Annotated in this window: 96 protein-coding genes and 4 pseudogenes (1 of these 100 running past the window's edge); 60 read left to right on the top strand and 40 right to left on the bottom strand. The window is 42.5% G+C overall.

The window, feature by feature from the left end:
• Positions 1-258 carry the 5' end (the start) of an outer membrane channel protein TolC gene (gene tolC, locus EAE89_RS08810; RefSeq protein ID WP_054476017.1) on the bottom strand. 1,116 nt of this gene lie to the left of the window's left edge, so only the first 258 of its 1,374 coding nucleotides appear in the window; the start codon lies at positions 256-258; the stop codon falls past the left edge of the window.
• A 218-nt stretch (positions 259-476) separates the two neighbouring features.
• Here tolC and nudF point away from each other — a divergent pair, with 218 nt between their 5' ends.
• From nudF to ftsP, 8 genes are all read left to right on the top strand, one after another.
• Positions 477-1,118 (top strand): ADP-ribose diphosphatase, encoded by a 642-nt coding sequence (gene nudF / locus EAE89_RS08805; RefSeq protein ID WP_054476014.1) that lies wholly within the window; start codon positions 477-479, stop codon positions 1,116-1,118.
• Positions 1,119-1,217: 99 nt separating this feature from the next.
• On the top strand, positions 1,218-2,057 hold the full coding sequence (gene cpdA, locus EAE89_RS08800; RefSeq protein ID WP_054476012.1) for a 3',5'-cyclic-AMP phosphodiesterase: 840 nt from the start codon (positions 1,218-1,220) through the stop codon (positions 2,055-2,057).
• 131 nt (positions 2,058-2,188) lie between these two features.
• Positions 2,189-2,797 (top strand): esterase YqiA, encoded by a 609-nt coding sequence (gene yqiA / locus EAE89_RS08795; protein WP_054476010.1) that lies wholly within the window; start codon positions 2,189-2,191, stop codon positions 2,795-2,797.
• Positions 2,798-2,869: 72 nt separating this feature from the next.
• Entirely contained in the window at positions 2,870-4,765 is a 1,896-nt protein-coding gene (parE, locus tag EAE89_RS08790; RefSeq protein ID WP_054476007.1) for a DNA topoisomerase IV subunit B, read from the top strand.
• A 42-nt stretch (positions 4,766-4,807) separates the two neighbouring features.
• Positions 4,808-7,054 carry a DNA topoisomerase IV subunit A gene (gene parC, locus EAE89_RS08785; RefSeq protein ID WP_214085699.1) on the top strand — a complete coding sequence of 749 codons (2,247 nt, stop codon included), beginning with the start codon at positions 4,808-4,810 and terminating at the stop codon, positions 7,052-7,054.
• A gap of 158 nt (positions 7,055-7,212) precedes the next feature.
• The gene (locus tag EAE89_RS08780) at positions 7,213-7,941 is read left to right on the top strand and encodes a 1-acylglycerol-3-phosphate O-acyltransferase (RefSeq protein WP_054476068.1); all 729 of its coding nucleotides are present in this window, start codon (positions 7,213-7,215) and stop codon (positions 7,939-7,941) included.
• Between the two features lie 656 nt (positions 7,942-8,597).
• Positions 8,598-8,795, top strand: a complete 198-nt coding sequence (locus EAE89_RS08775) for a hypothetical protein (RefSeq protein ID WP_054476003.1) — start codon at positions 8,598-8,600, stop codon at positions 8,793-8,795.
• 249 nt (positions 8,796-9,044) lie between these two features.
• The gene (gene ftsP / locus EAE89_RS08770; RefSeq protein WP_054476000.1) at positions 9,045-10,460 is read left to right on the top strand and encodes a cell division protein FtsP; all 1,416 of its coding nucleotides are present in this window, start codon (positions 9,045-9,047) and stop codon (positions 10,458-10,460) included.
• Between the two features lie 391 nt (positions 10,461-10,851).
• Here ftsP and degS read toward each other — a convergent pair whose 3' ends face one another.
• Positions 10,852-11,910 carry an outer membrane-stress sensor serine endopeptidase DegS gene (degS, locus tag EAE89_RS08765; RefSeq protein WP_149616557.1) on the bottom strand — a complete coding sequence of 353 codons (1,059 nt, stop codon included), beginning with the start codon at positions 11,908-11,910 and terminating at the stop codon, positions 10,852-10,854.
• A 299-nt stretch (positions 11,911-12,209) separates the two neighbouring features.
• Here degS and EAE89_RS08760 point away from each other — a divergent pair, with 299 nt between their 5' ends.
• Positions 12,210-12,386 carry a hypothetical protein gene (locus EAE89_RS08760; protein WP_161804205.1) on the top strand — a complete coding sequence of 59 codons (177 nt, stop codon included), beginning with the start codon at positions 12,210-12,212 and terminating at the stop codon, positions 12,384-12,386.
• Between the two features lie 422 nt (positions 12,387-12,808).
• Here EAE89_RS08760 and degQ read toward each other — a convergent pair whose 3' ends face one another.
• Together degQ and zapG are read right to left on the bottom strand one after the other, a co-directional pair.
• Positions 12,809-14,185: a serine endoprotease DegQ gene (degQ, locus tag EAE89_RS08755; protein ID WP_054475997.1), complete on the bottom strand. Its 1,377-nt coding sequence runs from the start codon at positions 14,183-14,185 to the stop codon at positions 12,809-12,811.
• 477 nt (positions 14,186-14,662) lie between these two features.
• Positions 14,663-15,067: a Z-ring associated protein ZapG gene (zapG, locus tag EAE89_RS08750; protein ID WP_054475995.1), complete on the bottom strand. Its 405-nt coding sequence runs from the start codon at positions 15,065-15,067 to the stop codon at positions 14,663-14,665.
• Positions 15,068-15,287: 220 nt separating this feature from the next.
• Here zapG and zapE point away from each other — a divergent pair, with 220 nt between their 5' ends.
• From zapE to sspB, 5 genes are all read left to right on the top strand, one after another.
• Positions 15,288-16,418 (top strand): cell division protein ZapE, encoded by a 1,131-nt coding sequence (zapE, locus tag EAE89_RS08745; protein ID WP_054475994.1) that lies wholly within the window; start codon positions 15,288-15,290, stop codon positions 16,416-16,418.
• A gap of 250 nt (positions 16,419-16,668) precedes the next feature.
• Positions 16,669-17,097 (top strand): 50S ribosomal protein L13, encoded by a 429-nt coding sequence (gene rplM, locus EAE89_RS08740; protein ID WP_011148147.1) that lies wholly within the window; start codon positions 16,669-16,671, stop codon positions 17,095-17,097.
• A 15-nt stretch (positions 17,098-17,112) separates the two neighbouring features.
• Positions 17,113-17,505, top strand: a complete 393-nt coding sequence (gene rpsI / locus EAE89_RS08735; RefSeq protein WP_015835738.1) for a 30S ribosomal protein S9 — start codon at positions 17,113-17,115, stop codon at positions 17,503-17,505.
• Between the two features lie 296 nt (positions 17,506-17,801).
• Positions 17,802-18,443: a stringent starvation protein SspA gene (gene sspA / locus EAE89_RS08730; protein WP_054475993.1), complete on the top strand. Its 642-nt coding sequence runs from the start codon at positions 17,802-17,804 to the stop codon at positions 18,441-18,443.
• A 4-nt stretch (positions 18,444-18,447) separates the two neighbouring features.
• The gene (gene sspB, locus EAE89_RS08725) at positions 18,448-18,963 is read left to right on the top strand and encodes a ClpXP protease specificity-enhancing factor (RefSeq protein ID WP_054475992.1); all 516 of its coding nucleotides are present in this window, start codon (positions 18,448-18,450) and stop codon (positions 18,961-18,963) included.
• Between the two features lie 534 nt (positions 18,964-19,497).
• Here sspB and EAE89_RS08720 read toward each other — a convergent pair.
• Together EAE89_RS08720 and EAE89_RS08715 are read right to left on the bottom strand one after the other, a co-directional pair.
• The gene (locus EAE89_RS08720; RefSeq protein ID WP_054475990.1) at positions 19,498-20,106 is read right to left on the bottom strand and encodes a plasmid pRiA4b ORF-3 family protein; all 609 of its coding nucleotides are present in this window, start codon (positions 20,104-20,106) and stop codon (positions 19,498-19,500) included.
• A 10-nt stretch (positions 20,107-20,116) separates the two neighbouring features.
• Entirely contained in the window at positions 20,117-20,305 is a 189-nt protein-coding gene (locus EAE89_RS08715; protein WP_054475989.1) for a hypothetical protein, read from the bottom strand.
• 884 nt (positions 20,306-21,189) lie between these two features.
• Here EAE89_RS08715 and EAE89_RS08710 point away from each other — a divergent pair.
• Positions 21,190-22,767, top strand: coding sequence for a sulfatase-like hydrolase/transferase (locus EAE89_RS08710; protein WP_149616558.1), 1,578 nt, complete (start codon positions 21,190-21,192; stop codon positions 22,765-22,767).
• Between the two features lie 676 nt (positions 22,768-23,443).
• On the opposite strand, the gene EAE89_RS08705 is transcribed toward EAE89_RS08710, so the two are convergent.
• Positions 23,444-24,019 carry a tyrosine-type DNA invertase gene (locus EAE89_RS08705; protein WP_214085698.1) on the bottom strand — a complete coding sequence of 192 codons (576 nt, stop codon included), beginning with the start codon at positions 24,017-24,019 and terminating at the stop codon, positions 23,444-23,446.
• 685 nt (positions 24,020-24,704) lie between these two features.
• Here EAE89_RS08705 and EAE89_RS08700 point away from each other — a divergent pair.
• The 10 genes from EAE89_RS08700 to EAE89_RS08655 all read left to right on the top strand — a co-directional run bounded on the left by EAE89_RS08700 (position 24,705) and on the right by EAE89_RS08655 (position 32,698).
• Positions 24,705-25,244 (top strand): fimbrial protein, encoded by a 540-nt coding sequence (locus EAE89_RS08700; protein WP_054475983.1) that lies wholly within the window; start codon positions 24,705-24,707, stop codon positions 25,242-25,244.
• Positions 25,245-25,321: 77 nt separating this feature from the next.
• Entirely contained in the window at positions 25,322-25,873 is a 552-nt protein-coding gene (locus tag EAE89_RS08695) for a fimbrial protein (RefSeq protein WP_054475981.1), read from the top strand.
• A gap of 19 nt (positions 25,874-25,892) precedes the next feature.
• Positions 25,893-28,499, top strand: coding sequence for an outer membrane usher protein (locus tag EAE89_RS08690; RefSeq protein ID WP_214085697.1), 2,607 nt, complete (start codon positions 25,893-25,895; stop codon positions 28,497-28,499).
• 37 nt (positions 28,500-28,536) lie between these two features.
• Positions 28,537-29,286: a fimbria/pilus periplasmic chaperone gene (locus tag EAE89_RS08685; RefSeq protein WP_054475978.1), complete on the top strand. Its 750-nt coding sequence runs from the start codon at positions 28,537-28,539 to the stop codon at positions 29,284-29,286.
• Positions 29,287-29,307: 21 nt separating this feature from the next.
• Positions 29,308-29,901 (top strand): fimbrial protein, encoded by a 594-nt coding sequence (locus tag EAE89_RS08680; protein ID WP_054475975.1) that lies wholly within the window; start codon positions 29,308-29,310, stop codon positions 29,899-29,901.
• Complete coding sequence (locus EAE89_RS08675; RefSeq protein ID WP_054475973.1) at positions 29,894-30,460, top strand: fimbrial protein; 567 nt, start codon at positions 29,894-29,896, stop codon at positions 30,458-30,460. The genes EAE89_RS08680 and EAE89_RS08675 overlap by 8 nt, the downstream gene beginning before the upstream one ends.
• A 13-nt stretch (positions 30,461-30,473) precedes the next feature.
• The gene (locus EAE89_RS08670; RefSeq protein ID WP_054475971.1) at positions 30,474-30,965 is read left to right on the top strand and encodes a fimbrial protein; all 492 of its coding nucleotides are present in this window, start codon (positions 30,474-30,476) and stop codon (positions 30,963-30,965) included.
• An 11-nt stretch (positions 30,966-30,976) separates the two neighbouring features.
• Positions 30,977-31,522 carry a fimbrial protein gene (locus EAE89_RS08665; RefSeq protein WP_054475968.1) on the top strand — a complete coding sequence of 182 codons (546 nt, stop codon included), beginning with the start codon at positions 30,977-30,979 and terminating at the stop codon, positions 31,520-31,522.
• 24 nt (positions 31,523-31,546) lie between these two features.
• On the top strand, positions 31,547-32,362 hold the full coding sequence (locus EAE89_RS08660) for an MrpH family fimbial adhesin (protein WP_054475965.1): 816 nt from the start codon (positions 31,547-31,549) through the stop codon (positions 32,360-32,362).
• Between the two features lie 36 nt (positions 32,363-32,398).
• Positions 32,399-32,698, top strand: a complete 300-nt coding sequence (locus tag EAE89_RS08655) for a helix-turn-helix domain-containing protein (RefSeq protein ID WP_235525384.1) — start codon at positions 32,399-32,401, stop codon at positions 32,696-32,698.
• 306 nt (positions 32,699-33,004) lie between these two features.
• On the opposite strand, the gene EAE89_RS08650 is transcribed toward EAE89_RS08655, so the two are convergent.
• The 7 genes and pseudogenes from EAE89_RS08650 to fdnG form a co-directional block, all read right to left on the bottom strand.
• On the bottom strand, positions 33,005-33,274 hold the full coding sequence (locus tag EAE89_RS08650) for a type II toxin-antitoxin system RelB/DinJ family antitoxin (RefSeq protein ID WP_054475964.1): 270 nt from the start codon (positions 33,272-33,274) through the stop codon (positions 33,005-33,007).
• Positions 33,275-33,456: 182 nt separating this feature from the next.
• A pseudogene (locus EAE89_RS24170) lies at positions 33,457-33,726 on the bottom strand (helix-turn-helix domain-containing protein).
• 17 nt (positions 33,727-33,743) lie between these two features.
• Entirely contained in the window at positions 33,744-33,890 is a 147-nt protein-coding gene (locus EAE89_RS08640; RefSeq protein ID WP_268794954.1) for a type II toxin-antitoxin system RelE/ParE family toxin, read from the bottom strand.
• 106 nt (positions 33,891-33,996) lie between these two features.
• Positions 33,997-35,319: an SLC5/6 family protein gene (locus EAE89_RS08635; RefSeq protein WP_149616561.1), complete on the bottom strand. Its 1,323-nt coding sequence runs from the start codon at positions 35,317-35,319 to the stop codon at positions 33,997-33,999.
• Between the two features lie 578 nt (positions 35,320-35,897).
• Positions 35,898-36,542: a formate dehydrogenase cytochrome b556 subunit gene (fdoI, locus tag EAE89_RS08630; RefSeq protein ID WP_054475960.1), complete on the bottom strand. Its 645-nt coding sequence runs from the start codon at positions 36,540-36,542 to the stop codon at positions 35,898-35,900.
• On the bottom strand, positions 36,539-37,462 hold the full coding sequence (fdxH, locus tag EAE89_RS08625; protein WP_054475958.1) for a formate dehydrogenase subunit beta: 924 nt from the start codon (positions 37,460-37,462) through the stop codon (positions 36,539-36,541). The genes fdoI and fdxH overlap by 4 nt, the downstream gene beginning before the upstream one ends.
• An 18-nt stretch (positions 37,463-37,480) precedes the next feature.
• A complete protein-coding gene (fdnG, locus tag EAE89_RS08620) occupies positions 37,481-40,528 on the bottom strand; it encodes a formate dehydrogenase-N subunit alpha (protein WP_214085696.1) in 3,048 nt (1,015 codons plus the stop codon).
• A gap of 747 nt (positions 40,529-41,275) precedes the next feature.
• On the opposite strand from fdnG, the gene EAE89_RS08615 reads away from it, so the two are divergent.
• From EAE89_RS08615 to EAE89_RS08600, 4 genes are all read left to right on the top strand, one after another.
• Entirely contained in the window at positions 41,276-41,554 is a 279-nt protein-coding gene (locus EAE89_RS08615; protein WP_214085695.1) for a hypothetical protein, read from the top strand.
• 602 nt (positions 41,555-42,156) lie between these two features.
• Complete coding sequence (locus EAE89_RS08610; RefSeq protein WP_054475954.1) at positions 42,157-42,828, top strand: CsgG/HfaB family protein; 672 nt, start codon at positions 42,157-42,159, stop codon at positions 42,826-42,828.
• A 21-nt stretch (positions 42,829-42,849) separates the two neighbouring features.
• Entirely contained in the window at positions 42,850-43,209 is a 360-nt protein-coding gene (locus EAE89_RS08605) for a DUF4810 domain-containing protein (RefSeq protein ID WP_149616564.1), read from the top strand.
• A complete protein-coding gene (locus EAE89_RS08600; RefSeq protein ID WP_054475949.1) occupies positions 43,206-43,883 on the top strand; it encodes a DUF799 domain-containing protein in 678 nt (225 codons plus the stop codon). The genes EAE89_RS08605 and EAE89_RS08600 overlap by 4 nt, the downstream gene beginning before the upstream one ends.
• Before the next feature lie 344 nt (positions 43,884-44,227).
• On the opposite strand, the gene EAE89_RS08595 is transcribed toward EAE89_RS08600, so the two are convergent.
• Complete coding sequence (locus EAE89_RS08595) at positions 44,228-45,568, bottom strand: MATE family efflux transporter (RefSeq protein ID WP_149616565.1); 1,341 nt, start codon at positions 45,566-45,568, stop codon at positions 44,228-44,230.
• Between the two features lie 1,154 nt (positions 45,569-46,722).
• On the opposite strand from EAE89_RS08595, the gene EAE89_RS08590 reads away from it, so the two are divergent.
• The 6 genes and pseudogenes from EAE89_RS08590 to EAE89_RS08565 form a co-directional block, all read left to right on the top strand.
• Positions 46,723-46,824 carry a pantocin A family RiPP gene (locus tag EAE89_RS08590; protein ID WP_071823668.1) on the top strand — a complete coding sequence of 34 codons (102 nt, stop codon included), beginning with the start codon at positions 46,723-46,725 and terminating at the stop codon, positions 46,822-46,824.
• A 46-nt stretch (positions 46,825-46,870) separates the two neighbouring features.
• A complete protein-coding gene (locus tag EAE89_RS08585; protein WP_149616566.1) occupies positions 46,871-47,992 on the top strand; it encodes a HesA/MoeB/ThiF family protein in 1,122 nt (373 codons plus the stop codon).
• Complete coding sequence (locus EAE89_RS08580) at positions 47,982-48,653, top strand: 2OG-Fe(II) oxygenase family protein (RefSeq protein ID WP_149616567.1); 672 nt, start codon at positions 47,982-47,984, stop codon at positions 48,651-48,653. The genes EAE89_RS08585 and EAE89_RS08580 overlap by 11 nt, the downstream gene beginning before the upstream one ends.
• Entirely contained in the window at positions 48,646-49,524 is an 879-nt protein-coding gene (locus tag EAE89_RS08575; protein ID WP_214085694.1) for a DMT family transporter, read from the top strand. Before EAE89_RS08580 ends, EAE89_RS08575 begins: the two co-directional genes overlap by 8 nt.
• On the top strand, positions 49,521-50,957 hold the full coding sequence (locus EAE89_RS08570; RefSeq protein WP_214085693.1) for a carboxypeptidase M32: 1,437 nt from the start codon (positions 49,521-49,523) through the stop codon (positions 50,955-50,957). The genes EAE89_RS08575 and EAE89_RS08570 overlap by 4 nt, the downstream gene beginning before the upstream one ends.
• A 20-nt stretch (positions 50,958-50,977) precedes the next feature.
• Positions 50,978-51,079 (top strand): annotated as a pseudogene (locus tag EAE89_RS08565) (aromatic amino acid transport family protein); the annotation flags it as partial.
• Positions 51,080-51,723: 644 nt separating this feature from the next.
• Here the strand turns inward: EAE89_RS08565 and EAE89_RS08560 are convergent.
• Positions 51,724-52,944 (bottom strand): Tm-1-like ATP-binding domain-containing protein, encoded by a 1,221-nt coding sequence (locus tag EAE89_RS08560; protein ID WP_214085692.1) that lies wholly within the window; start codon positions 52,942-52,944, stop codon positions 51,724-51,726.
• A 235-nt stretch (positions 52,945-53,179) separates the two neighbouring features.
• On the opposite strand from EAE89_RS08560, the gene EAE89_RS08555 reads away from it, so the two are divergent.
• Positions 53,180-53,800: a TetR/AcrR family transcriptional regulator gene (locus EAE89_RS08555; protein WP_054475938.1), complete on the top strand. Its 621-nt coding sequence runs from the start codon at positions 53,180-53,182 to the stop codon at positions 53,798-53,800.
• 268 nt (positions 53,801-54,068) lie between these two features.
• Here the strand turns inward: EAE89_RS08555 and EAE89_RS08550 are convergent, their stop codons facing one another.
• The 7 genes from EAE89_RS08550 to EAE89_RS08520 all read right to left on the bottom strand — a co-directional run bounded on the left by EAE89_RS08550 (position 54,069) and on the right by EAE89_RS08520 (position 62,409).
• Entirely contained in the window at positions 54,069-54,275 is a 207-nt protein-coding gene (locus EAE89_RS08550) for a hypothetical protein (protein WP_214085691.1), read from the bottom strand.
• 206 nt (positions 54,276-54,481) lie between these two features.
• On the bottom strand, positions 54,482-55,537 hold the full coding sequence (fbpC, locus tag EAE89_RS08545) for a ferric ABC transporter ATP-binding protein (protein WP_149616569.1): 1,056 nt from the start codon (positions 55,535-55,537) through the stop codon (positions 54,482-54,484).
• A 15-nt stretch (positions 55,538-55,552) separates the two neighbouring features.
• Positions 55,553-57,631 (bottom strand): ABC transporter permease, encoded by a 2,079-nt coding sequence (locus EAE89_RS08540; RefSeq protein WP_214085690.1) that lies wholly within the window; start codon positions 57,629-57,631, stop codon positions 55,553-55,555.
• A gap of 135 nt (positions 57,632-57,766) precedes the next feature.
• Positions 57,767-58,798: an ABC transporter substrate-binding protein gene (locus tag EAE89_RS08535; protein WP_172908952.1), complete on the bottom strand. Its 1,032-nt coding sequence runs from the start codon at positions 58,796-58,798 to the stop codon at positions 57,767-57,769.
• A 17-nt stretch (positions 58,799-58,815) separates the two neighbouring features.
• On the bottom strand, positions 58,816-60,147 hold the full coding sequence (gene uhpC, locus EAE89_RS08530) for an MFS transporter family glucose-6-phosphate receptor UhpC (RefSeq protein WP_214085689.1): 1,332 nt from the start codon (positions 60,145-60,147) through the stop codon (positions 58,816-58,818).
• A 94-nt stretch (positions 60,148-60,241) separates the two neighbouring features.
• Positions 60,242-61,780, bottom strand: coding sequence for an MASE1 domain-containing sensor histidine kinase (locus EAE89_RS08525; protein WP_054475925.1), 1,539 nt, complete (start codon positions 61,778-61,780; stop codon positions 60,242-60,244).
• Positions 61,777-62,409 (bottom strand): response regulator, encoded by a 633-nt coding sequence (locus EAE89_RS08520; RefSeq protein ID WP_054475923.1) that lies wholly within the window; start codon positions 62,407-62,409, stop codon positions 61,777-61,779. The genes EAE89_RS08525 and EAE89_RS08520 overlap by 4 nt, the downstream gene beginning before the upstream one ends.
• Positions 62,410-63,182: 773 nt before the next feature.
• Between EAE89_RS08520 and EAE89_RS08515 the strand changes: the two genes are divergently transcribed.
• Complete coding sequence (locus EAE89_RS08515) at positions 63,183-64,778, top strand: Tle-like phospholipase domain-containing protein (RefSeq protein WP_149616570.1); 1,596 nt, start codon at positions 63,183-63,185, stop codon at positions 64,776-64,778.
• A gap of 91 nt (positions 64,779-64,869) precedes the next feature.
• Here the strand turns inward: EAE89_RS08515 and ampC are convergent, their stop codons facing one another.
• A complete protein-coding gene (gene ampC, locus EAE89_RS08510; protein ID WP_149616571.1) occupies positions 64,870-66,027 on the bottom strand; it encodes a class C beta-lactamase in 1,158 nt (385 codons plus the stop codon).
• A 402-nt stretch (positions 66,028-66,429) separates the two neighbouring features.
• On the opposite strand from ampC, the gene agaR reads away from it, so the two are divergent.
• Genes agaR through EAE89_RS08465 form a run of 9 tightly spaced genes read left to right on the top strand, consistent with a single transcriptional unit; the run spans position 66,430 to position 75,146 of the window.
• Positions 66,430-67,203 carry a transcriptional repressor AgaR gene (gene agaR / locus EAE89_RS08505; RefSeq protein WP_054475919.1) on the top strand — a complete coding sequence of 258 codons (774 nt, stop codon included), beginning with the start codon at positions 66,430-66,432 and terminating at the stop codon, positions 67,201-67,203.
• A 35-nt stretch (positions 67,204-67,238) separates the two neighbouring features.
• On the top strand, positions 67,239-68,534 hold the full coding sequence (locus EAE89_RS08500; protein ID WP_214085688.1) for a D-tagatose-bisphosphate aldolase, class II, non-catalytic subunit: 1,296 nt from the start codon (positions 67,239-67,241) through the stop codon (positions 68,532-68,534).
• Complete coding sequence (locus EAE89_RS08495; protein ID WP_214085687.1) at positions 68,531-69,688, top strand: AgaS family sugar isomerase; 1,158 nt, start codon at positions 68,531-68,533, stop codon at positions 69,686-69,688. The genes EAE89_RS08500 and EAE89_RS08495 overlap by 4 nt, the downstream gene beginning before the upstream one ends.
• Before the next feature lie 25 nt (positions 69,689-69,713).
• A complete protein-coding gene (gene agaV, locus EAE89_RS08490; RefSeq protein WP_280516018.1) occupies positions 69,714-70,196 on the top strand; it encodes a PTS N-acetylgalactosamine transporter subunit IIB in 483 nt (160 codons plus the stop codon).
• Between the two features lie 10 nt (positions 70,197-70,206).
• Entirely contained in the window at positions 70,207-70,992 is a 786-nt protein-coding gene (agaW, locus tag EAE89_RS08485) for a PTS N-acetylgalactosamine transporter subunit IIC (RefSeq protein WP_172908942.1), read from the top strand.
• Positions 70,982-71,875: a PTS system mannose/fructose/sorbose family transporter subunit IID gene (locus EAE89_RS08480; RefSeq protein WP_054475912.1), complete on the top strand. Its 894-nt coding sequence runs from the start codon at positions 70,982-70,984 to the stop codon at positions 71,873-71,875. The genes agaW and EAE89_RS08480 overlap by 11 nt, the downstream gene beginning before the upstream one ends.
• Positions 71,876-71,897: 22 nt before the next feature.
• Positions 71,898-72,332, top strand: a complete 435-nt coding sequence (gene agaF / locus EAE89_RS08475; protein ID WP_054475911.1) for a PTS galactosamine/N-acetylgalactosamine transporter subunit IIA — start codon at positions 71,898-71,900, stop codon at positions 72,330-72,332.
• Positions 72,333-72,341: 9 nt separating this feature from the next.
• Positions 72,342-73,196: a tagatose bisphosphate family class II aldolase gene (locus EAE89_RS08470; RefSeq protein WP_054475909.1), complete on the top strand. Its 855-nt coding sequence runs from the start codon at positions 72,342-72,344 to the stop codon at positions 73,194-73,196.
• 45 nt (positions 73,197-73,241) lie between these two features.
• Positions 73,242-75,146 (top strand): enterotoxin, encoded by a 1,905-nt coding sequence (locus tag EAE89_RS08465; protein WP_276525714.1) that lies wholly within the window; start codon positions 73,242-73,244, stop codon positions 75,144-75,146.
• Between the two features lie 51 nt (positions 75,147-75,197).
• On the opposite strand, the gene EAE89_RS08460 is transcribed toward EAE89_RS08465, so the two are convergent.
• Positions 75,198-75,467 (bottom strand): type II toxin-antitoxin system HicB family antitoxin, encoded by a 270-nt coding sequence (locus tag EAE89_RS08460; RefSeq protein ID WP_081861848.1) that lies wholly within the window; start codon positions 75,465-75,467, stop codon positions 75,198-75,200.
• A gap of 256 nt (positions 75,468-75,723) precedes the next feature.
• Between EAE89_RS08460 and EAE89_RS08455 the strand changes: the two genes are divergently transcribed.
• Complete coding sequence (locus tag EAE89_RS08455) at positions 75,724-76,263, top strand: cysteine hydrolase family protein (RefSeq protein WP_072161790.1); 540 nt, start codon at positions 75,724-75,726, stop codon at positions 76,261-76,263.
• A 95-nt stretch (positions 76,264-76,358) separates the two neighbouring features.
• Here the strand turns inward: EAE89_RS08455 and speD are convergent, their stop codons facing one another.
• From speD to EAE89_RS08440, 3 genes are all read right to left on the bottom strand, one after another.
• Entirely contained in the window at positions 76,359-77,153 is a 795-nt protein-coding gene (gene speD, locus EAE89_RS08450; protein ID WP_054475907.1) for an adenosylmethionine decarboxylase, read from the bottom strand.
• Between the two features lie 28 nt (positions 77,154-77,181).
• Entirely contained in the window at positions 77,182-78,045 is an 864-nt protein-coding gene (gene speE, locus EAE89_RS08445) for a polyamine aminopropyltransferase (protein ID WP_172908935.1), read from the bottom strand.
• A 110-nt stretch (positions 78,046-78,155) separates the two neighbouring features.
• Positions 78,156-78,503, bottom strand: coding sequence for a YacC family pilotin-like protein (locus tag EAE89_RS08440; RefSeq protein ID WP_054475903.1), 348 nt, complete (start codon positions 78,501-78,503; stop codon positions 78,156-78,158).
• Between the two features lie 192 nt (positions 78,504-78,695).
• On the opposite strand from EAE89_RS08440, the gene cueO reads away from it, so the two are divergent.
• The 4 genes from cueO (at position 78,696) to hpt (ending at position 82,157) form a co-directional block, all read left to right on the top strand.
• Positions 78,696-80,270 (top strand): multicopper oxidase CueO, encoded by a 1,575-nt coding sequence (gene cueO, locus EAE89_RS08435; RefSeq protein WP_214085686.1) that lies wholly within the window; start codon positions 78,696-78,698, stop codon positions 80,268-80,270.
• A gap of 75 nt (positions 80,271-80,345) precedes the next feature.
• Entirely contained in the window at positions 80,346-80,921 is a 576-nt protein-coding gene (locus tag EAE89_RS08430; RefSeq protein WP_339423136.1) for a Panacea domain-containing protein, read from the top strand.
• Between the two features lie 3 nt (positions 80,922-80,924).
• Entirely contained in the window at positions 80,925-81,395 is a 471-nt protein-coding gene (locus tag EAE89_RS08425; RefSeq protein WP_149616577.1) for a hypothetical protein, read from the top strand.
• A 225-nt stretch (positions 81,396-81,620) separates the two neighbouring features.
• Complete coding sequence (hpt, locus tag EAE89_RS08420) at positions 81,621-82,157, top strand: hypoxanthine phosphoribosyltransferase (protein ID WP_054475895.1); 537 nt, start codon at positions 81,621-81,623, stop codon at positions 82,155-82,157.
• Positions 82,158-82,267: 110 nt separating this feature from the next.
• Here the strand turns inward: hpt and EAE89_RS08415 are convergent, their stop codons facing one another.
• From EAE89_RS08415 to can, 3 genes are all read right to left on the bottom strand, one after another.
• Entirely contained in the window at positions 82,268-82,546 is a 279-nt protein-coding gene (locus EAE89_RS08415; protein ID WP_011145233.1) for a HigA family addiction module antitoxin, read from the bottom strand.
• Between the two features lie 10 nt (positions 82,547-82,556).
• Entirely contained in the window at positions 82,557-82,838 is a 282-nt protein-coding gene (locus EAE89_RS08410; protein ID WP_214085685.1) for a type II toxin-antitoxin system RelE/ParE family toxin, read from the bottom strand.
• A 548-nt stretch (positions 82,839-83,386) separates the two neighbouring features.
• Positions 83,387-84,040, bottom strand: a complete 654-nt coding sequence (gene can / locus EAE89_RS08405; protein WP_054475891.1) for a carbonate dehydratase — start codon at positions 84,038-84,040, stop codon at positions 83,387-83,389.
• A gap of 186 nt (positions 84,041-84,226) precedes the next feature.
• Here can and EAE89_RS08400 point away from each other — a divergent pair, with 186 nt between their 5' ends.
• Both EAE89_RS08400 and EAE89_RS08395 read left to right on the top strand, forming a co-directional pair.
• Positions 84,227-85,153 carry an ABC transporter ATP-binding protein gene (locus EAE89_RS08400; RefSeq protein ID WP_214085684.1) on the top strand — a complete coding sequence of 309 codons (927 nt, stop codon included), beginning with the start codon at positions 84,227-84,229 and terminating at the stop codon, positions 85,151-85,153.
• Positions 85,150-85,920 carry an ABC transporter permease gene (locus tag EAE89_RS08395; protein ID WP_054475888.1) on the top strand — a complete coding sequence of 257 codons (771 nt, stop codon included), beginning with the start codon at positions 85,150-85,152 and terminating at the stop codon, positions 85,918-85,920. The genes EAE89_RS08400 and EAE89_RS08395 overlap by 4 nt, the downstream gene beginning before the upstream one ends.
• Before the next feature lie 86 nt (positions 85,921-86,006).
• Here EAE89_RS08395 and panD read toward each other — a convergent pair whose 3' ends face one another.
• The 8 genes from panD to sfsA all read right to left on the bottom strand — a co-directional run bounded on the left by panD (position 86,007) and on the right by sfsA (position 92,844).
• Complete coding sequence (panD, locus tag EAE89_RS08390; RefSeq protein WP_054475886.1) at positions 86,007-86,387, bottom strand: aspartate 1-decarboxylase; 381 nt, start codon at positions 86,385-86,387, stop codon at positions 86,007-86,009.
• A gap of 80 nt (positions 86,388-86,467) precedes the next feature.
• Positions 86,468-87,322: a pantoate--beta-alanine ligase gene (gene panC / locus EAE89_RS08385; protein ID WP_214085683.1), complete on the bottom strand. Its 855-nt coding sequence runs from the start codon at positions 87,320-87,322 to the stop codon at positions 86,468-86,470.
• Between the two features lie 53 nt (positions 87,323-87,375).
• Positions 87,376-88,167 carry a 3-methyl-2-oxobutanoate hydroxymethyltransferase gene (gene panB, locus EAE89_RS08380; protein WP_149616578.1) on the bottom strand — a complete coding sequence of 264 codons (792 nt, stop codon included), beginning with the start codon at positions 88,165-88,167 and terminating at the stop codon, positions 87,376-87,378.
• A gap of 66 nt (positions 88,168-88,233) precedes the next feature.
• Positions 88,234-88,749, bottom strand: coding sequence for a 2-amino-4-hydroxy-6-hydroxymethyldihydropteridine diphosphokinase (gene folK / locus EAE89_RS08375; RefSeq protein WP_054475880.1), 516 nt, complete (start codon positions 88,747-88,749; stop codon positions 88,234-88,236).
• 2 nt (positions 88,750-88,751) lie between these two features.
• Positions 88,752-90,257 (bottom strand): polynucleotide adenylyltransferase PcnB, encoded by a 1,506-nt coding sequence (gene pcnB / locus EAE89_RS08370; RefSeq protein WP_235525382.1) that lies wholly within the window; start codon positions 90,255-90,257, stop codon positions 88,752-88,754.
• A gap of 152 nt (positions 90,258-90,409) precedes the next feature.
• Positions 90,410-91,297, bottom strand: a complete 888-nt coding sequence (gene gluQRS / locus EAE89_RS08365) for a tRNA glutamyl-Q(34) synthetase GluQRS (RefSeq protein WP_054475877.1) — start codon at positions 91,295-91,297, stop codon at positions 90,410-90,412.
• A 64-nt stretch (positions 91,298-91,361) separates the two neighbouring features.
• The gene (gene dksA / locus EAE89_RS08360) at positions 91,362-91,817 is read right to left on the bottom strand and encodes an RNA polymerase-binding protein DksA (protein ID WP_011145244.1); all 456 of its coding nucleotides are present in this window, start codon (positions 91,815-91,817) and stop codon (positions 91,362-91,364) included.
• A gap of 316 nt (positions 91,818-92,133) precedes the next feature.
• A complete protein-coding gene (gene sfsA / locus EAE89_RS08355) occupies positions 92,134-92,844 on the bottom strand; it encodes a DNA/RNA nuclease SfsA (RefSeq protein WP_214085682.1) in 711 nt (236 codons plus the stop codon).
• Between the two features lie 91 nt (positions 92,845-92,935).
• On the opposite strand from sfsA, the gene hrpB reads away from it, so the two are divergent.
• The 3 genes and pseudogenes from hrpB to EAE89_RS08340 form a co-directional block, all read left to right on the top strand.
• Positions 92,936-95,377: an ATP-dependent helicase HrpB gene (hrpB, locus tag EAE89_RS08350; RefSeq protein ID WP_214085681.1), complete on the top strand. Its 2,442-nt coding sequence runs from the start codon at positions 92,936-92,938 to the stop codon at positions 95,375-95,377.
• A gap of 96 nt (positions 95,378-95,473) precedes the next feature.
• Positions 95,474-97,936 (top strand): bifunctional glycosyl transferase/transpeptidase, encoded by a 2,463-nt coding sequence (gene mrcB, locus EAE89_RS08345; protein ID WP_054476054.1) that lies wholly within the window; start codon positions 95,474-95,476, stop codon positions 97,934-97,936.
• A 297-nt stretch (positions 97,937-98,233) separates the two neighbouring features.
• Positions 98,234-98,332: pseudogene (locus EAE89_RS08340) on the top strand (bacteriocin immunity protein); the annotation flags it as partial.
• A 504-nt stretch (positions 98,333-98,836) separates the two neighbouring features.
• Here the strand turns inward: EAE89_RS08340 and EAE89_RS08335 are convergent.
• On the bottom strand, positions 98,837-99,424 hold the full coding sequence (locus EAE89_RS08335) for a beta-class carbonic anhydrase (RefSeq protein WP_054475871.1): 588 nt from the start codon (positions 99,422-99,424) through the stop codon (positions 98,837-98,839).
• Between the two features lie 549 nt (positions 99,425-99,973).
• Between EAE89_RS08335 and EAE89_RS08330 the strand changes: the two are divergent.
• The 4 genes and pseudogenes from EAE89_RS08330 to EAE89_RS08315 all read left to right on the top strand — a co-directional run.
• Positions 99,974-100,308: pseudogene (locus EAE89_RS08330) on the top strand (transposase); the annotation flags it as partial.
• Between the two features lie 252 nt (positions 100,309-100,560).
• Positions 100,561-104,067, top strand: a complete 3,507-nt coding sequence (locus EAE89_RS08325) for a non-ribosomal peptide synthetase (RefSeq protein ID WP_214085680.1) — start codon at positions 100,561-100,563, stop codon at positions 104,065-104,067.
• Complete coding sequence (locus EAE89_RS08320; RefSeq protein WP_244866304.1) at positions 104,064-108,773, top strand: non-ribosomal peptide synthetase; 4,710 nt, start codon at positions 104,064-104,066, stop codon at positions 108,771-108,773. The genes EAE89_RS08325 and EAE89_RS08320 overlap by 4 nt, the downstream gene beginning before the upstream one ends.
• Positions 108,770-114,796, top strand: coding sequence for a non-ribosomal peptide synthetase (locus EAE89_RS08315; RefSeq protein WP_214085679.1), 6,027 nt, complete (start codon positions 108,770-108,772; stop codon positions 114,794-114,796). Before EAE89_RS08320 ends, EAE89_RS08315 begins: the two co-directional genes overlap by 4 nt.
• Positions 114,797-115,343: the final 547 nt, after the last annotated feature.

Genomic DNA, 115,343 nt, shown 5'->3' with positions numbered 1-115,343 from the left:
TGTATTACTTTCTTGGTTACGTGTATCGCGGTAACCGCTGTTATAGGTATATCCCGTATTTAACCCCAGTTGAGGTAATAATGGACTACGGGATTCATTAATTTTTTCAAAAGCTGCATTACGTTCAGCCATTGATTTACGTAGCTCAGGGTTACTTTCTTTTGCTTGCTTATAAACCTGCAAAAGATCTTCAGCCTGACTGGCTGAGCTAAATCCCGCTAGGCTCATAGCGATTAAAAGGGAGAGCAGTTTCTTCATTTTAATTCCTTTATTGCACAGCTATTTTGCTTAGTTGCCTTGATGAAAAACGAAATGTCACTGATTCTAGCAGAGAATGCTATCAGTCAAAGGTAGCCATTTGTGCCATATTGCCTTAATTTAGTTTAACTTTACACCACCAAAGGATGAATTTTTTAACTCTGCTTGATTAATATCATTTAGTGGCTAGCAATTAAGAAAGTATTTAGGAGATTTTTATGAATAAAAAGTCGTTAATGTCAGTCATGTTAGATAAACAGGATGTGGAAATTATAGCGAAAAAAAGCTTGTACAAAGGGTTCTTTAAATTAACCAATTACCGCTTCCGTCATCGTCTGTTTGCTGGAGGCTGGAGTGAAGAGGTCAGCCGCGAAGTTTTTGAACGTGGGCATGCTGGTGCTCTGTTACCTTATGATCCACTCCGTGATGAGGTTGTACTGATAGAACAGATACGAATTCCGGCAATAGAGACTAAAGCAACACCATGGCTGTTGGAAATTGTTGCCGGTATGATTGAAGACGGTGAAGATGTCGAGCATGTGGTGCGTCGTGAAGCGATGGAAGAGGCAGGAATTGAAGTTAAACGCTGTAAACCCGTATTGAGTTATCTCTCCAGCCCAGGAGGAACAACTGAACGTATTTCTGTGATGGTCGGTGAAGTGGATGCGACGACGGCTGCCGGTATTCATGGATTATCGGGGGAACATGAAGATATCCGGGTGCATGTGGTCAGCCGTGAACAGGCTTATCAGTGGATGGAAGAAGGAATTATTGATAATGCCGCTTCAGTTATTGCAATACAATGGCTGGCATTGCACCATGAAAAGTTAAAAAGAGAGTGGAATTCGGATAATTCCTAATTTTTAACCTAAAAAAGGGAAGTGTGTTCCAGTCAGCAGATCTCTTGTGTTAAAACGAGTTATGATGTTCGCCAATGACTTATAGGACAAGGAAACCATTTGGAAAGCCTGTTTGAATTGCCTGTGGTAGAGGGAACCACAGCCAAAATATTGCAAATAACAGATACGCATCTTTTTGCTGGCAAAGAAGATACTTTGTTGGGTATTAATACTTATCGTAGTTATCACTCGGTACTGGATGCCATTCTCGCACAAAATACTGAGATTGATTTGATCGTTGCTACGGGTGATTTGGCTCAGGATCAGACGCTGGAAGCTTATCAGCATTTTGCTGATGGTATTGCCCGTTTGCCGGCACCTTGTGTCTGGTTACCAGGTAATCATGATTATCAACCCGCTATGGTGGATGCATTGGCGGCTGCGGGCATCTCTCCATCAAAACAGATTTTGGTCGGTAAATACTGGCAGCTTCTGATGCTTGACAGTCAGGTACAGGGTGTTCCTCACGGAGAGTTGTCGGAATATCAGCTAGAGTGGATGAAAAAGTGTCTGGATGAGTATCCTGAACGTTATGCTGTGATTCTGCTTCATCATCATCCATTGCCATCAGGTTGTACTTGGTTGGATCAGCATAGTTTGCGTAACTCACATATTCTGGCGCAATATTTGCGAGGGTATTCGCAGGTTAAAGCAATGCTGTGCGGGCATATACATCAGGAGATCGACCTTGATTGGAATAGTATTCGCATGATGGCAACACCATCAACATGTGTGCAGTTCAAGCCACATTGTACTAATTTTATGCTTGATACTGTTGCTCCGGGATGGCGTTATCTCGAGCTATCTGTTAATGATAAAGGCGAATTTGGTTTGACAACTCAGGTCTACAGACTAGAGAGCAATGAATTTTGTCCTGATTTAGAGTCGGACGGGTATTAGGTTGTGTTTGTCTCCTTATACTGCTGTGTTACTCTCTGTTTATTTGGTCTGCCAAGCCTCACAGTTTGTGTCTTGTTGCACAGGAGCGTAGTGACCAGCGGCGTTCACGCACAATCGAGGGGCACTGCCTGATGTCAATATTACTTTATCTGCATGGTTTTAATAGTTCCCCACAGTCGGTAAAAGCAAACGCCTTGAAAGAGTGGCTACATCGGCATCATCCCGAAATCGAAATGCTGGTGCCTCAGTTGCCGCCTTATCCTGAAGACGCGGCTGAATTGCTGGAAAATCTGGTGATAGAACATGCCGGGAATGATGTGGGTATTGTGGGTTCTTCTCTCGGTGGTTACCTGGCAATATGGCTTTCACAATGTTTCAGCTTACCCGCTGTTGTTGTCAATCCAGCCGTTCGCCCGTTTGAGCTATTGCGGAATTATCTTGGGGAAAATGTTAACCCCTATACTAAACAACGGTATACTTTGGAGCCGCGCCATATACATGACCTCAAAGTCATGCATATTGAACCGTTGGAATCACCGGATCTTATCTGGTTATTGCAGCAAACTGGGGATGAGGTGTTGGATTACCGTCAGGCCGTTGCCTATCTCGTATTGTGCAAGCAAACTATTGAATCTGGTGGTAATCACGCCTTTATCGGGTTTGAACACTATTTCCCGCAAATCATCAATTTTCTTGGGTTTTCCAGTGATGGTGAGAAAAAACTTGCCAAAAATGTTTAAACGACTGGTATTATCAACAGTATACAAAACTGATTAGCCCTTTAATCACGAAGCAACCAACAGAATTACAAAATGACTCAATCTAGTTACAACGCAGATGCCATTGAAGTCCTCAGTGGCCTGGAGCCGGTTCGCCGTCGTCCGGGAATGTACACTGATACAACCCGTCCGAACCATTTGGCTCAGGAAGTGATCGATAACAGCGTGGATGAAGCTTTGGCTGGGCACGCTAAATATATTGAAGTGATCCTTCACGGCGATCAGTCACTGGAGGTCATTGATGATGGCCGTGGTATGCCGGTTGATATTCATCCTGAAGAAGGGGTTTCAGCAGTTGAATTGATCCTGAGCCGCTTACATGCCGGTGGTAAATTTTCCAATAAAAACTATCAGTTTTCCGGTGGTCTTCACGGTGTGGGGATCTCTGTTGTTAACGCCTTGTCCAAACGAATTGAAGTCACCGTCCGCCGTAGTAGTCAGGTTTATCAGATAGCGTTTGAGAATGGCGATAAAGTACAGGAATTAGCGGTGATTGGCAGTTGTGGTAAACGTAACACGGGTACCAGTGTTCACTTTTGGCCTGATGGAAGCTTCTTTGACAGTCCACGTTTCTCTGCTTCTCGTCTGACCCATTTATTGAAAGCGAAAGCGGTTTTGTGTCCGGGAGTAGAAATTGTCTTTAAAGACAAAATTAACGATACCGAACAAAAATGGTGCTATGCCGATGGCCTGACTGACTACCTGATGGCCGCTGTTAATGGCCTGATAACATTACCGGTAGCCCCTTTTGTCGGTACTTTCAGCGGTGAAACTGAAGCGATTGACTGGGCGCTGCTCTGGCTGCCGGAAGGGGGAGAACTGCTGACTGAAAGTTATGTCAACCTGATCCCGACTATGCAGGGAGGTACCCACGTAAATGGGTTGCGTCAGGGGTTACTGGATGCCATGCGTGAATTTTGTGAATTCCGTAATATCCTGCCGCGCGGAGTGAAACTTTCAGCAGATGATATTTGGGACCGTTGTGCCTATGTTCTGTCTGTAAAAATGCAAGACCCGCAATTCGCTGGTCAGACTAAAGAACGTCTATCTTCCCGCCAATCTGCTGCCTTTGTTTCTGGTGTTGTCAAAGATGCTTTCAGTTTGTGGTTAAACCAGAATGTCCAGGAAGCAGAGCAATTGGCTGAATTGGCAATCGCCAGTGCACAGCGCAGAATGCGCGCAGCCAAAAAAGTTGTGCGCAAAAAATTGACCAGTGGCCCTGCATTGCCGGGAAAATTGGCTGATTGTACATCACAGGATCTGAATTTCACTGAACTGTTTCTGGTGGAAGGGGATTCTGCGGGCGGCTCTGCAAAACAGGCTCGCGATCGTGAATATCAAGCTATCATGCCACTGAAAGGGAAAATCCTGAATACCTGGGAAGTCTCTTCTGATGAAGTATTGGCATCACAGGAAGTCCATGATATCTCAGTTGCTATTGGCATCGACCCGGATAGTAGCGATCTCAGCCAGTTACGCTATGGTAAAATCTGTATTTTGGCGGATGCAGACTCAGATGGGTTGCATATTGCAACGCTGCTATGTGCACTGTTTGTTCGTCACTTTCCAACATTGGTTAAAAATGGCCATGTTTATATGGCAATGCCACCTTTATATCGTATCGATCTGGGCAAAGAAGTGTATTACGCACTGGATGAAGAAGAAAAAAGTGCGGTACTGGATCGCCTGAGCCGCAAACGGGGTAAACCCAACGTGCAGCGTTTTAAAGGATTGGGGGAGATGAACCCACTACAATTACGTGAAACGACATTAGACCCAAATACCCGTCGTCTGGTGCAGTTGACTATCGATGATGAAAACTACCAGGAAACCTTCTCTATGATGGACATGCTTCTGGCGAAGAAGCGTTCAGAAGATCGCCGTAATTGGCTGCAAGAGAAAGGTGATACTGTGGAAATTGAAGTGTAATGCCCACAGGGATAGTCAAAAAAGATTCTGAGGAAATGATGAATGAGTGAGATAACTCATGATGGCGTGGAGCGTTTACCGCTTCGCTCATTTACTGAAACCGCCTACCTAAATTACTCCATGTACGTCATCATGGACAGGGCGCTGCCTTTTATCGGTGACGGTTTGAAACCGGTTCAGCGCCGTATTGTTTATGCCATGTCAGAACTGGGGCTGAACAATACCGCCAAATTTAAGAAGTCTGCTCGTACTGTGGGGGATGTGCTGGGTAAATACCATCCGCATGGTGACGGCGCTTGTTATGAAGCTATGGTGCTGATGGCGCAGCCATTCTCTTACCGTTATCCACTGGTGGATGGACAAGGGAACTGGGGCGCGCCGGATGATCCTAAATCTTTTGCAGCTATGCGTTATACCGAGTCTCGTTTGTCCAAATATGCAGAATTACTGCTGACTGAGTTAGGACACGGCACCGTTGACTGGGTACCAAACTTTGATGGCACGTTGCAGGAACCTAAAATGCTGCCGGCGCGTCTGCCAAACATTTTGCTCAATGGTACGACAGGTATTGCGGTGGGTATGGCGACAGATATTCCGCCTCATAATGCCCGTGAAGTGGCTAATGCACTAGTAACGCTGTTGGATAAACCACAAAGTACTCTTGATGAGTTGATGGAGCATGTCAAAGGTCCTGATTATCCGACTGAAGCAGAGATCATCACTTCTTACGAAGATATTCGCAAAATTTATAAAAATGGCCGTGGTTCAGTGCGGATGCGTGCTGTTTGGTCAAAAGAAGATGGCAATGTGGTCATCACTGCGCTACCGCATCAGGTTTCTGGGGCTAAAATATTGGAGCAGATCGCCAGCCAGATGCGCGCTAAAAAGTTGCCAATGGTTGATGATTTACGTGATGAATCTGATCATGAAAACCCAACTCGTCTGGTTATTGTCCCTCGTACAAACCGGGTTGATTTGGAACAGGTGATGAATCATCTGTTTGCGACAACAGATCTAGAAAAGAGTTATCGCGTCAACCTGAATATGATCGGATTGGATAATCGTCCGACAGTAAAAGGTTTAGTCGAGATCTTGTCTGAATGGCTGATATTCCGCCGGGAAACTGTTCGTAAACGCTTGAATCATCGTTTGGCAAAAGTTCTTAAGCGCTTACATGTTCTGGAAGGCTTATTGATTGCATTCCTCAATATTGATGAAGTCATTAATATTATCCGTAATGAGGATGAGCCAAAACCGATGTTAATGGCGCGTTTTGGCTTAAGTGAGACTCAGACAGAAGCTATTCTTGAACTGAAATTGCGCCACTTAGCTAAACTGGAAGAGATGAAAATCCGTGGCGAGCAGGATGAATTGGCAAAAGAGCGTGATAAGTTACAGGCAATTTTGGGTTCTGAGCGCAAGTTAAACACATTGCTGAAGAAAGAGATCATTGCTGATGCAGCAACTTACGGTGATGAGCGTCGTTCTCCAATGAGAGAACGTGATGAAGCTAAGGCTATGAGTGAGCACGACATTACGCCTTCTGAGCCGGTGACAATTGTACTGTCAGAAATGGGTTGGGTGCGCAGTGCGAAAGGTCATGATATCGATCCGACTGGGCTAAATTACAAAGCAGGAGACAGCTTCCGTGGCGCAGCTCGTGGTAAAAGTAATCAGCCGGTTGTCTTTATTGATACGACGGGGCGCAGTTATTCACTTGATCCTCGGGATCTGCCTTCTGCCAGAGGTCAGGGAGAGCCACTCACGGGGAAATTGACCCTGCCAGCGGGAGCAACGGTAGAACATGTATTGATGGCGCCTGATGAGCAGAAATTCTTGATGGCATCTGATGCCGGTTACGGTTTTATTTGTAATTTTAGTGATTTAGTAGCCAAAAACCGGGCAGGTAAGGCACTGATTACATTGCCAGAAAATGCTAACGTTATAGCGCCGCTGGAAATAAATAACCCGCAGGATGATATGTTGTTGGCAATTACTAGCGCAGGCCGCATGTTAATGTTCCCAGTTGCAGATCTACCCCAGCTTTCGAAAGGGAAAGGGAATAAAATAATTTCTGTTCAGGCGGGGGCAGGAGATGAGCGGTTGGGTTGGTTGTTTATATTACCACCACAATCGTCTATGACACTTTACTTTGGTAAACGTAAACTGACATTGCGCCCTGAAGATCTTCAGAAATTCCGGGCAGAACGTGGGCGTAAGGGAACATCCCTACCTCGTGGGTTGCAACGTATTGAGCGAGTTCAGATTGATACACCACCTTCTGCTTAACGTCTTATCCCAATAGGCGTTATTGTTACAGGCAGTTTGATTCTTGCCCTTTATGACTAAAGAATGGCAAATAAAATAGCCTGATTGGGATGGACTCTAAATTTGGATTAAATAAAACCTTAACGGGCCGGGTGAGGCCCGTTAAACAAGAGGCGGCTATGTTAGCGATTATTCGTGGCATTATTGTTATTTTGTTTTCGATTTTAGTGTGTGTATTGGGGGGTATTTACTGCGTATTTAGACCGCGTAATCCACACCATGTCATGGTATTTGGTCATATGTTTGGTCGATTGTCGAAAGTATTTGGCATCAAAATAATTGAGCGTATTCCTGCCGAAGCCAAGAATTATGGGCCGAGTATCTATATTGGCAACCACCAGAACAACTATGACATGATAACCATGTCTAACGCGGTCCAGCCGAGCACCGTGACAGTGGGTAAAAGAAGCTTGGTGCTGATCCCCTTTTTTGGTCAGTTATATTGGCTGACAGGTAATATTCTGATTGATCGTAATAATCGTGCTAAAGCACACGGCACGATTACTCAAGTGGTGGAACAGATTCAAAAACGCCGTATCTCTGTCTGGATGTTTCCGGAAGGAACACGTAGCCGTGGCCGGGGTTTATTGCCGTTTAAAACGGGGGCTTTCCATGCTGCTATTGCTGCGGGAGTTCCTATTGTTCCTGTCTGTGTCTCTTCCATTGCTAATGGCAATATTAAGTTAAATCGCTGGAATAATGGTACTGTCATTGTTGAAATGCTGCCACCAATTGATACCTCTGGGTATACCAAAGAGCAAGTGCGTGAATTGGCCGAGTATTGTCATCAGGTGATGAAGGCTAAAATAGAAAAGCTGGATAAGGAATTAGAGGTAATAAGGAAATAGAATACGTATTTATAATAGGTTATTTGGTTTGCTATCTTTTCCTTCGAAAGGGTACTCCCGCCGACATAAGGCGGGAGAAGAAAGGGATAAGGCGAATATCGTTATGGAGCCTAATTTTGATATAATTATTTCAGATGGGGATATATGATTTACCTTATTTTTAATTGCTGTGCTAAAAATACCAAAATAATCATTAATGATGAATTTGAACGTTATGCTTGGGTGATGAAGGAGGATTTATATAAATATTATTTATACCCGTTATCTTTCAAGTTGCCTCTTGGTTGGCTGCACTCACTCACCCTGGTCACATAGTTCTCTATGACATAGTTCTCTATGCTCCCGGGGATTAGCTCCCTTGCCATCTCGATGCATCTTGAAATCCGTTGGGTATAAATGAAGTAACAAAAATAACGTTAAAGCAAAAAAATCTGATTTAAATTAGTATTACATCTATTCTAAAAAGAAAGCCAGCATTGCTGGCTTGAAATATTAATAATATTTTATATTTAGTAAATAAGTTATTCTTGTGGGACGGACGGCGATTTCATTAATTGGGCACTCTACTTTAATTATGGGTTGGCCGAGACGAAACTCCTGCTTGAAACCAGTGAGAAATTCCCCTCTGTTTTTGAATTGAACAGAAGGGTAACCTAATGGAAGAAGAGAACCGAGATGGCGGGGCGTACGCAGATAATCTCCAGCAGAAACTGAAAGATTTACATGGCGCTTGGAAATGGTGTTTCGATAAATCCCTGTCAGCAAGCTCCCGGGTATTCAAACATAAAAACATCAACAGAGATTCAATCCGGTTTGTCAACTTTGAAAAGTATTGCCAGTTAGCTCATCGATAGGTAAAACTCCCGGCAGGTATAACGGTTTACTCACTGGGACCGATTTGTGTAATGCATTCAGATAGTTTTAGAATTCGTTTCGTGTTCGCGATATGATGAGCTTTTGGTAAATAATGTTTTTGTTAAGCGCAATCAAAAGGACAATAAACTTTAATAACTTCGGTAATGGGTTATTAGCTTCCGTGGTGGGTGATTGCAAAGTGAGGTACATAACACCCGGAGTTCTATTGTGTTTATCGCGGAGAAAATATGTCATTTAGTCGGCGCCAATTTATTCAGGGATCAGGCTTGGCAATGTGTATCGGAGCTGCTCCTTTTATAGTTCGGGCCAGCAAAAATCAGCAAACTGCTTTGCCGGTTCCCCCTTTATTGGAGTCCCGTGGTGGACAGCCACTATTTCTGACTTTACAAAAAGCACACTGGACTTTTGATGGGCAATACAAAACCAGTGTATGGGGAATTAATGGTCAATATCTTGGTCCGACTGTACGGGTTCATAAAAATGATGATGTGAAACTGATATACAGTAATCGGTTAACTGAACCAGTTTCGATGACGGTCAGTGGATTGCAATTACCGGGTACTCTGACTGGAGGCGTTGCTCGTCAGATTTCTCCGGGAGCTGACTGGTCTCCTGTACTTCCCATTCGTCAGTCGGCGGCAACCTGCTGGTATCATGCCAATACGCCTAACCGGATGGCGCCACATGTTTATAACGGCTTGGCCGGGATGTGGCTGGTGGAAGATGAAACCAGCCGTAATTTACCATTGCCAAAACATTATGGTGTTAATGATTTCCCGGTTATTCTCCAGGATAAACGACTGGATAACTTTGGTGTTCCTGAATATCGGCCAGCTGCTGGTGGATTTATTGGTAATACTTTGTTGGTTAATGGCGTACAAAATCCTTTTATTGAAGTATCCCGTGGTTGGATTCGTCTGCGTTTACTGAATGCATCCAATGCTCGCCGATATCAGTTACAAATCAGTGATGGTCGTCCTTTCTATATGATAGGTACTGATTTGGGATTGTTACCTTCACCCGTATCTATTCAACAAATGTCCATTGCGCCCGGCGAGCGACGGGAAGTATTGATCGATATGTCCAAAGGGGATGAGATTTCTGTTACGGCTGGCGAATCAGCTGGTGTACTTGACCGGCTGCGTGGGTTGTTTGAACCATCTACTATGTTGATTTCTACTACTGTTCTGACCATTAAGGCGACAGGTTTGTTATCTTTGGTGACTGATGAACTACCATCCCGTCTGGTCGATGATTCTATGCAGGTTTCCAACGCAATCCGTAACCGCGAAATTTATCTTGATGATAATACACCAGGAATTAACGGTGTGTTGTGGGATATGAACCGGGTAGATATTACCAGCCAACAAGGGACATGGGAGCGCTGGATCGTGAATGCATTCTCCCCACAACCGTTTCATATTGAAGGTGTACAGTTTAAAGTTATTAGCAACAATGGGGCGATACCACAACCGCAGGATTATGGCTGGAAAGATACTGTCTGGGTTGATGGTCGGGTGGAATTGTTGGTTTATATGAACCAGCCATCTTATGAGCACTTCCCGTTTTTGTATTACAGTCAGATCCTGGAAATGGCAGATCGCGGTTCTGTTGGGCAGTTAGTGACCATGCCCGTCAATTAGCATCATGCCCCGTAAATCCTTGTGGCAACTGATGTTTTCCATACATACCGGGCGTCAGTTTGTCTCAGCTCAGCACCTGTCTGTACCGGCCTAAAAACTTTCTCTTCATGACTACTGGAAGCAAGTGGGAGAATGCATGGCATTCATTGTTTCCGATATGCTTGATGAGCAGGATCGGGCACTTTTCGGGTACCATTACGTTTCATCAGACAGGGCTGCATATTCCCCACGTTCTATGATGAAGCATCATAAAGGGAATAACTTCCCTCAGAGATTTTGAACGGCTGGCACGTTTGGAGTTGGGATGTATCTTTGTCTGTCATGGTATTACACCTGAGCATGCCAGTTTCGGACATTTCATCTCACAACATCAAGGCGGGGAGCACAGTTACTATTCACCATATTCTTCAATAGTTACTCGCAGTGATAACAATTTCCCATTACGCAGTAAAGTGACAGGAACGACACTACCGGGACGTATTTCAGCCACTTGATCCATTGTTTCAGCCGCTGAAATAGCCGGTTTGTTATTTACACTGGTAATAATATCACCTACTTTAATACCGACTTTTTGCGCGGGTCCATTTAGGGTCACCTGAAATACCCGTAGCCCCTGAATCTGATTGATATTGCCGTTAGAAGAGCGAATATGTGGAAGCTCCTGTGACGTTATGCCAATAAAACCTCGGATAACCCGTCCGTCACGGATAAGTTTCTGCATAATCTTGGTGGCGAGTTCAGTAGGAATAGCAAAACCCAGTCCTTCTGGGGTTTCACCATTTTCACTTTTGTCGAATGATAATGTATTAATACCCACTAGTTCTCCAGTGGTATTAATCAATGCACCGCCAGAGTTACCCTGATTAATAGAAGCATCGGTTTGGAGAAAATTTTGGCGTCGGGTAGGGCTTAATCCAACGCGGCCAGTGGCGCTAATAATCCCCTGAGTAATAGTTTGCCCCAGATTGTAAGGGTTACCAATGGCCAGAACGACATCTCCTACATGGGCCACTCTATTTGGATTGATAGTAATGACAGGCAGGTTTTCGGCATCAATTTTCAAGACTGCAAGATCTGTTAGGCTGTCAGAACCTACAATCAGGGCTTCATAAAAATGGCCGTTTTGTAGTGCAACAATAATTTGTCCTGCGTTATTGATGACGTGTTTATTAGTAAGAATGTAGCCTCTATCACTCATAATAACGCCAGAGCCAAGGGTATGATTTTCCCGGCCTTGATGAGAAAAACTTCCCATATTGCTGCTGTAGACGTTAACCACAGCCGGCGCTGCTCGGCGGACACCTTTATTAAAACTGAATGGAACTTCGTCATTACTGTTGCTGGTGATTGCAGATATCAACCCGGTAGGGCGCAACGATGGAACGGTAAGCAGCAAAATTACAGCTACAAGTAATCCTAAAAAAGCAGAACGTAGCAATTTGGCAATCATGGGTATTATTCAGAGTGAGTTAATGAGTCATTGCAGGATAGCATAGAAATTAACAGATACAGCATTACACGGTATTTCGGATTACGGGCTTTTAGTGTTTTGATTATCACTGTTGAGTTTTTATCAATGATAAAACGAGAAAGTTTGTACTGATCGCATTTTTCTATCATTTAGATGGGTTTTTACGGCCTTTAACCTTACGGTTTAGCGCTTTTTTACCCCGAAAATCCCGACTGACTCAGTTTAAATCACGTCTGAACGTGATAAATAGCTGCTTAATCATTAAAGATGAAACCGAAATGATTAAGGATTTTTTGCAGCGGGTAAAAACTGTTAAAACTTTATGTCGATTAAAACCGGAAGTTAAAATAATGACTTTTAGTCATAGCTTAAATCCTGCTGCTCATAAGGCTATCAATAAAAATGAAAAATTGGTTTTGTTAATGCTTATGTACCTCAAGAAAAAAGATAAATAAGAATATACCTGTTATCTTTCAAGTTGCCTCTTTGTTGGCTGCACTCACTCACCCCAGTCACATAGTTATCTATGCTCCCGGGGATTCGCTCCCTTGCCGTCGCGATGCATCTTGAAATCTATTGGGTATATACCTGTTATCTTTCAAGTTGCCTCTTTGTTGGCTGCACTCACTCACCTTGGTCACAGAGTTCTCTATGCTTCCGGGGATTCGCTCCCTTGCCGTCGCGATCCATCTTGAAATCTATTGGGTATAGGTTAATTTATATTAGAGAAAGCAAATCAACCGCCAACATGTTATCTGGAATTTTCGATGATGCGAAAATATCCCTCATTTTTTTAATAGGTTTGTTAGCGGCATAAGACACAACATTACGCTGTGTCTTATGCTGGAATTAGACCGAACTTTTCAGCCTAAAAATATTAATTTCTCAATAACAGATAGATACTTTCTTCACCGCGAAGAATATTCAGTGCTATTACTGGAGGTTTAGCATCAATGACTTTGCGTAACTCATTAATATTCTGTACGCGTTCATCATTAATCCCAACAATCAGATCATTTTTCTGTAAACCAGACATTGCAGCAGGTGAATTTTGCATGACACTATCGATTTTCACACCGTAAGTACCTTTTACTTCACCATTACTCAGGGTTGCACCTTGCAGAGCAAGAGTCAGGTTTCCTGCTTTGGTTGTTTGACCTTCACTGTTTTCTAGAATAACGGAAACTTCCATTGGTTTACCTTTACGTAATAGACCAATTTTAATTTCTTTACCTGGTACAGTCGTGCCAATTTTTGCCTTCAGCTCAGCAAAGCTATTGATCTTCTTACCATCAACGGAAACCAAGATATCGCCAGATTTAATACCTGCTTTCGCCGCTGAGGATTTTGGTAATACTTCACTGACAAATGCGCCGCGCTGAGCATCAATATTAAATGCCTTGGCGATATCGGAATTCATTTCGGTACCTTTAATACCAAGAATACCGCGTTTGACTTCACCATGAGCGATAAGTTGCTCACTTAGGGTTTTTACCATATTACTTGGGATAGCAAAGCCGATCCCAATGTTACCACCGCCTGGGGCCAGAATTGCGGTGTTGATACCAATCAATTCGCCATTCAAATTAACTAGTGCACCACCGGAATTACCACGGTTAATAGACGCATCAGTTTGGATGAAATTCTCTAGTCCTTCCAGATTCAGGCCGCTACGTCCTAACGCAGAGATAATTCCTGAAGTCGCGGTTTGACCAAGGCCGAATGGATTACCGACTGCGACAGCAAAATCACCCACTCGGAGTTTATCGGAATCGGCCATAGTAATGGCAGTTAAATTCTTAGCATCTTTCAGTTGCAGTAAGGCGATATCTGTCTGAGGATCGCGGCCTAACAATCTGGCTTCATATTCACGTCCATCATTCAATTGCACACGAATTTTATCTGCGTTATCAATAACATGATTGTTGGTTAATATATAACCTTTAGCGGCGTCAATGATAACACCTGATCCAAGTCCTTGAAATGGGCGGGTACTTTCACGGCCCATCGGTAAATTTGGACCGAAGAAGAACTTGAACTCTTCAGGTATATTCTGTTCTTGTTGTACCTGTGTACCGGAAACATGCACACTGACAACGGCAGGCAGTACTTTCTCAAGCATCGGTGCGAGGCTTGGCAACTCCTGACCAGCGATAACAGAGGGTAAAGCGGCGTTACTGACGGCTGGAACAGCCATGACAGACAATCCGATACTGATTGCTAACGCACTGAGGAATAAGTTTTTTCTTTTCATCTAATTTGGTTCTCTTGTATACCTAAGCCAGAAGGCTAACTGCCTATCCCAATAGGGCTATTTTATTTGCCCTTCTTTGTAATAACTAAGTGAACTTGGGCAGTGCTCAGACAAAAGCTTTAGCTTTTGAACTCGCTGTGGTGCGGACCGAAGGGTGAGCGAAGTGAGTCATCCCCACGTACTACGTGTACACTCCGGTTTTTCCGTGCTGTCCGTGTTCACTGTTCATTCATAAGAATGGCTTGCAACAATTACACCTATTAAGACAAGCTCTATAAGTTAACTTGGGCAAGTTGCCGCGATTACTTTATGACTCTTAATTATTAAGTAAAGTTCATCTGGTAAACAGAGTTAGTACATTTTTTTACAGGTATTTACATGATTGAGGAATAAAAAAACAAAACTTCTTGTGAATGGGTAATAGATTTTGCATTTGAAGTTTCTGCTGTGGCATGTTTTATGCCACAGCAGAAGTAGTTACTGGTTTTTGTCATTAATTGGACGGAATAAACCGGAAGCACCATCAGAGTAATCTCTTGGTGGCATTTTAACCGGAGCTTGATCATTATCTGCTTCTGATTCAGTCAGTCGATAACTAAATGGATTTTCTTGTACTGGCATATTCGGCATCAGTTCATGAGAACTTTTAACCATATGTTGATACAGCTGGCGGTAATCGCGGGCCATATTGTCGAGTAATTCTGCACTGTGAGCAAAATGGCCGACTAATTCTTTACGGTATTCTTCCAGTTCTGATTTATTATTCTCCAGTTCAGTTTGTAAGGCTTCCTGCTGGCGCAGCTTAGTATTACCAAAGCGCATTACCAGCGCCCCGATAACAAAACCAACTACCAATCCAATCAGTGCGTACTCCCAAGTCATAGCTACTCCTTCATCAACATCGTTGTTCAGCAGAATGTTTCACTTAATTATCGTCACTATAACCGTTAATCTAGTCAGAGTGGAATATTGATCATGATTTACATATTGTTTGTAGATCTTATTTTGACTCTATTGTAGACAATTGATCAGGTAATAAGGTCAATCTGAATCATAAAAACGACAAAAAACGGGCGATTATTTTTTAAGGATTGTTATTGTCATGTCATCATCGATTACCCCTTCATCATTCTATCAAAAAGCCCTTGCTGAGGGTGAATACCAACCAGATGATGTCCAGCGTCTGGCCGTTACTCAATTGGATGTCATTCACTATGCTCTGGCTAATGCTTTTTCCGGTAATCCAACCAAGCGACAAGGTCTGAAAGGGCGTCTGAGTAAGTTATTAGGGAAACAGATTCCAACAACTTGCATACCCGTTCAAGGTCTTTATATGTGGGGGGGCGTTGGCCGGGGAAAAACTTGGCTAATGGATATGTTTTACCAGAGTTTACCGGGTAAGAGGAAACTGCGGTTGCATTTTCATCGTTTTATGTTGCGAGTGCATGAAGAGCTAAAAGAATTACAGGGACATGAAAATCCTCTGGATATTGTGGCTGATGGTTTTAAAACAGAAACAGACGTACTCTGTTTTGATGAATTTTTCGTCTCCGATATTACTGATGCCATGATTCTTGGAACATTATTGGAAGCTCTGTTTGTAAGAGGGATCACCTTGGTTGCAACATCCAATATTCATCCTGATGGGCTTTATCGTAATGGCTTACAGCGGGCTCGTTTCTTACCGGCTATTGAACAGATTAAGAAATATTGTGATGTAATGAATGTGGATGCGGGTATTGATTACCGGCTGCGAACTTTAACACAGGCTCATCTCTATTTTACGCCGTTAAATAAAGATAACGAACGGGCTATGGATCAAATGTTTATCCGTTTAGTGGGTAAAAGCAGTGAGCAAGCACCGGTGCTAGAAATTAACCACCGGCAAATGCCAGCAATTCGTAGCGCGGATGGTGTACTGGCAATTGGATTCAAAGTGTTGTGTGAAGATGCGCGCAGCCAGATGGATTATATTGTTTTATCAAAACTTTATCACACCGTTTTGTTATATCAGGTTCCGGTAATCATGTCTGGTAATGAAAACGCAGCCCGTCGTTTTCTTGCCCTCGTTGATGAATTCTATGAACGGCGGGTAAAACTTATCATCAATGCTCAGGTGCCGATGGCGCAAATTTACCAAGGTGTTTTGCTAACTTTCGAATACCAGCGTTGCCTGTCTCGTTTGCAGGAAATGCAAAGTGAAGAATATCTGAAATTACCTCATTTGCCTTAATTCTGGGTTTACCTTGTGTACGGAATGAAAGCTGATGTAAATATTTAAATTGGGGTCGATTTTTATTTATGACTTCTCTATAATCTTGCGACCCCACGTTACAGCAACGTTTTTTTTCCCAAAAACTTGCATAGTGCCGGCATAGGCTATTCGAAGGGGTAGGTTTGCTGGACAAAAGTCGTGTGAACCTCGGCAGTTTTTGAACCTTGAGTGTTCACCAACGTGTAACTTATTTATTGGGTAAGCTTTAATGAAAACTTTTACAGCTAAACCAGAAACCGTAAAACGCGACTGGTATGTTGTTGACGCAGATGGCAAAACTTTAGGCCGTCTTGCAACTGAAGTGGCTCGTCGTCTACGCGGCAAGCATAAAGCGGAATACACTCCGCATGTTGATACTGGTGATTACATCATCATCGTTAACGCAGAAAAAGTTGCTGTAACTGGCAATAAGCGTTCTGATAAAATCTATTATCACCACACTGGCCACATCGGTGGTATCAAGCAAGCGACCTTTGAAGAGATGATTGCCCGCCGTCCTGAGCGTGTAATTGAAATCGCGGTTAAAGGCATGCTGCCAAAAGGGCCACTGGGCCGTGCAATGTACCGTAAGCTGAAAGTTTACGCAGGTAGCGAGCACAACCATGCGGCACAGCAACCGCAAGTTCTGGACATTTAATCGGGATCATAGGCAATGGCTGAAAATCAATACTACGGCACTGGTCGCCGCAAAAGCTCTTCCGCACGCGTCTTCATTAAGCCGGGTAGCGGTAACATCGTAATCAACAAACGCAGCCTCGAAGTTTACTTCGGTCGCGAGACAGCGCGCATGGTTGTTCGTCAACCATTAGAGCTGGTTGATATGTTGAATAAACTGGATCTGTACATCACTGTTAAAGGTGGTGGTATTTCTGGTCAGGCGGGTGCAATCCGTCACGGCATCACCCGTGCACTGATGGCATACGACGAAACTCTGCGTTCTGATCTTCGTAAAGCTGGCTTCGTTACTCGCGATGCTCGTGAAGTTGAACGTAAGAAAGTGGGTCTGCGTAAAGCACGTCGCCGTCCACAGTTCTCCAAACGTTAATTTTTGGCCTTTATGGCAATGAGTTAATGTTCAAACCCGTCTTTAATGGCGGGTTTTTTTACTTAATATTATCCATACACTTCCCCCAAAATGTACAAAATCTGGTAGACTAGTGCCAACTTTTGCCTCATCCATTTATCTGCCTACTATCCTGAACGATGATAATTGTGTTGAGTAGTGCATCCCGTATCTACAGTTGCGGCGCAGAAACATAAAGGGTGAGAATGAATGAGCAGGAATAGTCGTTTATAGAGTGGGACTATTCGTTCTTTTTTTAGATAAACTTGGAGGTTTTCATGGCTGTCGCTGCCAACAAACGTTCGGTGATGACTCTGTTTTCAGGCCCGGCCGACATTTTTAGCCATCAAGTGCGAATTGTACTGGCGGAGAAAGGTGTCAGTGTTGAAGTTGAGCAGGTTGAGGAAGGTAATCTACCACAGGACCTTATCGATCTGAATCCTTATCAGACAGTTCCTACTTTGGTTGATCGTGAGCTAACGCTATATGATTCCCGCATCATTATGGAATATCTGGACGAGCGTTTTCCTCACCCACCATTAATGCCAGTGTATCCGGTTGCCCGTGGCTCCAGCCGTTTGATGATGCACCGTATTGAAAGAGACTGGTATTCCTTGATGCACACTATTGAGAAAGGTAATTCTCAGGAAGTTAATACTGCTCGTAAACGATTAGCAGAAGAATTGCTAGCAGTGGCACCAATATTTAAAGAAATGCCATTCTTTATGAGTGAAGAATTCAGTTTGGTTGACTGCTATCTTGCCCCTTTATTGTGGCGTTTACCTGTACTGGGTATAGATTTGCCAAGTTCTGGCACTAAAGATTTACAAATTTATATGCAGCGTGTTTTTGAACGTGATGCATTCTTGGCTTCATTAACAGAAGTTGAACGCGAAATGCGCTTGCAATCCAGGAATTGATTTTATGGAGCTGTCTCGAATGTCTCCCCGTCGCCCTTATTTGTTACGTGCTCATTACGAGTGGCTACTAGATAATAATATGACTCCATATCTGGCTGTAGACGTAACTTTATGTGGAGTTAATGTGCCGATGGAATATGCTCGTGATGGGCAGATTGTGCTGAATATAGCACCGAGAGCTGTTGGTAATCTTGAATTAGCTAATGATGAAGTGCGCTTCAATGCCCGTTTCGGCGGTGTTCCACGTCAGGTTTATGTACCGATGGCGGCGGTTATTGCTATTTATAGCCGTGAGAATGGGGCGGGAATGATGTTTGAGCCTGAAGCAGCTTATAACGATGAATATCTTTTTGAGTCTGCTTCAGATAAAAATGAGATTGGTACCTCTGCATCTGCGACAGATAACTTGGTACTCGTTACTGATACCTCTAGTGATGCTGAAGGTGATAGTGGAACTTCACCTGATGATGAGCCACCAAAACCGACAAGAGGGCGCCCTACTTTACGGGTAGTTAAATAATCAATTAAAAGACGGTAGGTGTGTCGCTTAATGGCGATATATTCATAACTGTCCTCATGAAAAGATTAAAATCCGGTGATTATTTATCATCGGATTTTTTAATGTATATTATTGCCTGTATACCCTATGGATTTCAAGATGCATCGCGACGGCAAGGGAGTGAATCCCCGGGAGCATAGGTAACTATGTGACCGAGTGCAGCCAACAAAGCAGCAGCTTGAAAGATGAAGGGTATAAACTATTTTGTTCAACCCCATTTTATAATATCTTAGAAAATCATTTTATTTAATAATATTATCATTGAATTAAATCAGATAATTAAAATGGAAGTTTTTAAGTTTTATTTGGTTTTTTTATAACCAAATTAACCATGTAAAATGAGTTAAATCTTGCTCTGGTGTAAAGACCTGTGCAGTTTGCCAGGGGTTAATTTGGAACGCCAGCGAAACTGCACTCAATATATTATCTGTTCCATGAGAAAAAGCCGCTCAAATTAAGCACCAAGGTCCGTAATAGTCATTCATCTGAAATTTTTCAGTCCCACAAGGGTTGGTAGCGATCGCGTGACCAACGATAATAAAGTGCTAAAAAGGCATTAATATAGTCTGGCGAGAATAGCTCAGGGTTGAAATGCCCACTTTCAGACAAATCAAGTAATTCATTTACCCATTGCAGTGTTTCCTCATATTCATCGTGGGAAGGATCATTGAGTATTTCAATTAAATTCTCATATCCATAAACACCTCCGGTATCTTCAAGAGGGCAGGCGCGTGCGCCATCCAGACAATAGATAGGAAGAGGAAGATTATTCTCAGGATAATTACTGTTTTCTAAGATAATTTCATGCTCCCAATTATCGCCAAAATCATAAATATAGCTAAACGTTCTGCCTTTTTGTTTAATTAAATCCATCAGGCGATATAAACCTTCTTCCTTTCCATCAGATGGCTCTTCTGGCATTTCCGTTAGCCGCTGCTTGCCAATACGAAATTCATGTAAGTGGCTATCTTGCCATCCCATCACGATTTGTATCGTATCATGCAGTCTGTCGAGTGGAATCGAGGCAGGAACGACAAATCGTCGCCAGATAGCGGGTTGTGAATCTATGAGGGTAATTTTTAACTGATAGAATTTCTCGTTCATTACTTATCTCCTAAGGGTTTCGGAATGATTCTTTCAACGTGTTCCATCTGTTGTCAATATTTCGTTGAATCTTTTTAGTTAAAACTGTCGGAATACCGACAGTTTTAGCTTCCTTATGAAAGTCTTTGGTGATGTCATAAATTTCAGTAGCTATATTGATAATTGCTTTTACCCCAGATAATCCGGCTTGACCTGCCATTAATTCCATTATTTTTTTGTTATTTTTGAGCCGCAGCCGTTGAAGGCTGTCATATGTTCATTATGGCGTGATGGGCTATATATAATGTCGTAGAAAGGAGAGATATTCCAGTTGTTATTGTCATCAGCTAGGAAAGCGATGGACACCCTGGTTTACTATCAGATAGTTAAATATGGCTCAGTATATACCCTTCATCTTTCAAGTTGTTGCTTTGTTGGCTGCGTTCACTTACCCCAGTCACATCGTTATCTATGCTGCTCCTGGGGATGCGTTTTCTTGCCGCCGCGCTGCAACTTGAAATCTATTGGGTATATAATTTGGGTTATAATTTTTTTCTCTTCATTTTACTAAAGTAGATAAAGTATTCTTTAAAGAATGACGTATTTCTTACTATGGTTAATTATGATATTAACTTTTTAATCTGTGGATCACTCTGTTTTGCCTTTGACCGCGAGTGGCATGATTAATCGGGTATTCATTTCGGTTTTCATGATCGGGACTGGAATATCTTAATGTTCTTGCTATTAATAAAAAAATGCATATCATTTACATCTTGTTAATCAAATATTGAAGATTAATTATTGTAAATTTTATATTCTACTTAGGGTAATCGTTAACGAAATTATAGTAGATTAGTGGGGTGTTTTTATGTGTTCGCTTAACCTTTTCGTGTAGAAGCTTGAGTGATGTTGCTTAAGGTTATCTAAAGAATAGATGAAATTTGGAACATGATTTGTTGAATAAAAATATGGGTGGAATTGATCTCATGTAGGGTGATAGTTAATTAGTTAAAGGTATTCTCATTTCGCAAAATAACCCATCTTGATAAGATATAATCATTAATGCTTTAGTGTTTTCTCCGTAGAGTAAGGAAACGAGTTAATATGCCGTTGAGTAAGAAAATTCGAGAAACTTTCATTTTGATGTGCCTATTTGGTTTTATCACGCTGGCTCATTTAAGCCTTGGCTATCAATTAAAATTAATATATGTATTCAGTGCTTTTTCAATCTTAATATTGTTATCCAATTTTAGCTATTTAATATATTATACCTTTATATTTGCTATTGGATTAATTGGGGTGATTTATTCTCCAGTAGGATTGACTTATGGTTATCCTGATATAAATTCAATAGGGTCTTTAATATATACTAATAAAAATGAGACTATTGAATTTATCAGTGGGCTTCCTTTGTTTACATATTTAGTTGTATTAGTAACCATGATTTTAATGCTTTTATCTCTAAAGGTAAAAGTAACATTGAAGAAGAGTCATGTAGGATTTCTTTCCCTATTTTTTGTTTTATCCGCTTTCTGGTCACCGGTAAGAGGATATATCCAGTCTGATTTCGATCCGGATTTTAATCTATTAGCCTCTGGATTACCGGAAGTTAGGTTTTTTAGTGATATAGTTGAGAGCTATAATGAGGTTAATTCAGAAAGAGTCAAATTTGCTGAAATAATAAAACAGAAAGACTCCTGGCAGCCTATTGTAGAAAAAAATAAATATGAAACATATATCATGGTGATTGGGGAAAGTGTCAGAAAAGATTTTATGAATACATATGGTTTCCCTTATAATAATACGCCGTGGCTGAATAAAGCCAATGCTAAAATATTTACAAATTATATCTCTTCAGCGGCATCGACTCAGCTATCTTTAACGAATTCACTGGCTTTAAGAAACGACAATAGCATCGATTTAAACAACAGTATCATAACGCTGGCAAAGAAAGCGGGCTTTTATACCTATTGGATATCTAACCAAGGTATAAAGAGTGCTTTTGACTCTCCGGTTGCTTTAATTGGGCAACAGGCAGATAGCTTTAATTTCCTTAAAAGTGGAAGTTCTGATGATCGGCGTTATTTACCTGATGATAAGTTAATGCCTTATATAAAAAAAGCGTTAACGTCAGAGGAAAAGAAAAAATTTATTGTTATTCATTTGATGGGGTCTCACCCTCAAGCGTGCGTCAGAACGAATGGAAAATATGATCTATTTTTGCAGTCAGAAGAAATTTCTTGTTATGTAAAAAGTATCGATAATACAGACAATCTTCTTTCTGAAATTGCGTCAGAGGCTAATCATCATCATTCTAAATGGACTATGATGTATTTTTCAGATCACGGGCTTTCTTATATCGATAAAGGGACAGAGCAGGAAAATTTGACGCATAATGATAGAAACAAACAGAGTTTTCAGGTGCCATTTTTTATCACCGGCAGCGATTACCATCACCGTGAAGAAATAACGGAGCAGAGAAGTGGGTTACATTTTCTGACGTTATTTTCTCAATGGCTTGGAATAAGAGAAAAGAATATTCCTAGTGATTGTAATATGCTTTCTAATGGGAAATGTAGTGGGCAAGATAATATTATTACATTTAAAGGTGAAGTGAAAAATTATGATAAATTAGGTGAGGATTTCCTAGATGTGCAATTCTCATCGAAAAAGACTCATTAGTCTATTTATAAATAATTTTTAATAGTCATGATAGTGATAGTTTTATCATTAATTATTTGACTGCTCGGTGAAATTGAATGGAATAAGAGCATCCTCTCCCTGAGGAAAAATCAGGGAGAGTAAATTCCCTTATCATTCTCATGTTTTTTAATCGCTAATCCATTTGTGCTGTTTTTTCTTGTTATCTCAGTAATTAGCCAATATCCATACTCATGGCGAGAAAATATGCATTTCCTTTAGTTGCTTGTGGTGATTGTCCTTATTGTAACCAGCGATCTATCCACATCCTGAGAGAATGTAGATTGATTATTAATTTAATTATATACCCGTCATCTTTCAAGTTGCTGCTTTGTTGGTTGCTTTCACTTACCCCAGTCACATCGTTATCTATGCTCCTGGGGATGCGTTCACTTGCCGCCGCGTTGCAATTTTAAATCTATTGGGCATATATGTTAAATATACATTTTTATATAATAACATCATCTGTTAATTTCTAAAAAATTTATTCTAAAATTCTTTATAAGAAATAGTGCTTAATAATGTTAATAATTATATTGGAGAATGGAAAAATCCTCATCAATATATGGACGAGGATTTTTAATAATCAAATGATATTTTTGGATTTTAAAATAAATAACCGCTAGTATTACAATGTCTTTTATCAAAAATAGATATTTTAATCGAGTAGCCCTTTTGTAGGAACTTCCCATATTCTGGAAAATCGTTTTACATTGCTTGCTGTATAAATAACGGTATGGGATATATTGCGGTGACCGAGATAATCTTGAATAAGGCGTGTATCCCTTCCCAGATCAGCGAGAGCATAACCGCAGGCATGTCTTAACATATGTGGATGAGGTGAAATACTGATTAATGCTTGCCTGCCATAGCGCTTTAATAAACCATAAACTTGTTGGCGTGAAATAGCGCCTGATTTTTGTGATAAAAAGACCCACGATGTATTTGATTCTCGCCAGCTCTTTCTGATATTAAGCCATTGATTTAATGCATTAAGCTCTTCTGGTACTAATGGGTGTATTGTTGATAATCCCCCTTTTAATCGCCTGACATGAATAATTTCCGAGCTAAGATCAAGATCGGATAGTGTTAGATTGCATAGCTCACTGACTCTAAACCCATGAATGAAGCACATGAGTAACATGCAGTAATCTCGTTCAGCATGACGACCCTGACGTGCTTTTTCTAAAATCGCATCAATTTCATGTCTGGTTAAGAATTTACGCTTCTTCATGAAAATAGTTCCTGTGAAATTTGAGCAAATAGTTATGGGTAGAAAATAATATTAATCTACCGGAATATATCAGTTGATAGAACTTTTATAAAATTATTGGCTGGTAATTCTATTTATTTTGGACAAAATCTATAAATACCGTTTTTAGATAGTCATAAATAGTCATTTTTTAATAGAAAATATCAGCTTGTAAGCTTTGTAATTATATATTTGGAAATTATTAGGTAATAAAAAGAAACTAAACAGAATGCACCAAACTGTTATATTTGGTTAAAAATACTAAACATTAATAATAATTAAAAATAATTATCCAAAATTTAATTAAACTTTGAATTTATAATCTGAGTCATTAACTAATACCTGATTGAATTTAGATGAACCAACTATTTTTTTACAATCAATAAATCATAAAACATGAAAAATAGTAAAAAATACTGAAAAAACTCTCTATATTATAAATAGTTAAATATTGGCAATCTGGCATTACACAAAATTTGACTTAAGAGGTGGTTTTGTAGGAACATATTTACAGTTTGGTGCATTTTGTTTGGTTTTAAAAAATATTAATCAGAGATTTTGAAACCCTATTTTGCGCTGGATATCGAGTGCATGGAATTGAAATCCTGCACTGCTATTTTTTTATGGTTATAGGTGTTTTATCCTTAAATTCAAGGAATTAACTTACATGAAATTGAATAAATTGGTTATGGCTCTGGGATTGGGTGTGGTTTTAGCTGCGGGTTCTGTTAATGCAGCTAATCCTAGTCAAGGTCATGGAACTGTGACTTTTACGGGTTCTATCATTGATGCACCTTGTTCTATCACACCGGAAACGGTTGATCAGGTTGTACCAATGGGCGCTATTTCCAACGCAGCTTTGAAAGGCGGTGGCCGTTCTTCCTCTAAGTCGTTCAAAATTTCTTTAGAAAACTGTACTACCGATACCATAAGTACAGTAACAACGACATTTGTTGGTGCTAAATCCCGTATAGCTGGTGGTGATGGCCTGTTGGGTATCGAAGGGACTGCTAAAGGTGCAGGTATTGCGATCACTGATGCAGGCGGGAATAAGATTAAACTGGGCACACCTTCGCCAGCTATAGCGCTGTACGATGGTAATAATGATCTCAACTTTGCTGCTTATCTTCAGGGAGATACCTCACCTGATGCAGTAGTTCCCGGTGAATTCACTGGCATTGCCAATTTCCAACTGACTTATCAATAACTCTTTCATGCATGGAAACGCTTACAGGGAATAAGCGTTTCCTAATCAAAGGTATTGAGTTTAGCTGGAGAAATATCATGAACCAATATGTTGCCGTCGTTGTGGTGCCCTGCTTGCTAATGTTTTCTTGCATTGTTGGTGCAGCTGAAGTGACTGTTCTACAAGGAACGCAAGGGTATGGCCGCGTTAGCATGCAAGGAGCCATCATTGATACGGCCTGTGCGATTGATGCAGGTAGTCGTGACCAGACGATTGAGTTGGCCACTATTCCTGTAAGTCGGGTGATACGTGATGGACAGGGGCCGGAGCGTCCCTTTTCCATCCGCCTGATTAACTGTGTATTCACTTCTGCTACATCGGATAAACCAGATTGGCGCCACTTTCAGGTGACGTTTGATGGTGTGCCGGATGGCAACAATTTCCGGTTATACGGTGTGACACAAGGTGTAGCGTTGCAAATTACGGATATACAGGGCAATCAGGCTTATCCCGGAACTCCACTACCGGTTGGAGTTTTACAGGAAGGGCACATGACTCTTAATTACGCGATGCGTTTGGTGGGTAATCACCAGTTATTGCAGGCGGGGCAGTATCGAACCACCGTTCGGTTCAGACTGGATTATTACTAATCACCGATCAGAGAATGTTATGGCTTTGTTTTTGGGTTTGACCGCTGAATATGACAAGGTGGTCTCGGTTCGGTGTGTACTGAAATCTCTTACTGTTTTGGTATTGTTCGCTCTGATGGGTACGCATGTTGCGTATGCGGAAGAAGAAATTGAATTTAATACGGATGTATTAGATGTTCAGGATCGTTCGCGAATTGATTTAAAAGAATTTTCCCGTGCTGGTTACATCATGCCAGGGGATTACCAGATGATGGTACGTCTGAATAAAAGTGAACTGTCGGAGATGCCGGTGACTTTTATGGCACCACCAGATGATCTGAGAGAGAGTGTGGCATGTCTATCGCCTGATTTGGTGAAACAACTGGGGTTGAAAGCGGAGTGGGAATCAAAGATTACTTGGTGGAATAACAATCAATGCCTGGAGATTAAAACGCTACCCGGCATGATGGCGCGTGGAGACTTGGGCAGTGATACGTTATATCTGAGCGTACCGCAGGCTTATCTTGAATACAGCTCGTCAGATTGGGACCCGCCGTCACGTTGGGATGAGGGAATATTGGGGATGTTGTTTGATTACAACGTCAACGCTCAAGTATCCAAACTGGCTAAGGGAAACAAAAATCAGAATGTTAGCGCCAATGGTACAACTGGAATAAACCTTGGGGCATGGCGTTTGCGGGCAGACTGGCAGGCACAATATAACCACGTCACTGGCCGGGCAGGTAGCACAGAGAAGAATTGGGACTGGAGCCGTTACTACATGTACCGGGCAATACCCCATTTGCAGGCCAAGCTGACGCTGGGTGAGGATTATCTCAATTCAGGTATTTTTGACAGCTTCCGTTTTACCGGGGTGAGTTTAGTCACTGATGACAATATGTTGCCACCGAACCTACGGGGTTATGCACCGGAGGTGACAGGTGTGGCGAAGACGAATGCCAAAGTAACTATTCGTCAACAAGGGCGGGTGCTGTATGAGACTCAGGTTGCGCCGGGTCCATTCCGTATTCAGGATATCAATAATGCGGTCAGTGGCAAACTGGATGTGCGAGTGGAAGAGCAGGATGGCGGTGTACAGGAATTTCAGATTGATACGGCAAATATTCCTTATCTGACTCGTCCGGGCCGGGTGCAGTACAAACTGGCAGCGGGTAAGCCGACCAATTGGAAGCACCATAGTGAGGGCCAGGGTTTTGGTGTCGGGGAATTTTCCTGGGGGATAAACAATGGTTGGTCACTGTATGGCGGGATATTGGGGGCTGGAGATTATAACGCATTGTCGCTGGGGCTAGGGCGTGATCTGATGGCCTTCGGTGCACTTTCCTTTGACGTCACGCAATCCCGCGCTCATTTACCGGATGAGGATCAAACTCTGATAGGAGGGTCTTATCGCCTGAGTTATTCCAAACGTTTTGAGGAGTACGACAGCCAGGTGACTTTTGCTGGTTATCGCTTCTCGGAGCGTGATTTCATGAGCATGAGTCAATATCTGGATCGCCGTTATCACGATGGTGATGCGGAGAGTGGAAAAGAGCTCTATAGCATCATGCTGAATAAACAGTTCACAGCTTTGGATATCAGCACCTACCTGAACTACAGCCATCAGACTTACTGGAATCGGCCGAATAATGATCGCTATAACTTATCTGTATCGCGCTATTTTGCTATTGGAACCTTTAAGAATATTAACCTGAATCTGTCTGCTTATCGTAATAAATATGAAGGTAAGAATGACGATGGCATGTATTTGACGTTGTCCTTGCCGTGGGGACATTCAGGAACTATCAGCTATAACGCAATGGTTAATCGGAGAGGTAATTCCAACACTGTTGGTTATTACGGGCGGATTAATGAGAACAATAACTATCGTTTAGCGGCAGGTACCAGTATTGACGGCAAGGCGGTGGCTAACGGTTACGTCACTCATTACGGTGACCACGCCCAATTGACGACAAGTGCGAGTTATCAGGATGGACATTACACCACGGCAGCACTTTCTGTTCAGGGAGGAGTGACCGCCACAACGGAAGGAGCGGCACTGCACCGCATCAATATGCCGGGGACGACTCGCTTAATGGTGGATACTGAGGGTGTGGGGGGCGTACCGGTGAAAGGTTTTGGCGCGATAGCCCATACCAATATGTTCGGTAAGGCGGTGATCCCTGATGTGAATAACTACTACCGCAACAGTGCGAGCATTGATTTGAACAAACTGCCCGACAATGTGGAGGCAATACGTTCAGTACAACAGGCAACACTGACGGAAGGCGCAATTGGCTACCGTAAATTCCAGGTGATATCTGGGGAGAAGGCAATGGGATTGATCCGTCTGTCAGATGGGAATACGCCACCGTTTGGTGCGACAGTGCTGAATAAGGATAAACGGGAAATTGGTATCGTCAATGATGGCGGGAGTACCTACCTGAGTGGGATTAATCCGGGTGAGAAGCTGGATGTGCGCTGGGATGGTGAGTTGCAATGTGTGATTGAGTTGCCACCCAAGTTACCGGCGGTAGAAGAAATGGCTTCGTTGTTGTTGCTGTGTCAATTGACCAGCGGTAATAACGACTACAGTACGAATACCGTGTCGTCGTCACCAGAGCTGATGGCGGCGACCCTTAACTAATTCTGAAATGACATATTTTGAGAATGAGTACTTGAGCATGAAATTGAAGAACATGATAAATGCAGCAACGATCGCGGTCCTGAGTCTATCAGTGATCAGTGAAGCAATGGCAGCCATTGCGCTGGATCGTACTAGGATAGTGTTCAACGGTGAGGACAAATCCACCAGTATGGACATTAGCAACCAGAACAAAGAGTTGCCGTATTTGGCTCAGGGTTGGATAGAGGATGAACAGGGCAACAAAATCAATGGTCCGTTAGTGGTGACACCGCCAGTACAGCGGGTGGAGCCGGGAGCGAGGAGCCAGGTGAAAATACAGTCATTGCCAACAACCGTACAGTTACCACAGGATCGGGAGAGTCTGTTTTATTTTAATCTGCGTGAGATTCCGCCACGTAGCAAGAAACCGAACACATTACAGATTGCGTTGCAAACCCGGATAAAACTGTTCTACCGACCAAAAGCGATTTTTGCTAGCCGCGTCGTTCTGGATAACCCATGGCAGGAGAAAATGACACTAACGCGGCAGGGTGACCAGTATCAGGTAAATAACCCGACACCGTATTACATTACCGTAGTGGATGCGTCGAACCAACTTAAGGGACAGACCGTGACAGGTTTTCAGCCGTTGATGGTGGCCCCCAAAAGCAGTGCGGTGTTGAGCGGTAGTGCGAGGGTACTGGGGAGTGCGCCAGTGTTAACGTATATCAATGATTATGGAGGCCGACCACAACTGACTTTTAGTTGTGCCGGGGACCATTGTCAGGTGGCTAAGCGTTCGTCGTGATGGGCGAAGCGGGGAGGGACCATGAACATAACACGGACTGGCTGTGTGCTGGCGTTGGCAATTCTGCTGATACCCGTGACGGTGAGTCAAGCGGTGGATAAGCGGGCAGTGGATCTAAATGGTCACCATGGTGAATTACATGTGTTTGGTATGCTGACTGAGGCAGCATGTCATCTCGAGATGACCTCTGAATGGCAGGAAGTGAATCTGGGGATGACGCCGAATAGTGATTTACGCCGACCAGGGGATAAAGGCACATCGATACCATTTACATTGAAGTTCCGTGACTGTTTGCAGACCAAAGGAGCCGTGCGTGATACACGGACCGGTAATCTGACGTGGAGTCATTTGCAGCCGGTGGTGACGGTGAGTTTTGTGGCACCAGCGGATCGGGATTATCCTCATCTGGTGCGAGTGATGGGGATTTCCGGGCTGGGGTTACAGATAACGGATAGTGAGAATAATGATATCCGGTTGGGGGAACGGGGGCGCCCGCGTTTTGTCGCAGCGGGACAGGATAGTCTGGAATATTACGTGACGCCGGTACGGACGCCGAGAGCACTGGGAATCGGACAATACCGGGCAGTTGTTGATTTCAGGGTGAATTATGATTAGGTTTCCGCGAATAAAAAGACCGTATTACCGACATAAAAAACTGAGCATATTACTGCTTGGTGGTTTGTTAAGTGTCAGTGCTCAGGCTGATTTACCGACAAAAAGGATAAATGTAGCGGCAATACCGATGAATGATCCTTCAGGTAAAACGCCGGTCAACATTTATGGGGTTGTTATCGCTCCGCCACCTTGTGAGATAAATAATGGTAATACCATTGATGTGGATTTTGGTGAAGTGATGATTACCCAGATTGATGGGGTCAATTACATGAAGCCAGTTAAATACACGGTGACGTGCGAAAAGATGCCGGCCAATGCCATGAAAATGATGATATCGGGCAACACTGCCAGTTTTGATCGGACCGCACTAAAAACTAATCAGGCTGGGCTTGGGGTTGCTGTTATTCATAACGGACGGAAATTACCTGTGAATGATTGGATGAAATTTACTTATCCCAATTTTCCTGAACTCCATGCGGTGCCAGTAAAAGAGATGACTGCGGTATTGAAAGGCGGCAGTTTTGGCGCTGGAGCCACGATGATGGTTGAGTACCAGTGAACAGGAGATACGGATGAATCACTTGATTTATCGTGCTTTTTGGACTGTTTGCCTAGGTTTGATCAGTGTAATGCCGGGGCAGGCAACAGATAATATGTGGTTTCATGGCACATTACTTGAACCACCCCCTTGCGTTATTAATGACGGCAATATGATTGATGTTTATTTTGGTCACAATGTTGGAATACATAAGGTGGATGGGGTGAATTATACCCAGCCAGTGAATTATCAATTGGTCTGTGTGCCTAATACCTTTGGCTGGAGTTTAGGGTTGACAGTGATTGGACCACAAACCTCATTTGATGATGCCGCCTTGAAAACCAATATCACTAATTTGGGCATCCGTCTGACTCTGGATGGCAAAGCATTCACGCTTAACAAGCGTATTCCAGTGACATCACAGAAACAGCCGGTAATACAGGCTGTACCTGTGAAAAAACCGGGAAGTGCATTGCCGGAAGGGGCGTTTGAAGTAACGGCGACATTACTGGCGGAATACCAGTGAAAGGAAAGCCAATGAAATATTTTAAGTTATTCGTGTTGCGCGTTGGTTTTATGGTTATTGCTACCACGGTCTACTGCAATCAGGCGGTACAGGCGGCGGATAATATGCGTTTTTATGGTGCATTAGTTGAAGAGCCATGCACGATTCAAGCGGGTGATGAAGACATCAAACTCGATTTTGGAACCATTGCCGAAAAATACTTGTACCAGCATGGCCGGACTAATAGCGAGCCTTTTCAGCTAAGGCTATTTGGATGCGATATCAGCGTAGGGAAATCTATTAAGCTGACATTCAGTGGCACAGAGAATACACAGTTGCCGGGTTTATTAGCGTTAGGAGCGGGTAGTCAGGCTTCCGGGATTGCTATTGGTATGGAAACAGCTGAAGGCAAACGGTTGCCGCTGAATAAAGAAGGGGACACATATCCGCTAAAAGAGGGTAACACCTTGATTATATTGAGAGCGTATGTACAGGCTGAACCGACTGCAATCGCCAACCAGACGATTAAACGTGGTGCATTTCATGCTGTTGCAACGTTTAATCTGGATTATGACTAATTGCACTATTATTAGGTAACTTAAATGAAAAAGTTATTCCCTGTTTGTTTGGTGCTTTTATCGCTGTTCTCATCAGAGGCTGTGGCGTCAATATTTTCGTATATCACTAAATCTGAAGGTATTCCGACGAATGCATATTATACCTTTGTCATTGAACGCTGGGATGAAGAAGACGATTTTACGCCGAATCCTTGTTATGGCTATGCTGCCTGTTGGATATCTGTTAACCATCGTCATAGTGTAAATGGTTATTCAGGGCAGCCATTTAGACTATTCAATATTCGAGTAGAAAGATACCGGACAATGAAACAAGTCCAGCAGGTGATATTGAAACAAACAAGTTTTCCGATCACTGGGATTGCAAAACATGTTGGTCCGGCGATTCAGTCTCACCAGGAATGTGTCGGGCTATTTTATGAAACAGATCGTAATGGTTTTAGGGGAAGGCTGTTGCCTGGCTCTTTATGTGGTGTTGCGCCCCCGCCGATTGGTTTTTGTCAGGTCAGCGAAGGATCAGTTGAACTTAACTACGGCAACATTGATGAAGCAAAATTGGAAGGTGCAACCCGATCTGAAAATATCAATGTCACTTGTAATCGGGATATGAATATTGTCGTGACCGCGACTGGGCCAGATCGGGGCGTTGTACCTTTGAGAGGTGATGGGAGCTTGAAAGCTCAATTATTATTAAATGACCGGAAAGGCGAACAAGGCGTCCCTATTTTTGTACCGGCTGGAGGAACTGTACCCGTTACCGTGAAATCGATTTTACAGAAAAACGGCAGAGTGGAAGCCGGACCATTCTCAGGATCAGGAGCAATTATTTTGGCAATGCCATAAATGGGGTGTTTTTTTAAGTTAAAGGCTGGGTTGAAAATGAAACAAGATCATCTATTAGTAGGGAAGCGTATTCAGAAAAGAAGGAAAGAATTAGGTATGACCGCAGTAAAATTGGCAGGACAAATCGGTATTAGCCAACAACAACTTTCACGTTATGAGAGGGGGATAAACCGAATTAATTTATCCCACTTGGTGCAGATAGCTTCAATATTGGATACACCGATAAACTGGTTTTTCCTTGATTGTTGTTCCCCTGTAACCAAGATTAATATTAATAAATTAACAGACCAATATATCCCGATTGCGGAAGCAACATTGGGTAAATTTGGTTGTTAATTGATAACAGCTTAAATAGGAGGATGTATAAACGGGTTTATGATTGAGTTGCGTGACCGATGGAACGGTCACTTTCATATTTTTTTATTAATTAGTGATGCCATCTCTAGAAATAAATAGTTCGTTTTTATCTGTTAATCTTATCTTTATGAACTAGGTTCTAGGTATTGACCTATATTATTGAAGAGCATATTTATACCCTTCATCTTTCAAGCTGCTGCTTTGTTGGTTGCGTTCACTTGCCGCCGCCCTGCAACTTGAAATCTATTGGGTGTATATTCTACCCGACGGGGTAATTTATTTCGCTTATTGCTTATCATTCAGTCCCTTGAGCATAGATTCTATGGAGTGATAACGATGTTCTGCTTTTACCTCCAGTTCCTTGGCTTCTAGTAAGGCTGTCAGCGTTTTAGCAGAAGGATGTCGTTTAATTTCAAAGGGTAATCCTTGATATTGTACAACTTGCTCTAAGAATAGACGGATGGCACTGCTGACAGTGAGGCCACAATCATGCAGGACAGTCGTAGCATTGCTTTTCAATTCTTCGGAGATTCGTGTCTTAATACTTGTTTGCATAATATCCTCCTGTTATGTTGTGGGCACATTGTGTCCGCTAATAAACTTGAATTCAACTGTTTCTTGTTTTCCGAATAAACTCATAGTTGTTTGCCCGTTGGCTCAATATTTAAGGGTTAAAGAATTGCATCAGACGGTTTTTTGGATAATAATTTTGAACGGTGTTATTGGATCTTTTTTTCTTAATAAGCTGCAATTTCTTCTGAAATTTCAATGTTTGATATGTGTAAACCCATTGTGACAATCATATTGATCAATGTATCAATGCTAAATAAATTAATTTTGCCGTTAATTAGATCTGAAACGCGAGGTTAAGTGACATTTAACAGTTTTGCTGCTTCTGTTTGATTCAATCCCTTTTTCTTGATGTGAGCAGATAATTCTCTCGCCAACTGTGAGCGAACTTTCATATTTTCAGCTAGTTGTTGCGTATCTTCGAGTGCATCCCACATACTGGTATATTGCTTATTCATTGATTACACTCCTTTATTAATGCATTGAGTTGATTTTTTGCTAGTTCAATATCTTGATGGCGTGTTGTTTGAGTTTTCTTCACAAAACAGTGAAGAACACAAACAGCTTCCTCAAACTTATCGATGTACATAACACGGTATATCCCTTTGACATCCTCCCCTACCTTCGCACTTCGTGACTCTAATCGTAATCAAACCAATTTAGAAAGCGCAGCCTGTTATCAGACTGCGTTTTGCCTTTATTTCAATTTAGGAAAATGCCAGTAATGGTGAGATACATAATAAAAATCCAGTGAAAATAATCAGGATCAGAGAAACGCCTTTATATTTATGCAACATTGGCACTTTGTAGACCAAATAAGCTGGGATTAAACAACCGACCATACCGAAAATTGGGCTACAGATGGAAGTGAAACTCAGTACCGGTGCATTGAGGATGATCGCTCCCCAGGCCAGAAGAATAGCGAAAACCATGATGCCTTTTTGTACCCAGTTTTCATTGATTTTTTCTGTTGGCATGATACGCGCCAGAATATTCATAACGATGCCTTGGGTCGCTTCGCGGAAACCCAAGTAGACACCAAAGAAAGCGGTCATGACAGCAAAGATATTCAGTAAGACACTGATAACCGTTACCCAGCCACCGGGTAAGAATTTTGCGGCAATCGCCAGAGCGGAGATATTTTGCTCATAAGCTTGAACGGCTTCATCATGTCCCATTGCTAAGGTGAATGAAACTGCATAGAAGAAGACCGTACAGAACAGGACACCAAAGGCGATATTCATCGCTCTTAATGCCTTGTAACGGGCGACTTCATGATTTTTCTCGTGATGGCGGTAAGAGATAACCATTGGGCTTAAGGTCTGAATAAACAGAATAGAAGTCAGGGTAAATGGCAGTGTAATGATTGCCTGTTTTATCAGCGTTCCTGGTGGAGGCAGTGCGCCGACATTATATAAGTGCCACATACCGATCATGGATAAGCCTAATGCTGCGACAACAAACAGTTTAGACAGCACCATAACGCTGGATAATTTGAACAGCAGCCGTTCCCCAAGGGATGAGAGGGCTACCAGAATACAAATCAATACCAGCCCGTAGAGTGGATTGTCAGACAACAGACCTTCCGTGACACCAAAAGTCTGCAAATAGGAAGCGCTGTCATTGGTGATGGCTGTTGAGTAAACAAACATCCAAATCACCAGCATCACGAAGTAGAGTGCACCTAGCAGAATACCCCAGTTTTTACCGAGATAACCACTGATAACGCTGGGGTAATCTTTACATTCAGGGGATTCCGCCAACGTATTGATAAACAGTCGTTGGAACAGATACATTGCCGGATAACCAATCACTGATGACAGCAGGAAAACCCATAATCCCATCAAGCCGACTTGAACCGGCAGGAATACAATACCTGCACCAATTGCCATGCCGATGCTCATGATGACCCAGCCAACATCAATATTGTCGAACTTGATGGCTGTTCGCCATTCACTTTCGGTCATGTTTGCCCGTTTTGCTGCGGGGGAATCTGAGATAATGGCATGATTATTTTTTGCCGTTTCCATAATGGCTCTCGCTTATTATTTCCGTTAAAAATGTAGGTGTTATGGGGAAGAGATGCTGCATGATGTGATGCAGCAACCTTATTTTTTGCAGGTTTTTCATTATATCTGGATGGTAGTTCACTATGCAGATAAATCTCTTTCTTATTTAGCATTGTTAAGAAGATAGATGAAAATCATTTTACCTTTACAGAGTAATTGACCAGCTATGTGCGAAAAATAGAAATCGTTTTTTAATAGCATATATTGCATAGTGAAGTATTGTAATTAATTGATTTTCATTTCTTTTCATTGTCTGATAGACAGCGAAAAGGAAAATTTAAGTGAAAAAAACAAGTAATTGTAAAAGAATAATGGTGAAGTTATTACGTTAAATAGGCGAGACAGGAATATAACAGAATAAAATAATTATTTATATTGATTAAATGTAAAATATCGAAGCTTTTCACTACCTTTATCCAATGAGCCGTAAAACCCTGTCCTTCAGCGGATGTCAACTTTGCAGATAAAAGAACCATGCCGGAATATCGCTATTGGTTATTCAAATAGCATGGTTCATGTAAATTCAGCAGAAAAATGCGTTAAGGATTTTTCTCTTCCTGTTGCTCTTTCTGACGAATTTCTCTGTACCAGCGAGGATGATGTTTTTTCGCCCAGCCGCGAGTTACCCAGCCTTCAACCATTGCCCTGATAGAGCCTTTCACCCAAAACGCGGCATAGGCATGTATCAGAATAAGCAGGATCAGGCCAACGCCAGCCAGAGAATGGATCAGAAGCGCAAGCCGGATCAGCGGGATAGAGAAGAAATCAGCAAAATAGGGACGCCAGATGATCACACCACTGATTGCCAGTAAGATCAGGCAGATGCTGATAGACCAGTAGATCCCTTTCTGACCCAGATTGTACTGACCGATATCGCCAGCTTCCTCATTCCTGATGATTTTGTGAATGTTTTTTAGCCAAACAATATCCTCTTTGTCGATAAAGTTATGTTTGAAATATCTGAAAAACATAAAAGTAAATAAGAAAAACATGACTGATCCGATGAATGGATGCAGTATCCGAGCTAACTGGGGCGAACCGAAGATATTCATCAACCAGTTAAAAGATGGGAAAAAGAATCCTAACCCACTGATCCCAGTAAATAGAAAACAGAGCACTACCGCCCAGTGATTTACTCGCTCAATGGGTGAGTGGCGGAGAATAACATTCTGCCTCTTTTTCATCTCTGTTCCTCCCCATGAGTGGATTTCTCAGGCGCTTCATCATCCTGACGAGCACGTTCTTCGTCTTCTTCGCTGGTGCGGTTTGGGCCAATACCAACATAGTGGAAAATGCTAGCGGCGAAGGTGGCGGCAAAACCCACGGCGGCCAGTGGTTTCCAGATGCCTTTCCAGAAAGTCACGGTTGGGCTGATGGTTGGATTATCAGGCAGGCCATGATAAAGCTGTGGCTTATCTGCGTGATGTAAAACATACATCACATGAGTTCCTCCAACGCCAGCAGGATCGTATAAACCGGCATTCTGATAACCACGACTTTTCAATTCAGTGACCCGTTCGGATGCCAGATCTTTCATCATTTCTTTGGTGCCGAAATGGATGGCCCCAGTTGGGCAGGTTTTCACACAGGCGGGTTCCTGACCAACACCGACCCGGTCAACACATAAGGTACATTTGTATGCTCGGTTATCCTCTTTATTGATTCGCGGCACGTTGAACGGACAGCCTGCGATACAATAACCACAGCCAATACAGTGTTCTGATTGGAAGTCCACAATGCCGTTAGCATATTGAATAATGGCACCTTCTGACGGGCAGGCTTTTAAACAACCCGGATCAGCGCAGTGCATACAGCCATCTTTACGGATCAACCACTCCAGTTTGCCGTGTTCTTCCACTTCAGAGAAGCGCATCACGGTCCAGGATTTAGCCGTCAGATCGGTAGGATTATCATAAACACCGACGTTAAAACCCACTTCATCACGGATATCGTTCCATTCTGAACAGGCCACCTGACAGGCTTTACAGCCAATGCAGGTGGTGACATCGATCAGTTTTGCCACTTGTTCCTGATGATCGCGGACACGAGGGGCTGGAGTGAAGGAATGGGTGGCGGATTTACGAATAATGTCTTGAGATTGCATGGTTAATTTTCGCTCCTGTTATACCTTTTCCACATTCACTAAAAACGCTTTGTATTCCGGTGTATGTGCATTGGCATCACCCACGGAAGGTGTAAGCGTATTGGCTAGAAAACCTTTGCGAGTTGCGCCGGCAAAACCCCAGTGGCAAGGAATACCAATGGTTTCAACTGGCTGACCATTAATAGTCAGTTGCTGGATTCGTTTGGTAACAACGGCTTTAGCTTTGATAAAACCGCGTTTGGAAGACACTTTGACTTCATCCCCCTGAATAATGCCTTTTTCTGCCGCCAGCTTTTCACCGATTTCAATAAACTGTTCGGGCTGAACTACGGCATTAAGCTGGGCATGTTTTGTCCAGTGACGGAACAATTCGGTAATGGAGTAAGTGGTTGCAACATAAGGAAATTCATTGGCTTCTCCCATATAAGCGACATCAGAATGAAAGATCCGCGCAACCGGGTTAGAGATAACATTTGGATGAAGTGGATTTGTGCCGATAGGTGATTCAATGGGTTCGTAATGTTCAGGAAAAGGGCCATCAGCCATTTTATCAATGGAGAATAATCGAGCGACCCCTTCTGGCTGCATAATAAACGGTCCGACATGGGTTCCCGGTGCGGCATTGCTGTAATCAACAACGTCAAAGCCACTCCATTTATTACCATCCCATTTGATTAACTGACGATTTGGGTCCCACGGTTTGCCCTGTGGATCAACCGATGCACGATTGTAGAGCACTCTGCGGTTTTGCGGCCATGCCCAGGCCCAACCCGGAGTACAACCCAGTCCAGAGGGATCTGAATTATCGCGGCGTGCCATTTGGTTGCCTTCTTCGGTCCAGCAACCGGTGTAGACCCAGCAGAAACTGGCGGTGGTGCCATCATTTTTTAGTTGAGAGAAACTGGAAAGTTGCTGGCCTTTTTTCAGCATGATATTGCCGTTTTCATCTTTAATATCTGCTAAGGCTTTACCATTGGCTTCACGGGCAACTTCTTCTGGTTTTGGATCTTCAGGATCTTGATAATCCCATGACAGATTCATGATCGGTTCAGGGTAAGCGCCACCTTCTGCTCGGTAGAGTTCACGCAGACGTAGCAACAACTTGCCAAGAATTTTACCGTCGTGCAGCGCTTCTCCCGGTGGTTGTGCGCCGGCCCAGTGCCATTGTAGCCAGCGACCTGAGTTAGCAATTGATCCGTTTTCTTCTGCAAAACAGGAGGAGGGCAGACGGAAAACTTCGGTCTGAATATCAGTTGGATTGACATCATTCATCTCGCCGTGATTTTGCCAGAAGTTAGATGACTCTGTGACCAACGGATCGATCACGACCAGATATTTCAGTTTTGATAGTGCCTTACTGGACTTGTTTTTATCTGGGAATGCCGCTAGAGGGTTAAAACCTTGGACAATGTAGCCATTCATTTTACCCTGAGCCATCAACTCAGCTTGTGTCATGATATCGTAGCTTCTGTCCCATTTTGGGAGCCAGTCATAACCCCAGTCATTTTCTGCTGTGGCGTGCTCCCCCCAGAAGCTTTTCAATAAACTGATAAAGAAATTCGGCGTATTTTTCCAGTAATTAACTTGATTTGGCACGATGGTTTTCGGCGTTGTTTGTGCCAGATAGGTTGTGAGATTCTCCTGTTTTTCACTTGGTAAAGGCAGATAGCCGGGTAAGTTAAGAGACAGTAAACCGAGGTCACTGTAGCCCTGAATATTGGAGTGACCACGTAATGCATTTACACCGCCGCCCGGCATTCCTACGTTACCTAACAGTAGTTGTACCATAGCAGCCGCGCGGATAATTTGAGCGCCGCCAGTATGGTGAGTCCAACCAAGTGCGTAGAGAATGGTTGCGGTGCGGTTGGTGACTGCGGTACTTGCCAGTTGGGAACAGATGTAGAGGAAATCTTCTTTTGAAGTCCCACACAGGCTGGAAACCTGTTCTGGAGTATAACGTTCAACGTGATTTTTTAGTAAGTTCCATACACAACGTGGATGAGATAGTGTGTCATCTCGTTTTGCATAGCCTTGCTCATCGGTTTCGTAATGCCATGAGGATTTGTCGTAGCTTTTGGTGGCTTGATCAAAGCCACTGAATAGGCCATCTTCGAATTGATAATCTTGACGAATGATTAAACCGGCGTTGGTGTAAGCTTTAACATACTCAGATTGGATAGCATTATTCTCTATCAAATAGCGGATCACGCCCAGTAAGAAAGCGGTATCTGAACCGGCACGAATTGGCGCGTAGAAATCCGCTACTGCAGCACTGCGATTGAAACGTGGATCAACCACAATCACTTGGGCGTTGTTTTTAATTTTGGCTTCAATAACCCACTTGAACCCGACTGGATGCGCTTCAGCTGCGTTTCCGCCCATGATCAGGACAACGTTAGCGTTTTTAATATCAACCCAGTTATTGGTCATGGCACCACGGCCAAACGTTGGCGCCAGCGCAGATACTGTCGGACCGTGGCAAAGACGCGCCTGACAATCAATAGCGATCATGCCCATTGCGCGGGTGAATTTCTGATCGAGGATACCGGTTTCATTGCTGGCGGCAGAGGAGCAGAGCATACCGGTTGTCAGCCAGCGGTTGACGGTGACATTATTTTCGTTTTTCTCAATAAAATTGGCGTCACGGTCATCTTTCATCAAACGAGCAATCCGTTCAATGGCTTCATGCCAACTGATACGTTGCCATTTATCAGAACCCGGAGCCCGGTATTCGGGGTATTGCAGGCGGTTTTTACTGCGAATATAGTCAAGCACTCCGGCACCTTTCGGACACAGAGAGCCACGGCTGACTGGGTGATCCGGATCACCTTCGATGTGAAAAATGCTTTCTTTGGCGTTTTTCGCACCATCACCCAGGCTGTACATCAGAATGCCACAGCCAACAGAGCAATAAGTGCAGTTATTACGAATTTCACGTGAGCGCAGTAGCTTGTACTGGCGAGTTTCAGCCAGCGCAATGGATGGAGCAAATCCCAGCGCGGCGGCTGTTGTTCCCGCCATACCACCTGCGCAGATCTTGAAGAAACTTCTTCTGCTGACCTGCATCGGTCTTCTCCTTTATTTTTTGAATGACGACATTGCTTTACTTCTGATGCAATAACACCTTGATGAATAAGGCGAAATTGTTTTCATAGCCCGGCTCGTTTTTCATTCAAAACATTCCTGGGTATCAAGGAGAACCCACTGCATTGATGAGTTATAAACTACCTGAGGTTATTATTATCCATATTATCATAAAGAGTATTTTGTTGCTAAATATGGGTAATTTTGTTTCAAAATCAAAAATGATATTAAAATTATTTTATTATTATGTTACGGAATAATTGATAATAAGATGGTGGTATATTTGAACCGGATTAATTTTTTCCTTAATTAATATTTGATTTGGTAGAAATTAAACCGCGATAATTTATTTGTGCCCGTATTCGTAATATTCAAAATTATTCGTTGATTTCGTTCAGGATAGATATTAATCAGCTTACGGATTGATATGGTATGGCAACATAGTTCCCGATTTCTTATCTATACCCTTCATCCTTCAAGTTGCTGCTTGGTTGGCTGCGTTCACTTACCCCAGTCACAGAGTTATCTATGCTCCTGGGGATGCTTTCATCAGTTCGGTGACCCGTGTACTCAATAAACTCTTTGTTTACTTGAGGTTGGCACAACAGATAGAAATGCAAGCTCGTAAAAGCTAGAAATGCAAGAGCGTAAAAGCTATAAATGTAATCGCGTAAAAACTAATTTTGCATTCTCATAAAAACTAATTATTGAGTATCTGACGGGGGAAATATGGCAAAAACTGGAAACGAAAGGTTAGCAGAAGCCCTGAAAGCGGCGAGTGATGCAGCTGTGGGCAATGTGCTCAGTTCCAAATCAATCACGGATAAGCAACGTACTCTTCTCGTCAAGAAAGGCTATTTCAAGCAAATTATCAGGGGATGGTATCTCCTCGATGCGGATCTCACGACTGAAAAAGCTGGTGATTCAGTACTTTGGTATGAATCCATTTGGTCGTTTGTCGGGCAGTACATTGAAAGGAAAGTATCTTCGGGGATGACTATTGGCTGAATCCAGAAGCCTCTCTCAATCTATGCAAGAAGTAGCCGGGTAACTAGCAAAAATAATGTATTAGACGGCGGAGAGAAAGGATGTTTAAAAAAATTCTAAACCTCTGGCGGTTTTTGTCAGAGGCTTATGTGTATATACCGCATTTTTCATAAGTGGAGATAGTGAAATCAAATTGGATAACGATTTTCCCTTATTCATATTTGTCTCGATTATGTTATTACATGTTGAAAAATGCTTTTTTACGTATTTAACTTAATTAACTGGTTATTCTTGAACGATATTCATTCATTAATAAACAGATATTTGTGGCATTAGATGCGAATAGTTTAATTAATAATATCAATATTGATGAAATATTTATATTGAAATTTAAGTTAATGTGAGTTTATCCACTAAGTGAATAAAAGTAATTAATAAAAATGTGATATAACAGATGTTTTTTCACTGTTTTGGCATAAAGTGCTGGTCACACAGCACCAGCTTATTCATAATAATTTCTGATGTAAATGAATTTTAGTGGAAATGTTATCTGCCAGTTTTTTCATCTTATCGTTGAGATCAGGTAGATAGACGAATAATTTTTTATGCAGGAATAGGTTTTTATGCAAGGTAAATTGGTTTTATCTTCAATTTGTTTGGCTTCAGCAATATTAGCCGGGTGTGCAACTGAATCTTCCAATACCGTTCAAGTACAGAAAGTTAATTCTTATAACACGGTATATCAAGGCGTTCGTAGCCCAATTGCTATCGGTAAGTTTGAAAATCGTTCCAGTTATCAAAACGGGATTTTTTCTGATGGCGTTGATCGTCTGGGTAATCAATCTAAAACGATTTTAATCACGCACTTACAGCAGACCGGACGCTTTACAGTTCTGGAACGTACCAATATGAAAGAGCTGAGAGCCGAAGCGGGCTTACAAGGCAAGTCGCAGAAACTGAAAGGGGCTAACTACGTCATTACCGGAGATGTGACTGAATTTGGCCGCAAAGAAGTTGGTGATCATCAGTTATGGGGCCTGCTCGGACGGGGTAAATCCCAAGTGGCTTATTCAAAAGTCATGCTGAATGTCGTGAATGTGGAAACATCTGAAGTGGTTTTCTCTGTAGCTGGGGCTGGTGAGTATAAATTATCTAACCGTGAAATTATCGGTTTCGGTGGTACTGCCAGCTATGATTCTACTCTGAATGGTAAAGTGCTGGATTTGGCAATTCGTGAAGCGGTAAATAGCCTGGTTGAAAGCATTGAAACCGGTGCATGGAAGCCATCTAATTAAGAAATTTAGGGATATATTCTCATGATATTAATGAAAAAAATGGGCTTATTACTGGCCGCGACGGTCCTGGTAGGTTGTGTCAATCAACCAAAAACGATTTATGAGTGGGGTCAATACGAACCTACAATTTATCAGTATTATCAGCAGGACAAGATGGGATTTGACGAGCAACTACAGGCTTTGCAGCAAGTAATTGAAAAAGCGAAAGCGAAAGCTAAACCAGTACCGCCTGGGTTGCATGCACAGATGGGTTTGCTCTATAGCAAGACCGGTCGTGTTTCAGAAGCGTTCCATCAGTTTGAAGCAGAGAAAACATTGTTTCCTGAATCAGCGCCATTTATGGACTTTTTATTAAGTAAAAATAAAGGAACTATGCAATGAACCGTGTTCTTGTGGCGTTAAGTTTATTAGCTGCATTTGTGCTAACAGGGTGTAGTAAATCTGTCCCTTATGACTACACTGCATTTAAAGAGAGCAAACCAAAATCTATTCTAGTATTGCCGGCGGTAAATAAATCTCTGGAAGTTAAGGCAGGGCACAGCCTGATTTCTCAAGTGACTTATCCACTGGCAGAATCTGGCTACTATGTTTTACCGGTTGCTGTTGTGGAAGAAACATTGCAGCAAAATGGCGTGACAGTGGGGCAGGATGCTCAAAATATCAGTTATAAAAAACTGCATGAAATTTTTGGTGCAGATTCAGCGCTCTATCTGGATATTGAAGAATACGGTACGCAATATCAGATTATTAACAGTGATACCCGGGTAACCGCTTCAGCCAAGTTGGTGGACCTGCGTAGTGGCAAGCAACTGTGGAGTGGCCGGGCTGTCGCTTCATCGACTGAAAATCAAAATAATTCAAATAGTAATCTTATTGGAATGTTAGTGTCAGCGGTAATTTCACAAATCGCGAATACCATTACGGATAAAGGTCATGAAATTGCGGGTATTACAAGTTATCGCCTACTGACAGCGGGTGGTAACCGAGGTTTACTCTATGGACCACGTTCAGAGCATTATGGTAAAGAAGAACATTTAACTGCTAATAACCGCTAATTAAATGTATATACCCAATGGATTTCAAGATGGATCGCGACGGCACAAGGGAACGAATCCCCGGGAGCCTATACCCAATAGATTTCAAGTTGCAGGGCGGCGGCAAGAGAACGCATCCCCAGGAGCATAGATAACTCTGTGACTGGGGTAAGTGAACACAGCCAACAAAGCAGCAGCTTGAAAGATGAAGGGTATAGATAACGATGTGACCGGGGGTGAGAGCAGCCAACAAAGAGGCAACTTGAAAGATAACGGGTATAAATGGTGATAATGAGCAGTTAGCAACATCCTGCTTCTTATCACCATTATTTTTTTATTGTTTTTTGATGATTAGTGATTGTTGATTAAATATCTAATCGTTTGGTTTGCCATTTTTTGGATTTCCAACGCCATGTATTAATGAACCCACGGAGCCATTCATCACAGAAGAAACCGATCCAAATACCTAAGATACCCATTTCCATCTTGATCCCAAGAAAATATCCCACCGGAATAGCCACACACCACATAAAGAACATGGCAGTATATAACGGGAAACGGGCATCACCGGATGCGCGCAATGCGTTTACCATAACGATATTTGCAGTACGGATAGGCTCCATAAATACAGACAGTAAGAATAATGGCAATAAAAGTTTGATAATGGATTCGTCTTGCGTTAGAAAATGCAAGATCGGTATTCTGAACAGCCAGAAAGCGGTGACAACCCCAACGGTCACGATACAACCAATTTTCAGGCTGTTGAGGCCACGAATATAAGCGTCTTCAAACCGTTTGGCACCGACCAAATGGCCGACCATGATTTCATTACCAATGCTGATGGAGATACCAAATAACATAACAAACAGCGATAGCTGGAAGTAGAGCGTTTGTGCTGCCAGTGCGGTTTCACCCATCAAGCCAATAAAGGCTATGGCAGCCATATATTGTAAGATCCACACAACGTTTTCGCCCGCAGCGGGTAAACCGACATGTAAGATTTTACCCAACATATTCTTTGACCAGAGCAGGAAACCCGACAGCGTAAATTTAATCCGCAAGCCGTAACTGAGCAGACAGAATAACAAGATCACAGCAACAATCCGGCCAAAGACCGTAGACCAGGCGACACCTTCCAGACCATATTTAGGCAACCCGAAGAAGCCATACAGGACAATCATATTACCCAGTACAGTCAGCAAGTTAGCAATCAACGTGACATACATGGCTACTTTGGATTTCCCATAAACTCGCAGGCAAGCTGCCAGAATAATCGAAATTGCTTCAGGGATCAGACAAATACCCAGAATGTGCAGATAGCTAAAACCATCTTTCATTAGATGCTCAGGCATGTTCATGATATGTAGGATCTTATAGCCTAAGAAGATAGTAATCAGCGCACAAGTGAACCCAAGCAAGAAGTTAAATGCAATAGAAATATGGATTGCCTGACTGGCTTTATCACGTTTGCCTGCACCAATGTACTGAGCAATAACGACACTGCAACCGACGCTGATAAAATTGAAGATAGTGATAAACAGGTCAAATACTTGATTACCAACTGCCATAGCGGCCAGGTAAGAAGTAGAAACATGGCTCACCATGTAGGTGTTAATTAATAAAGTGACCAGATGGAGAAGAATATCAATAAAAATTGGCCAGCTTAATGAAAAGAGCGAACGCTCAGTAACATCGGTTTGATGCATTTGAAAAACCTGCTGATTGAAAAAGGTAAAATTAATTGTTTCTTAAGATGCGGCGTACTCAGAAAATATTCATCTATTCTACATGGTTTATTCAATGGTTAACAGTAAGGGAATAAAGATAATGTGCTTGTAGCCATAAAATAGTTTGCTGATGTGTATACTTATGATTGAGATACCGCCACTATTTACTTGCAAGGAGATTTAAGTCAGATGATAGTGAAATATTTAGTTCCATATTATAGTGTTAAATACTTAAATGAATGTTTAAATTAATAGATAAGTTAAATTTTTTCATTATAAAATATCATTTATATGATTTTTTTAATCAATTACTCATGTTTGGCGATATGTATGTCAGATGGATTTATTCAATCTGTGATTGCATTATTATCTTGTTATCTCTTTTGATGTTGTTATGTTTGACCGTTTTATTAAATTTTATTCGAAGGGTGTTTATAGTTAAATTTATCTAAATAATTTCATAAAGTTTTAATTGTAATTTAAACGTATTATCAACAAGATGATAAAAAAATAGGTGTGATTAAATTTCGTTCTGCAATTGATTCAAGGAGCGGAGTATACGGAAATAAAAATGTACCATTTAGCGAGGTGATATGATGATAAACAGATTACAACGCCAGTTATTTATGACCATTCGTCGCGATCCATTTTGAAATCTATTGGGTATAAATCAATCCTAAAATCGGCGTAATTGTCCCAGCCAGTTTGATTTCTTATTATATTTACCCCTGATAATAAAGATAAATAAATATACCCAATAGGATAGGAAGTCAGTTTCAAATATATTTTTAAGAAATTACAAATATATTTATTATTTAGACTGTTAATGCTTTTTTTAATATTAAATGGGAATAACTTATTTAATGAAATTGTTTTTTTCAAAAACCATTTGTCATTTTGATGATTACTATTTGTAATTATTAGAATGACTTAAATAGCTTAGTATCATATAACTCTTTATAAATTATCATGTTTTTTGAAAAGAAACTATCATAGCTTGATATTTTTTCTAGAGTTTAAGAAAAATTCTTGACTTTAATTATTTTTATATTATTAATTTGTTTGTTAGCTAGTTGTAATTAAATGGTTAACACTGGGAAACATAACGTAATAATCTAATTGAGGTATATACCATGAATCAAGAAATGTCTTTCGTAGAACTCGAAGAACGTATCTCTTCTATCAGCGAAGAAAAAGCTATGTACACTGAAGAAGAATCCATTGAACTCGAATAAGAACTAGATAAAAGCCGCCTAATGGCGGCTTTTGTAGGAAATTAATATGAGAATTACTAAGCCGTTAATTAAGCGCTCTCATCACATCATCCTTTCTGATGATGGTGATATTTGTATAGGTGAAGTGCCTAAGAAATCTCAAATTATTAAAAATCCGCCAGAATGGGTGAAAGTTGTTTTATCTAAACTTGATGGTTTTCATACGATCCCAAGAATAATAAAAGAAATTTCACATATGGGGTATAAAATAAATGAGCATGAAATCGTCAATTTTATTGAAAAATTAAATTCATTTGGGCTTATTGAAGATAACGCAATATTCTCAGATATTCTTACATCACAGGAAATTGAGTTATACGACAGGCAACTTCTTCAATATTCTTTAATAGATAACGAGAATATAAATTCTATAAAGTATCAAGAAAGATTAAAAGAAAGTAGAATTTTAGTTCTTGGTATGGGGGGATGGGGAACCTGGTGTTCATTGCAATTAGCGTTAGCTGGTGTGGGAACGTTAAGAATTGTTGATGGAGATGATGTTGAATTATCTAACTTGAACAGGCAAGTTCTTTATACTTTTGATGATATTGGAAAAAATAAAGTCGATGCGGCTGAGGAGGGGATAAAAAGGCACAATAAATACACGAATGTAGAAAAGTATTTTGAGTTTGCTACAACAGATGAAAATAGACTTAAAGAGATGTTGGATGGTGTTGATTTAGTTTTACTTGCATGGGCCAGCCTGGGTTATTTCAGGAAAAATACGGTTGAAGGAATAGTACATGAATTGGCTTGTAATAAAAATATACCCGTCATAGAACTGGGAGGTGATCCTTTCGAGATATCCGTTGGGCCAATTTATTTAAATAATGGGCAAGAGAAGACTTATTTTGATGCCAAGAAAAGCATTAAAAAGCAATTTTATAGTGAAAATAATGATGTAAAGAAATTCCAGGAAGCGAGGATGAAGCAACAATTCTTAGACGGTAATAGAAAGGTTAATGCGTGGCAAAGTGCACCATCATTAGCTGCAATGTCTGGGTTGGTTGCTGATCAGGTAGTAAAAATAATCACTGGATATGATGAACCTGCTCTTGTCGGTAAAAAGCTTTATATCTCGCTTAGAGATTTTAAAACCAGAGAGGAGTACATATTTGATGAAAATTAAAGATCTGTACTCAGCATTTAAGAATAAAGGCTATGTGAGTTTTTCAATAGATGAATTTTTTCCTGAGTTTGCTTTTTTTTCAGATAATTTTAATTCAATTAGTGACAGTGAGTGGTCTTATATTATAAAGAATAGGTATGGAGAGCATGATTTTTATTTGAGTGAGAATAGTATAGAGGAAATTGAAAGGGAAAAATCAATTTCAATTGAAGATTATAATAATGGTATTTTTTCATTTTCTTTCAGGCGACTTCCTGATAATGACAGGAGTGAAAAAATAACCTGTTTTTCTGAGATAAAAAACATAGTAGATAGCGAAAAATTCAAGTCATTTCTTACATCAATAACAGGCAGAGAGATAAAGAAAATGGCTTTATTATATTTAAACAGATTTGATAAAGGAGATTTTTTAACGACGCATTGTGACCCGGGAGAAAGTTTTGGCATAGTAATAAATTTGACTGATAATTGGAATCCAAACCATGGAGGATTAACGGTTATTCTGGATAATGAGCGTAAATTTATCACGGATACATTAGTTCCATATAATTTGACGACATTGATTTTCGATACCAGTGAAAAGGAAATACCTCATTTTGTGTCTATGGTGACCGCTGAGAGTAAAAAAAGGAGAATGGCCTTGGTGGTTAGATATGACTAGAAATAAAAAAGTACTTTCTTCCGCAATCCTAATAGCAATGTTATGGGGAGGCGGATTCCCTATTTCAAAAATAGCTATTGAGCAAATTGGGGTATGGCCTTTTCGTTTTTACTCAACGATTACATCCGTATTAATATTGATTTTTCTGGTTTTGATTTTATATAAAAAAAAACCGAATTTTTATGATCTGTTATTTTGTATACCTCTGGGTATTTTAAATGTTTTCTTGGTGCCTGTTTTAAATAACATATCACTAAAATATACAGATTCTGTGAAAGCATCTGTGCTTATATACACAATGCCTGCTATTACCTCTTTTCTGACAATGATAAGTAGCAGAAGAATCAGTTTTAGATCAATTACTGTGTCTATACTTTGTATATTAGGCGTTTTGATATTCATATCCTTAAAAGAAATAAGCTTTGGTGAGTGCATCATATTAGTCAGTGCCTTCGCATGGGCATTAGGAACTTTTTTATCAGAAAAAATACCCACTCAGTTAGATATATTTTCCAAGGTTTTATATCAAAATATTGTTTCATTTTTATTAATGATAATTATAACGCCATTTTTATCTACAAACCTTAATATATTTAATTTTAATGGTGAGTTTTTTCAGACAGTTACCCATATTTTTATACCTATTCTATATATGGGGATAGCGAGTGGTGTTCTTGTTTATATTTTATGGTTTTACATGATAGAACGTGGTGGCGCAGAGTTAACCGCTTATTCTGCACTTATATCGCCTATATTTAGTGTGTTGATATCCTATTATTTTCTAAATGAATCAATAACTCGCAATATGTTTATTGGCATGTTGTTTATATTTTCCAGTGTCATAATAGCATTTATAGGGAAAAAGAAATGAGGGAATTATCTGATATAAAAGAATACTATCGTTCAATATATAATATCGAACATTTGATGGATATATGTTATTGGGATCAAACTACTATGATGCCTGAGAATAGCTTCTTAGCAAGGGCAGAAGCGCTTTCAGAGGCAGAATTAATTATTCATGAAAAAAAGACATCACAAGTTATTTTTGATGCGGTAGAAAAATTACTCTTAGATGATAATCTGGATAATATCACAATAATGGCTCTTCTCTCGGCTAAAAAGGAAATTGAACAAAAGCGACTACTTCCTATTTCCTTAGTAAAAGAAATAAAGAAGATTACCTGTCAGTGTGAATATTCATGGGTTAAAAATAAAGAAATAAATAATTGGCAAGGGTTTTCAAAAGATTTGACACAATTAGTCGAATTAATAAGAGAAAAAGCCGATATTTTATCTGAAGCTTCAGGTACCAGCCCCTATGAATCATTATTGAACGAGTATGAGCCAATGATGAAGACGGATATGTTAGATAATCTTTTTGAAGAGATTCAGATGTGGCTACCTGGTTTAGCAGAACGGTTTAAATCAAACTCATTAAATAGGAATGTAAATCAGAAAATTCCAATTAGAACGCAAATAAAGATAAATAAAGAGATGCTTTCTGAACTAGGATTTGATTTTTCCAGAGGGAGATTAGATGTCAGCGCTCATCCTTTTTGTGGTGGAACCAGAGATGATATAAGAATCACGAATAGATATTCAGATTCTAATTTCATGGGTGGAATCTATGCTTCTTTACATGAATTTGGACACTCTCTATATGAAAGGAATCTTCCTAATGAATTTTTAGGCATGCCTGTATCTTATCCTTGTTCTATTGGAATACATGAAAGTCAGAGTTTATTCTTTGAAATGTGTTATGGTTATTCTGATTCTTTTATTAATTATTTATCAAAAAAAACAGTGAAATACGGATTAAATATATCAGCTAGTAGTATAAGAAAACACTTGCTGCAATTAAAACTTAATGAAACCAGGATAAATACAGATGAAATACATTACTTGCAGCATATTTATTTACGTTATTTAATTGAGAAAGATTTGATTAATAAAAATATAACGGTTAATGATATACCTGAATTATGGGATGAACTTTCTCTTAAATTATTAGGTATAAGTTCAGGGAAAGATCATAAAAATGGATGTATGCAGGATATCCATTGGGCCGCAGGTTTTTTGGGTTATTTCCCATGCTATATGCTCGGTTATATATATGCATCACAGATATATAAAAAAATAGGTGATTTAAACTACGAAGATACTCTTCTTTGGCTAAGAAAAAACATTTGGTTAAAAGGCGCCTTTTTTTCACCTGTTGATATAATCGAATCTGGTACAGAAGAGAAAATAAGTACATTATACGCAAGAGACATGATTATCGCTAAATATGAGAATATTTAATAAGAAAATGTAGGGTTGATAACAGGAGGGCACTGAATCTATTGTTGACCCTATGTTTTAACTTTGCCATCGCCAGTTCATTTCCTGGTGTTACTCTTGGGGTATTTGATTATTTGGCTGATTGTTTGTAATCCGATGAGACTAAATTGGGGAGTTTTAACAAAACTGCGGAATTCTCCCCTAAATTCTCATTGAGAGCGAAGCGAAATATTATATACCCAATAGATTTCAAGTTGCAGTGCGGCGGCAAGAGAACGCATCCCCAGGAGCATAGATAACTATGTGACTGGGGTAAGTGAACGCAGCCAACAAAGCAGCAGCTTGAAAGATGAAGGGTATATATCTTATCAAGTTTTAATTGCCTGTATATCCATAAAAAAACTCCTGCGGTGGGGGCCGCAGGAGCCTGGTGTTGACGGAAATATGCTCCGAAAGGAAGAAAACAAAGCAGGTATATTTATATTTTAATTTAGTTTGTTAACTTCCAATATGTTATGACTCGATTATTAACAGGAAGTTCTTGTGGCTTCCCTTTGGAACACGAGTATTTGGCTACTTTTACTCTTTTAGTGCGATTACTCGACAGACGTGCCGTAGAAATCGCGGCTAATAGAACAATAGCATCAGAATGCCCTATTTTGGCAACTTTTTGCCTAGTCATTAATTAGTTGTACATAATCTTTCAGTGTCAATACCGCTTCTGTACTGGCATTATCGTCAGTATTTTGGTTCATTAAGTTTTCCTCCTGTTTCAATTCTGGACTATCTATACAACTGAATTCATCATTTGCTGATATTCGCTGATCACTTGTTGGCAAAATTCAGATGAATTCACGTGATGAGAACTTTTAATCAGTTGTCTATTTTCCATTTCTATAAATGTAGACTCGAAAGCGTTGATAAATGCTTGAGTCGCTTCAGGGTTCCAGAATGGTCCATCTTCAATATCCAGAGCAGAAAAACCACCTTCAGGAATAATAAATTTCACTTTTCCTTCGCACTGATTAAGTTTTTCAGCGATCCAAATTCCCATTTGATAATTCTCTTCTGGTGTGGTGCGCATTAATGTTACATGGGGATTATGACGGTAAAATTGCCTGTTTTTATAGTGTCCCGGAATAGTATTCGGATGACCAAAATTCACCATATCTAACGCCCCGCAAGAACCAATATAAGGTATTTTTGTGCGGGCTATTGCACTCAAACGGTCAACATCACAGGCCAGAATACCGCCAAATAAATAGTCACAGACTTCAGTTGTGGTTATATCAAGCAGACTGTTAAGTAAGCGACTTTCGGCCAGTTTTTCCATGGTTTTGCCACCGCTGCCGGTTGCATGGAAAACTAAACAGTCATATTGCTGTTCCAGCTCTTTGGTCAGCAACTGTATACACGGTGTTGTCACACCAAACATTGTCAGGCCAATAGCAGGCTTATCTTCGATATTGCTCTCTTCATGAAAATAAACTGCGCCAGCAATTTGGTTGGCCGCATTTTTTAATACCTGACGAGAGATACGGTTAAGGCCAGATACATCAGTGACTGAATACAGCATAGCGATATCACTAACCCCAACATACCCAGAAACATTACCGGAAGCCATGGTAGAAACCATAAGTTTTGGTATACCTATAGGTAAAGACTGCATGGCGGGTGTAATCAGGGCTGTCCCACCAGAACCCCCTAGCCCCAGAATAGCTAAAATATCAGTTTGTCTTGATAAAAAAGTTTTAAAGGCAATTGCCATTGCGGAAATTGCTTTACCCCGATCACCACAGAAAACGGCTTCTTTGCCTTGTGGATGATGCTCTGCTACTGTTAGTGAAGTAATATCCGCGCCTCTTTCCAGTGGGCCAGGTTTAGTCGTCAAGTCCACAGTGCGAACGGCAAGGCCAGTTTTTTCTATCAGATCCCTGACGTAGAAGATTTCTGCACTCTTGGTATCAAAAATGGTGGCAATATAAATATAGCCGTGGTTATTTTTCATTATAATTATGAATATTTCCCTTGGTGCTGGCGACTAACTTATGGACAGATTATAGTCAATGTGAGACTTGAGTATCACTGTTATATCATCAAATTGAGACTATCATCTCATTTTATTTGTAAATAAATTGAATCAATTTGGGCGTTTTGTAGGTAATTAAGTAGAGTGATGATGTCGAAAAAATATTTTAACCATACGCTGATATAGAGAATCTTATTGTGAAAGAGTTGTGGCAATGATGGACTCGAATACTAAACCTCATTTTACTGGTACTCGGAAAAAAACTTATACATTGCTGATAAATGCTGCATTGGAACTTTTTGAGCAGAGAGCGATACCTTCAGTTTCCGAATTGGCAATACATGCAGGGGTTTCCAGAGCAACGGCATACCGCTATTTTCCGACGCAAAGCGATTTAATTGATGCAATCGTTAGTGCTAGCCTTGGGCCGATCCTCACTTGGAAGCCTTCTAGTGAAAATACGGAGGAGCGGATTATTGAATTATTGGATTTTGCCTATCCCCGGATGTTCCAACATGAAGGTGCATTGAGAGCCGCTCTTTTAGTTTCATTACAGCAATGGGCTCAGGGGCGTTCATCTGAGGATAAACAGGAAAAGAAATTGGTTCGTGGGCACCGTAAAGAGATCCTTTCGATGGTTGTTGAACCATTAAAAAGGCATTTTCCACCGGACACTCTGGAAAACGTCATTCGTTCTTTTTCCCTGATTTATGGTTCCGAAGTTTTTTTGGTGATGAAAGATATCTGGCATATGGATGACGCAAAAGTTATTGAAATCACTAAATGGATGGCAAAAGCCATTATTAATCAGGCGTACAGAGACTCTGAGTTATAGTTATCTATGATAAATTGTTGAGTAACAACGTCTTATTATTGACGAATTATTTTATAGTGGATATTTTGTTTATATTTCATCTAATTGATGGTGATCCCTATGCAAAATATCCCTGTATACGATGATATGCGGGTCCGATTATGGATTTTTTATGACGTCACTTTCAGCAATAAACCTATAAAAAGTGACGTCAGTATCTGCTGGTGTCATTTGGTTGGTTTGTGTCGAAAATCACTTAGGTGGCTGAAAAAAATAATATATTGAATAATTAACCAAACCTATCTTTAAATTTTCTAGAGCTAATTTTTCTGTCCATTTTGCTATTACAGTTAGGACATAAATGCTGTTTTTTACCTTCAATTTCCCACGTGTAATATTTTCTTTTGAAATTAACATTACAAATATCACATCTACTTGGTTTAAAGATCACGCCAAGAATCAACAATAAAATTATTCCACCAATCACCCATTCCACGCGCTTACTCCTATTATTTAATCAGGTCTGCCAAGGTTAATAATACTATTAATACTAGCAAAGAAAATTATGAACACGGGTTCTTTAAGCCAAGCCAATACATCGGTGTGAGCGACCAGAATTTGGTAATCGAAAAGCATTCTTGAGGGCCAAGGCCGCCGTATGGCGGCCTTCTGATCTGAAAGTCAGGATTTTTTACAATCAAATTAACAGTTACTTTTCTCTGCCAAAATAAACATCCCAAATGGATGAATTTCCAGATAGTAATTATCGCCAACATTAGGTTGCAATTGGGTGGCATTGATTTGTAGTAGCAAAGTTTGATCTTGCCAGTCTACAGTCACTTCATATTGTGGCCCCATGTAAGCCACATGGCTGATGGTGCAGAGCTGGCTTGCATGCCCGTGATGACTTAGAGTCACAGCTTCTGGCCTGACACCTACCGTTACTGATTGTTGAGTGCTGGTAAAGTTTTCCGGTCGTGGCAGGCGATAATGGAAAATTTCCACATAGTCAGCGCCCAAAGTAGCAGGAAAGATATTGGCATCTCCCATGAAACTCGCCATAAACTCAGATGCTGGCTGGCGATATAGCGTTTGTGGTGCGCCAATTTGCATGATTTTGCCTTTATTCATCACCAACACGGTATCGGAAACCGCAAATGCTTCACTTTGATCATGAGTAACATATAGCGAGGTGATGTTAAATTGTTGCTGTAATTCGCGGATTTTCTCACGCATACTGCGGCGTAGGTTAGCATCAAGGTTACTCAGTGGTTCATCGAAAAGCAGTACTTTGGGCTTAAGGATTAAGGCGCGAGCAAGGGCAATACGCTGTTGTTGTCCGCCGGAGATTTGATCAACATAACGATCTTCAAAACCATCCAGATCGACCAATTCCAGTGCTTCCTTAACCCGTTCACGTATCTCCGCTTTAGGTCTCCCCAGCATTTTTAAACCGTAGCCAATATTTTCTCCCAGCGACATATGCGGAAACAGGGCGTAGGACTGGAATACCATACAGATATCTCGTTGCTGAATAGAACGATCTGTAACGTCTTCACCATCAATGAAAATTTTGCCTTCGCTGGGTTTTTCCAGCCCGGCAACTAAACGCAATACGGTGGTTTTACCGCAACCAGACGGCCCCAACAGTGTGACCATATGCCCTTGCGGGATAGATAGCTCCAGATTATCGATCACGGTGTTGCTACCGAACCGTTTAGTTACATTTTTCAGTTCGACAAAATTTTGTTGTGTCATGTCCTTACTCCGTGATTACTGTACATTTTTGGCTTTAGAACGAGAAACCCGAGCTTCACCAATCAAATAGTCAAATAGGAAAATAATGGCCAGCATGACCACAATCAGGATAGAGCCATAAGCGATAGCAACCCCATATTCACCATCTTCCACCCGGTTCAGAATATAAGCGGTTGCTACACGGGTATCAGGTGTGACTAAGAATACAATAGCGCTGACGGTGGTAATGGCACGGACAAAGCTGTAAATCAGTGCTGATAGAATTGCCGGGCGCAGTAGCGGCAACAGAATATGGAAAATGGTTCTCATCGATCCGGCTCGCAGGCTCAGCGAGGCTTCATCCAATGATTTGTCAATCTGCCCAAGACCGGCAATACCGGCACGGATACCTACCGGTACGTTTCGCATAGTCATGGAGATGATGACAATAGCTGCGGTTCCGGTGAGATAAAAAGGTGAATCATTGAAGGCCAGAATGTAGGAAACCCCTGCAACCGTGCCTGGTACGGCAAAGCACAGCATGGTAGTGAATTCAATAGTTTTCTTACCACGGAATTCCTGCCGCACAACAATATAAGCAATCAGCAAACCCAAGATCGCGGTGATGGGGGCAGCGATACCGGCGTAGAGTAGGGTATCCAGTAATGAAGGCCATGCGCCGTCATGCATTCCTTGACCGAACAGCTTAATAAAGTTGTCCAAAGTCAGGGTGTAATCTACTCCCCAGTTGACGGTGAAACTGCCGTAGAAGATGCTGCCGTATAACAGAATGTTGAATACAACCCAGATAAACAGGATGGTACAGACACCCCAAACCAGCGAATTTGGCAACGGTTGTACATCACCACGATAGGATTTGCCGGAAACTGTGACATAGGAGCGTTTACCAATCCACATATACTGGACGCAGAATATCAGCAGAGAGAAAACCAGAAGCGAAGCGCCGAGAGTACTAGCAGCTTGATAGTCAAGTTGAGAGCCGGTGATATAGAAATAAATTTGAGTTGCCAGTACATCAAAACTACCCCCCAGCACCAGTGGGTTACTAAAATCTGCTAGTGATTGAACAATCACAATCAGGAAAGCGTTCGCCAGTGCTGGTTTCAGCAGTGGTATGAATACATTAAAAAAAGTCTGATAACGATTGGCGCGCAAGGTATAGGAGGCTTCTTCCTGCGAGGGATGGATGGTTTTGATGGCACCATCAAGGATCATAAATGCCATTGGCGTAAAAGCCAGTACCTGAGCCAGCCAGATACCGGTAAAACCATACAGCCAATTGGTGTTGGTCAGGCCGAGCCAGGTTGCCATAAACTCAGTAATGTAACCGGAGCGGCCCATCATCAATGTGACACCTAAACCAACAACAAAGGGTGGTGTGACGATGGGCAAAATAGAGAATACCCGGCCAATAATAGCGGAGCGGCGGGCAATTCTGGAGGTGTAAATTGCCAGCACCAGACCAAAGAAAGTACAGCCTATAGCAACGGACACAGAGAGCAAAATAGAGTTCGTGATAACCTGAATAATATGTGGCTGCTCCAGTATCGATATAAAAGCGAACGGAGCAAACTGACCGGCATCATCGGTAAACATCGGAATAAAAATGGCGATACTTGGATAAAGAATAAATACGCCGATCAGGGCAACAACGGTGACCAGTGAGCCAATGACAAAACTGTCCCCTCCTAGCCATTCAAGGCGAGTCAGGGCCAGAGTGATAATCGCGCCTAGTGAGATAAACAGGATAATTGTAGAGTAGCCTAGTCCACGTCCGATAAGGGCCGCACTGATAATGACCAACAAGGCACATAATAAGGCATAACCCGCATCGAAATAGTGGCGGTTACGCTGATTACAGTTTGCTGGTATCAGTGGGCGCAGCAGCAGTACTGACGGTAACAGGAACCACAGTAAGCTAAGGTTTAATCCGTTCCAGCCATAGGAGGAGAGAATTTCATCTTGAGTAGAATCGAAGAGGCCGTAGTCCAGGCTCCATGATGGTAAAAGGGCGAAAGACAACCACGCCAGGGCAATCCACCAGAACACAGCATCCCGCTTCTGTCTGATAGGCAAAATAAAAGTGTGAGACATAATTTCCCTCTTTTTTATTATTATCGTGAGATAGCAGCAGTAAGAATTTATCCCCGCAGGCGTTATTCATGTGGAAAAATCGAATAAGCCTGATGGATAGTTTCTAAGGGCGGAGTGATCCGCCCTTGATTGACCTTATTTAGCCATTTTCACTTCTGTCACCCATTTGGTGATTAACTCTTTACGCACATCACTGGCGCCGAATTTGTCCATGTCATAATTGATCAATTTTAGATCGGACAATTTAAGTGCCAGAGGAGAAGCTTTCGCTGTGGTATTGGTCAGGATTTGATAGGCTTTACCTTTTTTCCAGCTAAGTTCTTGTGCTTCTTTGGATAGTACCCAATCAACGAACAGCTTAGCGTTGTCCATATTGCGGGCATTTTTGATGATACTGACACCACCGATTTCATAGCCTGTACTTTCACATGGTGCGATAAGTTTCAGTGGTGCGCCATTTTCGACTTCCAATGAGTAATCATGCAGGAAACCGATGCCAATTGCAGATTCACCACGAGCGGCGTTGCGTGCAGGGGCGACACCGGATTTGGTGTACTGAGAGATGTTGGCGTTCAGTTTTTTCAAGTAATCAAATGCCTGATCTTTGCCCCATAACTGGACAAAAGTTGCCAGTGCGGTGTAAGCCGTACCGGAGCTTTGAGGGTCAGCAATTTGAATTTCACCTTTATATATCGGTTTTGTCAGATCTTTCCAGCAGGTTGGGATCGGGATCTTTTTCTCTTTCAGACGTTCGGTATTGACGCCATAGCCAAGAATACCGACGTAAACCGCAGAGGTGTAGTTGCCTTTACGTTTGGCGGGATCGCGAAACTGCGGCATGATTTGTGTCAGATTAGGGGATTTATAGGCGGTTAGCAGATCCATTTCACCCGCCTGAGAATGTGGGTCCAGTGTACCGCCATACCAAACGTCAGCCTGTGGATTACGTTTTTCTGCCTCAATCTTTGCCAGGGTGCTACCTGAACCATTGCGGACAAAAGTTGTTTTTACATTGTATTTTTCACCGAATGCTCTGGTTTCAGCTTCGCATAAGGCGTTAGTTGCACTGCAATAAACGATCAAACGGCCAGCGGCCTGAACATTACTGGTAAATGCAGCAAGGACCAGACCTGTTGCAATGAGTGTAGAGAGAGGTTTCAGTTTCATTATTTTGTCCTTTTTATTCAGATCTTCTTATCATTGGAAAATGGCAATGTTATCCCTGCCATATGTTCCCTTTTACTAATGTCTGCCATTAACAGAGGCATTAATAGCAAACCCATCATGGCGGATGCGACGGTGAGCAGAGCAAATATTCCTGACCACCCGTAGTGTGCAACCACCTGGCTCAATGGCCAGCCTGCCATTGCAGCGCCCAAATAGGCGTACAATCCCAAATAACCAGTGACCGTGCTGGCGGCTTGTTTATGGCAATATTCTGTTGCCGCCAACCCAATCAGCATTTGCGGGCCAAAAACAAAAAAACCAATGCTGAAAAAACAGACTGCTAATAGTGCATAGTGATGTATGGGGGTTAGCCACAATGCGGTAACAGAGATAAATAATCCCAGAGCGAAGAGAAGGATCATTGGAGCGCGCTGACCACGGAACAGTAAATCCGATCCACAACCAGAGAAGAGTGCTCCTACCAAACCACCGAGTTCAAACAGTGAAAGTGTTGCATTGGCACTGAGCAGATTAGCGCCATGTATTTCTGACAACCACAGATTCCCCCAGTCATTAATCGCCATTCTGATGAGGTAGACCAGAATGTAGGAGAACCCCAACAGCCAGATAGTTTTGTTAATCAGAATCGTATCTCTCAGTATCTGCATCATCGGCATGGGCGGCGATAGCTGTTCGTGCCGAAGTTCCAGTAAATCCTGTCGCCAGCGCCCTATACTGGGTAAACCTTGTTGCTGTGGGATGTCGCATAGCTGATAGCAGAGCCAGATACCCAGTAAAATACCGATAATTCCAGGCATCATCAAAGCAGCTTGCCAGCTGTAAGTTGTTGCCAGAAAAGCTGACAACATCGGGATTGTGATGCCGACAATATTGATGGAGATATTCCAGCATCCCCACCAAAAGCCTCGTTCATTGCGGGAGTACCAGTGTGTCAGTAATCTTGCACAAGGGGGCCATCCCCAGCCCTGAAAGAAGCCGTTCAGTGTCCAGATGATCAGTAGGGCAGAAAATGATGAGCAAAAAGCGAACATAATGTTCAATGCACCAGTCATCATTAATCCGGCACCCATAAACCAGCGATAGCCGGTGCGATCATGAAATATACCGGAAACAAATTTTGAGCCGCCGTAAGCCAGATAAAACAGACTGGTTATCCAGCCGATATCTCCTTTATCGAGTCCTAATTCCAACTGCATAACTGGCATGACAAAATTGAAGCTTTTTCGCGTCAGATAAAATGCGGCATAGCCAATGATCATGGAAATCAGCAAACGGCTACGCCAGTAGCGATAGTGTTGTGAGATCTGTTCCTGGCTGGTGGCTGGCATGCGCGATTCCTCCATGAAAAGAGAATGTAAAGAAAAATTAATCAAAATGGATGGGGTAAGGTTTTAGGTAACTAAGAATAATTCTTAGTTACATCTAATTTTCATCAAAATTTGTGGGCAGGTTAACAATTATGCGTGTGCCGTTATCATTGCTTAACTGCCAGTCTCCGCCTAGTGCCCGGATACGTTCTTCAATGCCTTGAAGACCAAAGCCGCTTTGCTTTTTATCTTCAGTGATACCGATTCCGTTATCACTGATTCTGAGTTCAATCACATCTCTGCGTTGTCGCAACGTAATATTGATTCGGCTAGCGTTAGCATGTTTACTGATATTGTTCAGCAATTCCTGAACCAGACGATAAAGGGTAAAAACCACCGTTTCATTCGCTGGATTTTGAGTGAGCAGGTAATTCAACTGGCAATCAATATCCTGCTGTTTGAAGGCGAACTCATTGATCAGATGGTGGAGTGCTTTTTCTAAAGACATCTCTTCCAGAACCGGAGGCCGCAATTGGCGCAGTAATTGACGGGTGGATTGATGAATTTGTTGAGCAAGATGATTGATCTGCTCTGCGATCATTTCTGTTGCTGGGGAAGTGGCAGTCCGTTTTACCAATGTTGCCTGAATCTGAATGGCAGTAATATTCTGACCAATTTCATCATGTAACTCGCGGGCAATACTTTTACAGACATCCTCTTCTGTATGAACTAGCTTCTTCATCAGGATATGGCGGGCGGTCAGTTCCTGCTCCAGTCGTTCACGATAGCGTTGTAGGTTTTCGGCGAGTTGCTGCTGACGGCTGATAGCTATCCCAAGTCCGATTCCCAATAGCGCTTGAATGGTCAGGAACATTTCCAGTTCACCTAAATCGTCAAAAGCCCCGTTGAATTGCCAGGCTGACGTGATCATTAGACTGCCCAATAAAGCAGCCAGTACGCCACCTTGCCAGCCATAACGATAGGCCATAAATACATTGGGGATAAATATCAGTATCACCAAAAGACTCTCAATTTCTGGTGATATAAAGATCTGGGCACTCAGCCCGAGTAAGCAGAACAGGCAGCACCACATCAGCAGGGAAGTACGTAACTGTGGATCAGAATAGTCAGAATCCAGCATATTTCTCAACTGTTGCTGACGCAGATATTCATAGATCAGATAAACAAAAGGTGACAGCAAAACACCACCCGTTAGTGAGGTAAGAAGTAAGTGATTGGCTCCGGCGGTCAGAGTCAATCCCAAACAGGTTGCCTGTAATACACTGTTGGTGGCGACGCCTGCCAGCAGAATAGAGAGCCGTTGCCAATACAAGGTATAGCGCCACCAGATCCGCTGGACCATAACAGTGGGTATCAGGCTGAGAAATGGCGATAACAGAATGATATTGTCAGTAATAAGCTGTTCACTGCCGAGCCATAGTAAGATGACAACTTCGGTGACTAATAAGGTTGGCAGGTAGCGACGGCCCAGTAGAATAAACAGTGCCAGCCGTAATCCTTGTGGCAGAAGCAGTGTGGCTTGTTGCCCGTTATCATTCAGGTAGAAACTGATGGTCCACAGAGCAAGCCAGCTCAGTGAATAGAAAATCAGCAAAAACAGTGATAACAGGCTAAATCGTAATCCAACGTTCATGGGTTCCCCGTTAGAATCTGGTGTTGCAGGGCGTAATGAACCAGATCGATAGTGCTATCGCACTGTAATTTGCCAAGAATGTTGGCCCGATGAACATGAACGGTTTTGGGGCTGAGGCTGAGTTGCTCTGCGATAGTTTTAACATTGATGCCATTGATAAGCAGATCAAATATTTCCCGTTCTCTGAGGGTCAGAACTCGCAGCGCTTTAATATCTTGTGGTGTCTGACGCAGTGCTTTCAGCGCATCAGCACACAGATAACAACCGCCTTTATGGACGGAGCGTACTGCCTGCACCAACTCTTCCGGGCCGCATCGTTTGGTGAGATAGCCGCAAGCCCCGGCGTCCAGCGCACTTTGTACAAATGCTGTGGTGTCATAAATACTGAGAATAATGGTACGGAAATCAGGCCGTTTTTGCCGTAACCGGGTGAGCAGATGCAAACCACTTTCATCCGGCATTGCGATATCCATCACCGCAACATCAATAGGGTTCCGGAGTAAATCCAGCCAGGCTTCGTTGGCGCTGCCATATTGTCCGGCGATTTCAAGATCATTCTCAAGAGTCAGTAATTGGGCAAAGCCGGAACGGACAACGACGTGGTCGTCAATAAGTGCAATTCTAATCATAATTTTTGTTATTAATTATAAACACAATAGCTTACATGATGTGCAGGAAAAACAGGTTGTGCAAATTAATCAACTAAATCTGTAAGAAAGCTAACAAATTTAGTGAATTTTTAGGTGATCTGAGCGCAGTCTGTTATCTGCTGCGCTCAGATCTCCGACAAAGTACCGGATAAATCTATGGCTCTCCTCCAGATGAGAAAAGCAAAATAATAGTTGCCGATTCTGTGATAACAAACAAAAACTCCTGCGTTTAAGGACTAATGCCGAGATGTGTCCGGATAAGGCTGTGTACATACAATCACAGATATCTAATTCAAGGAGCAAGTCATTTTCACGAAAAATCCAAAATAATCACAACTAGTAAACGGAAATATCTACACGATATTGATATAATTATCTATTGAAATAAGGAGATATATTGTGGTTTTGAATTCATATATGCGTGAGATTATTATGCAACAAAAACAGAAAACACTCAGAGTACTGTTTTTTCTGTTCCATAAGTGCGATAAATGACAGAAATTCTATCTTCTATACATTTGTTAAAAACATTATTAGAGAAATAGATTAAGAGGAAATTTGGTAAATAGAGTGTAAAAATTAGGTATGGATGTTTAATAAAATAATTAAATAACGTTTCATAATTCTGCTGCATATTTCTTTAATTCATTGTTATTAATGTGATTATTGGTGGTGTGATATGTGGCGCGGTTTTGGAGTCTTATTTAAAATACTGATTATAAATCCAATGAGTTATTTAAAGGAATACGGACATGTTTACTAACAGAGTAACGATGTTGCATTTATTATGTGAATCTACCTTTGATAAAACTTTTAAAAAAGTAAACGAAGCAGGAAAAGTAAAAATCTCATGCCTAGAAAAACTAATAAAAGGGATGAAAAATTTTCCAGATAATATCTCTTTACAATATTACAAAAACATTACGAAAAGTGTCGAAGAATTTAAGAGGCAGAACTCAGACATTTTTAAATTAAAAGACAAGAAGATCACAGAAACCCTTAAGCAGGCGGAAAAAAAATTATTTCCAAAAGCACGTAATGAAAAAACATTGCTCAATCAAAACATTCAAATCGGCGCTGCCAAATTGTCATCAACAGAACGCTGTATTCAGGAGTTAACGGATAAAAGGCATCATAATGTTCATCATCATCTTGCCTCCCATTACACCAGTACTGGCCTCGATACAAAGGTGTCATTAGGCAAGGTGCTGACTACCACACTGAAATATCTGACTCTGAATGCCCCAGCTCGCAGGATTGGTACTGCCATACAGAGAGGATATGACTCCCATGCGCAAAGTGCTAAAGGTAAGGCACGTTACTGGACTGGGGCCATTATTAAGGGATTGGCCAATATCATGGGCGGTGCTAGTAGTGTAATAAGTGGTGCGATTTCGGTCGGTGTTGCCGGAGTTAAAAACCTAGCGGAATTCACGGGGCGTTTGTTGGTATCCTCAGCTTTGGGGTTGGCTGGAGCGGTTATGAAGGGCATCTCGTATCTACCGCCCAGTGTGTCTGATCGCTTACAGGCTAGAATGCGTGCCGAGAAATGGCTGAATACTGCCAAAGTATTCATCAAACCAGCGTTTGTAGCCAAAGCAGAGCAAGAGCCGTTGAATGTTGCAGAAGCCAGAGCAGTGATGGATACGGCCCGATTGGCGAGAATCAGTTGCTCCAGTAGTTATCGGGATATGCCGACAGGTTACAGTCATGCCACTTTGGCTGATATCCCGTCTTCAATACTGGCTCGCCGGGAGGATGGGAGTGGCGGGACCGGCAAGAAGTTAACCCTGCGTGTTCGTCCTGGCAAGGGGAAGAATGATCCTTTAATCCTTAAAGGAGATGCCTGGTCTGCGCTCAAGGTCGCTGTTTACAAACGTGACGATACCGTGGTGCTTTCCTTTGTGGGCACCCAGCCAACTAAGCGTCCTGGTACGATAAAAAGTGATGTCTGCGCGGCTTTGGGGATCAAGGACAGCGCGTTTCAGGATGCAGACCGTTTGGTTAAAGCCTTTACTAAACAATATGGCAATAAGGTTGAGGTTCTGGGCCATTCCTTGGGCGGCGGGCTGGCGCAATATGCGGGCATCAAACATGGGATCAAGGTCACCGTATTCAATAGTATGGGATTGCATGTGGGATTGCGGGATCGGTTAGCCGACAAGTTGGATAGTGCTAACGTCACCCACATCAATACCAGTAATGATCCGCTGAGTCAGAAGGTCGAACATGGCATTTGGGGGCTGGATGCCTGCTCCCAGGTGGGCAAGCGTTATGTGATTGAGCACTCAGGTGGTCACCGTATGGAGTCGGTGACCGCTGGTTTGGAAGCCTTACTGGCTTCATGACTCGATATGTCATGGATAATGCCTCCTGGGGAGGCGTTATCGCTGCTAACAGACACGGTTTAAAGACACCGTATTTAACGCCACTTGCGCGTTATTTCAGTGCCTTGAGGATTTGCCAGGCCGCTTTGATACGTGCCTCGTTGGGATAGTTTTTGTTGGCCAGCAGCACAATACCCATTTGCTCTTGCGGCACAAACGCAACATACGCGCCGAAACCATTGGTGGAACCGGTTTTATTAATAAAAAGCGCATCCGTTGGCGGCTCTGGCGGTGATAGTTCCGTGGTTTTGTTGGCCTGATAAGCGATCTCCGCAGAGTTGCCACTCAGTACCTGCTCAAGGGTAACGGGCCAGTGATAAAGCTCCCAGCCCAGCCCTTGCGTCATCTCACCCACCCGGTAATAGCCAGTATGGGTTGCCTGAATGGCTTGCGCCAGCTTGTTGTCACCTACGCGGGAAGGATCGATATTCGCATCAACGAAGCCGATCAGATCCTGTGCACTGGCTTTCAGGCCATAGGCTTCCTCATCCAGCACGCCCGGGTTTATGCGAATCGGTTTATTCTCTTTTGAATAACCCAATGCATAGTTTTTCATCTCCTGCTCGGGCACGTTAAACCAGGTATGGTGCAGACCAAGCGGTGAAAGGATCTGGTTTTTCACCAGTATTGAATAAGGTTTTTCAAGGCGTTGGGCAACGATATAGCCTGCCAGGCCAATACTGGGATTGGAGTACTGGCGGTAGGTTCCGGGCGTGTACTTTGTCTGCCAGTGCTGGAACCAGTCTACCATTTTGCTATTGCTGTTGATCTCATCAGGGAATTGTAACGGCAGGCCGCCCGCGGTATAGGTGGCAATATTCAGCAGGTTGATGTTGTCAAAGGTGCTGCCTGCAAGCGGTTGAAAATGCTGGCTGGCCTTATCGGAGAGGGAAATGGCTCCCGTCACCTGTGCCCAGGAAATCAGGCTGCCGGTAAAGGTTTTGCTGACCGAACCTAATTCAAAAATTGTCTCTTTAGTGACCGGCGTGTTGTCCTCTTTTGATGAGTCACCGTATTGATAGAAAAAATGTTGACCGCGGAACGTTACTGCAATCGCCATTCCTGGAATGTCATATTCCTGCATCAGGGAGTGTATGGTCTTATCAACAGTATTTGTCAGATGGGGCTGAGCGGGTGTATTTGTGGCTTGAGCGCCGAGAGAAGCAGCAAGCAGCAGACTGCCAGTCAGCACCGAAAATCGTTTTGTCATTTGTGTCGTTTCCTTAAATTACAGCGAGAGCTTTCAGTCCTGGATTTTATCAGGATTTGCACATCTAATCTTAAAGTTGTGATCTTTATCACTTGCTGAAATAAAACCTTGTACTCAATGGTTGAAAACAAAGGGCTTTCGGTTTTTTGGTATCAATTTTCGTTGAAAAGGTGGATAAGGACTGATTCCGGGATAAAACAATAATAGTCATAGAACCGAAAGTATTCTTTCGTTTGGTTTTCAAATGAAACATTTTTGGTTAGTTTTTGTCTATATAATAGACTGCAATACCGATCACAATTTCATTTCATTGCTTTTGCTGTAATTAAACCGAAAGAGAGAGAAAGCAATCCATCACAGGCGACGTGAATATGTCGCTGGAGATCTGAGGAGCATAACGGAATGGCTATGGATACCGTAAAAAGACGTGAACAGATTATCGACCTGCTGTGCCATGAGGGTAGTGTACGTGTTGAGCATTTGAGTTCTCGTTTTGGGGTTTCTAGCGTCACTATCCGTAATGACCTGCGTTATCTTGAGCAGAAAGGCTGCGCTTTGCGTTCCTATGGCGGCGCCATGTTGAATCAGCAATTCGCCTTTGATCGCCCCTTGCAAGATAAGGGGAGGATGAATCGTGATGTGAAATCGCGCATTGCAGCCAGAGCAGCACAGTTTGTTAAGGATGGTGATGCATTGATCCTTGACTCCGGCTCAACGACCACGCAAATCGTGCCACATCTTAAGGAACGGCGTGATTTGGTGGTCATGACAAACGCGTTGAATATCGCCTATGAATTAGCGGGATTTGATCAGATGAATGTGATGGTGCTTGGCGGGAGTGTGCGTCAGAACTCTTACTCGCTCTATGGTCCGGCTGCGGAACAGCAATTGCGTCAATATCGTTTTGATACTTTGTTTCTTGGCGTTGATGGGTTTGATCTGGAAGCAGGGATAACTACGCCACACCCCGGTGAAGCTCACCTTAATCGCATTATGTGTGAGGTAGCGCATGAAATTATCGCCGTGGCAGATGCCAGTAAATTTGGACGTAGAAGCTTTTGTATGATCCGTCAGGCTGGACAGATTCATCGGCTGATTACTGACAGCCGGGTCCCCGATAACTACAGGCGGGCATTAACTGAACTCGGCGTGGATGTGATTATTGCCGACGAGTAGTTCTTACTGAGGTTCTTGCTCGCATGGGAGATACCATGCAATCACTATTACAACTTATCCGTCGCCACAAATCAGGTGAAGCGGTGGGGATCTATTCAGTCTGTTCCGCCCATCCCTGGGTATTGGAAAGTGCTTTGCGCGTAGCCAAAGAACGTAAAACGTCGGTGCTGATTGAAGCAACGTCTAATCAGGTTAACCAGTTTGGCGGTTATACCGGTATGCAACCCGTTCAGTTTCGTGATGCAGTTTGGCAACAGGCCGATCGGATTGGTTTACCACGTGATCATATTTGGTTGGGAGGCGATCATCTTGGACCGAATGTCTGGCAAGATCGTCCCGCTGAGCAAGCAATGCAATTGGCTGAAACCTTGATACATGATTATGTGGCTGCGGGATTTCGTAAGATTCATCTTGATTGCTCTATGTCCTGTGCTGATGATCCGATACCGCTTGGCGACAAGGAAGTTGCGGTACGGGCAGCTCGTTTATGTCAAGTGGCTGAGCGTTGTTGGCAGCAGGTGGGGGGAGAACCGCCTGTTTATGTGATAGGTACCGAAGTGCCCGTACCGGGCGGTGCTAAAGAAGCATTGGAAGGAATGCAAGTCACTACGTCTCAGGCCGCAGCTATGACGTTGAATGTGCATCAACAAGCCTGGCAGTTGGCTGGACTGGAACAAGTATGGCCGCGAGTAGTTGCACTGGTGGTTCAGCCGGGGGTGGAGTTCGATCATCATTATGTCGAACACTATCAATCTGAGCGTGCGGCGGCCCTGAGTAAATATATCGAGTCTCAACCCTATTTGGTCTATGAAGCCCATTCTACTGATTATCAAACGGCACAAGTTTACCGTGAACTGGTACGTGATCATTTCGCTATTCTGAAAGTTGGCCCAGCGTTGACTTTTGCCCTGCGTGAAGCGCTTTTCGCGCTCGATAAGATCGATAGTGAATGGAATAGTGAACAACAAGCCGCTCGTCTGTGTGCCACTTTGGAACAAGTCATGCTTGAGCAGCCGGAGCACTGGAATCGCTATTACCACGGTACACCACATCAACAATTTATTGATCGTCAATACAGTCTGAGTGATCGCGTGCGTTACTACTGGCCGCACCCGCAGGTACAACAGGCCGTTAATACTTTGATGGATAACCTGCGCCGTCGTCCTGTTTCCCTTTCATTGCTAAGTCAGTACCTGCCAGAGCAAGCGCAGGCAGTTAATGCGGGACGGTTGGACAATGATCCTCACGCTTGGGTGTTGGATAAGATTCGTTCTGTGTTGCTGAGCTATGCTCAGGCTTGTGAATTTGAGGTACAAGGAGCGTTAGTATGAGTGAACTGTTTTCCTATACCGAAGCCTGGCTACGTGAGCATCACGGGTTATACACTGCCAGAGAAATTCATCAGCAGCCTGAACTTTGGCGTCAGTTATATCAAAACTTGCAACGTGAGGAAGAGCTGTGGCAACCATTTTTGGCGCCTCTGTTGTCTGACCCGGAGTTACAAATAGTCCTGTGCGGCGCAGGTTCCTCTGCATTTGTTGGGCGCGCTCTGGCGCCTTGGTTACGTGAGCAGTGTGGGTTGAATGTAGTTGCGTACAGCACGACAGATATTGTGCCTTCCCCTTTGCAATATCTTGATCCAACGCGTTCAACATTACTCATTTCTTACGGACGTTCCGGCAATAGCCCGGAAAGTGTAGCGGCGGTACAACTGGCTGATCAGTTGTTGCCGCACTGTTATCACTTAATGCTGACTTGTAATCCTGATGGCGCGTTGGCGCGTTACGCCGAAGGGCGTTCCCATGTTTGTTCATTGAACATGCCACAGAGTTCTCATGATCAAAGTTTTGCCATGACTTCCAGTTTTAGTTGTATGACGCTGGCAACTGTGTTGCTGCTGGGGCCATTAACACTGGAACAGAGCCGCGAGCCATTAATGACGATGGCCGTGTTGTGTGAACGGGAGTGGATGCAGTGGCAGATACAGACTAAGCAACTGGCACGCAATGGTTTTAAACGCATGATGTGTCTGGGTTCCAGTTGTTTTACTGGTGTAGCAGAAGAAGGCGCTCTCAAGATGTTGGAGTTGACCGCCGGGTATGTTGCCACGCGTTACGATTCGTCAATGGGAGTACGTCATGGACCGAAGTTTATGATCGAACGGGATACGTTGGTGGTCATGATGTTCTCGGCTGATCAGTATCGCCGTCGTTATGATCTTGATCTGTGGCATGAGCTGAATCATGACGGATTGGCGTGTCAAATTGTTGCTCTGAGTGGCACACCGGGGAAAGGGTTCACGGTGATTAATAGTGAACAAGATGATATCTGGCTGTTGTTTCCCTATTTGATGTTTTTGCAGATGTTAGCGTTTGAAACCTCGCTGGCACTGGGCATAACGCCAGACAATCCATGTCCGACAGGGGAGGTCAACCGTGTGGTGAAAGGAGTGGAAATTTATCCTTACCCTCTAGCGTACTCATAAGCAACTGAATGTAGTAGGAGTGATTATGTCGATGCCGAATATTTTAATGACCCGAATTGATAACCGGTTGGTGCATGGTCAGGTAGGTGTGACCTGGACCAATTCACTGGGAGCTAATCTGGTATTGGTGGCTAACGATCAAGTTGCCAGTGATTTGGTGCAGCAAAACCTGATGGATATGGTGGTTTCTGATGGGGTGCAGACTCGTTATTTCACCTTACAGAAAACCATTGATGTGATCCATAAAGCGGCTGAGCGTCAGAAGATTTTTATCGTTTGTAAAACGCCGCAGGATGTATTGACCTTGGTCAAGGGAGGAGTACCTATCAGTTTTGTTAATGTGGGTAATATGCATTTTGCCGAAGGCAAGCGTCAAATCCATAAGACGGTTTCGGTTGATGACAGTGACGTGGTGGTGTTTCGCGAACTGGAGCAATTAGGTGTCACTTGCGAGGTTCGACGAGTGCCGGACGAAGCGGGAGAACCCATCGTTAAGTTACTGGCCTAAGAGGTGAGTTATGCTGATTGATGCGATATTGATTGGATTGTTGGCTGGGTTGGCGGGGGTGGATCTCTTTGATGGGTTGACTCATTTTCACCGTCCGGTAGTGATTGGTCCGTTGGTTGGGCTGATTTTAGGGGATGTACAGACGGGTTTATTGGTGGGGGGGACGCTAGAGCTGGTCTGGATGGGAATGGTGCCGCTGGCTGGCGCCCAGCCGCCTAATGTGGTAATTGGCGGCGTGATTGGGACGGCATTTGCCATTCTGACGAATGCTGATCCTAAAGTCGCAATTGGTATCGCAGTGCCATTCGCCATTGCGGTACAGGGTTGCATTACGTTGCTGTTTACCGTGTTCTCGCCAATGATGCATAAATGCGATCAGATGGTAAAAGAATTGAATTGGCGCGGTGTGGAGAGGGTCAACTATCTGGGCATTACCATTCTGTTTTGTTTCTATTTTATCGTGGCATTTTTGCCAATTTATTTTGGTGCCGACGCTGCCAGTGTCATGGTACAGAAAGCACCACAGTGGCTGCTAGACGGTCTGGCGGTTGCTGGCGGTATGATGCCCGCCATCGGCTTTTCGATGCTGATGAAAATGATGATGAAAAAGACCTATGTTGCCTATTTCATTCTGGGTTTCATTTCGGTCACATTCCTTAATATGCCGATTATCGCCGTGGCGCTCGGCGCATTTGCGATTGCTTTAATCGATTTCTTTAACCGTTCCCGTATGGAAGATGTGGCTGACCGCAGCGCACCTACTACCCAGTCTCAGGAGATGGAAGATGGCATTTAACGACACCGATACTGCTATGGCAGATAAAGCTGAGAAAAGGATGGCACAGGCGTTGGCGACCAGTCAGGTTGAGCAAGATGACTATCAGGACAATATGCCGGGTGAGGCGCTGACTAAAGGCGATCTGAATCGCATGGCGTGGCGCTCTTTGTTGCTACAGGCATCATTTAACTATGAGCGTATGCAGGCGGGGGGCTGGTTGTACACCTTGATCCCCGGATTGCGTAAGATCCATAAGAACCCGCAGGATCTGGGGAATGCTATGAAGATGCATATGGAGTTTATCAATGTGCATCCATTTGATGTCACTTTACTGTCCGGCCTGGTGCTGGCAATGGAGCGAAATAAGGAAAAAATTTCCACTATTCGCGCGGTGAAAGTGGCGCTAATGGGACCGCTAGGCGGGATTGGTGATGCATTGTTCTGGTTGACGCTATTACCTATCTGCGCCGGTATTGGCGCATCTTTGGCGCTACAGGGGAGTTTGTTTGGCCCCATCGTATTCTTGTTGCTATTCAACATCGTGCATTTCGGTTTGCGTTTTGGTTTGGCCCATTACGGCTATCGGGCGGGTGTCAATGCATTAGCGTTGTTAAAAACACACACTAAAAACATCTCTCATGCGGCATCAATCGTCGGGATGACGGTGATAGGGGCGCTGGTGGCTTCGTATGTCCGTTTTTCGACGCCGGTGGTGGTGAATGCCGGTAAAGCGAGTGTGGCGTTGCAGAAGGATGTTCTGGATAAATTGATGCCTAACTTGTTGCCATTGTGTTTCACCCTGTTGGTGTTTTGGCTGATGAAAAAAGGATTCTCGCCGGTCAAGTTAATTGGTTTGACGGTGGTGCTCGGCATTGTGGGTAAATTTTTCAGTTTTCTTTAACAAACGACGTTGAGGGGATGGAATGTTAGGTATTGTAATCACCGGGCATGGTCGTTTCGCCAGCGGTTTGTTGCAGGCAGTGGAACAGATAGTAGGGCAGCAGCCCCAATGTTGCGCCGTTGATTTTCCTGAAGGAGTCAGTACTGAGCAATTGCTGGTGTTGTTGGAGGAAGCTTGCGTTGCCTGCGATAGTGGTGATGGTGTGATTATTCTCAGTGATTTACTGGGCGGTTCACCGTTCCGGCAGGCAGCACAACTAGCGATAACCAATCCGCATTATGAAGTTATCACCGGGACTAATATGCAACTGGCGGTAGAAATGATTCTGGATCGTGAGGGGCTGGTGCCAAAAGCATTTCGTGATATGGCGCTAGAGTGTGGGCGGCGGGGATTGACTAGCCTGTGGCATGAACAGCAAAAACAGGGATATAGCAGCCCAAATTTGGATGGTATCTGAGGAGCTTATATGTATCTGATTTCCAGTCGTCAAATGCTGAAGAAAGCTCTGCGTGAAGGCTATGCAGTCCCTGCTTTTAATGTCCACAATCTGGAGACGGTTCAGGTGGTGGCAGAAACTGCGGCACGTCTGGCATCACCCGTGATTCTGGCAGGTACACCGGCGACTTTTAGCTATGCGGGTACTGATTATTTGGTGTCGATCTGTCAGGAAGCGGCACGTCGTCATAATTTGCCGCTGGCGCTACATCTCGATCATCATGAGGAATTGGAGGATATCAGTCATAAAGTGACCGCAGGTGTGCGTTCGGTAATGATTGATGGCTCGCATTTACCCTTTGAAGAGAATATTCGTAAGGTGATTGAGGTGGTACGATTTTGCCTGCGTTACGATGTTAGCGTTGAGGCAGAATTGGGGCGATTGGGGGGACAGGAAGATGATTTGAATGTCTCTAATACTGATAGCTTCTTTACCGATCCGCTGGCAGCGAAAGCCTTTGTGGCCCGTACCGGTATTGATTCGCTAGCGGTAGCGATTGGTTCTGCGCATGGTTTGTATCATGGTGAACCTCATCTGGATTTTGAGCGGTTAGCGGCGATCAGGGAACAGGTGGATATTCCGTTAGTGTTGCATGGTGCGTCGGGTATTCCTGAAGCTATGGTACAGCAGGCGATTGCTCTTGGTGTTTGTAAAGTCAATGTAGCGACTGATCTGAAAATTGCTTTTGCTGATGCAGTAAAAAGCTATTTTATTCAGCATCCTGACGCTAATGATCCACGCAAATATATCGTGCCAGGAAAACAGGCTATGCAGGCAGTGGTTGAAGAAAAGATTCAGATTTGTGGCAGTGCAGGTAAGTTGTAAAGGTAAAGGTTCTATTTTTTCAATTATCTGATAAAGGAAATTGCTGTGAAAATAAGAACGTTAAATAAAATTACGCTTAGTTTGTTAGCCAGTTCTGTGTTGTGTAGTACATCGGTTTGGGCGGATAGTTGGCAGTTGGAGGGGGATAATTACCGCGTGGCTGTTAGCGACGAGCAAGGTAAAGTCACTCAGTTAAAATTTGAGAACCCGAAAAACCATGATCAAATCATCACAGACAATCTGTTTGAAATCACGTTGAAATCAGGAGAGAAGCTTGCGGCTAAAGATTTTCAGGTCACTGATATCAGCAAAAAGCGCAATCGTATTGTTGTTTCTCTGAAGCATGGCGACATACAGATAAAAAATATTATTACAATGGAGGATAAAGATAAGTACGGCTCGTTTGAAATCACCATTACACCGCAGGAAAACGCGTTGGAGCTTAGCTCTGTCTCGTTAATGCCATTTCACACTAGAATCCCTTTTGTTTACGGCTCTATCGTCAGTTCACCGATTATCAGCGATAGCTTCTTTATTGTTCCCGGTAATCCATTGATTAACACTGAGGCTGATCACGGAGGCGTTGCGCAAAAAATTGCGCTCTCTATCCCGTTAGAGCCGGGGAAAACGTTAAGTTATAAGACGTATATTGGTGTTTATCAGGAAGGGCAATTGCGGCGCAACGTCAATGAGTTTTTGAACAATGCTCGTCCGCGTGAATATAGTCCTTACCTACATTACAACTCTTGGTACGATATTGGTTATTTCACTCCTTATACCGAACAAGAGGCGTTGACCCGTATCAATCAGTTTGGGCAGGAGTTGGTGACTAAGCGCGGTGTGAAGTTGAGTGGTTATCTGTTTGATGATGGTTGGGATAATCTCAAAGGAGATTGGGGTTTTAGTCAGGCATTTCCCCATGAGTTCAAAAACCTTAAACGGGCAGCGGATCAATATCGTGCTCGTTTAGGTATTTGGCTTTCTCCTTGGGGCGGTTATGGCCCACCTGCTGAGCAACGTGTTTCTCATGCGGCGGAGTTTGGTTATGAAGTGATAGATGGCAGATTTGCGCTTTCAGGCCCTAATTACTACGCCAATTTCCATAACCGGGTGCTCAATCTGATTCAACAACAAAATGTATCCATGTTTAAGCTAGATGGCACCGGCAATGCTGATCGCGTGATTAAAGGGAGTTCATTCACCAGTGATTTTGATGCCGCTATCCATCTTATTAAAGATATGCGTAGTACAAGGAATGATCTGTTTATCAACTTAACGACAGGCACCAAAGCCACGCCTTCTTGGCTATTTTTCGCCGATTCTATTTGGCGTGGTGGCTATGATGTGGAGTTTTACGGTAAAGGTTCCAAAGTGCAGCAGTGGCTTACCTACCGTGATGCGGAAACTTATCGTAATGTCGTAAGAAAAGGGCCGTTATTCCCACTGAATTCTCTGATGCTGCATGGCATTGTTTACGCTAAACAGGCTCGGCATCTGGATAAACAGTCACCTAAAGATTTTGCCGATCAGGTTTGGAGCTATTTTGGCAGCGGTACTCAGTTACAGGAGATGTATGTTACGCCTGAACTGTTGACCACAGAGGATTGGGATACGTTAGCAAACGCGGCGAAATGGTCAGAAAAAAACCAAGATGTGCTGTTTGATACCCATTGGATTGGTAAAGATCCCACCGATCTAGAGGTATACGGTTGGGGAGCTTGGAGTCCGAAGAAGTCGATTATTACTTTGCGCAATCCGGCGGATGAAGTGAAACAATATTATCTGGATCTGCAAAGCGATCTTGAATTACCTGATAATCAGCCTTCGGTATATGACGTTAATATCAATTATGGTGAGAACAACTCGGTGCCGAAGTTTATCAATAAAACGGTGCTGATTACTCTCCAACCATTAGAGACATTGACCTTTTCTCTGACCCCATCGAAATAATCACAGTGTTATTAAACTGCCCTGAATAAACTATTTTATTCGGGGCAGTGATTATTTGGGGAAAAATCGAGTAATATCCACATCAACTAATGCCCATATTGCTCCTATATATTCAGGGTCGGCAAGGTGGTTTTCTACGCTTGTCGCTTCTGGTACTGATTCATTATCATCAATCAGCAATTCGATATGCGCTTCAATTGCTTCGCGGACGTTTTCTATTGCATCTGTGAAACTGTCCCCGCCAGAAAAGCAACCCAGGATATCGGGGACACGGACGCCGAAGGATGAATGATCTTTATCAATCGCAACTGGATATAACATTTACACCTCCGAAAAGTGGATTCTCCCGCTCTCTTCTTTTGTCTTGATGGGGTTATAGTAACCCTGCAACGTTATGTATCAAGATTAGCAGGTATTGACGTTGTGATTAGTTAATGGAATAGCTAAAAAGTCGGCCAGCTTGGTTTCATGAGCTATTATTAATCATAAGAAAATCTTGTCAAAATGGTCTGTAACTGAATGGTGGGAATAAATCACAGTCATTATTTTTTAAGAATTCATTTAAAGGGCGAAACTAATGAAAGCGTTGATCGTAGTTGACATGCTGAATGATTTTGTCACAGGAGCACTCGCTAATGAAGCGTATGCAATGAAGATTGTACCGGTAATTAAACGGTTGATTAATTACGCCCGGTGCCAACCCGATTGGCTGGTAGTTTATGCTAATGATGCTCACCGAGCCGATGATCGGGAAATGAGTATCTGGGGCAGACATGCAATAGCTGGAACACCGGGTGCTAATGTTATTGAGGCATTGGCTCCTGTCGGGGCAGATCGTGAAATTGTTTCTCCCAAGCGATTTTATGGGGCTTTCGATGGAACCGATCTGGAAGAGGTTTTTAAAGCGTATGGTGTGACGGAAGTGGTGTTAACCGGTCAACATACTCATTGTTGTGTCAGACATACCGCCTATGGCGCGTTTATACGTGGTTATCGAATTAAGGTGTTGTCAGATGCTGTGTGCGTTTTTTCTGGTGTCGATCAGCAGGCGGCCCTTGATTATCTTAAAACTATTTATGATGTTGAAATCACGACCAGTACTGCGTTAGGTGTGTAATCAGGATCATTTATTTGTAAAGCTATTAAGAAATGATCTGGCAGATACCTGTATAAATAACAGGTAACTGTCAGATGAGGTCTGAGCTAATACATCTAAGCATTAGGTAAATTACGACCGTAATAAATTTCTTGTATCTCTTTTTTTAAGAGATGGGTAATTTCCTGTTTCTCAGTTTCACCCAATTGCTCTGGTGTGGCATTAAATAGATAATCATTCAGGTCAAATCTTTTTTGCATCATTTTTGTATGAAATAGATTTTCCTGATAAATATTGACATCCATCATGTAATACTGCGATTGTACTTCTTCGGTCATATAATTCTGAATAGAACTGATTTCGTGATCGATATAGTGCTTCACGCCATTCACGTCTCTGGTAAAACCTCGGACGCGGTAATCCATTGTGACAATATCCGATTCTAGTTCGTGGATCAGATAATTCAGTGCCTTGAGAGGTGAAATCACGCCGCAGGTTGATACTTCAATATCAGCTCGGAAAGTGCATATGCCACCACCCGGATGGCTTTCCGGGTAAGTGTGAACACAGATATGGCTTTTATCTAAATGAGCGACAACAGAATCAGGTAGTGGACCTGGATTTTCAGTATTGTCCACATCCTTTGGGTCCATCGGTTCTTCGCTGACGAGAATAGTGACACTTGCCCCTTGCGGTTCATAGTCCTGGCGGGCAATATTCAGAATATTTGCACCAATAATCGAACAGGTTTCGCTAAGAATTTCCGTTAGACGGTTAGCGTTATATTGTTCGTCAATATAAGCGATATAGCTATCCCGATCGGCTTGGCTTTTTGCGTAACAGATATCATAAATACAAAAACTCAGGCTTTTTGTCAGGTTGTTAAAGCCGTGTAATTTCAGCTTGTGCAATTTAATTCACCTCTTGGCTAATGGGTGATTATTGGTTTACAGATAATACATCCAGCAGGTATTGCGGTAAGGCAAAGCTACCTGTGTGAACAGCTGGGTTGTAGTAGCGGCAGGTAAAGCCCGCACTGTCAAAGCGCTGCTGTAGTGTTGCCAGATCCACATGACGTAATGCTGGGTTCTGACTTGCCCATGCAAAGGTCATAATTCCGCCGTAATAGGTAGGAATGGCAGCTTGGTAGAAACTGTTGTCAACGAAATAATTACTCAATTTTTTATGGCTGGTTACGGCTTCATCCTGTTGCAGGAAACAGACACCATTCTGGGCAACGAAAATGCCCCCTTCGTTCAAGCAGCGCTGGCAACCCTGATAGAATTCAGATGTAAATAATCCTTCGCCAGGTCCGATCGGATCAGTGCAGTCAGAGATAATGACATCAAATTTCTGATTGGTAGTGTTAACGAAATTAACACCATCATCAATGATCAGGCGGAAGCGTGGATCATGATAAGTGCCGGCATTATGGTTAGGCAGATATTGACGGCAAAATTCAACTACGCCAGCATCAATCTCAACCATGGTGATATTCTCAAGGTATTGATGGCGACAGACTTCACGTAACATACCGCCATCACCACCACCGATAATCAGTACTTGTTTAGCGTTCCCAAGGGCGAATAGAGGAACATGAGCCATCATTTCGTGGTAGATAAATTCATCACGTTCAGTTGTTTGTACCGTGCCATCCAGCGCCATAATGCGGCCTAACTGCGCATTCTCGAAGATAATCAGATCCTGATGTTCGGTTTTATCATGATAAAGCACTTTATCGACCGAAAAATACTGACCAAAATTGGCGTGCAGGGTTTCGTGCCAAATTTCTTTTTGTGACATGTCCCAACTTTCCTCCACTATGATAACCGTGAAAATCGGGCTACATAATAGCCAACAATTCTCACAGTTGCACGGTGAAATTTACCTCTTAAGGAGTAGCTGGAAAAGCACTATTTAACGTAGGCGAATAAACTCAGTGAATCTCTGGCGAGAGCATGGCACTTTATCGCATTGGATAGGTAAATACCTTTTAGATCCTGATAGCTTTTTTCATTAAGGGTGTTCATCAATTGGCTGTTGTAATTATTCAAATCCCACTTGTTACGCTGGGCAAAATAGATAATGGCTCGTTTGATTTCCCGATCAGGAATTTGACTGTAACCGCAGTCATATTTCAGGTAGATAAACACCGCTGTCAGATCCGCCAGATCTTCAGCTTCATCTTCTGTCAGCGCTTTTGCGGGGTGAGAAAAACCGAAAAGAACTAATATGTAAATCAGGAGGGATAATTTTCGCATCTGTATTATTATCATGAACTCATGTCAGGTTACGTTAACATATTAATATCTTTTTTCGCTAAAATTTATTTTTTTAAATTATTGTAAAGATCGACCTAAATCACATTCCCACCGCTTGACCTTCCTGTAAGGGGAACCTTTAGGTTTCTTCTTTTATTGTTTATTTTCGGTTGACTTAATTAGGAAATGAATATGCAACGACGTGATTTTATTAAATTAGGTGCTGTTATTGGTGTATCCAGTCTATTGCCTGTATGGAGCCGTTTCTCCTTTGCTGAACCCTACCCATTATTACCGATCCCGCCACAGATAACACCAGATGAGACCGGTAAAATTATTATTGAAATCAATGCAGGGCAATCCTGTTTTAAGACCGGAACAGCGACTGAAACTTGGGGTTATAACGGTGATTTACTTGGCCCTGCATTGAAATTGACTTCAGGGGAGCCTGTTACTATTGATATTCGTAATAACCTGCCGGAAGAGACGACTGTTCACTGGCATGGTCTCGAAATTACTGGGGAAACCGATGGTGGTCCGCAAGCAGTGATTGCACCAGGTGGACATCGGACGGTCAGTTTTACCCTTGAACAGCCAGAAGCAACTTGCTGGTTCCACCCGCATACGCATGGTAAGACTGGCTATCAGGTTGCAATGGGGCTTGGTGGATTAGTACTGATTGAAGATGAGAACAGCATTAACGTTGGTTTACCAAACCGCTGGGGAGTAGATGATATCCCGGTGATTTTGCAAGATAAACGCTTGAATAAAGACGGGAAGATTGATTATCAACTGGATGTGATGAGCGCGGCTGTGGGGTGGTTCGGCGATATGATGCTGACTAATGGTGTTGTTTTGCCTCAACATACTGCACCACGCGGTTGGTTGCGTTTGCGATTGCTGAATGGCTGTAATGCCCGTAGCCTCAATATTGCGACGAGTGATGGCCGTCAATTATATGTTGTTGCCAGTGATGGTGGCTTGTTAGCGGAGCCAGTGGCGGTTAATGAGTTATCGATTCTGGCAGGAGAGCGTTTTGAGGTAGTGGTAGATGGCTCGGATGGCAAACCTTTTGATCTGGTGACATTGCCTGTGATTCAGATAGGCATGACATTACCGCCATTTGATCAGCCATTGCCGGTTTTGTGTATTCACCCGTCATTGACTTCGAGTCGCACCATACTGGCGGAGCAGCTTGCAACGTTTCCTGCATTGCCTTCTTTGACCGGTCTGAACAGACGTCATTTGCATCTGACGATGGATAGTCGTCTGGATATGCAAGGCATGATGTTGCTGTCTCAGCGTTATGGTGAACAAGCCATGGCGGGTATGGCAATGCATCATGGAAATATGTCTCATGGGGATATGAATCATGGCGACAGTATGATGAAAGGGGGTCATATGGGTAGTGAATTAAATTTCCATCACGCGAATACTATCAATGGCCAGGCTTTCTCAATGGCAGAACCTGCCTTTGATGTTAAGCAGGGGCAGTATGAGCGCTGGGTGATTTCGGGGGTTGGAGATATGATGCTGCATCCGTTCCATATCCACGGCACGCGTTTTCGTATTTTGAGTGAAAATGGTCGTAAACCTGCGGCTCACCGTAGTGGTTGGAAAGATATTGTTCATGTGGAAGGTAAGGAAAGCGAAGTGCTGGTTCAGTTCAAGCATACTGCGGGAGCCAAACATCCATTTATGGCGCACTGTCATCTGTTGGAACATGAAGATACCGGTATGATGCTGGGTTTTACTGTTAGCAAATAATTTTGCCAGCTGCAATGGAACACAACAAAGCGTTGTACAGTGATTACGGTAGGTATTAAAATAGGCATAGATTTTGTGTATTATTTATCCTATTTGAATGAAGGTATTGAGATGCTTGATGTAAGGTTTGACTCAGAAAAGGCTATAGAGGCTATTCTGTACGTTGCCTCTACAGCACCAATTTCTGACATTTATCATGTGGGTAAAATTCTGTATTTTGCTGACCGATTGCATTTAGAGCGTTATGGTCGGTTAATTACGGGTGATAACTATCTTGCAATGAAAGATGGCCCTGTTGCAGAGAATGCCTATGATATTATCAAAGTAGCCAGGGGGGATGGACGCTTTATTCCAAATGGGTGTGATGTTGATGTTATTCGGTCATCGTTGTCAGTAGAAGGTCGTTATGGAAATCATCAAATACGTGCTTTGCGTGATTTCGATGAAGATGTATTTAGTGATTCAGATATTGACTGCATAAATGAAGCAATTGAGAAATATGGGAATCTCTCTTTTAAAGAAATACGTGATATTAGCCACGATAGTGTTTGGATGGCTGCTAACCAGAATGGTGAGATTCCATTGGAAGTGATAGCTGCTAATTGCAAAGATGGCGATAGATTAATTGTTTATCTGACTTCTGCTGAGTAGCTGATGACTAATCTTGGTGACAAATTTCCCGCATCTTTTAGGGCAGATTTTTCAGCCAAACAGAGTTTGGCGATAGGAGATGTTCTTTATCTTCACTGCCCTTTTACAATGCCTCCGAAGTTAAAATATTTGTTAGTTTGCTGCTGTGAGCCATTACTTGTTCTGATAATTAATTCTAAAATTAGCGAGTTTATCCGGCTGCGACAGGAGCTTCTTCAGTGCCAAGTCGATTTACCCCAGAAAGATCATGAATTTTTACAATGGGATTCGTTTGTTAATTGCATAGAGGCTCATGCCGCGTTTGATATTAATGATATTAAGAGCGGAATCAGGACTAATTATCATAATATTATTAAGGGTAAAGTTGCTAATTATTGTATGCGTGAAGTATATGGCGCGATTAAACGTTCTCCGACTATGAAACGTGGGCAGAAACGCAAAATATTGGAGTCATTAAAACAATTTTCTGGCTAGCTATACCCAATAGATTTCAAATTGCAGCACGGCGGCAAGTGAACGCATCCCCAGGAGCATAGATAACTCTGTGACTGGGGGCAGTGAAAGCAGCTAACAAAGAGGCAACTTGAAAGATGACGGGTATATATCTTATCCGTTTGAAAGAACGGTGTATCAGTAATCATGATTTTCACTGATCTTTATCTTGATTATTACCATTAAAAACAACTGGTTAAATTTATAATGAAACACACTGTAGAAGTTATGATCTCCGAACAGGAGGTTAAGCAACGTATCGCTGAACTGGGGAAACAGATCACTGAACATTATCGTGATAGCGGTAGTGAGCTGGTGCTGGTCGGATTATTGAGAGGCTCCTTTATTTTTATGGCGGATTTATGCCGCGAAATTCAGGTTTCTCATGAAGTAGACTTTATGACGGCTTCCAGTTACGGCAATGGTATGAATTCCACTCGTGATGTGAAAATCATGAAAGATCTGGATGAAGATATTTGTGGTAAGCATGTGCTGATTGTGGAAGATATTATTGATTCAGGTAACACGCTGAATAAAGTACGTGAAATTTTGGCATTACGTGAGCCAAAATCACTGGCAATCTGTACCTTACTGGATAAACCTTCCCGCCGTGAGGTTGATGTTCCGGTTGAGTGGATTGGTTATTCAATTGAAGATAAATTTGTCGTGGGTTACGGCATCGATTATGCACAACATTATCGCCATCTGCCTTACATCGGGCATGTGATTTTGCTAGAAGAGTAATTTTTATCGAATTTGAAAACGGCAGCTTCCGGGTTGCCGTTTTTATTTTGTGATTCAGGCATGGTGTGTAGTGTTGCGGTTGTCTAAATAAAGCCCCTTTTATTACGCTATCAGGAGTGAGCCAGTATTGGTTTTATTTCTGGTCTTTTGTGCTGTGAGGCAATCCACAGTTCATACTGAGACTGCATTCCTGTCCACATTTCGGCACTCGTACCTAATGCAGCTTCCAGTCGCAGGGCCATATCAGCAGATATTCCTGCATTGCCGTTTAATATGCGGGATAGTGCAGCTCTGGTTATACCGAGAGCCTTTGCTGCCTCTGTGACAGATATGTCACCAAGATATTCACGCAAAACTATGCCAGGGTGTGCAGGTTTGTGCATTTTCATTTCACTGCCCTCAGTGATAATCTTGATAATTAACGAGAATTATATCTTCGCCTTCGAATCTAAATGTTAAATGCCAGTTACTGTTAACAGATATTGCCCAATGACCGCTAAAATTTGTTCCTTTTAATGGATGAAGTTTCCATCCAGGGGCACTCATATCTTCTGGTTTTTTAGCCATATTCAATGCGGTTAGCTGGATTTGCAGCTTTGTGGCATGTTTAGGCTGTATGCCAGAGGTAGAACCAGTTTTGAAAAATTTCTCCAGTTCTTTGTGTTTGAAGCTCTTAATCATACCAGGATCGTATACTGTATATGCACACTATGCGGAAATTGTAATTGCATGTCAACTGATGCATATAATTTCTGCAATATTATAAGTATTCAGGTTAATTATTAATTTTACATTATTTAGGATAATTAACTTTCAGATTCTAGAAATAATTATACAAATTGTCAAAGAGATTATAAAAATATTCTGACTAATTTAATGGATTAATTAACTATTGGGTGTTTTATTTTTGAGAAATGAAAGTTTCTACTATTTTATATTTTAGTGTGTTGAGTTAGATAGTAAAGGTTAACTAATTATACCTGTTATCTTTCAAGTTGTCTCTTTGTTGGCTGCACTCACCCCGGTCATAGAGTTATCTATGCTCCCGGGGATTCGCTCCCTTGCCGTCGCGATGCATCTTGAAGTTTCTTGGGTATAAACTCGAAAAATAAAAATAGCTATTCGTGGTTTAATTAAATAAAAATCTGTATAAATCTTCGTGTAATTACACTATAGAAAAAGTCAAAGATAACCTTTTCTACAGCGTATTTTATGAATGATCTAAAAAATCACTTCTTATGTGTCAGTTTGGAGATTGTCTGACGATAGGCAAGTTCCAGTTTTTCGCGACTATCAGCTGTAACTTCAAGATCCTGCAACTGACCATTATGGATTCCATAAACCCAGCCATGGATCATCACTTTTTGACCTCGTTTCCACGCCGATTGCATAATGGTTGAGTGACCAAGGTTGTATACCTGTTCGACAACATTAATTTCACACAGACGGTTTAAGCGCTCACTTGGTGGCAATTCACCTAGCATAGAGCTGTGTTTGTACCAAAGATCACGAATATGCAGCAACCAGTTATTAATCAATCCTAGTTCGGTACCATCAATGGCTGCTTCAATACCACCACAGCCATAGTGGCCGCAGATAATAATATGTTCAACTTCCAGTACGTCTACTGCGTACTGAATAACAGAAAGGCAATTTAAATCGGTATGGATAACCAGGTTTGCAACATTCCTGTGAACAAATAAGTCACCTGGAGCAGCATCAATCAGTTTCTCTGCGGGTACCCGACTGTCTGAACAACCAATCCACAAGAAATGAGGTTTCTGCGACTTTGCTAATTCTTTGAAAAATTTTGGATTTTCTTCGTTAACCGATTCTGACCACTGTTTGTTATTGGCAAGTAGCTCTTCTATTTTTTTCATCATGGTTAATAGCCTGGTAGTGTTTCTTTAAGATAGAATCATATACAACATCAATAGAAATTTTAATATCTTGTTGCTGCTTGTTTTTAATCTTCTGCTGTTTTTGCAAAGAAAGTTAGGCAGGAAAGGAACATTATATTTTCATATTACACGTAAAAGTGGCTAGATAATAAAGGTGTTTTTTAATTTATGACTTATGCATTGGAGTTAACGCAGCTTACCAAGACTTACGCTGGTGGCATTAAAGCGCTGCGCGGGATTGACCTGAATGTAGAAGCAGGAGACTTCTACGCATTATTGGGTCCGAACGGTGCAGGGAAGTCCACCACAATCGGTATTATTAGCTCTCTGGTAAATAAAAGCAGCGGTAAGGTTAAGGTATTTGGCTACGATATTGATACTGATATTGTCAATGCTAAACGCCAGTTAGGTCTTGTTCCACAGGAATTTAACTTTAATCCGTTTGAAACGGTATTGCAGATTGTGCTCAATCAGGCAGGTTACTACGGTGTGCCGAGGAATGTGGCTCAGGCTAGAGCGAAAATCTATCTGTCTCAGTTGGAGCTGTGGGAGAAGCGCGATCAACGGGCGATTCGTCTATCCGGTGGTATGAAACGTCGTCTGATGATTGTACGTGCTTTGATGCATCAGCCTAAATTATTGATTCTTGATGAGCCGACAGCGGGTGTCGATATTGAACTTCGCCGTTCGATGTGGAGTTTTTTGAAAGAATTGAACGCACAAGGAACCACGATTATTTTAACTACCCATTATCTGGAAGAGGCAGAAATGCTGTGCCGTAATATTGGTATTATTCAGCATGGTGAATTGGTGGAAAACACCAGTATGAAAAACCTGCTTAGTCAGGTGGAGTCTGAAACGTTCGTCTTCGATCTGGCCATGCAAAACCCAATTCTTGAACTGATAGGATATGACTATCGGCTGCTGGATGCGTCTACTTTGGAAGTGGATGTTCAACGTGGGCAGGGAATAAACGGCGTATTTACCCAATTAAGCGCTCAGGGGGTGCATATTTTGAGTATGCGTAATAAAGCGAACCGTTTGGAAGAGTTATTTGTTAGCTTGGTGAATAACGTACAAGGAGATAGTAAATGATTCAGCTGTATTGGGTGGCACTAAAAACTATCTGGATTAAAGAAATTACCCGTTTTGGTCGTATTTGGGTACAAACTTTATTACCGCCAGTTATTACCATGTCACTCTATTTTATTATTTTCGGTAGCTTGATTGGTTCGCGTATTGGGGAAATGGGGGGTGTGGATTACATGCAGTTTATTGTCCCTGGCCTGATTATGATGTCAGTGATTACTAACTCTTACGCTAATGTTTCCTCTTCTTTTTTTGGGGCGAAATTTCAGCGTAGTATTGAGGAATTACTGGTAGCACCGGTGCCAACGCACATCGTTATCACGGGCTTTGTGGGGGGGGGTGTCGCTCGTGGAGTTTGTGTTGGTATTTTGGTGACATTAGTTTCCCTGTTTTTTGTTCCGCTTCATATTCATTCCTGGTGGATGATTGTTGTCACGTTGTTGATGACATCAATTCTATTCTCATTAGGGGGATTGCTGAATTCAATTTTCGCTAAGACGTTTGATGATATCAGTATTATTCCAACGTTCGTATTAACGCCGCTGACCTATCTTGGCGGGGTATTTTACTCGCTGACATTATTACCCCCATTTTGGCAAGCGGTTTCCAAACTCAATCCGATAGTTTATATGATCAGTGGCTTCCGCTATGGTTTTTTGGGAATTACCGATGTTTCATTAATCATAACGTTGGGGGTTTTAAGCGCGTTTATTATAGTTTTTTATCTTGTTGCTTGGTATTTGATTGATACAGGACGGGGGTTGAGAACCTAATTGTAGATTCTTTTATTTGATGGGTAGGGGAAGTTTATTTACAGAGGTCTTCACAACCTACCCATTATCGAGCATATAATTAATATTTAAGCTACCTGAACTGGCACGGCTTTAGCCATACGGCTCATAATATTATTGCCATCGAAGTAAGCGACATTCGGCTTATGATGATGGGCGTCTTCATCTGAAATTTGTACATATGAGCAGATAATTAGCTTATCACCTACTGCGGCACGGCGCGCTGCTGCTCCGTTGACTGAAATTATTCTAGAGCCACGTTCAGCAGCAATAGCATAAGTGGAAAAGCGCTCACCGTTATCCACGTTATAGATATCAATGGCTTCATATTCCAGAATACCGGCTGCATCCATAAAATTCTGATCAATTGCACAGGAACCTTCATAATGCAGATCTGCCTGAGTGACTTTCACTCGGTGCAATTTCCCCTGTAGCATAGTGCGCAACATGGTTTCTCTCCTGATTCAATGACAACTTAGAATCTGTTATTTTATTTTCCTGTATCAGTAATGCCTGATACAGCGGGCGATTATTGCGTTAAATCTATTTGTTGATTATCGATCAAACGGGTTTGCCCTAACCAGGCGGCCATCAGAATAACCGCTTTTTTGCTTTCGGTATTTAACGGAGCCAGAGTTTCGGCGTCCCGGATAAACAGCTCATCAGGTATAAAACCAACTTCGCGTAGCTGTTCGGAAGCTTGGGTGAGCAATTGCTCTGTGTGGCGTTCACCTTGTGCCATTTTTTCAGCTATAGATTTCATGATCTTGCTGAGTTTTGGCGCGATTTTATGTTCATCGGCGGTTAAGTTGTTATTACGTGAACTTAGAGCCAGGCTATTTTTATCGCGTACAGTCGGTACGGAAATCAAAGTAATATCATAAGCCATATCGGCAATCATTTTGCGGATAAGCTGTAATTGCTGAAAATCTTTCTCGCCAAAATAGGTCAAATCCGGCTGCACCAGATTGAACAATTTGCTTACCACCGTTGAAACGCCACGGAAATGACCGGGACGGCTGGCACCTTCCAGAATGGTAGAAAATTCAGGAACTTCAACATAAGTCTGATGTTCCATACCATTAGGGTACATTTCCTTATCGGCAGGAGCGAATACCAGATCGACACCGTGTTGATGGAGCTTTTCGCAATCTTCCTGCAAAGTGCGCGGATATCTTGCCAGATCATCCTGACGATTAAATTGCATCGGGTTAACGAAAATGCTGACGATAACAATGTCTGCTTGCGCTTTGGCTTCATCGACTAGCGTCATATGGCCGTCGTGCAAGTTACCCATTGTTGGCACGAGTGCAATGCGTTTCCCTTCCTGACGCCAACGGCGGATTTCACGGCGTAGAATCGGTATAGTTTCGACAATCAGCATTGCTTAATACTCCTTAATTTGTTCAAAGCTTTCAGGCTAACAAGGGTGAGTTATTAATAAAATGAGTGTTCTTTGCCAGGATAAGTGCCGCTTTCCACCTGTGCTTTATATAGACGGATGGCATCACGCATATTTCCAGCTTCTTCAAGGAAGTTTTTTGCAAATTTAGGTGGGCTTGCTGTAATGCCTAATGCATCATGCATCACTAAAACTTGCCCATCAGTCATATTACCGGCACCAATACCAATTACTGGGATCTGTAATTCATCGGTGATACGTTTAGCCAATTCAACGGGTACGCATTCCAGTACCAGCAATTGCGCGCCAGCCTTTTCTAATGTAATTGCATCTTTTATCAATTGATTGGCCGATATTTCATCACGTCCCTGAACTTTATAACCGCCCAGAACATGGACCGACTGGGGAGTTAGCCCTAAATGAGCGCAAACGGGTACGGAACGCTCGGTAAGCATTTTAACGGTATCATATAGCCAGCTACCGCCCTCAACTTTAACCATGTTAGCGCCGGCACGCATAAGCTTGGCAGCGTTTTTACAACTCTGCTCTGGTGTGGCATAACTCATGAAAGGCATATCGGCAATAAGAAAAGTATAGGGTGCGCCGGCGCGGACGCAACGAGTATGATAGACAATATCTTCAACGGTCACTGGAATGGTGGTATCCGCCCCTTGCAATGTCATACCCAGAGAGTCACCAACCAGCATGACATTAATACCTTGTTCGGTAAACAGTTGAGCAAAGCTGGCGTCATAAGCGGTAATCGTCGCGAATTTCCGTTTTTCTTTTTTGAGCTGATTCAGATCAGTCATGGTCATTGGTTTCATTATCTATCTTCTCCTGCAATTTTTCTTGTTATGTACAGAAATCGGCCACGGACTGAACTGAGATCCTTATATGCAATTACTGGGATCAGAGGACTGTGGTTGTAGCCAGAGTGTCAGGCCGTTTTCTGGGATATATTTCAGTCTTTCAGATAAAGCTTCCCCATCAGGAAACACAAGGTCAGGGGCAATTTCAGCTAACGGATAAAGCATGAATTCGCGCTGTTTTAGTCCATAGTGGGGAACTGTCAGGCGTTCGGTATTAATGACCTGATTACCAAATAGCATGATATCCAGATCAAGTGTCCTTGGCCCCCAGCGCTCATTTTTCCTTACTCGTCCTTGAGCCAATTCAATCGCTTGGGTGTGATTGAGCAATGTTTCCGGTTCCAGAGTGGTTTCCAGTGCTACCACCGCATTCAGAAAGTCTGGTTGATCCTGTGGTCCCATCGGTTTGGTACGATACAGAGAGGAACAGGTAATAAACTCTGTTTCGGGTAATTCTTTTAATGCAGCAAGGGCATTTTTTACTTGCTGCACAGGCTTCGCTAGATTGCTACCAAGAGCGATATAAACACGAGTCATGATTATCTGCTATCCCTGCCCAATCTTGGTTTGTAGTAGCGGCGTGACCGTGTACGGCGACGGATAACATCATTGCCCAATTCAGAAATCATCCCCCGCTGCTGCGAGGCATTGACCAGCTGGAATTCTCCCCACCAGTGGGCCAGCTCTTTTAGCTCATTACGGTTTTCAACATTCGCACGTAGTTCTAGCAGGTCATAGGCAGCCCGAAATTTAGGATGCTCCATCAATTTGTTTGCGCGTTTACCATGACGGCGCGGCAGACGTAACTGTAATTGCCAGATATCACGCATGATGGTTGTCAGGCGCTTAGGAATAGCAATAGAGTGGCACTGTTCGTCCAGAATATCATTCATCGCTAATGCAAAGGAGTCGTAGTAAGTTAAACCACTTTCCTGAGATAGCTTTTCAGCATGTTCAACCAGTGGATACCAAAGCATTGCAGCGAACAAAAACGCCGGATTAACCCGCTTATCATTCTGTAACCGGTAGTCGGTATTCTTCAGAACCTGATTGAGCATATGTTCCATTGGCGAATTGTTATTTTCGGTGAAATAGCGTTGAACCAATGGGAATAGTGGTTGGAACAGGTGATATTTGCGTAGCAGCTTATAAGTGCTGTAGCCTTGGCCTGTTTGCAAAAGTTTTAAAGATTCTTCAAACAGGCGAGCAGGTGGAATATTGCTCAGTAGAAAAGCCAGACGAGAGATAGGTTCGGCGGTATCTTCGTTGATGGTCATATTCAGTTTGCTGGCGAAACGAACTGCACGCAGCATTCTTACTGGATCTTCCCGATAGCGGGTTTCTGGATCACCAATCAGACGGATAACGCCGGTTTCCAGATCATGAAGACCGCCAACATAATCACGCAGAGAGAAATCATTGATGCCGTAATAGAGGCTGTTGATCGTGAAATCACGGCGCATAGCATCTTCTTCAATTGAACCAAAGATGTTATCCCGTAACAGCATACCGCTTTGAGCATGTTGTGACTGACTTTTATCATCGGAATCAGTTTGTTCATGTGGACCACGGAATGTTGCAACTTCAATCACTTCCGGGCCAAACATAATATGGGCTAAGCGGAAACGGCGTCCCACCAGACGGCAGTTACGGAATAATTTACGAACCTGTTCTGGTGTTGCATTGGTGGCAATATCAAAATCTTTCGGCTTTGTGCCCAGCAACAAGTCACGGACACCACCGCCAACCAGATAAGCATCAAAACCAGATTTATTTAAACGGTAAAGTACCTTAAGCGCATTCTCACTGATATCTCTACGAGAAATATTGTGTTGTTCACGTGAAATTACCGTTATGGGTAAATCTGAATAAGGGTTTTCCTGTTCAACTTTCTTTTGAGCGTTCACGCTGGATGAAAGTTGGCAGGTATTTTGGTGATTAGATTGAAGAGTTACGTACTCTTCCTGAGAAGAACGGTCAGATACGGTGACTGGCCTTTCACTGGCTGCCTGTAGTTCGCGGTCAATTTTTCCCTCGCGGATCAATAAATTACGGCAGAAATTTGCTACTCGGTTAAAAATGGTACACCTCGATAAGTAACTAATCATATAAAAACGAATAAAAAACAGCGGCTAATCATAGCCTACTGTGTATTTTTTGAGAATGGTTGTTATGACTAACGGTAACTTTATTCATGTTACTTGTATATTTTATCTTGTCGCGGAATCTGGTCCAGATCCCAATGTGCTGTTGCTTTTTTCAACAACTGGTCACGGGAAAGGTCCGGCCAATTTTTTATGACAGGCTGATTAAGGAAAGATAATGCTTCAATGAGTAACGGTCGGGGATCATCCAGCGGGACTGGTTGAGCATGATTCTGTTTGGAAAGTTTATTGCCGTTTTTATTCAGAGCCAATGGTAGGTGAATATAATCAGGGATCTTTAAATTTAATTGCTGATAAAGTGCAATCTGGCGAACAGTTGGCTCAATCAAATCAGCCCCTCTCACGACTTCTGTCACACCCTGATAATCATCATCAATAACAACCGCCAGATTATAGGCAAATAAGCCATCACGACGATGAATAATGAAATCTTCTTCTGCCATGGCAGGGTCAGCGCTCAGGTATCCCAGCAATTTATCTTCAAAACCATAAACAGGATTATTCTGCTTAAGTCGGATTGCTGCATGATTAAGAGGTAGATTTAATTCACGGCAGTTTTTATCGTAAAAACCATTAGCCTGCTGAATACGTTGACGGGTACAGATACAGTTATAGCTTACCCCTTGTTGTTGTAACTGATTAAGGACATAGCGGTAAGCGTCATGACGCTGGGATTGATAGAGAACTTCGCCATCCCAATGTAGGCCATAATGTTCAAGAGTCTGGAGAATACGGCTGGCAGCGCCGGGAACCTCTCTGGGCGGATCAATATCGTCAATACGTATCAGCCATTTTCCCTGATTAGCACGGGCTTGCAAATAGCTGCCAATTGCTGTGATTAACGAACCAAAGTGAAGATCACCCGAAGGTGACGGGGCGAAACGCCCAATATAAGCGAGGGGACGTTCAGGCTTTATCATATGGGGATCAGTGAAAGTTGTGTATACGGCGCCATTAAAGACGCCGTATTTGGCACACGATTAATTAGCCAGCCATCTGTTTTTCACGGATTTCGGCTAAGGTTTTACAATCAATACATAAATCTGCGGTTGGACGGGCTTCCAGACGACGGATGCCTATCTCAATTCCACAGGATTCACAGAAACCGAAATCGTCATCTTCGACTTTTTTCAGTGTCTTCTCGATCTTCTTAATCAATTTACGTTCACGATCACGGTTGCGTAATTCAAGACTGAACTCTTCTTCCTGCGCTGCACGGTCAACTGGATCGGGGAAGTTCGCTGCCTCATCTTGCATATGAGATACAGTACGATCTACTTCATCCCTGAGCTGATTGCGCCATGCTTCAAGAATTAGCTTGAAATGCGCCAACTGGGCATCGTTCATGTATTCTTCACCTGGCTTCTCTTGGTAAGGTTCTACCCCAGCGATGGCGAGAATGCTTAAGGACGAGGTTTTACGTTTTTGCCCTTCTTGCATAATACTTCTCCTAACTCACGCACTATCAAACGAACCCCTAGCGGGGAAAAAAACAGGCCGCTATAAATAGCAGATGGAGCATGGGTTGGCAATTGTTCCTGCTATTAGTTTCACTATGGAGTGAAGACAAACGTATCGGATGTCTTTACACCTTGTACAATCTGACTGTATATACCCGTTATCTTTCAAGTTGCCTCTTTGTTGACTGCACTCACTCACCCCGGTCATAGAGTTCGCTATGCTCCTGGGGATTTGCTCCCTTGCCGTCGTGATCCATTTTGAAATCCATAGGGTATATATTAGGTGAATCAATATATTAACCAGTTAGAATAAAAGTTAATTTATCACCTAAAACCATCCCTTTTTCCGTTAGATTGGCCTGGTAACAGATAACTTCGACCCCAGAGTTTTGCGCTTGTTCCAAAAGAGATGAATAATTATCATCAATGTGTGCAGCCGCCGCGACCTGTTTGATCCCAGAGTGCAAGACCGCAAAAAACAGAACAGCTCTTTGCCCTTGTTCTACTATGTGTTGCAATTCCCGTAAGTGTTTCTGCCCACGGGTGGTTACTGCATCAGGGAAATAGCCACAATTATTTTGAAGAAGTGTGACTGATTTCACTTCAATATAACAGTTGACTTGCTGCTCTGCCTGCAATAGCAAATCTATCCGGCTGCGCTCTTCACCATATTTTACCTCCCTGCTGATTTTTTTGTATTCAGAAAATTCTGAAATTGCATTTTGTTTAATAGCTTCCGCCACTAAATCATTCGCTCTGAGCGTATTAACGCAAATCCAGTGACCATCCTGTGTTTCTGTCAACTCCCAACTGTTGGGGTATTTACGCTTTGGATTGTCAGATGTGGAGTACCAAACCGTGTCTCCCGGTGTTGCACAGCCGGTCATTGCGCCCGTATTGGCACAGTGGATGGTCAGTGTTTCGCCTTCTGGTGTGATGACATCAGCCAGGAAACGTTTATAGCGACGAATTAGCGTGGCAGATTGTAACGGAGGATGGAATTTCATAAAAACGCCTTAATGACTGATGGCATAAGATTGAGACAGGCAATGCTACAATGTCGGCGGTTGAAAGTTAACTTTCTTTAATGGAGTGTTTGTGTCTTTATTGCCTGTATACGAGGTCGTCGAGCCTGTCCTGAGTGCGTTGAAAAGCTCACAACAGGTACTGTTGCATGCTCCTGCCGGGGCTGGAAAGTCTACGGGGTTGCCATTGGAAATCCTGAAAAAAGCTGATTTTTCCGGGCGTATCATTATGTTAGAGCCACGGCGGATTGCCGCTCGTAGTGTTGCTAACCGTCTTGCTGCTCAACTGAATGAAAATATTGGGCAGACGGTGGGTTACCGGATGCGTTCAGAAACCAAAGTGAGTACGGCTACCTGTCTTGAAGTGGTAACAGAAGGCATTTTGACGCGTATGTTACAGCAGGACCCGATGCTGGAAGGTGTTTCTTTGGTGATTCTGGATGAATTCCATGAGCGCAGTTTACAGGCTGATCTGGCGCTGGCATTGCTTCTGGATGTACAGGCAGGATTGCGGGATGATCTGCGGATTCTGATCATGTCAGCGACGTTGGATAATCAGCGCCTCTCTTCTTTATTACCTGATGCGCCGGTGATTATTTCTGAAGGACGGAGCTTTCCTATTACCCGGAATTATCACCCTTTACCGGCTCATCAGCCTTTTGAGCAAAGTGTGGCTACCACTGTATTGCGATTACTCCAACAACAGCAGGGTTCTTTGTTATTGTTTTTGCCGGGGATTGGGGAAATTCAGCGGGTATTGGGATTTCTTCACGGGAAAGTGGCAGAAGATACCGATCTCTGCCCGTTATATGGTGCCTTATCGTTAGCTGAACAGCAAAAAGCTATCGAACCTTCACCACTTGGACGCCGTAAAGTCGTTTTGGCGACTAACATTGCAGAAACTAGCTTAACGATTGAAGGTATTCGATTGGTGGTTGATAGTGGCCTTGAACGCACGGCCCGTTTTGAGCCAAAAACCGGATTAACCCGTTTGATCACACAACGTATTAGTCAGGCTTCTATGACACAACGAGCTGGACGAGCCGGACGGTTGGAAGCTGGAATTTGTTGGCATCTATTCAGCCAGGAACAGGCAGAAAGGGCCGCAGAGCACAGTGAACCCGAAATACTGAATGCTGGCCTCGGTAGCTTATGGCTCTCTTTATTGCAGTGGGGATGTCATGATACTTCCCAACTGCACTGGTTGGATAAGCCGCCAACCGCTGCACTGGCGGTAGCCAAATCGCTGTTATTACAGTTAGGCGCGGTAAATCATAATGGTCAGCTGACTTCCAGAGGCAGGAAAATGGCGGAATTTGGTAGTGATCCGCGTCTGGCTGCTATGTTATGTGCCGGTTCGGAGCAGGGAGCCGATACGCTGGCCACCGCCGCTATGCTGACAGCGATTCTGGAGGAACCTCCCCGTGATGGTCAGCTGGATATCACTTATTGGGTTGAGCAGCGTCAGACTCAGTGGTTACGGCGAGCAAAGCAGTTAGTCAGAAATATCGGTGGTCATTTTGGTGAGCCAGCCTGTGGAGCAGTCGCAATGTTATTGGCTCAAGGTTTTCCTGACCGAATAGCTAAAAATCGAGATAAGCATGGTCGCTTTCAACTAGCAAATGGTTTAGGGGCAATGATCGATGATAAAGAAAAATTATCTGACGAATCGTGGCTGGTGGCTCCTTCACTATTACAAAGCAGCAAAAACCCTGATGCCCGCATTTTACTGGCTTGTCCTCTGGACATTGAACAACTGATACGGCAACAACCGAATTTATTCAATGAGCAGAGTGTCGTTGAATGGGATGACAATAAAGGCACATTAAGAGCATGGAAACGGCTGCAATGTGGCAGCTTGACAGTAAAAGCCCAGCTATTGGCAAAACCTTCTGATGAGCAATTACAACAGGCTCTGTTAAACTGGTTACGCAGTGAGGGATTACATGAACTGAATTGGTCATCTGCGGTTGTTCAACTTCGTACCCGTATCCAATGTGCGGCCAAATGGTTGCCTGAAATACAGTGGCCTGATGTAGATAATGATTCATTGATGGCTTCTCTTGAACGTTGGCTGAGGCCATTTCTGACTAATGTGCATGATTTGAAAGGGCTGAAACAGCTTGATTTATTGCCAGCACTGGAAAGTTTATTGGACTGGCAACAGCGACAGTGTCTGGATAATGAACTGCCGGTTTATTACACTGTTGCTACTGGCAGTCGGATAGTAATCCGTTATTTTGATAATAAACCACCAGTATTATCAGTTAGGATGCAGGAAATGTATGGTGAGCAACAAAGCCCATCTCTGGCAAAAGGACGGGTAATATTGGTGCTTGAATTATTATCGCCGGCCCAGCGGCCATTGCAGATTACGCAGGACTTGGCTGCTTTTTGGCAAGGATCATACCGGGAAGTGCAAAAAGAGATGAAAGGGCGTTACCCAAAACATTTATGGCCGGATGATCCGGCAAATACCGCACCAACCCGGCGGGTAAAAAAATATTCGCAGTAGAATTTAACAACTTTCTTGTAGGTGAATAAATTCATTAAAAGAAAGGAATATGAATACCCATTATTCAGCATCTAAATGGTTTTGGAGAATTTTGGAATGTCTGGTGAAGATCGTCAACCAATCGGACGTAAAGGCAAAAAATCTGTATCCCGTCGTAAACCGTCATTGAAAAGACGGTATCTGTTAGATGATTATGATGATGGTTATGAAGAAGATGACGACTACGATGATGAAGAGGACCAACCCATGACAAAGAAAGGAAAAAATGCTCGTCCACCTAAGAAAAAGTGGCGTTGGTTCTGGTTGTTATTCAAAATATTTCTTGTTTTTGCGGTATTACTGGGGGGATATGGAGTCTATCTGGATGGCAAAATCCGTGATCGCATTGACGGAAAAGTCTGGGAATTGCCAGCAGCAGTTTATGGCCGGATGGTTAACCTTGAACCGGGCATGAACTACAGTAAAAAAGAGATGGTACATCTGTTGGAAGGAATGCAGTATCGTCAGGTGACGAAAATCACGCGTCCAGGTGAGTTTTCTGTCAGAGGTGAAACCATTGAAATGCTGCGTCGTCCGTTTGATTTCCCTGACAGTAAAGAAGGGCAGATCCATGCTCTGTTGACTTTCAGTGATAATCGTCTGGCAGAGATCAAAAATATAGAAAACCAACGTCAGTTTGGTTTCTTCCGCCTTGATCCGAAGCTGATTACCATGTTGCAGTCACCCAATGGCGAACAGCGGTTGTTCGTGCCCCGTTCTGGCTTCCCAGATTTACTGGTTAATACCTTACTGGCAACAGAAGACCGCTATTTCTATCAACATGATGGTATCCGTATTCTTTCTATTGGGCGTGCGGTGTTGGCTAACCTGGTTGCAGGACGTACCGTTCAGGGGGGAAGTACCCTAACGCAACAATTGGTCAAAAATTTATTCCTGACCAATGAACGTACTTTAGTGCGTAAAGCGAATGAAGCGTACATGGCGCTTCTGATGGATTACCGCTATAGCAAAGATCGGATTCTCGAATTGTATCTGAATGAGGTGTTTTTAGGTCAAAGTGGTGATGAGCAGATCCGAGGATTCCCACTGGCGAGCCTCTATTATTTTGGTCGCCCGGTGGATGAATTAAGTTTGGATCAGCAAGCATTGCTGGTGGGTATGGTAAAAGGGGCTTCACTTTATAACCCGTGGCGTAATCCTAAATTAGCTCTTCAACGTCGTAATGTAGTGCTCAAGCTTTTACAAAATCAGCAAATTATTGACGAAGATCTTTATAAGTTACTGAGTGCTCGCCCATTGGGCGTAAAACCGAAAAGTGGAGTGATTACCCCACAACCTGCGTTTATGCAATTAGTTCGAAAGGAATTACAGGACAAACTGGGCGATAAAGTGAATGATCTGTCCGGTGTAAAAATCTTTACTACTCTGGACCCGGTATCCCAAGATGCGGCAGAAAATGCGGTGGAAGAAGGGATTGCCAACTTGAGAAAAACCCGCAAGATTACTGATCTTGAAGGGGCAATGGTGATTGTCGATCGTATTAGTGGTGAAATCAGGGCAATGGTCGGTGGTTCTCAACCACAGTATGCGGGATTTAACCGGGCGCTGATGGCACGTCGCTCAATTGGTTCGTTGGCAAAACCCTCTACTTATCTGGCGGCGTTGAGTGAACCTGATCAATATCGGTTAAATACCTGGCTGGCAGATGAACCGCTTACGGTAAAACAGCCTAACAGTAAGGCGTGGGAGCCGAGAAATTATGACCGTCGTTTCCGTGGGCGAGTTATGTTAGTCGATGCGCTGGCGAGTTCAATCAATATTCCGACGGTGAATCTTGGATTAGCTGTGGGTCTTGATCATGTCAGTAATACCCTGGTCCGGCTTGGGGTTCCGGAAGAAGTGATTCATCAGGTTCCGGCCATGTTACTGGGTTCTCTCAGCCTGACACCGCTGGAAGTGGCTCAGGAATACCAGACCATGACGAGCGGCGGCAACCGTGCGACGCTTTCCGCGTTACGTTCAGTCATCACGGAAGAAGGCACGGTGATATATCAGAGTTACCCGCAAGCTGAACGGACGGTACCTGCTCAAGCGGCTTATCTGACGCTGTATGGTATGCAGCAGGTTGTGGCGAGGGGGACCTCTCGTTCTCTGGCGGCTAAGTTTGGTCGTTATAATTTAGCCGGTAAAACAGGCACAACTAATGACCTGCGTGATAGCTGGTTTGCCGGTATTGATGGCAAAGAAGTGGTGATTTCATGGGTTGGTCGGGATAACAATGAACCGACTAATCTGACCGGCGCTACCGGGGCATTAAATGTGTATCGTCGTTATCTGGAAAATCAACCCCCGTTGATGTTGAACAATATGCCTCCAGAAGGGATTGTGGATATGGCGGTTAACGAAGATGGCAGTTTCAACTGTAGTGGCAGTGGTTGGAGAACATTACCGGTTTGGACTTATGATCCACAGAGCTTGTGCCAGCAAGCAGCCGTGTCAGAACCTGTTCAGCAACAAGAACAAGCACCGGGCTGGTTGCGGGAGATGTTTGGTCAATAATAAATATCTGATGAGATAAATAATGGTGAAGTGCTGATCCTTGGGTCAGCGCTTTATTTTTGTATTTCTAAAAGTGTCTTGTTGATGCTTTCTTCAATCTATTGTGTTTGGTCTGACCGTTTATTTCGTCAGACATAATGCCCGCTCTACAGAATCAGTTTTATCTTGCTCACTCTTCCTTTGTTGGCTCTTTTATTAAAAATTTGTATTTAATGCATTACGAATCATAAGTTATTGCATGCATTTTCGACGATAAAATCCGCAATTTTCAGAATGTTCCTATATGATTTCTAAAGATATTATCCCAAAAATGGAGAGGATGATTCCCCGGAGGGAATTTTAAAAACTATAAAAGAATGGCGAGCTAAAAACGGCAAACCTGGCTTTAAAAAATAGAGATTGAGTAAGTGATGAAAAGGATTTTCGCGATTATATGACCCTGTAAATACCCCTTTATATTTTCACGGATAATAAACTTTTTCAGGGATTAAATCCTACCAGATTAACTATTGTATCCATTTTTTATTATGTGATTTTTAGGATTTTATGCATAAAATAATAGCAAGAAAGTGTTTAAATACCTATCTTTTCGGATAATATTATTTTTTTTGCATTGATTAATTTTTAACTCTTTATTAATGGTTAATGGGCTTCAATTAAGCGCAGTTAATTATCTTTTTGAAAATCTGAATTTATTGGGTTAACTCCCCTTTATATAAAAAATTTAATATTTCAGCACTCGAATTTTTAAATGTTTATAGCAATAAAATAAGCAGAATATAGAATCACTGATAATAAACCCCACGCTAATCACTTATGATTGAGCGTGGGGAGTAAATCACATAAGCCTATCGTAAATCAAACATCTTTCAATGATGACGATATACCAATAAGTTTAATTTACGACTCTGCATTTGCAAGGCTTGTTGCTTCAGGAACCTCAATTAATTTTCCTGACTTCACATCATAGATGTACCCATATATGGCGATACTTGCGGGTACGAGGGGGTGAGTACGAATACGGTGAATATCTTCGATTAAACTATTAACTTGATTGTCAATGGTGAGCCATTTGATATATTTTCCCTCAGGTGAACCGGCGCTGGTGCCGACTTCTTTAAATCCCTCATCCGTCATGATGACACTTTCCAGGCTGCTTTCCAGTAAATCACCCATGATGTTGTCTGTAAAAAGTTCCATCCCACAATGAGTATGATGGATGACAAACAACTCTTTTGTTCCGAAAAGTTTGTAAGAAATAATAAGTGAACGAATGGCATCATCACTGGCTCTTCCGCCCGCGTTACGAATAATATGGGCATCACCTTCAGATAAACCTGCAAATTTTGCTGGGTCTAATCTGGCATCCATACAAGTCAATATGGCAAATCGTCTGACAGCAGGTAAACCAAGGTTTTTTTTGTCATCGTCAAAAGTTGCTGCATATGCAATATTAGCATCACTTATTTCTTTGATCGCGTTACTCATCCTCTCTCCTTCATATTTTCTGGTTTATACCTGTTATCTTTCAAGTTGCTGCTTTGTTGGCTGCGCTCCTTTGCCGTCGCGATCCATCTTGAAATCTATTGGGTATACATAAATAAAATTTATGAAAATATATACTCGTATCCTTGATACGGGTCAAGTGAAATAGGGAATTTTTTTGAAGGACAACGAATTTATTACTTACCGTTAAATTGATAGCTTTATAACATCATGTTTGGTCATGTACCAATATCTGTCATCTGTTTTGATATTGTCGCGAAATTGTTTATTAATGGGAGGAATCAAGCGGTGTGTTTGCCTGCGGCTTATTAGTTTGACCCTGATAAAATTTTTATTCGGCAGGATTTTGAGACCGGAGATGTAATATTACTCCGTAATCCACCCGACTGGGATGATTTTTTCGGCATTGAAAGGGACAATTATTCCCGATGATTTTTTGAGTAATATTGGCTATATAGGTAATAACTAATATTAAGAAATTAATTAAATACCCTGGAAAAATTACCGAAATATTAGTTGAAATTGGTGAGATACCTAATGGGATGTTTAGGTTTTATTTTTCAGGGGATCAGTCGTTCAATTGCAAACCTGAAATATATTGGTGGGTTAAATAAGAATTATCGATTATTTATCAGTGTATTGAAAGAGCTTGAACGCCAAGATTGTCCCGCTGAAACCTTAACGTTAATTTTGGATAATTATCGTATTCATAAAAACCGGTGGGGCAGTGATTGGCAGCCCCGTCATCCTAAATTTAACCTATTATTTTACCTGTTTATTATTTTTGACTGAATAAAATTGAGCGCCTGTGGCAATCACTGTATGAAATGGTGATACGAAATCACTGCTGACAGTATATGTGGTAGTGGCTCGAAAAAGTGAAAGTGTTTTTGAATTCATTTTCCTATAGGAATAACCGAGAGTAATAAAATGGGGCGTGTCATAATTATGAAGAGTTATTTATTTTTCCTCTGTTTTGATAATAAAATCAAACAGCGTCGCTAATAGTTTTCGATTCCTATATGCTAACATGATTAGAAATTTTTTATTTTACAATTACGAATATAATAAATAATCACGTGTGTAAATAATCTGATATTATATTTTCGAGGAGATATATGAAAAATGCAGCGCAAATTGTGAATGAGGCTTTAAATCAAGGAATTACTCTGTTTGTTGCTGATAACCGATTACAATACGAAACTAGCCGTGATAGTATTCCTGCTGAATTATTCAGTGAATGGAAAAATTATAAACAAGAGTTGATCGACTTCCTGAACCAGATCGATGAAAAAGAAGAAATTCAAACATATCAGTTACAGAATATCCAACGTGATGGCAATGCAGAACATTATCCACTCTCATTTGCTCAGCAACGCTTGTGGTTTATCGATCAACTTACCGAAGGTAGCCCTCAATATAATTGTCCCGGATATTTGAGATTACGGGAGCAACTTAATTTCAACGCTTTTAAGGCGGCTGTAAAAATGTTGCTTGAGCGTCATGAGGCGTTACGTACCCGTATTAAAATTATTGATAATGAGCCACGGCAAGTCATAACACATTCCTATGATTTACCTATTACATTATATGATCTGACTGCATTCTCTGAAACTGAGCAAGAATCTCAAGTCAAAAGATTCAATAAAGAAGAAGATAACTTGGTTTTTAACCTCAGTACTGATTTGATGTTACGTATTCGCCTGATAAAGCTGGCCGAAGATGATTATGTGATTATCTATACCATTCACCATATTGCTTGCGATAGCTGGTCAATAGAAATCTTTGTCAATGAACTTATCACCTTATATCGCGCGTATAGTAAAGGAGAAATAGCCCCATTACCGCCACTTAAAATCCAATATACCGATTATGCTCAATGGCAACGAAATTGGCTGCAAGGCGATATTCTGAAAAAACAACTGGATTATTGGCAAACCCAGTTATCAGGTATTTCTCCACTTCACCGTTTTCCACTGGATAACCCACGACCAGAGAAACAGAGTTTTGAGGGACATCTTAATGATCAACGTATTTCAAAGGATTTGACACAAGAAATAAGCGCATTATGTCACCAACATGAAGTCACATTATTCATGTTTCTGGAGACAGCCTTTGCCGTATTGTTGAGTCGTTACAGTAATGAAAAAGACATTTTGGTTGGAACACCACTCGCAGGGAGAAGACACCATGATATTGAGCCTCTGATTGGCTTTTTTGTTAACTCTCTGGTGATCAGAACGGATTTATCCGGCCAGCCTACTTTCAGTGAGTTATTAAAGCAGAACAGTCGTACTATCTTGGATGCTTATGCACATCAAGATTTGCCATTTCAAATGCTGGTAGAAAAAATAAGCCCGGGACGAAACTTAAATTATAACCCTATATTCCAAATCGCTTTTACTTTGGAGAATACTCAGTGTGATATGGCACTGGTACGGGATAATAATATTGAGTTTGAAGAGCGTTTGCTTTTGAAAGTCCGATTTGATTTGGAAATTCATATTTATGAAGAAGAAGAGGGAGGATTATCCCTTTTATGGGTTTATGACAGCAGCTTGTTTAACAAGATGACTATTGAAAGATTACTCGCCAATTATGAAACCTTGCTTGCTAATATTGTTAGTGTCATGAAGCCATGTATTAGCTCCGATCTAATACACAAGGAACCTTCTGTCCATGACATTCCATTATTAGCAGAGGCTGAAATACACACTTTATTACATGAATGGAATAGCCCACAGGATCATAACCAGCATGGCGGCTGTTTTCATGAACTGTTTGAAGAACAAGCTGCCCGGCATCCTGAAAACACCGCCGTTATTTTTGACGGCAATTCATTAAGTTATCAGGAGCTAAATAAACAAGCTAACCAGCTCGCTCATTATTTGATAGAACAAAAGATCAAACCAGAAACATTGGTCGCGCTCTGTATTCCTCGTTCAATACGCGCTGTAGTCGCGCTACTGGGAATTATTAAAGCAGGCGGGGCTTATTTGCCGTTAGATCCCAGTTATCCGAAATCCCGTCTTCAATATATGTTGGAACACAGCGAAGCTGAGTTCATTCTGACTGAAACAAATCTGATAGAAAAACTCCCAATCAGCCAGCAGAAAGTCGTCTGTTTGGATACGGAGACAATACAATCACAATTGCAGCACATGCTTACGGGCAATATCACTGAACGCCCATTCCCACTAACGGAAAATAATCTGGCTTATGTCATTTATACCTCTGGTTCTACCGGTAAACCGAAAGGGGTTTTGTTGGAACATAAGGGGTGGGTAAATCTGGCACTTTCACAGGCGGGTTTATTTGGTGTTGATTCATATAGCCGGGGATTGCAGTTCGCTTCCTGGAGCTTTGACGCCATGATCTTAGAAATATCGATGACACTGGCATATGGAGCCGCACTTTATTTAATTTCAGAAACTCAACAGCATAGCCCTGAATATTTGGGTGAGTTAGTTGACAAACATCAGATTACCCATGCTGTATTACCTCCTGCTTTATTGCCGTACTTGGATTTTAATAAATGGCGTTCCGTTTCAACCTTACTTTTAGCGGGGGAAGCGGTACCACCACAGGTAGCTGTTCGTTGGTCACAGAATCGAAAATTGTTTAACGTATATGGCCCGACAGAGTGTACTGCCATTGTGACTTCCGGCTTATTAACGGATGACAAAATTACGATTGGGAAACCATTGCCTAATACCGTTATCCGTATTCTTGATCCATCAGGCAATTTAGTTCCTATTGGTGTTACGGGGGAGTTATGTATTGGCGGTATCCAACTGGCACGCGGGTATTTGAATTCTCCTGAAACAAACGCAACGAAATTTATGACTGATTTGACGGACAAATCCCAATCCCAACGTTTATACCGAACCGGAGATTTAGCCCGTTGGTTACCTGATGGTAGTGTGGAATTTATTGACCGGATTGACTCTCAAGTCAAGATTAGAGGATTTAGGATTGAGTTGGGAGAAATCGAAACTACATTGGTCGGACATGACGCCTTAAGCAGTGCTGCGGTTATTACTTATGGGAACGATAAAAGATTGATTGCCTATGTTTGTCCAACCAAAGATTGGCTGGATAAAAAAGGGCTGAAATTTAATACCGACAACGCTTCTCAATCCTCCGATATTAAAGCTGAACTTTCTGATCTACTTGAATCAGCGCTGAAAAAACAATTACCAGAATACATGGTTCCAAGCCTTTATATTCCGCTGGAGCGAATGCCACTCTCGTTAAATAACAAAGTGGACAAAAAAGCATTGCCTATTCCAGATGAAAATGATTTCCGCCAACAAAGTTATGTCGCGCCAAGAAATGAAGTGGAGAGAAAAATTAGCCAGTTATGGCAAGAAGTGTTGGGCGTGAGTCAAGTCAGCATTTATGACAATTTTTTCATGTTGGGTGGTCACTCTCTTCAGGCAACCCGCCTTATCAGCTTAATACGCAATGATCTAAACATTGAAATACCGTTGAGCAGTGTCTTTAAGCATCCAACACTTGAGCGATTAGCACGAATCGCCACGATTCATCAGGTTAAAGAAAAGAGCAAACATCTCCAGGCTGGGCAAGAGACAACACAGGAACTATTGGAAGGTGATATATGAAAAATGCGGCACAAATTATCAATGAAGCTTTAAATCAAGGGATTACTCTGTTTGTGATTGATAACAAACTGAAATATAAAACCAGCCGAAACAGCATTCCGCCGGAACTGCTGAGTGAATGGAAACAATATAAACAAGAGTTGATTGATTTCCTGAAGCAAATCGATTCAGAAGAGGATACGGACACTCTCCGACTGCAAGGTATTCCGCGTTATGAGCGTGCGGAACATTACCCACTTTCATTTGCTCAACAGCGTTTGTGGTTAATCGATCAACTCACCGAAGGCAGTCCGCAGTATAACTGCACCGGTGATTTCAGGCTGAGAGAGTCACTCAATCTGAAAGCTTTTGAGGCGGCTATAGCAACATTGCTTGAACGTCATGAATCGCTGCGTACTTATTTCAAAATTATTGATAATGAGCCACGGCAGGTTATCGCGACCTCTTATGATTTGCCGATTACCATCCATGATCTGTCCACGCTTTCAGAATTTGAGCAGCAACAACAGCTTAAACAACTCGGTGAGCAGGAGTGGAAACAAGCTGTTAATCTCAGCACTGACCTGATGCTGCGTATTCGGTTGCTAAAATTAGCAGATGATGATTATTTCATTCTCTATACGATTCATCATATCGCCTGTGATGGCTGGTCGCTGGCAATCTTTATCAGTGAGTTGCTGACATTATATCGTGCTTATTGCCAAGGCGAGGGTAATCCTCTGCCGCCATTACCCGTTCAATATACCGATTATTCCCAATGGCAACGGGATTGGCTGCAAGGGGATATTCTGGAAAAACAATTGGATTACTGGCAAAACCAGTTATCAGGTATTTCTCCACTTCACCGTTTCCCGCTGGATAATCCCCGGCCAGAGAAACAAAATTTTGAAGGGAATGTTCATCCACAACGTATTTCAAAAGCGTTGACCCAAGAAATACGAGCACTGTGCGCCAAACATGAAGTGACGTTATTTATGTTTCTGGAAACAGCTTTTGCTGTGTTGTTGAGTCGTTACAGTAGTGAAAAGGATATTCTGGTTGGCATGCCACTTGCAGGACGAAGACATCGTGACACTGAGTCTTTGATTGGATTTTTCGTCAATTCTCTGGTGATAAGAACGGATTTATCCGGTCAGCCGACATTCAGTGAACTATTGAAACAAAATAGTCGTGCAATCCTGGATGCTTATGCACACCAAGACCTGCCTTTTGAGATGCTGGTGGAGAAAATCAGTCCAGAACGGAATTTAAATTATAATCCTATTTTTCAGATCATGTTTGCAGTACAGAATAATCAACGGGATACAACGCTGGAGCAGGATAGTATTGTGACATCTAAAGAACGTTCCCTGCTGACTACCCGATTTGATTTGGAAGTCCATATCTATGAAGAGGACGAAGGTGAGTTATCCATTGGGTGGATCTCTGACACCAGCCTGTTCAGAAATGCGACCATTAACAGATTAATCGCCAATTACGGAATTTTGCTGACCAATATTGTTGACGTGATGAAGCATCATGTGGGTATCAGCGAACCGTCTGTTCATGACCTTCCATTATTGGCGGATGCTGAACGGAATACCTTACTGCATGAATGGGGCGGGCCACAAATTCCTTACCCGACCGGAAAATGTTTCCATGAACTCTTCGAACAGCGGGTATCACAACACCCTGAAAAAAATGCACTGATTTTTGGCGATGACACCCTGAGCTATCACTCATTAAATGAACAAGCTAACCAATTGGCACACTATCTGCTTGAACAGGGGATCATACCGGACACGTTGGTTGCACTTTGCATACCAAGGTCATTGCAAGCAGTTGTGGCATTATTGGGTATTCTTAAAGCGGGTGGCGCTTATGTACCATTAGACCCCAGTTATCCGAAAGCCCGCCTCCAATATATGTTGGATCACAGTGAAGTCGAATTCATCCTGACCGAAACTCACCTCGTTGAAAAATTGCCAATCAGCCAGCAGAAAGTGATTTGTCTGGATACAGAGGTAGTACAGTCTCAGCTACAACATAGACCTACGGATAATATTACTCAGCGCTCACTTCCGCTCACAGAAAATCATCTGGCTTATGTGATTTATACTTCCGGCTCTACCGGTAAACCGAAAGGGGTAATGCTGGAACATAGAGGGTGGGTTAATCTGGCATTCTCGCAAGCAAATTTATTTGGCATTGACTCACATTGTCGGGGGTTGCAGTTTGCCTCTTGGAGTTTTGACGCCATGATCTTAGAGATATCTATGACCTTGGCCTATGGCGCAACACTGTATTTGATTTCCGAAACTCAACGGCGTTCCCCTGAATTGTTGGATGAAGTGGTTGAAAAACATCAGATAACCCATGCTGTACTACCGCCAGCCCTGCTTCCTCATCTGAATTTTAACCAATGGCGTTCGGTTTCAACCTTGCTTTTGGCGGGTGAAGCAGTACCACCACAGATTGCTGTTCGTTGGTCACAGAATAGAAAGCTGTTCAACGTATATGGCCCGACAGAATGTACATCCATTGTCACCACCGCTTTACTCACTGACGAAAAGATTACGATTGGAAAACCTTTGCCTAACGTTGTGATGCGTATTCTTGATCCGGAAGGTCATTTGGCGCCGATGGGCGTTATCGGGGAACTGTATATTGGCGGCGTTCAGTTAGCACGCGGTTACCGAAACTCACCGGAAATCACAGCAAAGCAGTTTATCCGTGATCCATTCAGCTCACATTCAACGGATGGCGGGGAAAACAAGCTTTATCGAACGGGCGATTTAGTACGCTGGACACCGGATGGTCAGTTGGAATTTATTGGCCGGGTTGACTCTCAGGTTAAGATCCGTAGTCACCGTATAGAGTTAGGTGAAATTGAGACAGTTTTGTCCGGGCATGATGCTTTAAGTAGTGCGGTTGTGATTGCTTATGGTCAAGATGAAGATAAAAAACTTATTGCGTATGTCTGCCCAAGTACAGAGTGGTTAGGTGAAAAAGCGGTTGAATTTAATGCAAGCAGCGTTGAGAACTGGACAGAAATTTTTGATGAGCAATACCGTCAACCTACAACGGCTAGGACTCAAAAAGGGAGTACTCAGCAAGGTGATGTAGTCGCATTAGACAGTGATTTCGGTGGTTGGATGAACAGCTATACTGAACAGCCGATTGCCCTTGAGCAAATGGGGGAATGGTTAGCAGGGATCATGCACAGGATTAAAGCCCTGCATCCTCATCACTTACTGGAAATTGGTTGTGGTACCGGATTATTGTTGTATCGCTATGCTGAATGGTGCGAATCAGTGGTGGCGACCGATATTTCGGCTGAGGTGTTAAATCGGCATCAACATATTCTGCAACAACGTGGCTGGTCACATGTGCAGCTCAGAAGAGGAGATGCACTCAACTTAGGAACATTGCATGCTGATGAATTTGATACTGTCGTGGTTAACTCTGTTGTCCAATATTTCCCTAATGTTCAATATCTGGAAAAAGTATTTGAACAGTTAATACCGGCAGTTGAAGCGGGTGGGAAAATTTTGCTGGGAGATATCCGCAACTTAGATCTATTAACCGCCCATGCTACAGCGATAGAGCAAAGTCACCTTAACGGGCAGCGTATTCAAGTAGGGACGCTAGCGAACCGTATTCAGCGGCGTTTACAACAAGAACCCGAGTTTTTACTCAGTCCAACTTATTTTGCCCAATTACCGGAGCGTTACCCTGACATTGGCCGGGTTGATATTTTGGTTAAACGTGGCATCGGCGACAATGAAATGTTACGTTATCGTTACGATGTGATATTGCACAAAAGAGATGAAAATACCCAATCTGGTAATGAGTGGTTGTTAAATTGGCATAATTTCGATTCTTTTGAAAGTTTGCGTAATTTGTTACAGATGGGCACAGAAGATATATTGGGTGTCTCAGGTATCCCCAACGCCAGAATTAAAGATGACCTCACTTTGGCAGAAGGGTTGCGTCATTGGTCAGCTCATCAGATGATGACGCCACCAGCAAATGCCGGCAGTTTCTCCCCACAAGCGTTACAACAGGTTCAGGAATTTGAATCCTTACTGCAATACGCTGAACAATGTGGTTATCAATGCGGTGTCACGTGGTCACAACAGCAACCTGATTTGCTGGATGTAATTTTTAGTCGAGGAGAGCTACCACCTGTACAGGCACGTACTGACTATAATCAAACCCATTTAGCTAATTATCCACAAATTTCCGCCATTAGTGGGGAACTTTCAGAATTACTCGAATCCGTACTGAAACAGCAATTGCCAGAATATATGGTTCCTGGTCTTTATATTCCTTTGGAACGAATGCCACTCACGTTAAATAATAAAGTGGATAAAAAAGCATTACCGATCCCCAATGAAGACGATTTACGCCGACAAAACTATGTGGCGCCAAGAAATGAAATAGAAATTAAGATCGGTCAGTTATGGAAGCGGTTATTGAATATCAGTCAAGTAGGCATCTATGACAATTTCTTCACCTTGGGTGGACATTCACTTCAAGCAACCCGCCTTATTAGTTCAATACGTAACGAATTAGAAATAGAAGTTCCGTTGAGAAGTGTTTTTGAACACCCGACACTTGAGCAGCTATCACAGGTGGTCACTATTCATCTTATCAAAGAAAAGAGAAAACATTTCCAGGCTGGGAAAGAGACAGCGCAAGAACTATTGAAGGGTGAGATATGAGAAATGCCGCGCGAATTGTCAATGAAGCTTTAGAGCAGGGAATTACTCTGTTCGTTACTGATAACCGTTTACAATATGAAACCAGCCACAGCAGTATTTCACCAGACTTGCTCAGTGAATGGAAATGGCATAAACAGGAGTTGATTGATTTTCTGAACCAGTTAGATTCAGAAGAGCAAACTAAAACGCATCATTTTTTACAAGATATTCAGCGTGATGGTAAAGCAGAGCATTATCCTCTTTCATTTGCTCAACAACGACTATGGTTTATTGATCAACTGGATGGCGGCAGTCGTCAGTATAACTGTATGGGGGATTTCAGGCTGCGGGAATCCATTAACATAGAGGCGTTTGAGGCGGCCATTAAATCATTACTTGAACGCCATGAAGTTTTGCGTACCTATTTTAAAATTATCAATAACGAACCACGGCAATTTGTTGCCACGGATTTCGATTTACCGATTACACATCATGATTTATCAGCGTTAGCTGAAACTGAGAAAAACGATCAGGTAAAACACATTAGTAAGGAAGAAGAAAATCTCATTTTCAACCTTAATACTGATCTGATGCTGCGCATTAGGTTAATAAAATTGGCAGCAGATGATTATCTTATTATTTATACGATACATCATATCGCCTTCGATGGTTGGTCGATGGCAATATTTCTCCATGAATTTTTCACGCTATACAAAGCTTATTGCCTGGGTAAGGAAAATCCGCTACCGCGGCTAAGAATTCAATATACCGATTATGCTCAGTGGCAACAGGGTTGGCTGCAAGATGATGTGCTGAAAAAACAGCTAACATATTGGCAGAATCAGTTAGCCGGAATTTCACTAGTCCACCGTATGCCGCTGGATAATCCTCGTTCGGAAAAACAAAATATCGAAGGACGGCTTCATCTACAGCGTATTTCAGTACATCTTACTCAAGCAATCAGAGCATTATGTACCAAACATAACGTTACACTATTTATGTTCCTGGAAACGGCTTTTACCGTATTACTGAGTCGCTATAGTAATGAAAAAGATATTCTGGTTGGAACAGCCATTGCCGGCAGACAACATCCTGATATTGAACCTCTGATCGGTTTTTTTGTTAATTCATTGGTTATCAGGACAGATTTATCTGGTCAGCCGACGTTCAGTGAATTATTAAAACAAAACAGCCGTACCATTCTGGATGCTTATGAACATCAAGCTTTGCCGTTTGAGATGTTGGTGGAAACGCTCAGCCCGGAACGGAACCTAAACCATAATCCTATCTTCCAAATCATGTTTGCAGTACAGAATAACCAACGTGACACAATACTGGGACAGGATGATGTTATTGAACTCGGGGATAATTTATTTAGAACAACTCGGTTTGATTTGGAAGTCCATATTTTTGAAGAAGAACGGACAGGCGAATTATCTATAGTATGGATTTCAAATACCAGTCTGTTCGATAGTCGTACTATTGAAAGATTTATCGCCAATTACGACACCTTGCTTTCTGGCATTGTTGAAGTGATGACAGATGATTCAGTCAATAAAGAGCCCTCCATTCATGAACTGCCATTATTGGCAGAAGCTGAAAAGCATACCTTACTGCATGAATTAAATGGGCCACAGAACCATCACCCACATGGGTGCTTCCACGAGCTGTTTGAAGAACAGGTGGCACTGAATCCTGAAAAAACCGCGCTGGTTTTTGGTGAAGAGGCTTTAAGTTATCAGGCGGTTAATGCTCAGGCCAATCAGTTGGCGCATTACCTGATTGAGCAGGGTATCCAGCCAGATATTCTGGTGGCAGTTTGCCTGCCTCGGTCGTTGCAAACGGTGGTTGCACTGCTGGGTATTCTCAAAGCTGGTGGCGCTTATGTGCCTTTGGATGCCAGTTATCCGCAGGCCCGCCTGCAATACATGCTGGAGCACAGCGGAGCGGAGTTTATCCTGACCGAAACACCGCTGGTTGATAAATTGCCTATCAGCCAGCAACGCGTTATCTGTCTGGATGCCAAAACGGTACAGTCACATGTGCAAAACCTGCCCACAGGCAATGTTGTTCATCGTTCAGTGCCCCTGACAGAAAATCATCTGGCCTATGTCATTTATACCTCGGGTTCTACTGGCCGACCCAAAGGAGCAATGCTGGAGCACAAGGGTTGGGTGAATCTGGCACAAGCACAAGCCACATTATTTGGTGCGGATGCTGATATTCGCGGGTTGCAGTTTGCTTCCTGGAGCTTTGATGCTGCAGTGTTGGAAATGGCAATGACCCTGGCCTATGGCGCCATATTGTATTTGATTTCAGAAACACATCGTCGTTCGCCTGAGTGGTTGGATGAGATGGTTGAAAAACACCACATTACCTATGCCGTACTCCCGCCGGCGTTGTTGCCTCATCTGGATTTCAACAAATGGCGCACAGTTTCAACCTTGTTATTGGCAGGGGAAGCTGTGGCGCCGCATATTGTCGCGCAGTGGTCGCAGGGCAGAAAGCTATTTAACGTTTATGGCCCAACAGAGTGTACTTCGATTGTGACCTCCGCCTTATTAACAGCAAATAAGCGAGTGACAATTGGAAAACCGTTGCCGAATACCGTGATGCGTATTCTAAATTCCGACGGTAATCTGGTGCCTTTTGGGGCTGTCGGGGAACTGCATATCGGTGGCATTCAACTGGCACGCGGTTACCGGAATGCACCGGATATCACGGAAAAACAGTTTATCCGAGATCCTTTCAGCACTAATCCGGCAGATCGACTTTACTGTACAGGTGATTTAGTACGCTGGACGCCGGAAGGTGAGTTGGAATTCATTGGCCGCCGGGATTCGCAGGTCAAAATCCGCAGCCATCGTATTGAATTGGGGGAAATCGAGTCGGTGTTGGCGGGGCAGGAGATTTTAAGTAATGCTGTCGTGATCGCTGATGGTCATGACAATGAGGACAGGAAACTCATTGCTTATGTTTGCCCGAGTACCAATTGGCTGGCAGAGAAAGCAGCCGCTTTTAATGCAGATTACCTTGAAAGCTGGACAGAGATCTTTGATGGTCAGTATCGGCGGGAAATAACAGCACATATTGCTACCGATACTCTTGATAAGAGTGATGACAAGAATGATTTTGATGGTTGGATAAATAATTATACCGAACAGCCGATTGCATTGGACCAAATGGAAGAATGGCGGGCAGGTACCATGCAGCGGATTGAATCCCTGCACCCCAGCAGCTTATTGGAAATCGGCTGTGGATCGGGCTTATTGTTGTATCGCTATGCTGAACGGTGCGAATCAGTATTGGCTACGGATATTTCAGCGGAGATATTGACACGGCACCAGAAAATTCTACAACAGCGTGGCTGGTCACACGTGGAGCTAATTAGGGGAGATGCACTGAATTTAGGCACAATCACGCCTGATCAGTTCGATACCGTTGTGATGCATTCCGTTGTTCAATACTTCCCCAATATTCAATATCTGGAAAAAGTCATTACCCAGTTATTACCCGCGGTTAAAACCGGGGGAAAAATTCTGCTAGGAGATATCCGTAACTTAGATTTGTTAACTGCACATATAACAGCTATCGAGAAAAATCGCCTGAATGGGCAACGTATTTCGGTGGGTATGCTGGCAAACCGTATTCAACAACGTTTACAGAAAGAAAAAGAGTTTTTACTGAGTCCAACTTATTTTGCACAATTGCCGACGCGTTACCCTGAAATTGGCAGAGTGGATATTTTGGTTAAACGTGGTGTTGGCGACAATGAAATGTTGCGCTATCGTTATGAAGTGATATTACATAAGTGCGATAAAAATGCGGAATTATGTTGCAATTTACCCGTAACTTGGTGCGATTTTAATTCTATTGAAGATCTCTGTAATGTGTTAGAGACAGGGAAATTCGATACATTTGGTGTCTCTGGTATTCCTAATGCCCGCATCAAAGATGATTTTGATTTAGCAGAAGGGCTACGCCATTGGTCATCTAATCAGATTGTTTTTCTATCAAAAGAGGCTAGCGGTTTTTCTCCAGAAGCCGCAGAGCAAGTTTTGGCACTCGAATCCTTACTTCAATATGCGGAACAGTGCGGTTACCAGTGTGAACTTACATGGTCACAGCAGCAGCCTGATTTACTGGATGTGATTTTCAGCCGAGGTGAATTACCTCAAGTGCAGGCGCGCTCAGATTACAGCCAAACGCATCTAGCTAATTATCCGCAACTTCCTGCTATTAGTGGAGAACTCGCAGAGCTACTGGAATCCGCCTTGAAAAAACAACTGCCGGATTATATGGTGCCCAGTCTCTATATCCCATTGGAACGTATTCCACTGAATTTGAACAATAAAGTGGATAAAAAAGCGTTACCTATTCCGAATGAAAATGATTTACGTCGTCAGGCTTATATCGCACCGAGAGATGAAATCGAGGAAAAACTCTGTCAGTTATGGCAAGAACATCTAAAAATCAATCAAATTGGTATTTATGATAATTTCTTCTCGCTTGGTGGTCACTCACTCTTGGCCGTTAAAATAACCGCTTCCATAAGAAATATTTTAACCAATCATTTCAGTATGCATCAGCTGTTTGCAAATCCAACCATTGCACAGATTGCCAGTGTAATTCGTCACAGTCATAAGCATGAAATATCCGCACCGCAGACAACACACAATATATCTGATCACAATACATTTGATGGAAAAATGCCTATTTCTTATTGTCAGAAAATGTATTGGTATTTTATTCAGGAAGCGTTGTTGGAGGATAGTTTCCACGTACCCATTACTTTGCTGATGGAAGGAGAACTGAATCACAGTGCGTTGGCAAAAAGCTTAAATACTATCCTGGAACGACATGAAAGTTTACGTTTTAAGTTTTATAAAGAAAATGGGCAGATTTTCATGCGGCCTGATAACAATATGAAAATTAATCTTCAAGTTATCGAAGCGTTACCAAAAGGAATAGAGAAAGACCAAATTATTATTGAAATTAACAAGCTCTGGAAAGAAAAATTAAGAACACCTTTTGATGTTTATAATGGCCCGCTAATCAAGACATTCCTACTGCCTGTTTCGGAGACAATCACGGTATTATTGATTGATTTGCACCATATTATTTCCGATGGGTGGTCTGTTAATATCATTATGAATGAGTTTAAACAGTTATATACCGCTTATTCACAGGGGCAAGAAAACACGTTACCGCCAATTGCCATGCAATATTCTGGTTATGTTTATGACTTGCAAGAAATCCATGCGACTGAGATCGCTAAAAAACAAATTAAATTTTGGCAACAACAATTTGCGGATGTTAATCCAGAACGCGACTTTCCAGTTTCTTTCAGAAAACATCTGGCCTCAAAATATCGGTCTCATGCCCGTCATATCAGAATACCTGATTCGCTAGATAAAGCTGTTTTGCAATATTGTGAAACTCATAAAATCACACCTTATATGTTATTTATGGCTCTGTTCCATACTTGTCTTTTTATGTACTCCGGTGAATCACAACATATTGTTACCTCACCCAAAGTTGACCGAACTCGCATCGAAAGCCATCAAACAATAGGATTGTTCTTGGGTGACTTGATAGTAAAATCCAATATTAATCAGGAAATGAGCCTACAAGAAATCATTAAGCAGGTTAGTCAGTCTATTCATCACGCCATAGCGAATACTAATATCCACATGTCTGTTGTGATTGACGCGGTGGGAGAAAAGGCGAGGGAGGGCATATTTAACGTTCTGTTTAACTATTTGGATGCACAAAGTTTCTATGATTTTATCGATGTATCTAAAGATGAAAAATTATCATTGCCAAATCTCGATGTGGAAGTGATAGATACCGAAATAATTCCTTTTGAATCACTTGGGATGAATTTCTTATACATGCCACAAAATATCAAGTGTGAACTCAATTACAATCCAGAACTGTATACAGAAGCAGTCATGGATAGGATAGCTACATATTATGAACGACTGTTAAACGTCATCGTATCCGGCCAAGAAAAAGAGAGTATCAGTCAGTTTTATGACTAAATTTTTCTGAGATAGATACCCTATGGATTTCAAGATGCGTCGCGACGGCAAGGGAGCGAATCCCCGGGAGCATAGATAACTATGTGACCGGGGTGAGTGAGTGCAGCCAACAAAGAGGCAACTTGAAAGATAACGGGTATAAAGAGATTGGCCTCAGGGATGAGGCTAATTTTGACATCTGTTTCATGATTATCAAATTTCTTTTGATTTATGTATACCCTATAGATTTCAAGGTGCATTGCGACGGCAAGGGAGAGAATCCCCGGGAGCAGTATCTTCCGTGTTTTCTCCTGCTACTTATTTAACTGAACTTTATCGTGAAGCCCTCAATGTCCACACGGACAATATCTCCAGTCTTATCGTGATTTTTCGGAATTTAATATATCCAATTCACCATTAACAGCAGTAAATAACTGATCGCTGATCACATTTCACACTATTCATTCTGACGGTCAATTAATTTCACATTAGAATAGTTTGATGATGTCACTATTAAATCATCAATATTCTCTGTGGAAAGATGGCTGTTTTATCACCGCAGCCTGAC

The sequence above is a fragment of the Photorhabdus heterorhabditis genome (assembly GCF_018448905.1).
In the GTDB taxonomy this organism is placed as follows: Bacteria; Pseudomonadota; Gammaproteobacteria; order Enterobacterales; family Enterobacteriaceae; genus Photorhabdus; species Photorhabdus heterorhabditis.
This window is presented reverse-complemented; position numbering and strand designations above follow the sequence as displayed.

Excerpts from the sequence above, each read along its gene's own strand:
- nudF (WP_054476014.1), top strand. The coding sequence starts at position 477 with ATGAATAAAAAGTCGTTAATGTCAGTCATGTTAGATAAACAGGATGTG.
- yqiA (WP_054476010.1), top strand. The coding sequence starts at position 2,189 with ATGTCAATATTACTTTATCTGCATGGTTTTAATAGTTCCCCACAGTCG.
- parE (WP_054476007.1), top strand. The coding sequence starts at position 2,870 with ATGACTCAATCTAGTTACAACGCAGATGCCATTGAAGTCCTCAGTGGC.
- parC (WP_214085699.1), top strand. The coding sequence starts at position 4,808 with ATGAGTGAGATAACTCATGATGGCGTGGAGCGTTTACCGCTTCGCTCA.
- EAE89_RS08780 (WP_054476068.1), top strand. The coding sequence starts at position 7,213 with ATGTTAGCGATTATTCGTGGCATTATTGTTATTTTGTTTTCGATTTTA.
- EAE89_RS08775 (WP_054476003.1), top strand. The coding sequence starts at position 8,598 with ATGGAAGAAGAGAACCGAGATGGCGGGGCGTACGCAGATAATCTCCAG.
- ftsP (WP_054476000.1), top strand. The coding sequence starts at position 9,045 with ATGTCATTTAGTCGGCGCCAATTTATTCAGGGATCAGGCTTGGCAATG.
- degS (WP_149616557.1), bottom strand. The coding sequence starts at position 11,910 with ATGATTGCCAAATTGCTACGTTCTGCTTTTTTAGGATTACTTGTAGCT.
- EAE89_RS08760 (WP_161804205.1), top strand. The coding sequence starts at position 12,210 with ATGATTAAGGATTTTTTGCAGCGGGTAAAAACTGTTAAAACTTTATGT.
- degQ (WP_054475997.1), bottom strand. The coding sequence starts at position 14,185 with ATGAAAAGAAAAAACTTATTCCTCAGTGCGTTAGCAATCAGTATCGGA.
- zapG (WP_054475995.1), bottom strand. The coding sequence starts at position 15,067 with ATGACTTGGGAGTACGCACTGATTGGATTGGTAGTTGGTTTTGTTATC.
- zapE (WP_054475994.1), top strand. The coding sequence starts at position 15,288 with ATGTCATCATCGATTACCCCTTCATCATTCTATCAAAAAGCCCTTGCT.
- rplM (WP_011148147.1), top strand. The coding sequence starts at position 16,669 with ATGAAAACTTTTACAGCTAAACCAGAAACCGTAAAACGCGACTGGTAT.
- rpsI (WP_015835738.1), top strand. The coding sequence starts at position 17,113 with ATGGCTGAAAATCAATACTACGGCACTGGTCGCCGCAAAAGCTCTTCC.
- sspA (WP_054475993.1), top strand. The coding sequence starts at position 17,802 with ATGGCTGTCGCTGCCAACAAACGTTCGGTGATGACTCTGTTTTCAGGC.
- sspB (WP_054475992.1), top strand. The coding sequence starts at position 18,448 with ATGGAGCTGTCTCGAATGTCTCCCCGTCGCCCTTATTTGTTACGTGCT.
- EAE89_RS08720 (WP_054475990.1), bottom strand. The coding sequence starts at position 20,106 with ATGAACGAGAAATTCTATCAGTTAAAAATTACCCTCATAGATTCACAA.
- EAE89_RS08715 (WP_054475989.1), bottom strand. The coding sequence starts at position 20,305 with ATGGCAGGTCAAGCCGGATTATCTGGGGTAAAAGCAATTATCAATATA.
- EAE89_RS08710 (WP_149616558.1), top strand. The coding sequence starts at position 21,190 with ATGCCGTTGAGTAAGAAAATTCGAGAAACTTTCATTTTGATGTGCCTA.
- EAE89_RS08705 (WP_214085698.1), bottom strand. The coding sequence starts at position 24,019 with ATGAAGAAGCGTAAATTCTTAACCAGACATGAAATTGATGCGATTTTA.
- EAE89_RS08700 (WP_054475983.1), top strand. The coding sequence starts at position 24,705 with ATGAAATTGAATAAATTGGTTATGGCTCTGGGATTGGGTGTGGTTTTA.
- EAE89_RS08695 (WP_054475981.1), top strand. The coding sequence starts at position 25,322 with ATGAACCAATATGTTGCCGTCGTTGTGGTGCCCTGCTTGCTAATGTTT.
- EAE89_RS08690 (WP_214085697.1), top strand. The coding sequence starts at position 25,893 with ATGGCTTTGTTTTTGGGTTTGACCGCTGAATATGACAAGGTGGTCTCG.
- EAE89_RS08685 (WP_054475978.1), top strand. The coding sequence starts at position 28,537 with ATGAAATTGAAGAACATGATAAATGCAGCAACGATCGCGGTCCTGAGT.
- EAE89_RS08680 (WP_054475975.1), top strand. The coding sequence starts at position 29,308 with ATGAACATAACACGGACTGGCTGTGTGCTGGCGTTGGCAATTCTGCTG.
- EAE89_RS08675 (WP_054475973.1), top strand. The coding sequence starts at position 29,894 with ATGATTAGGTTTCCGCGAATAAAAAGACCGTATTACCGACATAAAAAA.
- EAE89_RS08670 (WP_054475971.1), top strand. The coding sequence starts at position 30,474 with ATGAATCACTTGATTTATCGTGCTTTTTGGACTGTTTGCCTAGGTTTG.
- EAE89_RS08665 (WP_054475968.1), top strand. The coding sequence starts at position 30,977 with ATGAAATATTTTAAGTTATTCGTGTTGCGCGTTGGTTTTATGGTTATT.
- EAE89_RS08660 (WP_054475965.1), top strand. The coding sequence starts at position 31,547 with ATGAAAAAGTTATTCCCTGTTTGTTTGGTGCTTTTATCGCTGTTCTCA.
- EAE89_RS08655 (WP_235525384.1), top strand. The coding sequence starts at position 32,399 with ATGAAACAAGATCATCTATTAGTAGGGAAGCGTATTCAGAAAAGAAGG.
- EAE89_RS08650 (WP_054475964.1), bottom strand. The coding sequence starts at position 33,274 with ATGCAAACAAGTATTAAGACACGAATCTCCGAAGAATTGAAAAGCAAT.
- EAE89_RS08635 (WP_149616561.1), bottom strand. The coding sequence starts at position 35,319 with ATGGAAACGGCAAAAAATAATCATGCCATTATCTCAGATTCCCCCGCA.
- fdoI (WP_054475960.1), bottom strand. The coding sequence starts at position 36,542 with ATGAAAAAGAGGCAGAATGTTATTCTCCGCCACTCACCCATTGAGCGA.
- fdxH (WP_054475958.1), bottom strand. The coding sequence starts at position 37,462 with ATGCAATCTCAAGACATTATTCGTAAATCCGCCACCCATTCCTTCACT.
- fdnG (WP_214085696.1), bottom strand. The coding sequence starts at position 40,528 with ATGCAGGTCAGCAGAAGAAGTTTCTTCAAGATCTGCGCAGGTGGTATG.
- EAE89_RS08615 (WP_214085695.1), top strand. The coding sequence starts at position 41,276 with ATGGCAAAAACTGGAAACGAAAGGTTAGCAGAAGCCCTGAAAGCGGCG.
- EAE89_RS08610 (WP_054475954.1), top strand. The coding sequence starts at position 42,157 with ATGCAAGGTAAATTGGTTTTATCTTCAATTTGTTTGGCTTCAGCAATA.
- EAE89_RS08605 (WP_149616564.1), top strand. The coding sequence starts at position 42,850 with ATGATATTAATGAAAAAAATGGGCTTATTACTGGCCGCGACGGTCCTG.
- EAE89_RS08600 (WP_054475949.1), top strand. The coding sequence starts at position 43,206 with ATGAACCGTGTTCTTGTGGCGTTAAGTTTATTAGCTGCATTTGTGCTA.
- EAE89_RS08595 (WP_149616565.1), bottom strand. The coding sequence starts at position 45,568 with ATGCATCAAACCGATGTTACTGAGCGTTCGCTCTTTTCATTAAGCTGG.
- EAE89_RS08590 (WP_071823668.1), top strand. The coding sequence starts at position 46,723 with ATGAATCAAGAAATGTCTTTCGTAGAACTCGAAGAACGTATCTCTTCT.
- EAE89_RS08585 (WP_149616566.1), top strand. The coding sequence starts at position 46,871 with ATGAGAATTACTAAGCCGTTAATTAAGCGCTCTCATCACATCATCCTT.
- EAE89_RS08580 (WP_149616567.1), top strand. The coding sequence starts at position 47,982 with ATGAAAATTAAAGATCTGTACTCAGCATTTAAGAATAAAGGCTATGTG.
- EAE89_RS08575 (WP_214085694.1), top strand. The coding sequence starts at position 48,646 with ATGACTAGAAATAAAAAAGTACTTTCTTCCGCAATCCTAATAGCAATG.
- EAE89_RS08570 (WP_214085693.1), top strand. The coding sequence starts at position 49,521 with ATGAGGGAATTATCTGATATAAAAGAATACTATCGTTCAATATATAAT.
- EAE89_RS08560 (WP_214085692.1), bottom strand. The coding sequence starts at position 52,944 with ATGAAAAATAACCACGGCTATATTTATATTGCCACCATTTTTGATACC.
- EAE89_RS08555 (WP_054475938.1), top strand. The coding sequence starts at position 53,180 with ATGATGGACTCGAATACTAAACCTCATTTTACTGGTACTCGGAAAAAA.
- fbpC (WP_149616569.1), bottom strand. The coding sequence starts at position 55,537 with ATGACACAACAAAATTTTGTCGAACTGAAAAATGTAACTAAACGGTTC.
- EAE89_RS08540 (WP_214085690.1), bottom strand. The coding sequence starts at position 57,631 with ATGTCTCACACTTTTATTTTGCCTATCAGACAGAAGCGGGATGCTGTG.
- EAE89_RS08535 (WP_172908952.1), bottom strand. The coding sequence starts at position 58,798 with ATGAAACTGAAACCTCTCTCTACACTCATTGCAACAGGTCTGGTCCTT.
- uhpC (WP_214085689.1), bottom strand. The coding sequence starts at position 60,147 with ATGCCAGCCACCAGCCAGGAACAGATCTCACAACACTATCGCTACTGG.
- EAE89_RS08525 (WP_054475925.1), bottom strand. The coding sequence starts at position 61,780 with ATGAACGTTGGATTACGATTTAGCCTGTTATCACTGTTTTTGCTGATT.
- EAE89_RS08520 (WP_054475923.1), bottom strand. The coding sequence starts at position 62,409 with ATGATTAGAATTGCACTTATTGACGACCACGTCGTTGTCCGTTCCGGC.
- EAE89_RS08515 (WP_149616570.1), top strand. The coding sequence starts at position 63,183 with ATGTTTACTAACAGAGTAACGATGTTGCATTTATTATGTGAATCTACC.
- ampC (WP_149616571.1), bottom strand. The coding sequence starts at position 66,027 with ATGACAAAACGATTTTCGGTGCTGACTGGCAGTCTGCTGCTTGCTGCT.
- agaR (WP_054475919.1), top strand. The coding sequence starts at position 66,430 with ATGGCTATGGATACCGTAAAAAGACGTGAACAGATTATCGACCTGCTG.
- EAE89_RS08500 (WP_214085688.1), top strand. The coding sequence starts at position 67,239 with ATGCAATCACTATTACAACTTATCCGTCGCCACAAATCAGGTGAAGCG.
- EAE89_RS08495 (WP_214085687.1), top strand. The coding sequence starts at position 68,531 with ATGAGTGAACTGTTTTCCTATACCGAAGCCTGGCTACGTGAGCATCAC.
- agaV (WP_280516018.1), top strand. The coding sequence starts at position 69,714 with ATGTCGATGCCGAATATTTTAATGACCCGAATTGATAACCGGTTGGTG.
- agaW (WP_172908942.1), top strand. The coding sequence starts at position 70,207 with ATGCTGATTGATGCGATATTGATTGGATTGTTGGCTGGGTTGGCGGGG.
- EAE89_RS08480 (WP_054475912.1), top strand. The coding sequence starts at position 70,982 with ATGGCATTTAACGACACCGATACTGCTATGGCAGATAAAGCTGAGAAA.
- agaF (WP_054475911.1), top strand. The coding sequence starts at position 71,898 with ATGTTAGGTATTGTAATCACCGGGCATGGTCGTTTCGCCAGCGGTTTG.
- EAE89_RS08470 (WP_054475909.1), top strand. The coding sequence starts at position 72,342 with ATGTATCTGATTTCCAGTCGTCAAATGCTGAAGAAAGCTCTGCGTGAA.
- EAE89_RS08460 (WP_081861848.1), bottom strand. The coding sequence starts at position 75,467 with ATGTTATATCCAGTTGCGATTGATAAAGATCATTCATCCTTCGGCGTC.
- EAE89_RS08455 (WP_072161790.1), top strand. The coding sequence starts at position 75,724 with ATGAAAGCGTTGATCGTAGTTGACATGCTGAATGATTTTGTCACAGGA.
- speE (WP_172908935.1), bottom strand. The coding sequence starts at position 78,045 with ATGTCACAAAAAGAAATTTGGCACGAAACCCTGCACGCCAATTTTGGT.
- EAE89_RS08440 (WP_054475903.1), bottom strand. The coding sequence starts at position 78,503 with ATGCGAAAATTATCCCTCCTGATTTACATATTAGTTCTTTTCGGTTTT.
- cueO (WP_214085686.1), top strand. The coding sequence starts at position 78,696 with ATGCAACGACGTGATTTTATTAAATTAGGTGCTGTTATTGGTGTATCC.
- EAE89_RS08425 (WP_149616577.1), top strand. The coding sequence starts at position 80,925 with ATGACTAATCTTGGTGACAAATTTCCCGCATCTTTTAGGGCAGATTTT.
- hpt (WP_054475895.1), top strand. The coding sequence starts at position 81,621 with ATGAAACACACTGTAGAAGTTATGATCTCCGAACAGGAGGTTAAGCAA.
- EAE89_RS08415 (WP_011145233.1), bottom strand. The coding sequence starts at position 82,546 with ATGAAAATGCACAAACCTGCACACCCTGGCATAGTTTTGCGTGAATAT.
- EAE89_RS08410 (WP_214085685.1), bottom strand. The coding sequence starts at position 82,838 with ATGATTAAGAGCTTCAAACACAAAGAACTGGAGAAATTTTTCAAAACT.
- can (WP_054475891.1), bottom strand. The coding sequence starts at position 84,040 with ATGATGAAAAAAATAGAAGAGCTACTTGCCAATAACAAACAGTGGTCA.
- EAE89_RS08400 (WP_214085684.1), top strand. The coding sequence starts at position 84,227 with ATGACTTATGCATTGGAGTTAACGCAGCTTACCAAGACTTACGCTGGT.
- EAE89_RS08395 (WP_054475888.1), top strand. The coding sequence starts at position 85,150 with ATGATTCAGCTGTATTGGGTGGCACTAAAAACTATCTGGATTAAAGAA.
- panD (WP_054475886.1), bottom strand. The coding sequence starts at position 86,387 with ATGTTGCGCACTATGCTACAGGGGAAATTGCACCGAGTGAAAGTCACT.
- panC (WP_214085683.1), bottom strand. The coding sequence starts at position 87,322 with ATGCTGATTGTCGAAACTATACCGATTCTACGCCGTGAAATCCGCCGT.
- panB (WP_149616578.1), bottom strand. The coding sequence starts at position 88,167 with ATGAAACCAATGACCATGACTGATCTGAATCAGCTCAAAAAAGAAAAA.
- folK (WP_054475880.1), bottom strand. The coding sequence starts at position 88,749 with ATGACTCGTGTTTATATCGCTCTTGGTAGCAATCTAGCGAAGCCTGTG.
- gluQRS (WP_054475877.1), bottom strand. The coding sequence starts at position 91,297 with ATGATAAAGCCTGAACGTCCCCTCGCTTATATTGGGCGTTTCGCCCCG.
- dksA (WP_011145244.1), bottom strand. The coding sequence starts at position 91,817 with ATGCAAGAAGGGCAAAAACGTAAAACCTCGTCCTTAAGCATTCTCGCC.
- sfsA (WP_214085682.1), bottom strand. The coding sequence starts at position 92,844 with ATGAAATTCCATCCTCCGTTACAATCTGCCACGCTAATTCGTCGCTAT.
- mrcB (WP_054476054.1), top strand. The coding sequence starts at position 95,474 with ATGTCTGGTGAAGATCGTCAACCAATCGGACGTAAAGGCAAAAAATCT.
- EAE89_RS08335 (WP_054475871.1), bottom strand. The coding sequence starts at position 99,424 with ATGAGTAACGCGATCAAAGAAATAAGTGATGCTAATATTGCATATGCA.
- EAE89_RS08325 (WP_214085680.1), top strand. The coding sequence starts at position 100,561 with ATGAAAAATGCAGCGCAAATTGTGAATGAGGCTTTAAATCAAGGAATT.
- EAE89_RS08320 (WP_244866304.1), top strand. The coding sequence starts at position 104,064 with ATGAAAAATGCGGCACAAATTATCAATGAAGCTTTAAATCAAGGGATT.
- EAE89_RS08315 (WP_214085679.1), top strand. The coding sequence starts at position 108,770 with ATGAGAAATGCCGCGCGAATTGTCAATGAAGCTTTAGAGCAGGGAATT.